The sequence below is a fragment of the Empedobacter sp. GD03865 genome, from assembly GCF_029840775.1.
GTDB classification, from domain to species: Bacteria; Bacteroidota; Bacteroidia; order Flavobacteriales; family Weeksellaceae; genus Empedobacter; species Empedobacter falsenii_B.
Map to the genome: position 1 here is coordinate 1 of NZ_JAOCDF010000008.1, position 89,673 is coordinate 89,673.

80 protein-coding genes and 2 tRNA genes are annotated in these 89,673 nt (G+C 32.3%); 46 read left to right on the forward strand and 36 right to left on the reverse strand.

The window, feature by feature from the left end; all coding sequences use genetic code 11:
- Positions 1-223: 223 nt before the first annotated feature.
- Positions 224-1,006 (forward strand): sigma-70 family RNA polymerase sigma factor, encoded by a 783-nt coding sequence (locus N5D46_RS04635; protein WP_280049292.1) that lies wholly within the window; start codon positions 224-226, stop codon positions 1,004-1,006.
- A gap of 2 nt (positions 1,007-1,008) precedes the next feature.
- Complete coding sequence (locus N5D46_RS04640) at positions 1,009-2,106, forward strand: hypothetical protein (protein WP_115002130.1); 1,098 nt, start codon at positions 1,009-1,011, stop codon at positions 2,104-2,106.
- Positions 2,107-3,040: 934 nt separating this feature from the next.
- Here N5D46_RS04640 and N5D46_RS04645 read toward each other — a convergent pair.
- Complete coding sequence (locus N5D46_RS04645; RefSeq protein ID WP_038332782.1) at positions 3,041-3,367, reverse strand: hypothetical protein; 327 nt, start codon at positions 3,365-3,367, stop codon at positions 3,041-3,043.
- 236 nt (positions 3,368-3,603) lie between these two features.
- Between N5D46_RS04645 and N5D46_RS04650 the strand changes: the two genes are divergently transcribed.
- A complete protein-coding gene (locus N5D46_RS04650; RefSeq protein WP_280049293.1) occupies positions 3,604-6,138 on the forward strand; it encodes an outer membrane beta-barrel family protein in 2,535 nt (844 codons plus the stop codon).
- Between the two features lie 81 nt (positions 6,139-6,219).
- Here the strand turns inward: N5D46_RS04650 and mscL are convergent, their stop codons facing one another.
- From mscL to N5D46_RS04675, 5 genes are all read right to left on the reverse strand, one after another.
- Entirely contained in the window at positions 6,220-6,603 is a 384-nt protein-coding gene (mscL, locus tag N5D46_RS04655) for a large conductance mechanosensitive channel protein MscL (protein ID WP_115001768.1), read from the reverse strand.
- A gap of 34 nt (positions 6,604-6,637) precedes the next feature.
- Positions 6,638-7,531 (reverse strand): prolipoprotein diacylglyceryl transferase, encoded by an 894-nt coding sequence (gene lgt, locus N5D46_RS04660; protein ID WP_219034371.1) that lies wholly within the window; start codon positions 7,529-7,531, stop codon positions 6,638-6,640.
- Positions 7,531-7,764: a membrane protein insertion efficiency factor YidD gene (gene yidD, locus N5D46_RS04665; RefSeq protein ID WP_125349653.1), complete on the reverse strand. Its 234-nt coding sequence runs from the start codon at positions 7,762-7,764 to the stop codon at positions 7,531-7,533. The genes lgt and yidD overlap by 1 nt, the downstream gene beginning before the upstream one ends.
- Before the next feature lie 98 nt (positions 7,765-7,862).
- Positions 7,863-8,369 (reverse strand): thioredoxin family protein, encoded by a 507-nt coding sequence (locus N5D46_RS04670; RefSeq protein WP_125349652.1) that lies wholly within the window; start codon positions 8,367-8,369, stop codon positions 7,863-7,865.
- A 58-nt stretch (positions 8,370-8,427) separates the two neighbouring features.
- A complete protein-coding gene (locus tag N5D46_RS04675; RefSeq protein WP_115001760.1) occupies positions 8,428-8,832 on the reverse strand; it encodes a hypothetical protein in 405 nt (134 codons plus the stop codon).
- Between the two features lie 113 nt (positions 8,833-8,945).
- On the opposite strand from N5D46_RS04675, the gene N5D46_RS04680 reads away from it, so the two are divergent.
- The 3 genes from N5D46_RS04680 (at position 8,946) to N5D46_RS04690 (ending at position 11,226) form a co-directional block, all read left to right on the forward strand.
- Positions 8,946-10,226 carry a replication-associated recombination protein A gene (locus N5D46_RS04680; protein WP_280049318.1) on the forward strand — a complete coding sequence of 427 codons (1,281 nt, stop codon included), beginning with the start codon at positions 8,946-8,948 and terminating at the stop codon, positions 10,224-10,226.
- Positions 10,227-10,439: 213 nt separating this feature from the next.
- Positions 10,440-10,862: a type II 3-dehydroquinate dehydratase gene (locus N5D46_RS04685; RefSeq protein ID WP_125349650.1), complete on the forward strand. Its 423-nt coding sequence runs from the start codon at positions 10,440-10,442 to the stop codon at positions 10,860-10,862.
- A 40-nt stretch (positions 10,863-10,902) separates the two neighbouring features.
- A complete protein-coding gene (locus N5D46_RS04690) occupies positions 10,903-11,226 on the forward strand; it encodes a hypothetical protein (RefSeq protein ID WP_280049294.1) in 324 nt (107 codons plus the stop codon).
- Positions 11,227-11,260: 34 nt separating this feature from the next.
- On the opposite strand, the gene yihA is transcribed toward N5D46_RS04690, so the two are convergent.
- Complete coding sequence (yihA, locus tag N5D46_RS04695) at positions 11,261-11,893, reverse strand: ribosome biogenesis GTP-binding protein YihA/YsxC (RefSeq protein ID WP_084106860.1); 633 nt, start codon at positions 11,891-11,893, stop codon at positions 11,261-11,263.
- A gap of 2 nt (positions 11,894-11,895) precedes the next feature.
- On the reverse strand, positions 11,896-12,678 hold the full coding sequence (locus tag N5D46_RS04700) for an alpha/beta hydrolase (RefSeq protein ID WP_038332809.1): 783 nt from the start codon (positions 12,676-12,678) through the stop codon (positions 11,896-11,898).
- Positions 12,679-12,940: 262 nt separating this feature from the next.
- On the opposite strand from N5D46_RS04700, the gene mraZ reads away from it, so the two are divergent.
- From mraZ to N5D46_RS04775, 15 genes are all read left to right on the forward strand, one after another.
- The gene (gene mraZ / locus N5D46_RS04705; protein ID WP_038332815.1) at positions 12,941-13,402 is read left to right on the forward strand and encodes a division/cell wall cluster transcriptional repressor MraZ; all 462 of its coding nucleotides are present in this window, start codon (positions 12,941-12,943) and stop codon (positions 13,400-13,402) included.
- Positions 13,395-14,300: a 16S rRNA (cytosine(1402)-N(4))-methyltransferase RsmH gene (gene rsmH, locus N5D46_RS04710; protein ID WP_280045228.1), complete on the forward strand. Its 906-nt coding sequence runs from the start codon at positions 13,395-13,397 to the stop codon at positions 14,298-14,300. The genes mraZ and rsmH overlap by 8 nt, the downstream gene beginning before the upstream one ends.
- Positions 14,301-14,309: 9 nt before the next feature.
- Positions 14,310-14,669, forward strand: a complete 360-nt coding sequence (locus N5D46_RS04715; RefSeq protein WP_280049295.1) for an FtsL-like putative cell division protein — start codon at positions 14,310-14,312, stop codon at positions 14,667-14,669.
- Positions 14,647-16,629: a penicillin-binding protein gene (locus N5D46_RS04720; protein ID WP_280049296.1), complete on the forward strand. Its 1,983-nt coding sequence runs from the start codon at positions 14,647-14,649 to the stop codon at positions 16,627-16,629. Before N5D46_RS04715 ends, N5D46_RS04720 begins: the two co-directional genes overlap by 23 nt.
- Positions 16,626-18,089: a UDP-N-acetylmuramoyl-L-alanyl-D-glutamate--2,6-diaminopimelate ligase gene (locus N5D46_RS04725; RefSeq protein WP_280049297.1), complete on the forward strand. Its 1,464-nt coding sequence runs from the start codon at positions 16,626-16,628 to the stop codon at positions 18,087-18,089. The genes N5D46_RS04720 and N5D46_RS04725 overlap by 4 nt, the downstream gene beginning before the upstream one ends.
- A 3-nt stretch (positions 18,090-18,092) precedes the next feature.
- On the forward strand, positions 18,093-19,334 hold the full coding sequence (gene mraY, locus N5D46_RS04730; RefSeq protein ID WP_280049298.1) for a phospho-N-acetylmuramoyl-pentapeptide-transferase: 1,242 nt from the start codon (positions 18,093-18,095) through the stop codon (positions 19,332-19,334).
- Positions 19,335-19,337: 3 nt separating this feature from the next.
- Positions 19,338-20,672, forward strand: coding sequence for a UDP-N-acetylmuramoyl-L-alanine--D-glutamate ligase (gene murD, locus N5D46_RS04735; RefSeq protein WP_280049299.1), 1,335 nt, complete (start codon positions 19,338-19,340; stop codon positions 20,670-20,672).
- A gap of 15 nt (positions 20,673-20,687) precedes the next feature.
- Positions 20,688-21,887: an FtsW/RodA/SpoVE family cell cycle protein gene (locus tag N5D46_RS04740; protein WP_115001740.1), complete on the forward strand. Its 1,200-nt coding sequence runs from the start codon at positions 20,688-20,690 to the stop codon at positions 21,885-21,887.
- Positions 21,859-22,965 (forward strand): undecaprenyldiphospho-muramoylpentapeptide beta-N-acetylglucosaminyltransferase, encoded by a 1,107-nt coding sequence (gene murG / locus N5D46_RS04745; RefSeq protein ID WP_038332836.1) that lies wholly within the window; start codon positions 21,859-21,861, stop codon positions 22,963-22,965. Before N5D46_RS04740 ends, murG begins: the two co-directional genes overlap by 29 nt.
- A complete protein-coding gene (murC, locus tag N5D46_RS04750) occupies positions 22,965-24,305 on the forward strand; it encodes a UDP-N-acetylmuramate--L-alanine ligase (RefSeq protein WP_280049300.1) in 1,341 nt (446 codons plus the stop codon). The genes murG and murC overlap by 1 nt, the downstream gene beginning before the upstream one ends.
- Before the next feature lies 1 nt (position 24,306).
- Positions 24,307-25,038: a cell division protein FtsQ/DivIB gene (locus tag N5D46_RS04755; protein WP_280035426.1), complete on the forward strand. Its 732-nt coding sequence runs from the start codon at positions 24,307-24,309 to the stop codon at positions 25,036-25,038.
- Positions 25,025-26,479, forward strand: coding sequence for a cell division protein FtsA (gene ftsA, locus N5D46_RS04760; protein WP_219034378.1), 1,455 nt, complete (start codon positions 25,025-25,027; stop codon positions 26,477-26,479). Before N5D46_RS04755 ends, ftsA begins: the two co-directional genes overlap by 14 nt.
- Positions 26,480-26,534: 55 nt before the next feature.
- On the forward strand, positions 26,535-28,379 hold the full coding sequence (gene ftsZ / locus N5D46_RS04765) for a cell division protein FtsZ (RefSeq protein WP_125349666.1): 1,845 nt from the start codon (positions 26,535-26,537) through the stop codon (positions 28,377-28,379).
- A 101-nt stretch (positions 28,380-28,480) separates the two neighbouring features.
- On the forward strand, positions 28,481-28,933 hold the full coding sequence (locus N5D46_RS04770) for a GatB/YqeY domain-containing protein (protein WP_125349638.1): 453 nt from the start codon (positions 28,481-28,483) through the stop codon (positions 28,931-28,933).
- A gap of 323 nt (positions 28,934-29,256) precedes the next feature.
- Positions 29,257-29,787 carry a septal ring lytic transglycosylase RlpA family protein gene (locus N5D46_RS04775; RefSeq protein WP_125349637.1) on the forward strand — a complete coding sequence of 177 codons (531 nt, stop codon included), beginning with the start codon at positions 29,257-29,259 and terminating at the stop codon, positions 29,785-29,787.
- Between the two features lie 128 nt (positions 29,788-29,915).
- On the opposite strand, the gene mqo is transcribed toward N5D46_RS04775, so the two are convergent.
- The 3 genes from mqo to N5D46_RS04790 form a co-directional block, all read right to left on the reverse strand.
- Positions 29,916-31,391: a malate dehydrogenase (quinone) gene (gene mqo / locus N5D46_RS04780; RefSeq protein WP_280045235.1), complete on the reverse strand. Its 1,476-nt coding sequence runs from the start codon at positions 31,389-31,391 to the stop codon at positions 29,916-29,918.
- Between the two features lie 135 nt (positions 31,392-31,526).
- Positions 31,527-32,027 carry an RDD family protein gene (locus N5D46_RS04785; protein WP_125349635.1) on the reverse strand — a complete coding sequence of 167 codons (501 nt, stop codon included), beginning with the start codon at positions 32,025-32,027 and terminating at the stop codon, positions 31,527-31,529.
- Positions 32,028-32,106: 79 nt separating this feature from the next.
- Positions 32,107-33,588, reverse strand: coding sequence for a hypothetical protein (locus N5D46_RS04790; RefSeq protein WP_038332873.1), 1,482 nt, complete (start codon positions 33,586-33,588; stop codon positions 32,107-32,109).
- A gap of 148 nt (positions 33,589-33,736) precedes the next feature.
- Between N5D46_RS04790 and N5D46_RS04795 the strand changes: the two genes are divergently transcribed.
- From N5D46_RS04795 to leuB, 4 genes are read left to right on the forward strand one after another with little or no spacing between them, the layout of a single operon-like run.
- The gene (locus tag N5D46_RS04795; RefSeq protein WP_125349634.1) at positions 33,737-34,912 is read left to right on the forward strand and encodes a 2-isopropylmalate synthase; all 1,176 of its coding nucleotides are present in this window, start codon (positions 33,737-33,739) and stop codon (positions 34,910-34,912) included.
- Complete coding sequence (gene leuC / locus N5D46_RS04800) at positions 34,909-36,294, forward strand: 3-isopropylmalate dehydratase large subunit (RefSeq protein ID WP_280049301.1); 1,386 nt, start codon at positions 34,909-34,911, stop codon at positions 36,292-36,294. The genes N5D46_RS04795 and leuC overlap by 4 nt, the downstream gene beginning before the upstream one ends.
- A gap of 12 nt (positions 36,295-36,306) precedes the next feature.
- Positions 36,307-36,909 carry a 3-isopropylmalate dehydratase small subunit gene (leuD, locus tag N5D46_RS04805; protein WP_280049302.1) on the forward strand — a complete coding sequence of 201 codons (603 nt, stop codon included), beginning with the start codon at positions 36,307-36,309 and terminating at the stop codon, positions 36,907-36,909.
- Entirely contained in the window at positions 36,896-38,020 is a 1,125-nt protein-coding gene (leuB, locus tag N5D46_RS04810; protein ID WP_280049303.1) for a 3-isopropylmalate dehydrogenase, read from the forward strand. The genes leuD and leuB overlap by 14 nt, the downstream gene beginning before the upstream one ends.
- An 82-nt stretch (positions 38,021-38,102) precedes the next feature.
- Here the strand turns inward: leuB and groL are convergent, their stop codons facing one another.
- From groL to miaB, 9 genes are all read right to left on the reverse strand, one after another.
- Positions 38,103-39,728 carry a chaperonin GroEL gene (gene groL / locus N5D46_RS04815; protein ID WP_115001715.1) on the reverse strand — a complete coding sequence of 542 codons (1,626 nt, stop codon included), beginning with the start codon at positions 39,726-39,728 and terminating at the stop codon, positions 38,103-38,105.
- A 109-nt stretch (positions 39,729-39,837) separates the two neighbouring features.
- The gene (locus tag N5D46_RS04820; protein ID WP_125349629.1) at positions 39,838-40,116 is read right to left on the reverse strand and encodes a co-chaperone GroES; all 279 of its coding nucleotides are present in this window, start codon (positions 40,114-40,116) and stop codon (positions 39,838-39,840) included.
- A gap of 155 nt (positions 40,117-40,271) precedes the next feature.
- A complete protein-coding gene (locus tag N5D46_RS04825) occupies positions 40,272-42,578 on the reverse strand; it encodes a reprolysin-like metallopeptidase (protein ID WP_280049304.1) in 2,307 nt (768 codons plus the stop codon).
- Between the two features lie 2 nt (positions 42,579-42,580).
- Positions 42,581-43,006: a hypothetical protein gene (locus N5D46_RS04830; RefSeq protein ID WP_280049305.1), complete on the reverse strand. Its 426-nt coding sequence runs from the start codon at positions 43,004-43,006 to the stop codon at positions 42,581-42,583.
- A gap of 91 nt (positions 43,007-43,097) precedes the next feature.
- Entirely contained in the window at positions 43,098-43,448 is a 351-nt protein-coding gene (gene secG / locus N5D46_RS04835; RefSeq protein WP_038332909.1) for a preprotein translocase subunit SecG, read from the reverse strand.
- A gap of 4 nt (positions 43,449-43,452) precedes the next feature.
- Positions 43,453-44,664, reverse strand: a complete 1,212-nt coding sequence (locus N5D46_RS04840; protein ID WP_219034382.1) for a tetratricopeptide repeat protein — start codon at positions 44,662-44,664, stop codon at positions 43,453-43,455.
- 23 nt (positions 44,665-44,687) lie between these two features.
- On the reverse strand, positions 44,688-45,197 hold the full coding sequence (locus N5D46_RS04845) for an LptE family protein (RefSeq protein WP_125349625.1): 510 nt from the start codon (positions 45,195-45,197) through the stop codon (positions 44,688-44,690).
- A gap of 1 nt (position 45,198) precedes the next feature.
- Positions 45,199-46,470, reverse strand: a complete 1,272-nt coding sequence (locus N5D46_RS04850; RefSeq protein ID WP_125349624.1) for a sigma 54-interacting transcriptional regulator — start codon at positions 46,468-46,470, stop codon at positions 45,199-45,201.
- A gap of 219 nt (positions 46,471-46,689) precedes the next feature.
- The gene (gene miaB, locus N5D46_RS04855) at positions 46,690-48,135 is read right to left on the reverse strand and encodes a tRNA (N6-isopentenyl adenosine(37)-C2)-methylthiotransferase MiaB (protein WP_125349623.1); all 1,446 of its coding nucleotides are present in this window, start codon (positions 48,133-48,135) and stop codon (positions 46,690-46,692) included.
- 122 nt (positions 48,136-48,257) lie between these two features.
- On the opposite strand from miaB, the gene N5D46_RS04860 reads away from it, so the two are divergent.
- The 7 genes from N5D46_RS04860 to gldN all read left to right on the forward strand — a co-directional run bounded on the left by N5D46_RS04860 (position 48,258) and on the right by gldN (position 57,628).
- Complete coding sequence (locus N5D46_RS04860; RefSeq protein ID WP_125349622.1) at positions 48,258-49,052, forward strand: hypothetical protein; 795 nt, start codon at positions 48,258-48,260, stop codon at positions 49,050-49,052.
- Positions 49,053-49,137: 85 nt separating this feature from the next.
- On the forward strand, positions 49,138-51,672 hold the full coding sequence (gene topA, locus N5D46_RS04865; protein ID WP_125349621.1) for a type I DNA topoisomerase: 2,535 nt from the start codon (positions 49,138-49,140) through the stop codon (positions 51,670-51,672).
- 2 nt (positions 51,673-51,674) lie between these two features.
- Positions 51,675-52,826, forward strand: coding sequence for an arginase family protein (locus N5D46_RS04870; RefSeq protein WP_125349620.1), 1,152 nt, complete (start codon positions 51,675-51,677; stop codon positions 52,824-52,826).
- A 165-nt stretch (positions 52,827-52,991) separates the two neighbouring features.
- Positions 52,992-54,374, forward strand: coding sequence for a gliding motility lipoprotein GldK (gene gldK, locus N5D46_RS04875; protein ID WP_280049306.1), 1,383 nt, complete (start codon positions 52,992-52,994; stop codon positions 54,372-54,374).
- A gap of 36 nt (positions 54,375-54,410) precedes the next feature.
- A complete protein-coding gene (gene gldL, locus N5D46_RS04880) occupies positions 54,411-55,082 on the forward strand; it encodes a gliding motility protein GldL (RefSeq protein ID WP_125349619.1) in 672 nt (223 codons plus the stop codon).
- Positions 55,083-55,133: 51 nt separating this feature from the next.
- The gene (locus N5D46_RS04885) at positions 55,134-56,702 is read left to right on the forward strand and encodes a GldM family protein (RefSeq protein ID WP_219034384.1); all 1,569 of its coding nucleotides are present in this window, start codon (positions 55,134-55,136) and stop codon (positions 56,700-56,702) included.
- Positions 56,703-56,725: 23 nt separating this feature from the next.
- A complete protein-coding gene (gene gldN, locus N5D46_RS04890) occupies positions 56,726-57,628 on the forward strand; it encodes a gliding motility protein GldN (RefSeq protein ID WP_280049307.1) in 903 nt (300 codons plus the stop codon).
- Between the two features lie 81 nt (positions 57,629-57,709).
- Here gldN and N5D46_RS04895 read toward each other — a convergent pair whose 3' ends face one another.
- A complete protein-coding gene (locus tag N5D46_RS04895; RefSeq protein WP_280049309.1) occupies positions 57,710-58,762 on the reverse strand; it encodes an endonuclease/exonuclease/phosphatase family protein in 1,053 nt (350 codons plus the stop codon).
- A gap of 73 nt (positions 58,763-58,835) precedes the next feature.
- Between N5D46_RS04895 and N5D46_RS04900 the strand changes: the two genes are divergently transcribed.
- Positions 58,836-59,894 (forward strand): FAD-dependent oxidoreductase, encoded by a 1,059-nt coding sequence (locus N5D46_RS04900; RefSeq protein ID WP_280049310.1) that lies wholly within the window; start codon positions 58,836-58,838, stop codon positions 59,892-59,894.
- An 11-nt stretch (positions 59,895-59,905) separates the two neighbouring features.
- Positions 59,906-60,367: a hypothetical protein gene (locus N5D46_RS04905; RefSeq protein WP_125349616.1), complete on the forward strand. Its 462-nt coding sequence runs from the start codon at positions 59,906-59,908 to the stop codon at positions 60,365-60,367.
- Positions 60,368-60,373: 6 nt separating this feature from the next.
- On the opposite strand, the gene N5D46_RS04910 is transcribed toward N5D46_RS04905, so the two are convergent.
- Both N5D46_RS04910 and N5D46_RS04915 read right to left on the reverse strand, forming a co-directional pair.
- Entirely contained in the window at positions 60,374-60,595 is a 222-nt protein-coding gene (locus N5D46_RS04910) for a hypothetical protein (protein WP_115001689.1), read from the reverse strand.
- Between the two features lie 18 nt (positions 60,596-60,613).
- Positions 60,614-60,934, reverse strand: a complete 321-nt coding sequence (locus tag N5D46_RS04915) for a hypothetical protein (RefSeq protein ID WP_280049311.1) — start codon at positions 60,932-60,934, stop codon at positions 60,614-60,616.
- Positions 60,935-61,041: 107 nt separating this feature from the next.
- On the opposite strand from N5D46_RS04915, the gene N5D46_RS04920 reads away from it, so the two are divergent.
- The 4 genes from N5D46_RS04920 (at position 61,042) to N5D46_RS04935 (ending at position 63,862) form a co-directional block, all read left to right on the forward strand.
- On the forward strand, positions 61,042-62,958 hold the full coding sequence (locus tag N5D46_RS04920; protein WP_280049312.1) for an ABC-F family ATP-binding cassette domain-containing protein: 1,917 nt from the start codon (positions 61,042-61,044) through the stop codon (positions 62,956-62,958).
- Between the two features lie 74 nt (positions 62,959-63,032).
- The gene (locus N5D46_RS04925; protein ID WP_280049313.1) at positions 63,033-63,512 is read left to right on the forward strand and encodes a DNA-deoxyinosine glycosylase; all 480 of its coding nucleotides are present in this window, start codon (positions 63,033-63,035) and stop codon (positions 63,510-63,512) included.
- Between the two features lie 169 nt (positions 63,513-63,681).
- A tRNA-Gly gene (locus N5D46_RS04930) sits at positions 63,682-63,754 on the forward strand.
- A gap of 24 nt (positions 63,755-63,778) precedes the next feature.
- Positions 63,779-63,862: transfer RNA gene (locus N5D46_RS04935), tRNA-Leu, on the forward strand.
- Between the two features lie 123 nt (positions 63,863-63,985).
- Here the strand turns inward: N5D46_RS04935 and rho are convergent.
- The gene (rho, locus tag N5D46_RS04940) at positions 63,986-65,623 is read right to left on the reverse strand and encodes a transcription termination factor Rho (protein WP_280036679.1); all 1,638 of its coding nucleotides are present in this window, start codon (positions 65,621-65,623) and stop codon (positions 63,986-63,988) included.
- Between the two features lie 175 nt (positions 65,624-65,798).
- Here rho and N5D46_RS04945 point away from each other — a divergent pair, with 175 nt between their 5' ends.
- From N5D46_RS04945 to N5D46_RS04960, 4 genes are all read left to right on the forward strand, one after another.
- Positions 65,799-66,212 (forward strand): DUF4293 domain-containing protein, encoded by a 414-nt coding sequence (locus tag N5D46_RS04945; protein ID WP_038332961.1) that lies wholly within the window; start codon positions 65,799-65,801, stop codon positions 66,210-66,212.
- A gap of 262 nt (positions 66,213-66,474) precedes the next feature.
- Positions 66,475-68,661 (forward strand): glutamine synthetase III, encoded by a 2,187-nt coding sequence (locus N5D46_RS04950; protein WP_280049314.1) that lies wholly within the window; start codon positions 66,475-66,477, stop codon positions 68,659-68,661.
- Positions 68,662-68,768: 107 nt separating this feature from the next.
- Entirely contained in the window at positions 68,769-69,860 is a 1,092-nt protein-coding gene (gene prfA, locus N5D46_RS04955; RefSeq protein ID WP_038332970.1) for a peptide chain release factor 1, read from the forward strand.
- Positions 69,861-69,949: 89 nt separating this feature from the next.
- Entirely contained in the window at positions 69,950-70,600 is a 651-nt protein-coding gene (locus N5D46_RS04960; RefSeq protein ID WP_125349663.1) for a phosphoribosylanthranilate isomerase, read from the forward strand.
- Between the two features lie 59 nt (positions 70,601-70,659).
- On the opposite strand, the gene N5D46_RS04965 is transcribed toward N5D46_RS04960, so the two are convergent.
- The 5 genes from N5D46_RS04965 to N5D46_RS04985 form a co-directional block, all read right to left on the reverse strand.
- Entirely contained in the window at positions 70,660-71,967 is a 1,308-nt protein-coding gene (locus N5D46_RS04965) for a DUF2268 domain-containing putative Zn-dependent protease (RefSeq protein ID WP_115001677.1), read from the reverse strand.
- A gap of 122 nt (positions 71,968-72,089) precedes the next feature.
- The gene (locus N5D46_RS04970; protein ID WP_038332982.1) at positions 72,090-73,661 is read right to left on the reverse strand and encodes a DHA2 family efflux MFS transporter permease subunit; all 1,572 of its coding nucleotides are present in this window, start codon (positions 73,659-73,661) and stop codon (positions 72,090-72,092) included.
- A gap of 21 nt (positions 73,662-73,682) precedes the next feature.
- On the reverse strand, positions 73,683-74,876 hold the full coding sequence (locus N5D46_RS04975; protein ID WP_038332984.1) for an HlyD family secretion protein: 1,194 nt from the start codon (positions 74,874-74,876) through the stop codon (positions 73,683-73,685).
- An 11-nt stretch (positions 74,877-74,887) separates the two neighbouring features.
- The gene (locus N5D46_RS04980) at positions 74,888-76,108 is read right to left on the reverse strand and encodes a TolC family protein (RefSeq protein WP_260392491.1); all 1,221 of its coding nucleotides are present in this window, start codon (positions 76,106-76,108) and stop codon (positions 74,888-74,890) included.
- Between the two features lie 64 nt (positions 76,109-76,172).
- Positions 76,173-76,802 carry a TetR/AcrR family transcriptional regulator gene (locus N5D46_RS04985; RefSeq protein WP_280049315.1) on the reverse strand — a complete coding sequence of 210 codons (630 nt, stop codon included), beginning with the start codon at positions 76,800-76,802 and terminating at the stop codon, positions 76,173-76,175.
- A gap of 105 nt (positions 76,803-76,907) precedes the next feature.
- On the opposite strand from N5D46_RS04985, the gene N5D46_RS04990 reads away from it, so the two are divergent.
- From N5D46_RS04990 to N5D46_RS05000, 3 genes are all read left to right on the forward strand, one after another.
- The gene (locus tag N5D46_RS04990; protein WP_125349609.1) at positions 76,908-78,179 is read left to right on the forward strand and encodes a DUF2851 family protein; all 1,272 of its coding nucleotides are present in this window, start codon (positions 76,908-76,910) and stop codon (positions 78,177-78,179) included.
- Positions 78,180-78,401 (forward strand): PspC family transcriptional regulator, encoded by a 222-nt coding sequence (locus N5D46_RS04995; RefSeq protein ID WP_125349608.1) that lies wholly within the window; start codon positions 78,180-78,182, stop codon positions 78,399-78,401.
- 133 nt (positions 78,402-78,534) lie between these two features.
- Positions 78,535-79,734 carry a helix-hairpin-helix domain-containing protein gene (locus N5D46_RS05000; RefSeq protein WP_219033727.1) on the forward strand — a complete coding sequence of 400 codons (1,200 nt, stop codon included), beginning with the start codon at positions 78,535-78,537 and terminating at the stop codon, positions 79,732-79,734.
- A gap of 81 nt (positions 79,735-79,815) precedes the next feature.
- Here N5D46_RS05000 and N5D46_RS05005 read toward each other — a convergent pair whose 3' ends face one another.
- From N5D46_RS05005 to N5D46_RS05035, 7 genes are all read right to left on the reverse strand, one after another.
- Positions 79,816-82,728 (reverse strand): insulinase family protein, encoded by a 2,913-nt coding sequence (locus N5D46_RS05005; RefSeq protein ID WP_115001672.1) that lies wholly within the window; start codon positions 82,726-82,728, stop codon positions 79,816-79,818.
- 71 nt (positions 82,729-82,799) lie between these two features.
- Positions 82,800-83,177, reverse strand: a complete 378-nt coding sequence (gene crcB, locus N5D46_RS05010; protein ID WP_125349605.1) for a fluoride efflux transporter CrcB — start codon at positions 83,175-83,177, stop codon at positions 82,800-82,802.
- Positions 83,177-83,383 carry a hypothetical protein gene (locus N5D46_RS05015; protein ID WP_125349604.1) on the reverse strand — a complete coding sequence of 69 codons (207 nt, stop codon included), beginning with the start codon at positions 83,381-83,383 and terminating at the stop codon, positions 83,177-83,179. The genes crcB and N5D46_RS05015 overlap by 1 nt, the downstream gene beginning before the upstream one ends.
- 70 nt (positions 83,384-83,453) lie before the next feature.
- Positions 83,454-85,022, reverse strand: coding sequence for an FAD-dependent protein (locus tag N5D46_RS05020; protein WP_280049316.1), 1,569 nt, complete (start codon positions 85,020-85,022; stop codon positions 83,454-83,456).
- 113 nt (positions 85,023-85,135) lie between these two features.
- Positions 85,136-86,329, reverse strand: coding sequence for a C1 family peptidase (locus N5D46_RS05025; RefSeq protein WP_221854144.1), 1,194 nt, complete (start codon positions 86,327-86,329; stop codon positions 85,136-85,138).
- 358 nt (positions 86,330-86,687) lie between these two features.
- Positions 86,688-87,470 (reverse strand): hypothetical protein, encoded by a 783-nt coding sequence (locus N5D46_RS05030; protein WP_115001667.1) that lies wholly within the window; start codon positions 87,468-87,470, stop codon positions 86,688-86,690.
- Between the two features lie 38 nt (positions 87,471-87,508).
- Positions 87,509-89,107, reverse strand: a complete 1,599-nt coding sequence (locus tag N5D46_RS05035) for a hypothetical protein (RefSeq protein ID WP_280049317.1) — start codon at positions 89,105-89,107, stop codon at positions 87,509-87,511.
- Between the two features lie 138 nt (positions 89,108-89,245).
- Here N5D46_RS05035 and N5D46_RS05040 point away from each other — a divergent pair, with 138 nt between their 5' ends.
- The gene (locus N5D46_RS05040; protein WP_219033722.1) at positions 89,246-89,557 is read left to right on the forward strand and encodes a DUF3817 domain-containing protein; all 312 of its coding nucleotides are present in this window, start codon (positions 89,246-89,248) and stop codon (positions 89,555-89,557) included.
- Positions 89,558-89,673 lie beyond the last annotated feature (116 nt).

The following is an 89,673-nucleotide window of genomic DNA, read 5'->3' on the forward strand; positions in this document are numbered from 1 at the left end:
CAAAATCCGTTGTTAAAAGTGAATTTGATTATTAATAAGAAAAAACGAAAAGCGTTAGCGTAGAACATAAACCGTGAAAATAAAACTCCCTTTCCCTAAAACAAAGTTGGCGCGATGTACAGGGTAAGGAGTGACTTTTAAAACTAATGTTGAATTAAAAAACTATGTAAAAACGTAGAACGTAATACGCATCATGTAAAACATAATTAAAACCACCTTTATTATGCTAGAAAAAGAATATGAATTATTTAAAAAAGGCGATCCCAAAGCTTTGGAGCAAATCTATTCACGACATAAAAGATTACTTTTTTGGATTGGTAAACAAATAGTTTATGATGAATTTGTTGTAGAATGTTTGGTACAAGATGCGTTTCTGAAATTATGGGAATATCGAGATAACATAGAAAGACCTGAACATATCTTTTATTTCACGCGACTTGTTTTGAAACAAAGTTGTTATTCGCATTATAGAAGATCTAAAAATAAATTTTTTAGGTCGGTGCATTCATTAGATAGTTACGAGAATTATGATAGTTATTTGACTGGATACGATCCGTTAGAGGTTGCAGAAAACATAAAGGATAAAATAATACATGACCAACATTATGAAGAAATTAGAAAAATATTACCCTTATTAAGTGCTGAAAGAAAACATTTGATTGAACTCTGTTTGAAATATGGATTCAGATACAAATCGATTGCCAATGCAATGGGAAAAAGAGTTTCAGAAACGAGCAAGGAGATTAAAAGTGCAATAGAGGATGTTAAGAACCTTATAAATAGTCATGATGTATTAGTGTCTAAAAAGAAAATAGTTTCTAAGGAAAAGGAACAAAATCAAATGACCGAAACACAATCGTTGATATTAAAACTTCGATGTAAGCATAAACAATCTTTTGCCAATATCGCTGAAGAATTAGAACTGTCTCAAAAAGAAGTACACAACGAATTTATAGTCGCCTATAAATTCACTCAACAAAACAAAGTTCAATCACTAAACTATTGATGATGGAAAAATCTACTTTAATACTCACTCGAAAAATACAATTAATTATCGATTTACCAACTCAAGAAGAACGTAAAGAAGTTTTGGATACGCTTTATAAATGGCAAAATAGATGTTTTAAAGCCGCTAATTTGATTGTTTCTCATTTGTATGTACAAGAAATGATGAAAGATTTTTTTTACCTCTCTGAAGGAGTTAAATATAAATTAATGGACGAGAAGAAAGATGCAGAGGGTATACTAGAGTGCTCTAGAATGAATACCATTTATCGTGTACTTTCAAATCGTTTTAAAGGAGAAGTTCCAATGAATATTTTATCTTGTTTGAATAATATGTTGTATCAATCTTTTAAAAAAGATTGTGTCAAATATTGGAAAGGTGAAATCTCATTAAAAAATTTTAAACGAGCTATGGCATTTCCTTTTAATAGCAGTAAAATAACTAAATTATGTTATAATGAAGAGAAGAAAAATTTTTGTTTTATCTTATTTAAAATACCATTCAAAACTTATTTAGGAAAAGATTTTACAGGTAATAAAAAACTACTGGAACAAGTGATAAGTGGAGAAATAAAACTTTGCACTTCACAAATAAAGTTAGAAAAAAGTAAAATATTTTGGTTAGTAGCCGTTGAAGTTGAAAAAGAAAACCATCAATTACAATCCGAAATTATTGCAGAAGCTTCCTTGTCGTTGGAATATCCATTGGTTGTAAAAGTAGGTAAATCTCGGCTTACTATTGGTACTAAAGAAGAGTTTCTTTACCGAAGGTTAGCGATACAAGCATCCCGTCAACGAACGCAAGCAGGAGTAGCCTATGCGAAATCGGGAAAAGGAAGAACGAGAAAACTAAAAGCCCTAGATAAAATGAGTCAAGTAGAAAAAAATTATGTGCATCATAGACTACATGTCTATAGTAAAATGTTAATTGATTTTTGTATCAAATATAAAGCAGGAACACTTATTTTATTGGATCAAGAAGAAAAAATCGAGCTAGCTAAAGAAGAAGAATTTGTACTGAGGAATTGGAGTTATTATGAACTGATGACTAAAATAAAATACAAAGCAGAGAAAGCAGGAATTGAGCTTATTATAGCATAAATTATAATTTTTGAGGGTGATTGTACACCCATAAGGTGAGGTTGATTACGAACACTCACTAAATGTAAACAACATATACTAAGAGTGTTTGAGTGTATACTTGAATAGATAAAGGCAACATAGTGGCAGTAGAATGTATATAAAAGATTTTTGTAGTTCAGGTGTTGTGATGCTAGTTTAGTTGTTTTTTATACAAAAAGTCATGGTTAAAATATTTTATACAAATGTTTTGATTTTTACTACAACAAATGATTAAACGGTGATGGTTTGCTGATTTAAGCAAAGCAACAGCGGATACTTTGTGGTTAAGGACTCGCGAAAATTACCGCGAAGCGGGAATCATTAATTAAAAAAACATTATAACTTATTATAGCATACATTAAAAACAAGAAACATTGATTTGATTTTTGTAGATTTGAGAAGCAAGCATCTCCTCTACTTCATTTATCAACCAAATAAATAGTACATACCATAAATATTCTGTAAAAGACTTAGCTGAGTTAGGAGGCTTTTCCTCTGTACGTCACTTTTCTGATGTTTTTTTTTCAAGTGACTTCGTTACGTCCTTATGAATATATAAAACAATTGAAATTCAATTTGAACAAAGACGATTAAAAAGAAAAGATGGAAAAATTATAATAGAAGTTTTAATAATCAAAACTCCCTTGTATAGTAAATTTAGGATTAAGATCAATTGGTGTATAACTATAACAGGATTTATTTAAAAACATGTATAGTTATTTTAGGACGGGTCATTAGGACGGGACAGTAGCAGGATACTCCCAACATCAAGGCAAGATGAAGGCAACATAGTGGCAGTAGAATGTATGTAAAAGGTTTTTGTAACTCAGGTGTTGTGACGATTGCCTAGTTGCTTTGTAAAAAAGATAAACGTATTAAGTTGTAATAATTGTATTAAATAAAAAAGGAGCTATTAATTAGCTCCTTTTTTATTTTGATGTTTTTTGGCGTGCAATTCCTTCAATGTTGCTTTTTGTTCTGGCGTAAAAACAGCATTGATTTCATTAAATTCTTTTTGACGAACTTCTTTCATTTTCTTTTTCAATTCAATTTTTTCGTCTTTGTAGCTGTCCTCAATTTGTTTGATTTTGATGACTTGAGCATCTGTCAAGTTCAAATCTTTTTTTAATTGTTGTAATTTCTGCTCTCTCGATCCTTCATTTCTGTCTTGCGCTGAAGCAGTTGTTAAAGTGAAAGCAATTAATCCTAATCCTACATATTTATAAAATGCTGTTCTCATAATTATCAACTTTTTTTGTTTTATTTATTCTTAAGACTTCAAAAAATTAAAAAGGTTTAAAACGATAAATGTTAAAATTTTTCGGTTATGATGAAATCTTTTAAAAGATGTAACATTTGTGATGAATAATCGACCAATATTTTTTAAATTATTTTTGAAATCGATTAAACCTTTTCCAAAAAGGATTGTCAAACAAGTTGTAAAATTATAAAACTACAAAACGAAAAATTAAACAAATGAGGTTAAGAAGTTTATTTGCTTTGATTTTTATTTGTGTTTGTGCAGGATTGAATGCGCAAGAGCTTTTAAAAATTAAAGGGAAAGTCTTATCAAGTGAAAACAAACCTGTAGAATACACTACAATATCGCTTGAAAGCTCGGAAGATGGAGTTGTGGCAGAAGCGGCAACGGATGCAAAAGGAGAATTTACAGTAGAAGCAAAGGCTGGGCAATATGTTCTTGTGATTGAGCCATTGGGATACGATGTAATAGAAAAACAGATTAATTTAGAATCTGCATTAGATCTAGGTACTTTTACTGTAAAAACGACGCAAACAGTTTCGTTAGGAGCAGCAGTTGTAACAGCGGAAAAGCCAATTTATAAAGTAGAATTGGACAAAAAAGTGTATGATATGGCGAATGATCCAATGTCGCAAGGTCAAACATTGTCTGATGCTTTAGCAAATGTACCATCGGTTTCTGTTGATGCAGAAGGAAATGTTTCGTTGAGAGGAAATGATAATGTAAAATTCTTGATTGATGGAAAACCTTCGGGAATGTTGGGTGTTTCTGATGTAGCGGAAGCTTTAAAAAATATTCCAGCCGAAAATGTAGAACGTATTGAATTGGTAACAAACCCTTCTGCTCGTTACGAAGCTTCAGGTTCTGCGGGGATCATCAATATTGTATTGAAAAAAGGTTCTAATACAGGTTTTAATGGTTCTGTAACCTTGAATGGAGGAATTCCTAAAATGGTTGGAGGAAATGTAAACTTGAATTATAAAACAAAAAAATATAACATTTTTACAACTTTAGGTTCTCGTTATATGGATAGAGAAGGTGAAGGTTCTGCTTTTATGACAAGTTATAATGAAGGAACAGATGTTGTAAAACAATATAGATCTACAAACCGAGATAATAATAGAATTCGTAGAAATTACAACATTCGTTTGGGTGGAGAATATTATTTAGATGATAAAAATACAATAGGTTTATCTGCAGGTTATCGTTACAATAATGGAAATAACAATGCTTTAGTTGATTATAATTATTTTGATAATGCAATGACTTTCTTGAAGAATGAATATAATCTTCAGAATGAGAAAGAAATTGAAAATAACTTTGATTTAGATTTTAATTATAAACACGAGTTTGATAAAAAAGGTCATGAATTTGTTTTTACAGGTCGTTTTTCATCTCAAAAAGAAGACGAAGATGGTCTTGTTGATGGATTGACAAAAGAACTTGATAAAACAACTGGAATTTATAAAGATAAAATTACAAATCGTATTACTGATAATTTAGAAGATCAGAAAAATATTGTTTTAACGGCAGATTACGTTCGTCCAATTGGAGAAAAAGGAAAATTTGAATTGGGTGCTCGTGCTGATTTTAGTGATACGAAAACTAATAACAGAACATTCTTTTTAACTGACGCTGGAGATTATGAAGAAGATAGTAGATTCTTTGCAAATGTAGATAATCAACAAAATGTATTTGCAGCTTATACACAATATGGAAACGCAATTGGAGAAAAATTTCAATACTTCGCAGGTTTACGTTTAGAGAGTTCTGATATGAAAATCAAAAACTACACAAGCGGAGAAAATATTTCAAAAAAATATACAGATTTATTCCCAACATTAACGTTGAATTATAAGTTTACTGAGAAAAACGAATTACAATTAAGTTATTCTCGTCGTGTTCGTCGTCCAATGGGATTCATGTTAATGCCTTTCTTTTCTGCAACAGATGATAGAAATGTAAGAAATGGTAATCCAGATCTTAATCCTACTTATACAAATTCATACGAGTTAGCTTATATCACAACTGTAGGAAAGTTGATGGTAACGCCAAGTTTATTTTACCAAAGAACAACTGATATGATTAATCAGTTTCAACGTAAAAATTATAACGATAACGGAGATGAAGTATTTATTACAAAACCAATCAACATTGGTGATGAAGATCGTTATGGTTTAGATTTAACAGCGACTTACAAACCAGCTAAATGGTGGAGTTTGATGTTCAATGTAAATTTATTTGGATACAATAGAACAGGTTTCTACGAAGAAACAAACGTTGTAAAAGATCCTGTAACAGGAGTAGAAAGTACAAAAGTAGATACGCAAGATTTCTCTGGAGACGGATTTAGTTCTCGTGGACGTTTGTCTTCTAACTTTATATTACCTGCAGATTTCAAAATTCAGGTTGCTGGAAATTACATGGGAAGCATGAAAACGGCTCAACAAAAAATTGAAGATAATTTGTCAATGGATTTTTCTTTATCAAAAGATTTGTTCAAGAAACAAGCTACATTATCTTTAAATATTCGTGACGTGTTCAACTCAAGAAAAAGAGAATCTACGACTTATGGAGCAGATTACACAAATTATGAAAGTATGCGTTGGATGAAACGTTCATTAAATTTATCATTTACATATCGTTTTAAGAAAACAAACGAAAGAGAAAAGAATAAACAACAACGCCCTGACGGTGAAGAAATGGGAGGTGGAGAAGAAATGCAAATGCAAACTCAAACGCCTTCTTAATGAATTAGTTTGAAAATAATCGATAAAAAAAGGTTCGCAATTTGCGAACCTTTTTTGTTTTATTAATTGTTCGAAAAATGATTATTTGTTTTTTAACAAATCACGAATTTCAGCCAATAATTCTTCTTGTGTTGGACCAGCTGGAGCTGGTTCTTCAGCAGGAGCTTCTTTTTTCAATTTGTTAATTCCTTTAATCATTACGAATAAAGCAAATGCAACAACTATAAAAGAAATAGCAGCAGCTAAAAAGCTACCATATTTAATTGCAGTCCCTGGTATTACTAATGCAGCTAAATTTTCAGCGTTAATAGCTTTTAAGGCTGGATTTAAAATGGCTGGCGTAATGATATCTTCAACTAAAGAAGTAACAATTTTACCAAAGGCACCACCGATAACTACACCGACAGCTAAATCTACTACGTTACCTTTTACTGCAAACTCTTTAAATTCTTTAAAAAATCCCATAAGTTTAAAATTTATTTCTAAGTTTATAATAATTCTAAGGTTGATTGATATCTAATCTATTTTTAGAAGAGATAAATAAGTATAAACCGATTAACATAAAAGGAATACTTAAGATTTGACCATTGTTTAATCCTATATTCAACATTTGAGCAACTGCTTCTTCTCCTTGATTTTCTTTATAGAACTCAACAACAAATCGTATTAAAAATAATAAAAATAAGAATATGCCTAACAAAGCTCCCAAATATTTTGTCTTATCTGTTTTGTTGTACATATAAAGCATAATAATTCCTAAGATAACATATCCAATCGCTTCATAAATTTGAGCTGGATGACGAGGAATTACTTCTCCATATCCCAAACTTTGTTGATGAAATTTTACTGCCCAAGGTAATTCTGATGCTTTTCCTACAATTTCTGAGTTGTAAAAATTTCCAATTCGAACCGCAGCTCCACCAAAAGGAACAACAACAGCAATACGGTCTAACAACCACAATACATTACGATGCAAATATTTTCTACTAAATAAATAGGAAGTTAAAATTACACCTAATGCAGCTCCGTGACTTGCAAGTCCACTAAATCCTACAAATTCGTAATCTTGTAATAATCCAAAGAAAGCACTTTGTCCTGGTGAGTGTTGTACAGGTAAGAAAACTTCGATTGGTCGTTCAATAAACGCAGCAGGATCATAAAAAATATATTCTCCGAGTCTTGCACCTACAATTGCTCCAATAAATGTGTAAAGGAATAAAGGGTCAAGTAATTCTTTTTTCTGATTTTCTTTCTTGAAAATGTTCGACATCAAATACCAGCCTACGACAAAGGCGACTATCCAACATAAACTGTAAATATGTACTTTGAATCCTGCTATTTCAAATAAATAAGGTTTTGGATTCCAATCGATAAACGAAATTAAGTTAATCATTAATTTTTCTTTTTAGGTACAGGGTCGTATCCATGTCCTCCCCAAGGATGACAGCGACCAATTCTTTTTGTTCCGAGCCACAAACCTTTTAGCAAACCATGTTCTTTTAGCGCCTCTATCATATAAGAAGAGCAAGTTGGTTGATATCTACAATTGCTTCCCATCCAAGGAGAAATCGCTAATTGATAAAATCTTACCAACAGAATAAATGGTGTAACCAAAATTTTGTTCATCTCACAAAGTTAATCAATAACCGAAATAAAAAAGAATCAATCTAAAAAGTTTATGCTTTTGCAGATTGATTCTCTATACGATACGTGCTTAACGCATATTATTTTTTAGTATAACTCGCTGGATCTAATGCTTTGTAAGACCAGTTTTGTAAAAACTCTAACACAACTTTCGGATCATGTCCTTTCACTTCTTTGCTTTCAAGATAAGCTGAGTTTTGTGTGTGAATTAAATTTCCTTTCTCATCTAAAATTACAAAAACAGGAAATCCAAAACGCTCTGGGTGTTTCAATGCAGCTAACGTTTCTTCGTTTTTATTTTTTGGAGAATAATTTACATGAACCACTTCATAATTATTCGCAATATAATCTTTTACTTCTTGATTTTCTTTTGTCAATTTATCAAACATCACACACCAAGCGCACCAATTACCACCAATTTGCAATAAAACGTGTTTCTTTTCAGCAGAAGCTTTTTGTACCGCATTCGCGATATCTACTTTCGGATTTGCTTCTTCACTATAAATTTTTGGTTTTTCAGTTTGTTGACCAAATGCAAAACTTAACGATAAAATCATTAAGCTAAAAAACATAGTTAATTTTTTCATTTCAAATTCTAAATATTAAGTCGAATTTACAATAAAAAATTATGCCGAAAACGTTTTTCTACGAATTAATAATCGTGTAATATAAATTTAGTTTTTCTTGAACCGAATTTATTTCATTATTTTTTTCGTTTTGATTAAATTGATTAATCATATTGATAGAGAATTTTGATTCAAATTCTAAACGATCCAATTCAATTTCATAAAAATTAATTTGATGATGAATTTGCGTGAAATAATAATTTACCAATTCAACATACATCAATCTAAGTTCTTGATTAACTCTGATAAATTCGACAAATTCTTGCAATTCGACCAAAAACTCAATCATTTGTTTATTGATTTCTGATTGTTTATCTTTTAGTTCAATCTTTTTCAAATAATCAGTTGATAAAGCAATTTTATCACCCAAAAGTTGGTGCTTTCTTGTTAAAATTAAAGCACATTCTAACGCTTTCTTCATCATTTTAATTTTTATTCTAACACAAAGAAAATAAATCTAAATGCCAAAATATGTCGCCCAAAAAATCATTCATTTTGACAAAACATTCCCTAACTTTGAAATCTAAACAAGATTTTATGAATGCGCCTTTAGCTGAAAGAATGCGTCCAAAAACGCTTGAAGAATACATTAATCAAAAGCATTTGGTGGGCGAAAACGGACCAATAAAAATGATGTTGCAACATGATATGATTGCTTCGATGATTTTTTGGGGACCGCCAGGGACAGGAAAAACGACACTAGCTCAATTGATTTCCGAATTAACTGATCGACCATTTTATACGTTGAGCGCCATAAATTCTGGTGTGAAAGAAGTGCGTGAAGTAATTGAAAAAGCAAAGAATCAAAATTTGTTTTCGGGAACGAAAAATCCAATTTTATTTATAGATGAAATTCATCGTTTCAATAAATCGCAGCAAGACAGTTTGTTGGGAGCGGTAGAAACTGGTTTGGTGACGTTGATTGGAGCAACAACCGAAAATCCAAGTTTCGAAGTTGTACCAGCTTTGCTTTCGCGTGCACAAGTTTATGTGTTGAAACATCTCGAAAAAGAAGATTTAGTTGATTTAATCGAACGAGCTATAAAAAAAGATACAGTTTTATCTAAATTAAATATTGAATTAGTTGAAACAAATGCATTATTAAGATATTCGGGCGGTGATGCAAGAAAGCTGTTGAATGGTTTGGAGTTGGTAATTAATAGTTTTTCTCCAACAGATAAAATCATCATCAATGATGAAATTGTTCATGAACGTATTCAGCAAAATTTAGCGCGTTATGATAAAACGGGTGAACAGCATTATGATATTATTTCGGCATTTATTAAATCGATTCGTGGTTCAGATCCGAATGGAGCGGTTTATTGGTTGGCTCGAATGATTGAAGGTGGTGAAGATTTGAAATTTATTGCGAGAAGAATGTTGATTTCAGCTTCCGAAGATGTGGGAAATGCAAATCCAACTGCAATGATTTTGGCGAATAATACTTTTCAGGCTGTTTCGGTGATTGGTTATCCAGAATCTCGTATTTTATTGAGTCAATGTGCGGTTTATTTGGCGAATTCTCCAAAAAGTAATGCAACCTATTTAGCGATTGGTAAAGCGCAACAAATCGTTAAACAAACGGGCGATTTACCTGTTCCGTTGCATTTACGAAACGCACCAACTAAGTTGATGAAAGATTTGGATTATGGAAAAGAATATAAATATTCGCACGATTTTCCAGGAAATTTTGCTGAGCAAGAATTTTTACCAAATGAAATTTCGGGGACGACTTTTTATGAGCCAGGAAATAATAAGCGAGAACAAGTGGACAAACAATCGCTCAATCAAAAGTGGAAAGGAAAGTATGGATACTAAAATTAAAAATCCCAGTTAATCATTTGTTAACTGAGATTTTAAGGTTTGGTTGATTTTTTTGGTTTAGATTGGTTTATATGATAATAGGTTGGTAATTGTATATATACAAGGTTTGTGCCAAAACTTAATAAAAAGTAAAAAATTGATTAAAAAAAAGAAAAAATTAAACTTTTTCGATCTAAAAAAGAGATTTATATTTATAAAATAAAGAAAATGAAACAAATACAAATTATAAACGGACCTAATTTAAATTTACTTGGCGTTCGCGAACCAGAAATTTATGGAACACAAACTTTCGAAGATTTTTTTGAACATGAATTGAGAAAGCAATTTCCAGAAGTTTCGTTGCATTATTTTCAATCAAATCACGAAGGAGATATTATTGATAAATTGCACGAAATAGGTTTTAAATATGACGGAATTATCTTGAATGCTGGTGCGTATACGCATTATTCGTATGCGATTGCAGATGCGATAAAAGCGATTACGACGAAAGTGATAGAAGTTCATATTTCGGATATTTATGCGCGCGAAGATTTCAGAAAAAATAGTGTAACGGGCGAAAGTTGTCTAAAAATTATTTCAGGAAAAGGTTTGCCAGGTTATGTTGAAGCTGTGAATGATTTTGTGAAATAATTAATAATCATTATCTTAACAAGATTAAAATCTATTACCTATGAAGAAAATTATTTTAGGATTAATCTTTGGATTAACAATTTTTAGCTGTAATGCTAAAGGCGATAAGAATAATGCAGAGGAAAAAGCGCAAGCGATGACGGCTTGTGAACAAGCGGCAATAACACCAGGGATATCTGCGGCAAAAAAAGAATTAATTACAAAATATTGTGATTGTTCGACAGATAAAATGTTGGATGAGTTTACATACGCAGAAATGATGCAAATGAAAAATCCATCGCCAGAATTACAAGAACGATTAATGAAAGTGATTGAACCTTGTATGAATGATTTGAAAACAAAATCTGCTGAGTTAGGAGAGTAATAAACAAAAAAGTCGGAACTATGTTCCGACTTTTTTAATATTCTTTTTTGTATTGTTCTTTCTTGAACTCGTCTACAAGATGTTCATTCAAGCTATCAATGTAGCCTAAGATTTCTAATTTACCAATTTTACTCGAAGCCGAACTTGTAAATATTTTTGGTAATTCTTCCCACGTTTTTAATAACTCGTTTTTGTAGTGATTCAAGTTTTTTTGCATTTGTGTACTCGTTAGTTTATCTAATTTTGTAAACACAATCGCAAACGGAATTTGTTTGTTTCCTAACCATTCCATAAACTGTAAATCTATTTTTTGAGGCGTGTGTCGAGAATCAATCAATAAAAAAACATTTACTAAGTTTTTACGAAACTCAATGTAATCATAAATCATTTTATTGAAACCACCACGAACACCTTTTGGTGCTTTAGCAAAACCATAACCTGGTAAATCGGCTAAATACCAAGTGTCATCCATTTCGAATGTATTAATCAATTGAGTTTTACCTGGAGTTGCAGAAGTTTTAGCTAATGCTTTTTTATCTGCTAACATATTGATTAATGACGATTTTCCAACATTAGAACGCCCAATAAATGCGTATTCTGGTTTGAAAGGATCTGGACAATCTGTATATTTTTGCGAACTTTTTACGAATTCAGCTTTTTTAATCATAATTATGCTTTAGTGGCTGGATCTAATTGTTTTTCGATTAGCCATTTGTATAAAATTTCGTTGAATAATTCAGGGTGTTCCATCATTGGAGCATGCCCACATTTATCAATCCAAAATAAAGAAGCGTCTGGTAATTCTTCTTCAAATTCTATTGCAACTTCTGGTGGAGTTACATTATCTTGTTTTCCCCAAATCAAACAAACAGGCATTTTGATGTCTTTCAAATCATCTTTCATGTTAGATTTGATCGCATCTCTTGCGATATATAAAGTTTTGATAGCTTTATTTCTGTCATTTACAGTGTCAAAAACATCATCTACAATTTCTTTTGTAGCGATAGCAGGATCGTAAAAAACTTCGCGCGTTTTACGTTCTACATATTCGTAATTACCACGTTTTGGATAAGTTTCTCCAAAAGATTTTTCGTACAAACCAGAACTTCCTGTTAAACAAAGTGCTTTTACATATTCTGGATGTCTGTGACAAACCATCAAACCAATATGTCCTCCTAAAGAATTTCCAACTAAAATAGCTGGTTCTTTAACGACTTCTTCAATAAAATTTGCAACATGTTTTGCAATATTTTTGATATTAGTATTGATGACAGATAAAGAATATAATGGCAATTCTGGTGCGAAAACCTTATATCCTCTTTGTGCATAATAATTTGTAAGTGAGCTGAAATTGCTAAGTTCACCCATTAATCCATGAAGCAAAACAATTGGTTGTCCTTCTCCTTCTTCTATGTAAGAGAACTTATCTTTTTTCTTTAAGCTAAAAAACATTTACTCGATATTAAGTCGACAAATTTAATTAATTATATTTTTTATTTCGTGGTTTATATGAAAAACTTTAACAATCCATATTAATCACTTATCAAAACAAGGTCTATATAAACATTATTTCTCATTTTATACATGGGGTTAGCGTTAGAAAAAACATAACTATCTGATACTAAATTTTAAATTGTTGATAACTATTTCAATAAAAGTGGTAAAAAATGGTAATTTGTGGTAATATTTTATTTATTTTTGGAAAAATTCTATCATGAATTCATTAATTGGAACATATGAGTGTAAGGTAGATACAAAGGGTAGGCTCCCAATACCAGCGGGTTTGAAGAAACAACTTGCTGAATGTTTGGAAGATGGCTTTGTGTTGAAAAGATCTGTGTTTCAAAATTGTTTAGAGCTGCATCCAATGAAAGAATGGGAAAAAGTGATGAATGATTTGAATAAATTGAATCGATTTGTGAAGAAAAACAATGATTTTATTAGAATTTTTACGGCTGGATTAAAAATTGTCGAAGTTGATGCAAATGGAAGGCTACAGATTTCAAAAGATTTAGTGAAATTTGCAGAAATTAATAAAGAAGTTGTTCTGAATTCTTCTGTAAACATGATCGAGATTTGGGATAAAGACAAATATGAAGAGTCGATTAATGTAGACGATTTAGATTTTGCTTCTTTGGCAGAAGATGTAATGGGAAATTTAGGAGAAGATGAGTGAATATCATAATCCGGTATTATTAAAAGATAGTGTTGATGCGTTAATTATTAACGAATCAGGTATATATGTAGATTGTACGTTCGGGGGTGGAGGACACTCACGTGAAATATTAAGTCGTTTGGATCAAAATGGAAAATTATTTTCATTTGATCAAGATGTGGATGCGGTTCGCAATAAAATTGATGATGATCGATTTGAGTTAGTTGAACAAAATTTTAGATTCTTGAAAAATAATTTAAGATTTCGTGGAATAAAACAAGTTGATGGTGTTTTGGGTGATTTGGGAGTTTCTTCTCATCAGTTTGATACACCAGAACGTGGTTTTTCAACTCGTTTTGATGGAGAATTGGATATGCGAATGAATCAGAATGCAAAATTATCTGCCAAAACAATTATTAACGAATACGAAGAAGAAGATCTTGCGCGTGTTTTTTATGATTTTGGAGAATTGCAAGGTTCGTATCGTTTGGCAAGAGAAGTTGTGAAAGCAAGAGCGGATAAACAAATCAATACAATTGATGAATTGAAGCAGATTTTTTCATTCATTCCAAAAATGAAAGAAAATAAATTTTTCGCTCAAATGTTTCAGGCTTTACGTATCGAAGCAAATGATGAAATGGCTGCATTGAAAGAGATGTTGACGCAATGTGGAGAAGTGATAAAACCAGGTGGTCGCTTGGTGATTATTTCGTATCATTCGTTAGAAGATCGCTTAACAAAACGCTACATGAAAAACGGAATGTTTGAAGGTGAACCAGAGCGTGATGTTTTTGGAAATTGGTCGGCGCCTTTCAAACCTTTACAATCAAAGGTGATTGTGCCAACGCAAGAAGAAATTAATGAAAATCCAAGAGCGCGTAGTGCGAAAATGCGTATTGCGGTTCGTAATGAGGATTAAGAAATAGGAATGGCAAAAAAGAAAAAAATATTACCAGAGAAAAAAACTTTTATAGGTTTGTTGAGAGGTGAGTTTTTAATCAAAACTGGCTCAGAACAAAACTGGAAGTTTATGTTGTATCTGGTAGGTTTGGCTTTTTTGAGTATTTCGAGTTCGCATTTAGTTGATCGAAAAGTGGTTCGCATCACTGAGTTGCAAGATAAAGTAGAAGATTTAAAATCTCAATATACAGATAAGCATCGCGATTTGATGCGTATGCAATTAGAAACGGAAATTTTGGAGCGTACAGCAGTGTATGGTTTGAAAATTCCAGATAAACAACCTTATTATATAGTAGACAAAGTTTATGACGAAGTCAGCGAAAAATAAAAACAATATTGTCATCAAAGGATGGGTATTTGCCGGCGCACTTGCGATTTGGGCCATCTTTATTGTTGTTTTTATGTTTCGAATTAATATTGTAGAAGGGGTTGAATTAGAGCGTTTTGCTGAAAAGAATAATTTTAGATTAGATACCGTTACGGCGGAGCGTGGTAATTTATATGCTTCTAATGGTGCATTAATGGCTACAACTGTTACAAAACACAATGTTTATGTGGATTTGACGGTGATCAAAGATGAATTATTCAAAACAGAAATGCACAATCTTGCCGATTCTTTAGGTAAGATGTTTACAAAATCTCCCTCTTATTTTTACGACAAATTTTCTACAGAACGTAAAAAGAAAAATCGTTACATGATGTTGGTGAAAGATTTGGATTATGAGCAATATCAACGCATCAAAAAATTTCCAATCTTCAACAAAGGTCAAAACAAAGGTGGATTTATTCATGAAACTGAGTCAAAACGAGAGTTAATTGTTCAAGATATTGGTGTTCGTACAATTGGTTACGATGATCAACGCGGAAAAGTTGGATTAGAAGGAGCTTATTCTGATTTATTAAGCGGTATTGAAGGACGTCGTTGGGAACAATTTATGGGACGCGGTAAATGGAAACCAATGAAAAGTTGGGAGCAAGAGCCTCAAGCAGGTTCATCTGTTTACACAACAATAGATGCCGATTTACAAATGGTTGCTTATGATGCTTTGTACAAACAACTTTCTGAATTTGAGGCGCAACACGGAAGTGTCGTTGTAATGGAAGTTCAGACAGGAAAAGTTCGTGCAATTGTGAATTTATCTCGCAAAAAAGACGGAACATATATCGACGATTATAACTATGCGGTTGGTGAAGCTGCGGAGCCAGGATCTACTTTCAAAACAGTTTCGTTGCTAGCTGCAATGGATGATGGTTTTATCAATAAAAATTCGACAGTAGAGACGGGAGGTGGAAGTTATAAATTCTATGGTCGTACGATTACAGATACACACGGATACGGAACTTTGACTGTAGATGGTGTGATGAAAAAATCGTCTAACATTGGTACAGCAAAAATTATTAATAAATATTACGGAGAAAATCCAAAAGCTTTCTTCAAAAAAATGGATAAATGGCATATGACTTCGCCTCTTGGAGTAGATATTCTTGGAGAAGGAAGTCCAATTATGCACCGTCCAGATAGTAAATCTTGGAGTAATATTACATTGCCTGTAATGGGTTATGGCTATGGTTTACAGTTAACTCCAATTCAAATTGTGACTTTTTATAACGCAGTGGCAAATAATGGTAAAATGTTGAAACCATTATTTATGGATAAAATCACACGTAAAGGTGAACCTGATAAAATTTTCGAACCTGTTGTTTTAGTAGATCAACTAACTTCTTTGGAAAATGTAAAACAGATGCAAGAAATGCTTCGTGGTGCAGTAGAACAAGGAACGGGACGTATTATTAGTAATAGTAATTACGATATTGCTGGTAAAACTGGTACTGCTCGTGTTGATTATTGGAAGCGAGATGGTAAAGGAATGCAATATCGTGCTTCATTTGCAGGATATTTTCCAGCAGAAAAACCAAAGTATTCTTGTATCGTAGTTGTGCACAAACCAAATACAGCCAAAGGGTTTTATGGAGGTAGTGTAACTGCTCCGGTTTTTAAGAAAATTGCCGATTGGGTATATTCAAAAACTCCCATACCTTTGCCACGCGATTTAGTAAAAAAGAACGCGGTGAAAGAGTTTAAAAAAGGAGATGATATTAATGTTAGTAATTCTAAAAATATAGTACCAAATGTGACTGGTCATACAGGGTCTAAAGCAATTCCGGTATTAGAAAATTTAGGGTTAGATGTACAATATTCAGGGTTTGGAAAAGTAACAAATCAATCCATTCCTGCGGGAACAAGATTTAAGAAGGGTGAGACAATTTATTTAATGTTGGAAGGATGAGAAATTTAGTTGATTTATTATATAAAGTTTCCATCTCAGAAACGATTGGTTCAACAAAAGTTGAAGTCAATAATATTCAATTTGATTCAAGAAAAGTATCAAACGATGATGTTTTTGTTGCTGTAAATGGAGTTACAGTTGACGGTCATCAGTATATAGAAAAAGCGATTGGTTTAGGTGCTAAAGCAATTGTTTGCGAAGTTTTGCCAGAAAATTTAGTTGATGGAATAACGTATGTGAAAGTTGAAAATTCAACGATTGCATTAGGAATTTTAGCTTCTAACTTTTATGGAAATCCAACAAAAGATTTAAAACTTGTTGGAGTTACAGGTACGAATGGAAAAACAACAACGACAACTTTGTTGTACGAATTGTTTACAAAATTAGGTTATGCTTGTGCATTAATTTCGACGATTAAAATTGTGATTGATGGTGAAGTGATTCCGTCTACGCATACAACGCCAGATATTTTGACATTGAACAAAATGTTTCGCGAAGCGGTAGATAGAGGATGCGAATTTGCTTTTATGGAAGTTTCTTCGCACGGAATTCATCAAAATAGAATTGCTGGTTTGCATTTTGAAGTGGCTGGATTTACGAATATCACACACGATCATTTAGATTATCACAAAACGTTTGCAAATTATCTTGCAGCAAAAAAGAAATTCTTCGACGATTTGCCAAAAACGTCTACGGCAATTTCGAATGCAGATGATAAAAACGGAAAAGTAATGCTTCAGAATACAGTTGCTACGAAAAAATTGTATGCGCTAAAAACTGATGCAGATTTTAAAGGAAAAATTATTGAACACCAATTTGATGGAATGCAATTAGAATTCAATGGAAAAGAATTCTGGACATCATTAATTGGTCAATTCAATGCATATAATTTATTATTAGTTTTTGGTGTAGCGTCAATTTTAGGACAAGATGAATTAGAAGTTCTAAAAGCGTTGAGCACACTTGGAAATGTTGATGGTCGTTTTCAAACATTCAAAACAGAATCAGGAATTATCGTAATCGTAGATTATGCACATACGCCTGATGCATTAGAAAATGTTTTGGATACAATAGAAGGAATTCGTACCAAAAATGAAAAACTAATAACAGTTGTAGGTTGTGGTGGAGATCGTGATAAAACAAAACGTCCTGAAATGGCGGATATCGCGAGCGAAAAATCTAATCTTGCCATTTTTACATCAGATAATCCAAGAACAGAAGATCCAGAAGAAATTCTTCGTGAGATGGAAGTTGGTGTAAAAGCGCAATTTTATAATCGCACCTTGAAGATTACAGATCGAAAAGAAGCTATAAAAACAGCACTTAAAATGGCCGAACCAAAAGATATTATTTTGATTGCGGGAAAAGGTCACGAGACGTATCAAGAAATTAACGGAGTAAGAACACATTTTTCTGATGTAGAAGTTGCATCAGAATTGAGTAAAATATTGAACAAATAAAGAATGTTATACTATTTATTTGATTATTTAGAAGGTATCCATTTTCCAGGAGCGCGTATGTTTCAATACACGTCTTTCCGCGCGGGAATGGCAATTTTATTGGCAATGTTCATCAGTTTGTTTTACGGAAAACGAATCATCAGTTATTTACGTAAAGAACAAATGGGCGAAATTGTTCGTGATTTAGGTTTAAAAGGACAAATCGAAAAAGCAGGAACGCCAACAATGGGTGGTTTAATTATCATTTTGGCAACATTAATTCCTACTTTACTTTTTGCGAGATTAGATAATATTTACATTATCATTTTGTTGGTTTCAACAATTTGGTTAGGTGTGATTGGTTTTTTAGACGATTACATCAAAGTTTTTAGAAAAAACAAAGAAGGTTTACAAGGTAAATTTAAAATTTTAGGACAAGTTGGTCTTGGAGTTGTAGTTGGATTAATGCTTTATTTCAGTCCAACAGTTACTGTAAAACATCAAGAAAATAGAGTAAAAACAGCTGTAGGAATAGAACAAACAGAATACAACCGACAAATAAAATTTGGTCCAGAAGAAAAAACATTAGAAACGACAATGCCTTTTGTAAAAGGAAATGAATTCAATTATTCTGATATTTTGTTTTGGATGGATGCGCAAGATCGACCAACATGGGCAGTTGCAGCGATTTTTATTTTTGCGGTAATTTTTATCATTACAGCAGTATCGAATGGAGCAAATTTAACAGATGGAATCGATGGTTTAGCAGCTGGTAGTTCGGCTGTGATTATGGCAGCAATATCAATGTTTGTTTTCGTTTCCGGAAACTTAATGTTTGCCGATTATCTGAACATTATGTTTATTCCGCGTTCAGAAGAAGTCTTGATTTTCTGTGGAGCTTTCCTTGGAGGTTTGATCGGATTTATTTGGTATAATACCTATCCAGCTCAAGTATTTATGGGTGATACAGGAAGTTTAACAATCGGAGGAATTATTGCTGTTTTAGCAATTATCGTTCGTAAAGAATTATTACTACCAATTTTGTGCGGAATATTTTTCGCAGAAAGTTTATCAGTAATGTTACAAGTGTCTTATTTCAAGTACACGAAAAAGAAATTTGGTGAAGGTCGTAGAATCTTTTTGATGTCTCCTCTACATCACCATTTTCAGAAGTTAGGTTATCACGAAAGTAAAATTGTGGTGCGTGCAATTATCATCGGAATCATTTTAGCGGTAATTAGTATTATTACCTTAAAGATTAGATAAAAAATGAAAAGATTAGTCGTTTTAGGAGGAGGAGAAAGTGGCGTAGGAACAGCTATTCTTGCGAAGAAAGAAAACTTTGATGTTTTTCTTTCGGACATGGGACAAATAAAAGACAAGTATAAACAACTTTTGGAGGAGCACGGAATTGCTTATGAAGAAGGTCAGCACACAGAAGAATTAATTCTGAATGCCGATGAAGTAATGAAAAGTCCAGGTATTCCAAAAAAAGCAGCGCTAATTCAGAAATTAGAAGAAAAAGGAATTTCAATTATTTCTGAAATTGAATTTGCGTCTCGTTACACAGATGCAAAAATTATTGCGATTACAGGATCTAATGGAAAAACAACAACGACAAGTTTGATGTTCCATATCCTAAAGCAAGCTGGATTAAATGTAGGATTAGGTGGTAACATCGGAAAAAGTTTTGCAAAATCTGTAGCAGAAGACAACTTCGATTATTATGTGTTAGAAGTAAGTAGTTTTCAGTTAGATGATATCAAAACAGATTTCAAACCGTATGTTGCAATTTTACTGAACATTACACCAGATCATTTAGACCAATACAATTATCAGTTTGATTTGTATGCAAAGGCTAAATTCAGAATTACTGAAAACCAAGATGAAAACGATTATTTTATCTACAATTTGGATGATCCAAAAACAATGGAGATGATTGAACAGATTGATATTCGCGCTCATCGCAAACCGTTCACAATGATGGATGCAACAAATGAAGCATACGCAAACAATGAATTGTTCCGTGTGAACGATTCGAATGGTGATTTTACAATGTTAGTGAATGATTTAGGATTAATTGGTAAACACAATGTTTCTAATTCATTGGCTGCGGCTGTAGCTGCAAAAATTATTGATATCAATAATGAGGAACTAAAAAAGAGTTTGTCTGATTTTAAATCGGTTGAACATCGTTTAGAGCCTGTTTTGACAATTGGAGGAATAGATTTTATCAACGATTCTAAAGCAACAAATGTGAATGCAACATATTTTGCTTTGGAAAGTATGACGAAACCAGTTGTTTGGATTGTTGGAGGAACTGATAAAGGAAACGATTACAACGAAGTTTTACCTTTCGTGAAAAAGAAAGTGAAAGCAATTGTTTGTTTAGGTGTTGATAACGCAAAAATTGTTGATTTTTTCAGTCCATATATCGATACAATTGTTGAAACAAATACAATGAAAGATTGTGTAGAACAATCATATAAATTAGCAACAAAAGGAGAAACGGTTCTTCTGTCACCAGCTTGTGCAAGTTTCGATTTGTTCAAAGGTTACGAAGATCGTGGAGATCAATTTAAAGAAAACGTACGCAAATTATAATAACATAACCAACCAATGTCTAACATCGTACAAAAATATTTTAAAGGCGATAAACCGCTTTGGGCTTTCATTTTATTGTTAGCACTATTTTCGTTCTTACCTGTTTATTCTGCAAGTTCTAACTTGGTGTATACGGTAGGATCGGGAACTATTTTTGGGCATTTAGGTAAGCACGCTGTGATTTTATTAATTGGTTTATTTATCATTTATGGATTACAACGTATTGATTATCGTTGGTTTGGTTTGTTTGCTTTAACAGCTGTTGTTATACTTTCTGGAGTTTTGGCAATAACACTCGTACAAGGACAAACCATTGGAGGTGCAAATGCTGCGCGTTGGTTAACTATTCCAGGGACTGGAATTGGTATTCAGCCTTCGATGATTGCTTCGCAAGCGTTGTTGATTTATATAGCTCGTTATTTGACAAAAAATAGAGACAAAGAATATACGTGGAAAAATACGGCAGTTCCATTATTCTTACCAATTATTGTAATTGTAGGATTAATCTTTCCTTCTAATGGTTCAACAGCGTTGATGTTAGCTGGAATGTGCGGAATATTGTTGATTATTGGTGGATTTCCATTCAAATATTTATTTACAATTGCCGGGGTAGGTTTAGTACTTGGTGGCGGATTTGTGTGGATGGCTTTATCTCGTCCAGACTTAGTAACAAATTCTCGTGTGCACACATGGATGTCACGTATCGAGAAATTTAATGACGATTCTGGATTAGAAAGTTATCAAGTTTTACACGCAAAAGCTGCAATTGCAAGAGGATTGAATGAAATGGCTGGACCAGGAAAAAGTGTTTTCAAACAAACTTTACCTCAGTCATCATCCGATTTTATCTTCGCTATTATTGTAGAAGAATATGGTGCAATTGGTGCAATTTTATTAATTGGAATTTTCCTTCTGATTTTAATACGGATTTGTATCATCGCATCTAAAATTCATACCGTTTTTGGTACGCTACTTGTATTTGCAGTGGGCTTACCAATTATTATACAAGCGATGGTAAACATGGCGGTAGCGGTTAATTTAATTCCTGTAACAGGGCAACCATTGCCAATGATTAGTTACGGAGGAACATCCATTTGGATGACATGTATTTCGTTCGGAATAATTTTGAGTGTAAGTACTCAGATTAAATCGCAAGAAGAATTAGAACAAGATAGAAAAGTATTAAGTGAAGAATACATCGAAGACATCGCCTAAAGTTTTAATAAGTGGCGGAGGAACAGGTGGACATATTTATCCAGCCATTGCAATTGCAGACGAAATAAAACGTCGTTTGCCAGATGCACAAATTTTGTTCGTTGGAGCAGAAGGAAGAATGGAAATGGAAAAAGTGCCAAAAGTTGGGTATGACATAAAAGGTTTACCAATTTCTGGATTTGATAGAAGTAACATGAAAGCGAATTTAAAGTTCCCTTTCAAATTGATAAAAAGCTTAAGTCTTGCAAAAAAAATCTACAAAGATTTTCAGCCAGATTTAGCTGTTGGTACAGGAGGTTATGCGAGTGGACCAATGTTGTGGGTAGCAGGAAGCAAAAATGTTCCGATTTTATTACAAGAACAGAATTCGTTTCCGGGAGTTACCAACAAAATTTTGAAAAATAAAGCGAGTGCTATTTGTACAGCTTACGAAGGAATTTCTCAGTTTCCGCAAGAAAAAGTGCATTACACAGGAAATCCTATTCGTGCCGAAATTTTTCAAAATTTACCTTCAAAAGCAGAAGCAATTTCAGCTTTTGGATTAGATCCAGAAAAACCAACTATTTTATCAGTTGGTGGTTCACAAGGATCAAGAGCAATGAACAATGCTTGGTTAGAAAACCTTGACGAATTTGTTGCAAGTGGTGTTCAGTTGATTTGGCAAACAGGAAAGTTAGATTATCAAAAAATCAAAAATTTGGTTGGCGATAAATATCCAACGATTCATGTAACCGAATTTATTTATAACATGAAAGATGCGTATGCAGCTTCGGATATGATTGTTTCTCGTGCAGGAGCAATGGCAATTTCGGAATTGTGTATTGTTGGAAAAGCAACTATTTTGCTTCCATTGCCAACAGCAGCAGAAGATCATCAAACCAAAAATGCACAAGCATTGGTTGAGAAGGATGCAGCGATTATGGTGAAAGATGCAGATGCAAAACAAATTTTAGTCAAAGAAGTAATTGCTTTGGCGAACAATGAAGAATTAAAAAATAAATTATCTCAAAACATTAAGCAATTAGGGAAACCGAATGCGACAAAAGAGATTGTAGATATATTATTGAATTTATTATAATGAATATTTTAGATAAAACATATTATTATTTCATCGGTGCAGGAGGAATCGGAATGAGTGCTTTGGAACGTTTCTTCAAGTCAATCGGAAAAGAAGTTGCTGGTTATGATAAAACACAAACCGAGTTAACAACTGAATTGATTGCTGAAGGAATTGATATTCATTTCGAAGATAACATCGAGTTAATTCCAGCAGGAATTAATCCAAAAAATACGTTGGTAATTTATACGCCAGCGGTACCAAAAGATCATTCAGAACTAAATTATTTTTTAGTGAATGATTTTAAAGTAATGAAGCGTTCTGAAGTGTTAGGTGAAATTACCAAACATACATACAATATTGGTGTTGCGGGAACGCACGGAAAAACAACGACTTCGTCTATTTTAGGACATATTCTAAAAGTTGCTAATGTAGAATGTACAGCTTTTTTAGGTGGTATTACAGAAAATTACGATTCGAATATCATCTTAAATGGTTCTAAATATACAGTTGCAGAAGCCGATGAATTTGACCGTTCTTTCTTACGTCTTTCTCCAAAATTAGCGATTATCACAAGTGATGATGCTGATCATTTGGATATTTATGGAGAACGTGATGAAGTGAAAAAATCGTTTCAAGAATTTGCAGCAATTGTCGAAGAAAAATTATTTGTTCACAAAGGTTTGCCTTTCGAAGGAGCTTTTACATATGGAGTGGATTTGGATGCAGATTACGATGCGCACAATGTAAGAATTATTGACGGACATTATGTGTTTGATGTAAAAACGCCAAATGGTTCATTAACAGATGTCGGAATTTTATTACCAGGACATCACAATATGGAAAATGCGGTTGCGGCTTTGGCTGTTGCAGATTATATGGGTGTTCCTCATTATAAAATAAAAGAAGCTTTATCAACTTTTGTTGGAGTTAAAAGACGTTTTAATCGTTTCGAAGCAAATGGAAAAATTTACATTGACGATTATGCACATCACCCAACAGAATTGAATGCAGCAATTCGTTCAGTTCGTGAACTTTATCCGGGTAAAAAAGTATTGGGAGTATTTCAGCCTCACTTATTTACACGTACAAGAGATTTCGCAGAAGAATTTGGACAAAGTTTATCGCAGTTAGATAGTTTGATTTTATTAGACATTTATCCTGCCAGAGAGTTACCAATCGAAGGAATTACTTCAAATTGGTTGCTAGAAAAGGTGAATTTAAATGAAAAAATAGTATCTTCATTAGAAGATAGTTTAGCAAACATCAAAAAACAAGATTTTGATGTATTATTGACTGTTGGAGCAGGAAATATTGATACAATTGTTAAACCAATAAAAGAGTGGTTAAGTGAAGCGTAAATTGAAAATCATAAAAGTGATTTTTGGAGTTGCCTTGCTAATCGGTTTGATTAGTTTTACGGTAATTAAGAATGCTTCGCGTACAGTGAATAAAATTGACGTGGCGTTTGTTCAGCCAGTTGATAATTATTTTATTAATGATGAATCGATAAGAGAAATTATCAACAAAGATGGAAAAGACATTCTGAAACAATCTCTACGAGATGTGAATGTTAAGGAAATCGAACAAAAAGTAAGTGAGAGTCCTTTTGTAGATTCTGTACAAGTAAGTAAAGATATCAACGGACATTTACGACTTGACATAAAAGCAAACTCAGCAGTAGCAAGAATAAAGACGCTGAAAAATGAATTTTATTTGACAACAAAAGGCGGAAAAATGCCTTTATCTAAATTAAATTCAGCAGATGTAATCTTAGTTTCTGGTGATGTAAAACCGAATGAATATGAGGATTTGAGTAAATTTGTTCAAGCTTTGAAAGCAGACGATTTATTAAAAAATCACATCATAGCCATTCAAAAAGTGGGACAACGTTCTTTTAATTTAATTGTAAACACAGGAAACTATTATATAGAATTAGGAACTTTAAACAACTTTGAACAGAAGTTACATAATCTAAAATTATTCTATAATCAATACATTGATTTTATAGGAACTGAAGATTATGAAAAATTGAGCTTGAAATTTGTAAACCAAGTTGTAGCAACCAAACGAATAAAAAATGGAGAACAATAGTAAGATTGCAGTTGGCTTAGACATAGGGACTACAAAGATTGTAGCGCTTGTCGGACGAAAAAATGAAAACGGAAAAATTGAGATTCTTGGACACGGACAAGCAAAAAGCTTAGGTGTACACAGAGGTGTTGTGAATAATATTACACAAACCATCAACTCGATAAAAGAAGCAATTGATAAGGCTGAAAGGTCATCTGGTGTCAAAATTACTGATGTTACTGTTGGTATTGCCGGACAACATATTCGTAGTTTACAACATAGCGATTACATTACTCGTACCAATTCAGAAGACGTGATTGATGATAATGATTTAAAGTTATTAACAAATCAAGTTTACAAATTGGTCATGTTACCTGGAGAAGAAATTATCCATGTTCTTCCTCAAGAATTTAAGGTTGATAACGAAGGTGAAATCCGCGAACCAATCGGAATGTACGGAAGTCGTTTAGAGGCTAATTTCCATGTGGTTGTAGGACAAGTATCATCTATCCGAAATATTGCACGTTGTGTAAAAGCTGCTGGTTTACGTTTGGCAAGTATTACTTTAGAACCAATTGCATCGTCTAGTGCTGCGCTTAGCGAAGAAGAAAAAGAAGCTGGTGTTGCATTGATTGATATAGGTGGTGGAACAACGGATATTGCAATTTTCAAGGATAATATTATTCGTCACACATCTGTTATTCCGTTTGGAGGAAATGTGATTACAGAAGACATCAAAGTTGGATGTTCTATCATTGGTAAGCAAGCCGAAGCTTTAAAAGAAAAATTTGGTTCTGCTTGGCCAGGAGAAAATAAAGAAACTGAAATTGTATCGATTCCTGGTTTAAAAGGACGCGAAGCAAAAGAAATATCATTAAAAAGATTGTCACAAATTATTCATGCACGTGTGCAGGAGATTTTGGAACAAGTATATTTGGAATTGAAAAATTATGGTTGCGAAGATCAAAACAAAAAATTGATTGCAGGAATCGTTTTAACAGGTGGTGGATCTAAATTGAAACACATTCGTCAGTTAACAGAATATGTAACAGGAATGGATGTAAGAATTGGATACTCTAACGAACATATTGTTGGTGCTAAAGCAGAAGAAATTAGTGGTCCAGAATATGCAACATCTGTAGGTTTATTGATGAAAGGTTTAGAAGAATTAGCGGCGAATTATCAGCACGAAATTTATGAAAAACCAGTAATTAATAACTTAAATAACCAAGAAGAATTAGAAATTGGAATTCAACCAACTCAGCACAAAAAAACTGCAAAAGCAGAAGTTATAGTAGAGGAGGAATCGGTAATCCAAAAACCAAAAAGAGAAGAAATAGTTGACGAATTTTTGGATCAAGAAATTGGTGAAAAGAAAGAAGCTAAATCTAAACCAGAAAAGAAAAATTTCTTTTCGAAATGGACGGATAAATTTATCCAAATGATCAACGAAACTGAATAATAAGAATAAACTAGAATAAATTACGAACCAATTTAATAAGAAGAATATGAGTGATATGTTAACAGGAGATATTGTGTTCAACTTACCAAAGAGCAGATCTCAAGCTATCAAAGTAATCGGAGTAGGTGGTGGAGGTAGTAATGCCGTAAACTACATGTTTGAACAAGGAATTGCAGGTGTAGAATTTGTAATTTGTAATACGGACTCTCAAGCATTAGCAAATAGTCCAGTACCAACAAGAATTCAATTAGGACAAGCAATAACAGAAGGTTTAGGAGCTGGAGCAAATCCTGAGGTAGGAGAGCAATCTGCTATCGAAAGTATGGATGATGTAAAAGCTGTTTTAGACGAGGGTACTAAAATGGTATTTATTACTGCCGGAATGGGTGGTGGTACAGGAACCGGAGCAGCACCAGTAATTGCTGGTATTGCAAAAGAAATGGATATCTTAACAGTTGGGATTGTTACAGCGCCATTCTTTTTCGAAGGAAGAATGAGGTTGGAACAAGCCGAAAAAGGTATCGAAAAATTAAGACAAAACGTCGATTCATTAATTGTTATCAACAATGATAAATTACGTGAATTATACGGAAACTTAGGTTTCAAAAATGGTTTCTCGAAAGCTGATGAGGTTTTAACAACAGCAGCTAAAGGAATTGCAGAAGTTATTACTCAACACTATGCAATGAACATCGATTTACGTGATGCGCGTACAGTACTTAAAAATTCTGGTACAGCAATCATGGGATCTGCGCAAGGTTCTGGTGAAAACAAAGCGAAAGACGCAATTTCTTCTGCTTTAGATTCTCCATTGTTAAACAACAACAAAATTACAGGTGCACGTAACGTATTGTTATTGATTTTATCTGGTAATAACGAAATTACAATGGATGAAATCGGTATCATCAATGATTACATTCAACAAGAAGCTGGTAATAGTGCAAATATTATCATGGGTATTGGTGAAGACTTAGATTTAGGAGATTCTATCTCTGTAACTGTTGTAGCAACTGGTTTTCCTACAGAAGATCAGGCGTATACAGGAAAAGAGGAACAAAAAATTGTACATACATTAGAGGAAGAACAACCAATTAATAAAACGTTATCAGTTGAGCAACCTTTTGTGAATCGTGTAAAACCAATGACGTTAGATTTTGGTCGTTCTAATGCTTCTCAGCAAGCACCACAAACGCCTCAACAAAATCAAACGCCAGAGGCTCCTCAAAATAATTATCGTCAAGCAGATATTAACCAAAGTTTTCAACAACAAACTTATCACAATACGCCAGAAGAATCTTTCGAAGAAAATAATTCTCCAAAGCGTTATGTTTTAGATGATATTGATGATGAGCCAGTGCAAGAGAGACGTTCTTATGATGATTTCGAACCACGTTTGAAATCAGATTTTAATCGTCCGCAAGAACCAACGAATAATGTAAATAATAATCAAACATATAATTCATATTCTAATCCTGTAGCTTCAGAGCAGTCAAACTATCCTCAAAATAATTATGCTGGATATCAAGCTCCAAAGAACGAAGGATATGGAAATGTAGAGCCAGTTCAATCTAATGTAGCTCATTCTGTTGCTCCACAAGCTGAAGAATTACAAGTTGCTATAGATCCATTTAGTCAACCAATTGAGCAATCAAATGATCCTGAATTGAATAGTATGATTGAAGAAAGAAGAAATCGTTTGAAACAATTTAATTTTAAATTCAACAACACGATGACAAATTCTCAAGTAGACGAATACGAAGCAATTCCTGCTTACAAACGTCAAGGATTGAATTTGTCTGATCGTAATGATAATCAATCTTCTGATTTTTCTGTCGGAACTAATCGTAACAACGAAACGCAAATTCGTCCAAACAATTTTCTACACGATAACGTAGATTAATAAACGATCACTCGTAAAAAATATTCTTATTATAGAAAAGGTTCATTGCTTTTGCGATGAGCCTTTTTTTGTCTTAAATTTGTAGTCTAAAAGCAAAACAAATGAATTTAGAAACTCAAATAATGGCACAGTTAAAAGAAGCGATGAAAGCTAAAAATACTGTTGCTTTAGAAGCTTTAAGAGCTGTAAAATCTGAATTATTATTAGCAAAAACATCAGGTGCTAACGGAGAATTATCAGAAGATCAAGAAATTGCTTTATTACAAAAATTAGTAAAACAACGTAAAGAAGCTGCTGAACAATTCGAAGCAAATGGACGTGCTGAATTAGCTGAAAAAGAATTGGCACAAGCAGAAGTTATTCAACAATTTTTACCTGCTCAATTATCAGACGAAGAATTAACAGCTGCAATTACAGAAATTGTTGCAGAGGTTGGCGCTACTTCTCCAAAAGATATGGGAAAAGTAATGGGAGCTGCTTCATCTAAATTAGCTGGTAAAGCGGAAGGGAAATTAATTTCAGCTAAAGTAAAAGACATTTTAGCTAGTTTATAATTGATTTTTAAAGATTTAAAAATTAAGAAAAGGTAAAGTATTATAAACTTTACCTTTTTTATTTCTTTATTAGATAAATTTCTTCAAATTATACAAAACTATTATTTATTGATAATCAATAGTATATCCGATTTAAATAAATAATTCCCAAAAAAATTAGGATTATAGCTTTATTTTAACATTAAATTAACAAATCGCTGTAAGCATCTAAATTCGCAAAGCACAAGAGATTTTAGAATTAAAAATCAATTGATTAGAATAATTCTAAATAAGAAGCTGTTTATACCCTTAAATTTGCAAAGTAAATCAGAAAAATCTAAAGGATGACGAAAAGCATTACAGCGTTTATAGCAATGTTAATGATTTTTCCAATAGCAAATGCTGATGGTAAAATTTTTAAGGATTCTGGTAATAATGACACAATTATTATGCCAGCTTCTGAGAAAAGATTTAGTAACGATATTGATAATGATACCATCAAAAAAGATACATTATCAGTTGAAGATGAAAAGTTGGTTGGAGAACTTATCGAGAATAGTGCTCGAAAAATCTCGACAGGAGTTGTTTCTTGGTATGGAGACAAATTCCACGGACGCAAGACAGCTAGTGGTGAAACGTATGACAAACACGAACTAACAGCTGCCCATAAGTCTTTACCATTTGGTACGAAAGTAAAAGTTACGAATATCAGAAATGGTAAATCTGTAGTTGTAGAAATCAACGACAGAGGTCCATACGCTAAATCTAGAGTTTTAGACTTAAGTCAAGCTGCATTCAGCGAAATTGGTCACACCAATACAGGAGTGATGCAAGTTGAATACGAAATTATCAAAAGCGAAGACAAGAAAGACTAAGATGTTCAGAAAAAATTAAAAGGTTTGAGAATTTATTCTCAAACCTTTTTTTATGCTCTTAAGTTTCGTGCAAAAAAAATCCTGACAAATGAATATCAGGATTTATAATTATATGATGTAAGAAAATCTTAATCTAAAATTTTAAGCACTTTAGTTGTACGGGCTCTTGATGCTTCAACTAATTCAGCTTGTGCTAAATCTTCACCGTAAGAAGGGATCATTTCTTTGATTGCTTCGTTCCAGTTGTTTTTCATCAAGTCTGGGAAACATTGTTTCATCAAGTTCAACATTGCACTAACAGATGTAGATGCTCCTGGAGAAGCTCCTAATAAGGCAGACATTGTTCCATCTTGAGATGTTACGATTTCTGTACCAAATTTTAAAACTCCTTTTCCATCTTGTTTTTCGATTACTTGAACACGTTGTCCTGCAGTTTGTTCGAACCAATCTTCTAATTTAGCTTCAGGAAAATATTCTTGTAATTCTTCTACTTTTTTCGCTTTAGACAACATCACTTGTTCTACCAAGTATTTTGTTAAATCGATATTGTTTAATCCACAATTCATCAAAAATCCTACGTTTCCTAAGTTTACAGATTTGAATAAATCGCAATTAGATCCGTATTTTAAGAATTTTGTTGAGAATGTTGCAAATGGACCAAATAATAGAGATTGTTTTCCATCAATAACACGTGTATCTAAGTGAGGAACAGACATTGGTGGTGCACCAATTTTTGCTTTTCCATATACTTTTGCATGATGTTTTTTGATTACTTCTTCGTTTTGACAAATTAACCATTGTCCACCAACTGGGAAGCCACCAAATTTTTTCGATTCTGGAATTCCAGATTTTTGTAACAATAAAATTGCTCCTCCACCTGCACCAATAAATACGAAATCAGCATTAAGTGCTTTGTTATTTCCAGATTTTAAATCTTTTACTTTAACTGCCCATTTTCCGTTGCTAAGACGATTTAAGTCTTTTACTTCGTGTTCAGTTTCTAACGTGATTTCTTTTTTGTCTTGTAAACCTTTGAAAATTTGACGCGTTAATTCACCAAAATTCACATCAGTTCCCAAGTTCATATGCGTTGCCGCAACTTTTTCATTACCTTTTCTACCGTCAACAATTAATGGAGCCCATTCTCTGATTTTAGAAACATCATCCGAATATTCCATATCCTTAAATAAAGGATGCTGAGATAATTTTTCGTAACGTTTTTTCAAGAAATTTACATCGTCATCGCCCCAAACAAAAGACATATGCGGAGTAGGACGTAAGAATTTTTCTGGAGAAGAAACGTAATTATTTTCGACTAAGTAAGACCAAAACTCTTTCGAAGTTTCAAATTGTTTTGCAATATTAATTGCTTTATCAATATTAACCACTCCATTTTTGTCCATTGGTGTATAATTCAATTCACAAAAAGCAGAGTGACCAGTACCTGCATTATTGAAAGCATCAGAGCTTTCAAATCCAATCTTATCTAATTTTTCGAAAACAGAAATCTTAATTGCCGGATTTATTTTTTTAAGAAGTATGCTTAAAGTAGCACTCATGATACCAGCACCAACTAACACTACCTCTTGAGGTTGTTTTTCCATTTCTCAAAAATATATTTACGTTGCAAAGGTATTAATAAATAGCCTTTTTTGCGAAATAATACGCAGAAAAAACAATGATTTTTTACATAAATTATTGTTTTGAGATAATTTGAATAGATTTTATTTTATAGAAAATTATTCAAACTCAGTTTTTCCAATACTTTCGATGTTGTCTGCTTGTGATAAATCTGCTTCAAAAGCTTTTTTGTTCACAACTGTAGTTTTTGAAATTTTATCGTGCCAACCATTTTCTCCTAAAAAAGTAAGAACATCAAATGGAATTATTCTACAAATACTTCTTGTAAAATAATCTTTCGTTGTAGGTGTAGAACCGTCAATCATCACAACTTTTGTTCCTGTAATAAATTTACCTAATGAACGTCCTTTGGTTAAAAACTCTGATAAAAAAATTAGTAAAACATAAAAAAAGGCTGTGATAACTCTATCAATCAAAGGATTTATATTTTCTAATTGATAAATAATGTCGCTTTCTGGATTAATGATCACAATAACAATTGCTATAAAACCGAAAAATAGCATCGTCAATAAAATGATTGATACATAATCTATAATAAAATTTAAAAAGCGCAATCCTTTGTTCGCTTTATGTTCGCCAACTTTGTAATCTTGGTACATAGTGTTTATGTGTTAATTTAGATGTAAATATATGATAAACACTAAATTTTTAAAATTATTTTATGCAGATAATTTAAGTCTAAATTTTATCCTCCATCCAACGTCTAAGATTAATGTAATTGGTATTTCTTCGCAACAAATTTTGATTGTCCGAATCTTTCAAAAAATCATCTAATTCTCTGAAAGCTTTTACTTTTTCATGTGGGTACAAATCATTCAATTCAATAAAAAATAAACTAATTTTTCGTGTAATAATATTACTATTTTTCATCTTTTTGCAGAATTGATGCGTTTTGTACGAATATGTATCCAATTCTTGATCATTCCCAGAATCATACAAATTCATCATAATCAAAACCAAGGTGTAAAAATGTAAATCTTCTTGAATTGACGCTTCACTATTGATTATTTTTTGACAATACTCGAACGAATTATCCCAATCTTTGTTTAAGAAATAATAGGCAGCAATTTTTAGATAAAGCACCAAAATATGATGATTATCGATTTTATGATGATGCGATTTAATTTCGCGTAAAATATCTTTAATCAAAAATGGACTAATATTTTCTTTCGGATTAATGAAAAAATAATTCAGTTTGCTATTAAATTTATTGATAAACCAAAGCGCTTCCACATTATCATTTTGAGGCAAAATCTCGTAAACAGATTCTAATTTATCAAACCAAAATTTAAATTCTTCAGAATTTTTTTTCAGGTATAAGATCTTTAATAAATAGCTATTTCCTTTAATAAACCAAACTGGATGACTAAGAATTCGTTCTTTTTTCTCGTAAAATAATTCAACCCATTTTTTCGAAAATTCATAGGCAGAGTGTAGGTTTTGCGTTAACATCGACAACCAAACATTTGCTTTGTAAAACCACAGTTTCTCTTTGAATTTTAATTTCTTAAAATCGATATTTTTTGTTTCCGAATCAAAGAAATTCTGAATTTTTTGAATTTCATCATCATCTTTTGCGTATCCATTCTCGAGCAAAATACTATACAATTTTAGCGATAAATTAGACAATTTACTTGCTTGTAAATTCTGTAAACTCAATTCCTCCGATTGTTCAATCAACTGATCTGCACGACCAGAAATACTTCGTGTAATGAATTGTGATTCGATAATTTTTTCGAGCTCTAAAATATCATAAGCAATGGCTTTTTCGTCAAAATCTAAGGCTTGAGTTTTGGCTTTGTCCAACATTTTTAGACTTTGTTTGTGTAAGCCTTTTTGATACAAAATCGTAGCAAAATCAAACTGTTCACGTATTTGCATACGCGAATTTTGTTGCGAAGGATTCATTCTCAAGCTAAACAAAATTTGTTTGTACAAATGCGCTTTTAGATTAGATAATTGTTGTTTCGTGGTAATTTTTTTCTTCAAAATAGCCGTTTCATCATATTCTTCCAACTTATCCAATGCTTCAAATAATAACAAAAATTTTGCATCTGCATTAATTTGCAGACGATTTACATAAAGTTTGAATTGACGTTTTTCGGAACGATTAAGTGACTTTATTAAACTAAATAGTGCGTCTTTGTTATGATTTGACATTGTAATTAAATTATATATAATGTATTGAAAATAAAATGATTATGATAAATATTTTAGCTTTAAGAATTGTAAAACACTTTTCAATTTGAAAATTTAAAGTTAGTACAATTTTAATTTTACATCACAATAACAAACAAAACTAATTGCAATGAGTGCTGAGAAGATTCAAATTTTTGATACGACACTGAGAGATGGAGAGCAAGTGCCGGGGTGTAAGTTAAACAAAAAACAGAAGTTAGAAATTGCGGCTCGATTGGACGAATTAGGCGTTGATATTATCGAGGCTGGTTTTCCAATTTCAAGTCCTGGAGATTTCGAAGCCGTAAATGCAATTTCAAAATTAGTGAAAAATGCCACAGTTTGTGGTTTAACTCGTGCAAACAAAAAAGATATAGAATCTGCAGCTAAAGCTTTACAATATGCGGTAAAACCAAGAATTCATACCGGAATTGGAACTTCGGATTCTCATATTATTCACAAATTTAATTCGAATCGTGAAGCGATTATCGAACGTGCCGTTGAAGCGGTTGCTTATGCAAAAACATTTGTAGATGATGTTGAGTTTTATGCTGAAGATGCAGGAAGAACGGATAATGCTTTTCTTGCTCAAGTTTGTGAAGAAGTGATCAAAGCTGGTGCGACAGTTCTTAATATTCCAGATACAACGGGTTATTGTTTGCCTTTTGAGTATGGAAATAAAATTAAATATTTAAAAGATCATGTTCAAGGAATTGATAATGTGATTATTTCTTGCCACAATCATAACGATTTAGGTTTAGCGACAGCGAATGCAGTTGCAGGAGCTATAAATGGAGCACGCCAAATAGAATGTACAATTAATGGAATTGGTGAGCGTGCTGGTAATACGGCCTTGGAAGAAATCGTGATGATTTTTAGACAACACAAAGAATTGAATTTTTATACAGATATCAATGCTCAAATGTTAACAGAATTAAGTCAATTAACTTCTGATACAATGGGAATGATGGTTCAACCAAACAAAGCAATTGTAGGATCGAATGCTTTTGCGCACAGTTCTGGAATTCATCAAGATGGTGTGATTAAAAATCGTGAAACATACGAAATTATCAATCCGGCAGATGTTGGAGTTAATGAGTCCTCTATTATTTTGACAGCTCGTAGCGGGCGTTCAGCATTAGCTTATCGTCTAAAAGATATCGGTTTCGATACATCTAAAAATGAATTAGATATTTTATATGAACAATTTTTAGAAATTGCGGATCTAAAAAAAGAAGTCGTTCGTGAAGATTTACTTGGATTAATACATCAGTTTAATCAAACATCACAGAGAAAATTCGCATGAGAACATTATTCGATAAAGTGTGGGATGCCCATGTTGTCAGCCAAGTAGAAAATGGACCACAAGTGATTTATATTGATAAACATTTAATTCACGAAGTAACAAGTCCACAAGCTTTTGCAGAATTAGAAGCGAGAAATATTCCAATTTTTCGACCAAATCAAATTGTTGCAACTGCGGATCACAATGTACCAACGATTAATCAAGATCAGCCAGTTCGAGATCCATTATCAAAACAACAATTAGAGCAATTAGCGATTAATTGCGAAAAAAATAATATTACTTTTTATGGTTTAGGTCATCCGTATCAAGGAATTGTTCACATTATTGCGCCAGAATTGGGTGTTACGCAACCAGGAATGAGCATGGTTTGTGGTGATAGTCACACATCTACGCATGGAGCTTTTGGAGCAATTGCTTTCGGAATTGGAACAAGTCAAGTTGCACAGGTTTTTGCTAGTCAATGTTTGTTGATGAATAAACCAAAATCGATGCGAATTACAGTTAATGGAAAACTGAATCCAAATGTTCAACCAAAAGATGTGATTTTATATATCATTTCTAAAGTGGGAACAAATGCAGGAACTGGTTATTTCTGTGAATACGCTGGAGATGTTTTCGAGAATATGTCGATGGAAGGTCGAATGACAGTTTGTAATATGTCGATAGAAATGGGTGCTCGTGGCGGAATGATTGCACCAGACGAAACAACTTTTGCTTATTTAAAAGATAAACCATTTGCCCCGAAAGGAGAAGAGTGGGAGCAAAAAGTAGCGTATTGGAAAACGTTACCAAGTGATTCTGATGCAATTTTTGATGAAGAAATTGAATTTGATGCGGCGGATATTTATCCAATGATTACGTTTGGTACGAATCCGGGAATGGGAATTTCGGTGAAAGATATCATTCCATCAAAAGATTCGTTAAGCGATAATGAAAAAGAATCGTTTGAAAAAGCATTGAAATATATGGGTTTCCAAGATAATCAATCAATCATCAATCATCCAATTGATTATGTGTTTATCGGAAGTTGTACCAATGCGAGAATTGAAGATTTGCGTGAAGTGGCAAATTATGTGAAAGGAAAACAGCGCAATGAAAATGTAACAGCGTGGATTGTTCCGGGATCGAAACAAGTAGAAAAGCAAGCGATAGAAGAAGGTTTGGATAAAATTTTTGAAGCTTCTGGATTCAAATTGCGTGAGCCAGGTTGTTCGGCTTGTTTGGCGATGAATGACGATAAAGTTCCAGAAGGAAAATATTGCGTTTCGACTTCGAATAGAAATTTTGAAGGTCGTCAAGGTCCAAATTCTCGTACATTATTAGCAAGTCCTTTGATTGCTGCTGCGGCTGCAATTCACGGAAAAATTGTTGATATCAATTAAAATTTACTCAAAATGGATTCAATCAATCAACTAAAATCATCGGCTGTTCCGATTAAAATAGAAAATATAGATACCGATCAAATTATTCCAGCTCGTTTTTTGAAAGCGATTAGTAGAGAAGGTTTTGGAGATAATTTATTCAGAGATTGGCGATTTAATCAAGATAATCAATCAATTGATAACTTTCCGCTGAATGATTCAAAATATGCAGGAAAAATATTAGTTGCAGGTAAAAATTTTGGTTGTGGTAGTAGCCGCGAACACGCTGCTTGGGCAATCAAAGATTACGGATTTGATGTGGTGATTAGTTGTTATTTTGCAGATATTTTCAAAGGAAATGCATTGAATAACGGAATTTTACCAATCGTTGTTTCAGATGAAATTTTAAATCAAATCTTTGAAATCATCGATCAAAATTCTTCAACTGAATTTGAAGTTAATTTAGAAAATCAAATCTTAAAAATTCAAGATCAAACCATCAACTTTGATGTTGATTCTTATAAAAAAATCTGTTTATTAAATGGATATGATGACATTGATTTTTTAATCAGTCAAAAAGATAAAATAGAAACTTACGAACAAAACCATAAATCTTTACAACATGAAAACGCATAAAATTGCAGTACTTTCTGGCGATGGAATAGGATCAGAAGTCGTTTCGGAAACAATAAAAGTTCTGAAAGTCGTAGAACAACTTTTTAAATATGATTTCGAATTTGAGGAAGCTTTGATTGGTGCAATTGCAATAGACGAAACGGGAAATCCTTTGCCTGATGCGACATTGCAATTATGTAAAGATGCAGATGCGGTTTTGTTTGGTTCTATTGGAGATCTAAAATATGACAATAATCCGAACGCAAAAGTTCGTCCCGAACAAGGTTTGTTAAAGCTGAGAAAGGAACTTGGTTTATTTGCAAATATCCGTCCAATCAAGGCTTACGAATCTTTGTTGGGGAAAAGTCCATTGAAACGTTCGCACATCGAAGGAACGGATATGGTTATTTTTCGCGAGTTGATTAACGGAATTTATTTCGGAGAAAAATTTACGGCGCAAGATGGTTCGCATGCGTATGATACGTGTTCGTACAACAGAAAAGACATTGAGCAAATTACACATTTAGCTTTTCAGGAAGCAATGAAACGCCGCAAAAAAGTAACGTTGGTAGACAAGGCAAATGTGTTGGACACGTCTCGTTTATGGCGAAAAGTTGCAATGGATATTAGCCAAGAATATCCAGAAGTTGAGTTAGATTTCTTGTTTGTTGATAATGCGGCGATGCAATTAATCATCAATCCAAAACAATTTGATGTGATATTAACGGAGAACATGTTTGGTGATATTATTTCGGATGAAGGAAGTGTAATTGGAGGAAGTATAGGGTTGTTGCCTTCGGCTTCTATTGGGACAGAAAATGCATTGTTCGAACCAATTCATGGTTCGTATCCACAAGCAAAAGGAAAAGGAATTGCAAATCCTATGGCTTCTATTTTGAGTGCTGCAATGATGTTGCGTTATTTGGGATTAGAAGAAGGTGCAAAAGCAATTGAGAATGCGGTGGAAAATGCGATTAATAATTTGATTGTAACTTCAGATTTAGATGAAACGAGTGATTATTCGACATCTGTTGTGGCAAATTATATTGCGAAGATATTATTGAGCGATCATGATCATCATTCATATTTTAATTTTGAAAATGTATTGATGGGGAAATCGACGATTATATAGTTTTTATTATTTATGACTTAATGAAAAAGCCATTCAGAGTTCTGAATGGCTTTTTCTATTGTATATTTTTATGAGTTGATGATTACATCATTCCTGGCATTCCACCTCCCATTGGTGGCATAGCTGGCTCATCTTTTTTAATTTCTGTAACAACCGCCTCAGTAGTAATTAACATACCTGCAACAGAAGCAGCGTTTTCTAATGCAACACGAGCGACTTTAGTTGGATCAATAACTCCAGCCTCGATCATGTTTACATATTCGTCAGTTTTTGCATTGTATCCGAAATCTCCATTTCCTTCTTTTACTTTTGCAACAACTACAGAACCTTCACCACCAGCGTTGTGAACGATTTGGCGTAATGGTTCTTCAACTGCACGCGTTACTATTTTAACACCTGTCGCTTCGTCAGCATTTGTAGTATCAATTGTTAAGTTAGATAAAGCTCTAACAAAAGCAACACCACCACCAGCAACGATACCTTCTTCTACAGCTGCGCGAGTTGCGTGTAAAGCATCATCAACACGGTCTTTGATTTCTTTCATCTCAACTTCAGAAGCAGCACCAACGTATAATACAGCAACACCTCCAGCTAATTTAGCTAAACGCTCTTGTAATTTTTCGCGGTCATAGTCAGAAGTAGTTGTTTCTACTTGCGCTTTAATTTGGTTAACACGAGATTTGATTTGTTCTGCATCACCAGCTCCGTTAACAATAGTTGTATTGTCTTTGTCGATAACTACTCTTTCAGCAGTACCTAACATTTCTAAAGTAGCAGTTTCTAACGTAATTCCTTGCTCTTCTGAGATAACAGTACCTCCTGTTAAGATAGCGATATCTTGTAACATTGCTTTTCTACGATCTCCGAATCCTGGTGCTTTAACAGCAGCAATTTTTAAAGATCCTCTTAAACGGTTCACTACTAAAGTAGCTAAAGCTTGACCTTCAACTTCTTCAGAAATGATTAAGAATGGACGACCTGATTGAGCAACTGGCTCTAATAAAGGTAATATTTCTTGTAAGTTAGAGATTTTTTTCTCACATAATAAGATGTAAGGATTCTCTAATTCAGCAATCATTTTATCTGCATTTGTTACGAAGTATGGAGATTGATATCCACGATCGAATTGCATTCCCTCTACAACGTCAACGTAAGTTTCTGTTCCTTTTGCTTCTTCAACAGTAATTACTCCTTCTTTTCCAACTTTAGAAAAAGCTTCTGCGATTAATGATCCAATAGTATCATCGTTATTTGCAGAGATAGAAGCAACTTGTTTTATTTTTTCTGATGAATCACCAACTTCTTGAGATTGCTCTCTTAAATTAGCAACGATTCCAGCAACAGCTTTATCAATACCACGTTTTAAGTCCATTGGATTCGCACCTGCAGCAACGTTTTTCAAACCTTCGCGAACGATAGCTTGAGCTAAAACTGTAGCAGTTGTAGTACCATCACCAGCAACGTCATTTGTTTTAGAAGCAACTTCTTTCACCATTTGCGCACCTAAGTTTTCGATTGGATCTTCCAATTCGATTTCTTTTGCTACAGAAACTCCGTCTTTAGTTACATGTGGAGCACCGAAAGATTTTTCTAAAACTACGTTACGACCTTTTGGTCCTAATGTTACTTTAACTGCATTTGCTAATGCATCAACACCTCTTTTTAAAGCGTCTCTTGATTCAATATCGAATTTAATATCTTTTGCCATTTTTATTTATGTTTTGATGTCTTAAGTCTTAAGTCTTAAGTCGAATATGATTAAAAATTAAAAAATAAGTTACTTTGTACTTAATACATTTTACTTATTACAACTAAATTTAGATAATTGCCAAAATATCAGCTTCACGCATGATTAAGTAATCTTTACCTTCTAATTTTAATTCAGTTCCTGAATATTTTCCGTAAAGAACTTTGTCTCCAATTGCAACAGTTATTGGTTCATCTTTTTTACCATTACCAACTGCTACAACGATTCCTTCTTGAGGTTTCTCTTTTGCTGAATCTGGGATAATAATTCCTGATGCTGTTTTAGTTTCTGCAGGAGCAGGCTCAATAACCACTCGATCTGCTAATGGTTTAATGTTTAATTGTGACATATTTGTATTTTTATTTTAATAATTGATGGTTTTAAATAAACGAAAAACGTGCCAACACACAATTTCTGCCATTATGGATAAGTTAATTTCACTCCTTAAAACAAAAATGCCAAGTTGTATGACAACTTGGCATTTAAAGTGATTTTTATGAATAATTATTTTTTGATAATCACTTTTTTCGTGAATTGTTCGTTACCTGCTTCAATCGAAACAATGTAAACACCATTTGATAAACTAGATAAATTAACTTGTTGAGATTTCGAAGAATTCAATTTGTTTGAGTAAACTGTTCTTCCTGCTAAATCTGTCACAGTAATTTTACCTGTTGTAAATGAGTTTGTAAAATCTAAATTGATTATTCCATTTGAAGGATTTGGAGAAATCGTAGCTAAATCTTTCGAATTGATTTCAGAAGTTGCTAATTTATCAGAAATTTCAAAATTTGCAGCATTTACAGCTAAGAAAACGTTATCAATAGCTTTAATCATAATTCTCGCTTTATTAGTAATTCCTAATCCTGCAGGAACTGTGAATGTATAAGAACCGTTGTTCGGAACTGATTCAGCTAAAACATAATCAAATGTTTTTCCTCCATCAACCGATAATAAAATTTTTACATTTTGGGTGTTAATTACTCCTGAATTAGTTCCTGCAACATCCCAATTTATAGTCACTTGATTATTTTGCTTCCAACCTTCATTAATAGTTTGAGAAGTAACTCTAAATGGACCTGCTTCTCCTACAAAATTTAAACTTACATTTTGTCTAGTCGTAAAACCAACTTGTGTATTGTTATCACGTACAGTAACAGAAAAATTCATTGTTCGCGCAACATTAGGAATCACCTCCCAATTATTTAAATTATAATTGCTAGGTGAGCTGTTGTAAGGGTTTGTTTCAAATACTAATTCATTTGTAAGAATTTTCTCTAATCGAGGAAAATATCTTATTCCTTCATTTTTAGGAGGAAATGATCTAAAACTAGGACCTCTTGTATTTGAAGATAGAGGAGGTAAATTTCTTGTTGTTGATTCTGCAACTTGTGGATTCATTTGTTCCCAAGTATAGGTAAGTTGATCTCCATTAGCATCAGTTGCTGATGTTTCTAAAGCAAATGCTGTAGCAATAGGAAGATTATATGAATTATTTAATTGAGCTGTAATAACTGGTGCAACATTGCTTGTTTGAACAAGTTGAGCACATGAAATTCTATTAAGATTAGTATTAATTTCCTCTATACTTCTTGTGTGGTAATAAGCATCACTATTCTGTTGTACATTAGGAGCACAAATTCCTGTGTAGGCCATAATTGTAGAGCCACTTCCAGGTTCTATAGAATTTGCAATAGATCTATTGCAATTGTTGTTATGAGTATGATTAGCCCCTAATTGATGACCAATTTCATGAGCTGTGAAATCAATGTCAAATGCATCTCCCACAGGAGCAACTGTTCCTGTAACTCCTCCAGCTTTATAGCTGTTTACGCAAACAGCTGGTGAATATGCTAATCCGTTTGAATCGTTGAAGTTATTAACTTTAAAAAATAAATGTCCAATATCATAATTATTAGCTCCAATAATATTATTTGTGACGATAATATTTTCATCAATCATTTGCTCTGCATCATTAGAATTAAAAGAATCATTATCAATAAAAAATAATTGATCTGTATTTGAAATTAATTCTAAGAAAACACCAACATCATTTTTTAAAACGCCATTAATTCGTGTGAGTGATAAATTGACTGCAGCTAATATTGACGCTTTCTTTTGAGCTTCTGTACCAGATGATAAATTAGCTTGTTTGATTACAAAATCTGAATACTCAGTCGTTGTTGTAATGGCTAATCTAAATTTTCTTAAACTTCCATTTTGAGTTGCTGTTCGAGAAGATTGTTTAATAGTTTCAAAATTCAAATTATCTATCCCAAGAGCACTTTCAGAAGGTTCTGTAGCACATTTGAAAGAATTTGTATTAACTAAATCTTTTTTATCATACACAATATATGACGCTTTATTTTTGGTGTAAGCGTCTATTAACACTGTTTTATTGCCGTTTGAAACTAAACCATACAAACCAAATTGAGGAGATAAACTAAAATTGATTTTCTCTGTCAAATCATTTGTATTGTATCCAGAAAAAGATTTTATATCTGGGTATTTAGTTTGTAATTCAGGAGATAAATTTGAGGTTTCTACAATACGATATGTATTAAACTTTCCGTTCTCAGTTGGAAATTTTAATAAAAAATTTTGTTGATTCGTATTGTTTAAATAGTTCACCAAATTATCATAAGCTAAGTCTAATTTAACCGATTTAGTTGGTATATGTGCTCTTGGATTTAATTGCTCTTTAGAAATATTTCCTTTCGCATTGGTAGTTTTCCAAAAGTTTTGTTGAGCAAATAAGTTTGTGCTAAATGCAAGACAAATAAGTAAATATTTAGATGTATATTTTTCCATTTTTATTTAGTTTTTACTAAAATCTTCTCTACAGATTTAGGTACAATCATCATCAATAAATTTGAAGAATCTTGTGTTTGATTAATTCCTTTTATAGGTGTTAAATGTAAATTATAAATCTTTTCATTACCAGTAATAGAATCAATATTATATGAATTAATATGTTTTTGAGGAATCAAAATTATTTGATTTTGTTCATAATCAATAACGAAACGAGGTAATGATTTATTGTAATCTTTTGGTAATGTGGCATACATGTTGTTTAATTCAGTTTCATTTTTGAAGAAATGTGTTCCTGATAATTCATATTGCGCAGAAAAAGTTGTGAGTAATTGATAATTTTCTTTTGGAATTTTCTGATATACTTTTTGAACAACACAGCTTATAAAAGTAAGTAAGATGGTTATAAATGAAACGAATGTTTTCATAATTTAGGTTTTGATAAATTTAAAGATAATATTAATCAATCAACAAAAAAAGCCTCACAATTTGTGAGGCTTGTATATTTTCTTATCAAAATTACTTCGCTGGTTGAGCTGGTAATTGATTTTGACTTGCTCCGTTTGCAGCAGGTTGCGTTGGTAAATTATTAGCTGGTGCCGTAACATTTGGCTTAATTGGTTTTATCGCATTTGGATTTTCATGCGAAGCACTTGCTCCAATAATCAATACGATTACAGCGATAAATAATCCCCAAGTTGTGTTGTCTAAGAATTTATTCGTTCTTTGAACTCCAAACATTTGGCTTCCTCCGCCACCTCCGAAAGTAGAAGATAATCCTCCTCCTTTAGGGTTTTGAGATAATACGATTAGTACTAATAATACACATAAAATCATGATAATAATCATGAAAAACTGAAATAGTCCCATTTTATTATTTAGAGTTTTTTAAATTTTCAATTTCTTTAATTCGATTTGCAAATAAACTATTTTTTTCTGGATATTTCAAAATTAATATCTTATAAGCTTTAATTGCCTTATCATATTTTTTTTGCTCAATATAAATTTGAGCCAAAGTTTCGGTCATCAAATCCGAATATTCTTCCGTATTCTGAACGAAATTTGATGGTGTGTTAACTGGTGTAATATCCGTTTTTTTCATCGGAACGATTTTCGGATTTTTTTCCAAAAAGTCATCTATCAACTTATATTTTATTTCTCTTTCTGCAATTTCTTGCTCTTCCTCAATCTCTTGTTGAGTTTTTGATTGAGAAGGAACTTTCTTCAACCAATCCGAAAAAGAGAACGTCGAATCATCCGAATTATTTTCAATGATTTCTACTTTTTCTTCAATCGTTTCAGGTTCAGATTCTTCAATTACCTCCGCATTTTCAGACAATCCTTCTATAATTTCTTCTTCCTGATTATCTTCAATTGTTTCAATTACCTGCTGAGGTTCAGATTCAATAATTTCAATTCCAGAAGTTTGTTGAACAGCATTTTCGATATCATTCTCAGAAGTTAAATTTTCTTCTTTCGAATTATTTTCTACCACAACTTTATTCGTGATTTCAGCAACTTCGTTCAATTCTTCATCCGAAATAATATCAACAACATGATCTGTTCTCAATTCAGATTCTTCTGTATCATTTTCGATCATTTCGTCTACAATATCTTCATTGATTTCTTCTGAATTAGTTTCAGAAACAACTTCAATTTCTTGGTTTAATTCTTCTTCTTTTTCTTCAATGATTTCATCAATAACTTCAACTGTTTCGTTATTGTTTTCGATGATTTCAGAAGTAGAATTTTCTAAAATTGGTTCAGAAATAATTTCGTTTTCAACTAATTCTTCCATTATTTCTTCTTCCATTTCAGGAGAAATAGTTTCAGTTTTTGTTTGAATTTCTTTTTGAATTGGTTCTGAATTGATGTAATGATACAAATCGACACGATTGCTACTGTGAATTGAAGTTTTGTTCAAATAATCCTCAAAAGAAGGATGATTTTCCTTTTTTAAACCATAAAGTAATAAAGCGCGCAATGTGTAGAAATACGGATATTTTTCTACCTCTTTTTTAAGAAGTGGAATGTCCGATTTCTCAACTTCGTACGGATGTGCTACTAAATATTCAATTCTGGTCATTGCTCAAATATAAGGTTATTTTTTTACCAATCCATCGCAATAGACGCAAAAACTTGGTCGCGAATATCATCAATAATTAAAGGAACAATTGACGATTCTACAGCGCTTAACATTGCATTTCCGTCATATAATTGGAAAGCAGAAAATGTTCTGTCATAACTTTTTGATTCGTCTTTATTGTTGATGTATCGAACTTTTACATAAATCGTCAAACGGTTTTTTGCCGCAATATCATTTGATTGAATTGCTTCTGGAACAACATCGTATCCCGTAATTTCACCTTCGATAATTAAGTCAGAATTTTCATTCGAATTTAACTTTAACTTCGTTCTACTTCTAAAAATATCTTGAATCGCAATCGTTAAATCTTGACTCAAAGTAGGATTTTGTTGAGGTGCGTAATTCGGGAAAGTTGCCACATAAATTGTGTTCCAATCTGGTTGAATTGCTGCTCCCGAAAGTGAATATTTTATACATCCTGTTAAACTAAAAATAGCAAAAATACTAAGGACGAATAGTTTTATTTTGTTCATATTACAAATGATATTGTTTGATTTTTCGGTACAATGTTCGCTCAGAAATTCCCAATTCGTCAGCCGCCATTTTACGTTTTCCTTTGTGTTTTTCCAACGCCAATTTTATCATTTCCTTTTCATTATCTTGCAACGAAAGAGATTCTGGTTCTTCGATTGGACTTACATCATATACATCGTTCGAATAATCGTATTGCGATTGTTGATAATTTGGTGTAATTGGAGCAGATTTCGTTGGAACCAAATTATATTGACTTGGCACAAAATCTTCTTCTGGTTCGTTTTGATCTTGATAAACGCGCTGAATCAATTCTTGTGTATTGCCATTAAAATCTTCAACATCTTTGTGTTTGATTAAATCTAATGTTAAAGCACGTAAATCGTTCAAATCTTTTTTCATGTCCAATAAAACCTTGAACAATAATTCACGTTCCATAAAATCTGAAGAACTTCCATCTTTTGATTTATTTGTTACCGTCAACATTGTTGAATTATTGGGTAATAATTCCATGATTTTTTCTAACGAAATCACACGGTCTTTTTCCACAACAGAAACTTGTTCAGCAAAATTTCTTAATTGACGCACATTTCCCGGCCAAGGATAATTCGCAATATAATTTTGGGCTTCTGGAGAAAGCTCAATATGCGGCATTCTGTATTTATTTGCAAAATCTGAAGCAAATTTTCGGAACAATAAATTAATATCTTCCTTACGCTCGCGCAAAGCAGGAATATCAATTTGAACTGTATTTAATCGATAATATAAATCTTCACGAAACTTCCCTTTTTCAACAGCTTCTTTCAATTTTACATTCGTTGCAGCAACAACACGAACATTTGTTTTTTGAAGTTCCGAAGAACCAACTTTCATAAATTCACCCGACTCTAAAATACGCAATAAACGCACTTGTGTAGCTAAAGGCAATTCACCAACTTCATCTAAGAAAATAGTTCCACCATCTGCTACTTCAAAATAACCTTTACGTGTTTGTGTAGCGCCTGTAAAAGCACCTTTTTCGTGTCCAAATAATTCAGAATCGATTGTTCCTTCTGGAATCGCACCACAGTTCACTGCAATATAATTGTTGTGTTTGCGTGCAGATTGATTGTGAATAATTTTCGGAATAAATTCTTTACCTACACCACTTTCTCCGATAACAAGAACAGAAATGTCTGTAGGTGCAACCTGAATCGCCTTTTCTAAAGCACGATTCAAGGCTATATTATTTCCAATGATTCCAAAACGTTGTTTGATAGTTTGTAAAGAATCCATTTTTTTATTTTTTAGGTTTTTGAAAAATGATCTATCAAATTTCAATTATTGTCTTATTAAAACCGTCATTTCGAGTAAAATTCTTTAGAATTTTGTATCGAGAAAAAGGTTTTAAACTATTAAAATTCTATTCTCGATACAATTTTTAATCATTTCATTTATAAAAATCACTCGAATTGACGAATTTTATTTTTAGTATACAATTGACGGATTGATTGTTTATCCTTCTATCATTTCACCAATCAAAGTAGCCGTTGTACAGCTATTTGCTTTTACGTTTACAAAATCTCCTATTTTAGTTCCTTCTACTTTAGGGAAAACTAAAACCGCGTTTTGTGTATTACGTCCGTACCAGAAATTTTCGTCACGTTTAGAGTTTCCTTCAATCAAAACTTCATGAGTTTTTCCAACATAACTATTCATACGCTCTGCAGAGTGTTTTTGTTGCATTTCGATGATTTCTTGTAAACGACGTTTTTTATCTTCTGGTAAAACATCATCAGGCATTTTTTTGTGCGCTGGCGTTCCTGGACGCTCAGAATAAGCGAACATATAACCGAAATCATATTTCACATATTCCATTAACGATAATGTATCTTGATGTTCTTCTTCTGTTTCGCCACAGAAACCTGCAATCATATCGTGAGATAAAGCACAATCTGGAACGATACGACGAATTTTATCAATTAATTCGAAATATTCTTCACGAGTATGTTGACGATTCATACGTGCTAAGACAGTGGTAGAACCCGATTGAACAGGTAAGTGAATGTATTTACAAATATTTTTGTGTTTCGCCATCATTTGCAATACGCCTTCTTCCATATCTTGTGGATTAGAAGTTGAAAAACGTAAGCGAATGTTAGGAAACTGCGTTGCAACCATGTCTAATAATTGAGCAAAATCTACAGCAGTCGCTTTCTGAATATCAGTTGCATTTTTGAAATCTTTTTTTGGTCCTCCACCATACCATAAATATGAATCGACATTTTGACCTAAAAGTGTAATTTCTTTGTAACCAGATTCTGCTAATTCTTTACACTCATTCAAGATAGAATGTGGATCACGAGAACGCTCACGACCACGCGTAAAAGGAACAACACAGAATGTACACATGTTATCACAGCCACGAGTAATCGTAACAAAGGCTGTAACGCCATTTCCACCTAAACGAACAGGAGAAATTTCGGCATATGTTTCTTCTTTTGATAATTGTACGTTTACCGCATCACGACCATCTTCTACATCGTTGATTAAGTTTGGTAAATCGCGGTAAGCATCTGGTCCTACAACGATATCTACTAAATGTTCTTCTTCTAAGAATTTATGTTTCAAACGTTCCGCCATACAACCTAAAACGCCAATTTTAAGACTTGGATTTTGTTTTTTGATTGCGTTTAAAGTTCCTAAACGTTTACGAACTGTTTGTTCCGCTTTTTCACGAATAGAACAAGTGTTTAAAAGAATTAAATCTGCTTCGTCAACTTTTTGAGTGGTTTGATAACCTTCGTTATTTAGAATAGATGCAACAATTTCACTATCCGAGAAATTCATTTGACATCCGTAACTTTCTAAGAATAATTTCTTTGTTGCATTACGAGTAGGAGCAGTCATCAAAGCCTCTCCTTGTCTTGCTTCATCTATATGTTTTTCTTCTGTATGCATTCTAAAATGGATATTTTATCGTGCAAAAATAATAAATCTATGTGACATATTGGCAGTAAAATTTTCTTTTGCATTTTATTAACATTTTGTAGATTTGAGGAAATCTAAAAAAATATAAAACTATGGATGATAGAATTAGACAAAGAATAGAAGAAATTAAACAACGAGGAGTAAATATAAACGTTGGCGATATTTTTTCAAAATCATGGGAAATTTTTTCAGGAATCGCTTTATATGCAATTCTTGCAATTGTAATAACATTCGCAATTAGTTTCATGATTAATTTCTTCTTAGGATTAATCATTTCAGCACCAACTATGGTTATTAATGATCCATCTGATTTAAATGAAGTGTTTGCAGAAGCATCATCTCCTTTAGCGTGGGTGAGTAATATTGTTAGTATTGTAGTTGCAGCAGCTTTAGCACCGATTACAGTAAGTATTTTGACAATGGCTAAAAAATTTAATAAACATCAAAATCCTGATTTTTCAGATTTGTTTGTTCATTATAAAGATGGAAAATTTGGTGTGATTTTTACAACATATTTAGCTGTTCAATTTTTAGGATTCATAGGTATTTTATTATGTATTGTACCTGGATTTATTTTCTATGTTACATCAATACTAGCAATTCCTTTTGTATTGTTTACAAGTTTTACTACAACGGAAGCTATAAAATCAAGTGTAAGTATTTTATTTAAAAACTTCGGATCAGCATTTGTTTTTTGTTTGGCTTGTTTTGGAGTTGCAATTTTAGGCGTACTTGCTTGTGGAGTTGGATTATTAGTAGCAATGCCTCTAATTTATATTGCTACATATGTTTTATATGAAACAGTTATAGGAACAGAAGACAATGAACAATCAGAAATAGACCAAATAGGAACAGATATTTACAAGGATAATCCTTACATGAAATAGACAAAATTATGAAGCAGTTGAAAATCATTTTTGGCTGCTTCATTTTTTTGTTATTAATTTTGCAGAAATTTTTTAAGAAAACAATATGTCTAAAAATCTCGTTATTGTTGAGTCCCCAGCAAAAGCTAAAACCATTCAAGGTTTTTTAGGTGATGATTTTATCGTGGAATCAAGTTTTGGTCACGTGGTCGATTTACCAAAGAAAGGAATGGGAATCGAAATCGAGAATCATTATAAGCCAATATACGAAGTAACACCTGATAAAAAGGAGGTTGTAAGTAAACTGAAAAAATTGTCTTCGAAAGCCCAAACAATTTGGTTAGCATCCGATGAGGACCGCGAAGGAGAAGCAATTTCTTGGCATTTGTATCACGTTCTTGGATTAGAAAAGAAAGATACAAAACGTATTGTTTTTAATGAAATTACAAAAAAAGCGATTCAACGTGCGGTAGAAAATCCACGTCAAATTGATGAGAATTTGGTTGATGCACAACAAGCTCGTCGTGTTTTGGACAGATTAGTTGGTTTCGAAATGTCGCCAATTTTATGGAAAAAAATCAAACCAGGCTTATCTGCAGGTCGTGTTCAATCAGTTTCTGTTCGATTAATTGTTGAACGTGAAAAAGAAATTCAAAATTTTGTTCCAGTTTCGTCATATAAATTCATTGCAATTTTCGAAACAAATGAGGGAAGAACATTAAAAGCAGTTTTAACAAAAGAATTTTCTACGTTAAAAGAAGCCGAAGATTTCTTAGAAACATGTGTTGGAGCAGATTTTAAAGTAAATGATTTACAAAAGAAACCAGCAAAGCGTACACCTTCAGCACCATTTACAACATCAACTTTGCAACAAGAAGCATCTCGTAAATTAGGTTTTTCAGTTTCAAGAACGATGCGTGTCGCACAACAATTATACGAATCTGGACATATCACATATATGAGAACAGATAGTGTGAATTTGTCTGATGATGCATTAACAGCAGTAAAAGCTGAGATAGAATCTGCTTACGGAAACAAATATGTTGAGATAAGAAAATATAAAAACAAAAATTCATCTGCACAAGAAGCGCACGAAGCGATTCGTCCAACGCATTTCGAAAATCATTCAATAAATGCAGACGATTCTATGCGAAAATTGTACGAATTAATTTGGAAACGTACAGTTGCTTCTCAAATGGCAAATGCAGAATTGGAACGAACTATTATTGATATTGATAACAACAAAAACAACTTTATTTTCCAAGCGAAAGGAGAAGTAATTGTGTTTGATGGTTTCTTAAAAGTATATCAAGAATCGTTTGACGACGAAGATGCTGATGATGATAAAGTATTATTACCAAGTGTAAAAGTAAATGAGCAATTGAAAGCAGATGAAATAAACGGTACTGAACGTTTTTCTCGTCCTTCGGCTCGTTATACAGAAGCATCTTTGGTAAAAAAATTAGAAGAATTAGGAATAGGTCGTCCATCAACTTATGCACCAACGATTTCTACAATCCAGAATAGAGGCTATGTGGAAGTTGGGGAATTGGATGGTCAAGAACGAAAATATAATACCTTAACGCTAATCGATAATCAAATCAAAAAAGTTCAACAAAAAGAAATTTTTGGAGCTGATCGTCGCAAATTAATGCCAACTGATATCGGAATTGTGGTAAATGATTTCTTGGTTGATTATTTTACGAATGTGATGGATTACGATTTTACAGCGCGTGTCGAAAATAGTTTTGATGATATTGCGGAAGGTAAATTGAATTGGACAAAAATGATTGATGAATTTTATACGAAATTTCATCATGTTGTAGAAGATGTTCAAGAAAATGCTGATCGTGCAACTGGAGAACGCGAATTAGGAATTGATCCTGTATCGGGTAAAAAAGTGCATGCACGTATTGGACGTTTTGGGCCAATGATTCAGATTGGTGAAGCAGAAGATGAAGAAAAACCTCGCTTTGCAAGTCTTCAAAAACATCAATCTATTCATAATATTACCTTAGAAGAGGCAATGAAATTGTTCGAATTACCAAAAACTTTAGGTGAGTATAAAGCGCACGAAGTAGAAGTGAATATTGGACGTTTTGGACCTTATGTGAAATTTGATGATAAATATATTTCGATTCCGAAAGAGGAAGATCCAATGGATTTATCATTTGATCGTGCAGTAGAATTAATCGAAGAAAAATTAAAAGCTGATGCACCGATTGCACAATACGAAGGGTATGATGTAACAAAAGGAAAAGGACGTTTTGGACCATTTATCAAATGGAATGAATGGTTTATTAATGTTCCGAAAAAATACGATTTCGATCATTTATCTCAAGCTGATATTATCGAATTGATTGAAGATAAAAAACGTAAAGAATCTGAACGTGTTGTTCGCGAATGGTCAGAACAGGAAATTCGATTAGAGAAAGCGCGTTGGGGACGTTATAATTTGATTCAAGGAAAAATAAAAGTTGAGTTATCGAAAGAGACGAATCCAGAAGCGTTGACTTTGGCTGAGGTTGAAAAATTAATAGAAGCTGCGAAACCTAAAAAGAAAGCAGTGACTAAAAAAGCGCCCGCAAAAAAGACAACTGCGAAGAAAACGACAACTAAAAAAACAACGACTAAAAAGTAATAATGTACAACGACTTTTTAAAACCCGTTTCTGAAGAATTACAAGATTTTGCTAAATCTTGTAATTCTTTTGCGTTAGGACAAGCTATAAAATTTCGCGAAGATGTTATCGAAAGCGATGAAAAATCGAACGATAAAATTGCGATTATTGGTGTGACAGAATCTCGTTCGAAACAAAAAGATTTGATCGAAGATGTAGATTTTAGCCTTGTTCGTACACAATTGTACGAATTGCAAATGGGAAATTGGTCGATAGATTTGTACGATTTTGGCGATGTTGTTTATTATGATGATAAAGCCGAAACCGAAAAAGTTTTTAGAGAAGTTACCAACGGATTAATTCGTGATGGATATGTTGTTGTTATTTTGGGTGGAAACCCAAGTTTAGGTTATCAACAATATCGTGCTTATGACGAAATTGTTGATAAAGTTTATTACTTAACAATCGATCATAAATTACGATTAGGAAAAGATGAAGCACAAACAACAGAAAATAATTATTTAACAAAAATTATTTCGAATGAGCCTTTCAATTTATTGGATTATACGAATATCGGTTTTCAAACGTATTTTGTTGCTCAAGAAAAATTAGATTTGTTAGATCAGTTAAATTTTGATGCTGTTCGTTTGGGTGTGATTTCTGAAAATGTAAAAGAAATAGAACCTTATTCGAGAGATGCAAATGCGGCTTTGCTTAATTTATCGAGTTTACAAGGTTCGGATTTCTCTTCTTCAAAAAATATGACGCCAAATGGATTTACTTCACGAGAAATTTGTGCGTTAACAAGATATTTAGGTTTCAGCAATAAATTGACTTCACTTTACGTTTGTGATTATATCGAAAATTATAAAAAATTAGATCATCTATTAATTTCGCAGATGATTTGGTATTTTATTGATGGAAAAAATCACCGTCCAGAGATAAAAAGTTTTGAGGATACACAATATTTTGAGAAAATTTTTGTTCCTACAGAAGGATACAATTATATTTTTTACCGAAATATATTAACCAATCAATTGTGGATAGAAGTTGATAACACTGTTGATGGAGAGCGAAAATTTGAAATTATTCCGTGTTCAGAAAAAGATTATGAGCAAGCCTTGAATGGAGAAATACCGAATAGGTGGTGGAAATATTTCAAAAAATTTTATTAAAAAATAAAGAACAATTTTAAAAATCAATTAATAAATTGCCTTAATTTGTAGCCTTATTAATTGAGAACTAAAAGTATAAAACCTGTATAAAAATAAATCTATAACAGAATGAATAGAATTTTGGTAAGTGCATTGTTGCTATCTCTTTCTTTATCATCATGTAAAATGTTGAAGAACAGAGGGAGTAGTGATAGAAATGATGGACAAATAGTTTCGAAAACATCTTCGGCTTGGACGCCAGTTCGTCCAAAAGGAATGGTTCCGATTCCGAGTGGATCGTTTGTTTTAGGACAAACCGATTACGATTTTACAAAAACAAATGATGCTCCAGTAAAAACGGTTACTGTTACAGGTTTCTTTATGGATGATACAGAGATTACAAACTCTGAGTATCAGTATTTTGTAAATTATGTAAAAGATTCTATCGCTCGTACTGCTTTGGCAAACAAGGCAGAAACTTTAGGTTTTGACCCTATGAATCCAAATAATGGAGCAGGAGGTATTGGTGATTATGCATATATTTCTGGTTCACAAGATGGACAAGGGACGCCATATGATGAATATATTAAAAACAGTAATACAGGTCGTGATGGTCAATCTTTAGATGGTAAGAAATTAAATTGGAAACAGCGTTTGGAGTGGGATAAATACAAATATCCAGATGTAGATTATGCTGAGGTTATGGAAGGATTATATTATCCTCCAGAAGAGCGTATGAATGGAGAAAGACGTATTGATACGCGTAAATTAAACTATTCTTATGTGACAGTTGATCAAACTGCTGCAGCAAAAAAACGTGGTACTTTCCGTGTAGATTTTCGTAAAGAATTTAGTTTAAACATTTATCCTGATACAACAGTTTGGGTAAGAGATTTCAACTATTCGTACAATGATCCAATGCACCAAGACTATTTTTGGCATAAAGCTTATGCAAATTATCCTGTTGTAGGTGTTAACTGGAATCAAGCAACAGCTTTTTGTGATTTCCGCACAAGATATCATAACACAGCATTGAATAATAAAAAGAAAAGAGGAAGTCAAGTAAAAGTTATTAGTTACCGTTTACCAACAGAAATTGAGTGGGAATACGCAGCGAAAGGTGGTTTAGAAAATGCACCTTATCCTTGGGGAGGTCCTTATTTAACAGATGATAGAGGTTGTTATCTAGCGAACTTCAAACCAAAACGTGGAGATTATTTAGAAATCAACGATGGCAAGAAAACTGGTTACATGTATACGGCTCCTATAAAAACATTCCGTGCGAATGGATATGGTCTTTATGACATGGCTGGTAACGTAGCTGAATGGACAAGTTCTCCGTATAACAGATCATCTTATACAATGTCTTCATCACTTAATCCGTCAATTACAATGTCTGGAGAAGTAAATAGAAGTGTAAGAGGAGGATCTTGGAAAGATGTTGGATATTTATTAATGACTTCAGCAAGAGATTGGGAACACAAAGATTCTGCAAGAAGTTTCATCGGATTCCGTACAGTTCAATCTTTCCCAGAAGGATCAAAAGTAAATTTTAGAAGAACCAAATAACCTAATTAATAAAACAATTTAATAAAAAGCACTCTTATGGCAGTACAAGCTTCAAAACAAGAACGTCTTACAAATTTTTTGTATAATTTCTTTGCCGCAGTAGTAATTATCGGGGCATTATGTAAAATTACGCACACGAATTTAGGACCAATATCAGCCAATTTAATCTTAACAATCGGATTAGTAGCTGAAGCATTCGTCTTCTTTTATTCAGCATTTTTCGATAAACCTCAAGGAAGCTATGAATGGGAAAAAGCTTATCCAGAATTATTAAATGGAGAACCAGTACAAAGAAAAACTGCTGCTGTTGCAACTGCAGGAAATAATTTAACTGCTGAGTTAGACAAAGTATTAGCAGATGCAAAATTAGATAAAGAAGTTTTCGAAAGATTACGTGGTTCTTTAGATAAATTTGGTTCAGCTGTTAACGAATTAAACACAACAACATCAGCTGTCGCTTCAACAGAACAATATAGCAACGAAATTGCAAAAGCATCAACTAACATCAGCCAATTAAATGCTGTATATGCTGAGCAAATTGTAAATAGCCAAAAACAAGTAGAATTAAATAAACAATTTATCGAAGAAATGCAAAAATCTTCAGGTAGTTCAGAGCAATTCTTGAAAGAAATGCAAGAGCTTTCTGCTAACATTAATGCATTAAACAAAGTATACGGAGGTATGCTTTCTGCAATGAAAAACAACTAATACATTGCTCCGATAAATTAAACTAATTATTCATTAATTCTATAAATTATTATGGCAGGAGGTGGTAGACTAACCGGACGTCAGAAGATGATTAACCTGATGTATCTCGTGTTCATTGCAATGATGGCTTTGAACGTGGATCGTGAGGTGTTGAGATCTTTCGAAACGATAAATACTTCTTTAGAGTCAACAACGACTTTAACGAAAACAAATAACGATACCTTCTATGGTCAAATTGATCTAAAAGCGAAGGATGATCCAACTTATGCAAAAACTCAAGCTGAGGCTGCAGAAGTTAAAAAGCAAACAAATGATTTTGTTGCTTATATCGATGGATTGAAAAAAGAATTAGCTGGTGCTGATTTTATTTCTGGATCAGAAGATACAGATTACAATGCATTGTCTAATACAGAGCCTGTTGTATCTTTATTCTTTAAAGGAAAAGGAGGTGACAAAGGAAATGAGAAAGCACAAGAGTTTACAAACAAAATTGATGGTTTCAGAAATTTCTTAATGACTTTTGCAAAACAAAGTCCTGATGCTAAAAATGCGGAAGCTCGTATCAACGAATTTTTTGGAACAACTCCAAAATCGAAGAAACAAAGTTGGATGCAAGAAAAATTCTATGATCAACCAATGGTTGCTTCTTTAACGAATTTATCGAAAATGCAAATGGATGCTCGTACAGAAGAAGGTAACTTAGTGAGAGCATTATTATCTGGTAAATTAGAAGAAAAAATCGAATTGGATGCTTTCCAAGGTTTATTCTTATCTCCAGGTGTTGTTAAAGTCGGAGATGAAGCTGTTCTTAATGTAGTTTTAGGAGCTTACGATAATTCAATCAAAGGTTCTGTTTCTACAAGTGTTGGTTCTGCTACTGTTGTTGATGGTAAAGCATCTATTAAGCTGAATACATCTGCAGTTGGTATGCATCAATTAACAGGTAACATTACATACGTATCGAATGGAAAAACGAAAACGGTAGCCATAGCACCTTCAACTTATCAAGTTGTTGCACAAACATTAGATAAAAAAGCTGCTGAGATTATTGAAAAAGATCCAACAGGAGGTTCTATTGTTGCAGATAATTTACGTGTAGTTTATCGTGGAGTATCTAATCCAATTTCAGCAACAATTAACGGTGCAAACGGACCTGTTAGTTTAAGTGCTTCTTCTGGAAGTCCTTCTGGAGCGGGAGCTAACAAATGGAATTATACGCCTGGAGGAGGAAACGAAGTGGTGTTTACGGCATCTGCAAGAGCAAGTTCTGGTAAAACATTATCAGTTCGTGAAACATTCCGTATCAAACCAGTTCCACCAGCACGTGGTGTTATTTTAGGAAATACAAGTCCAGCTATTCCAGATAATGGAATTGCAGCGCAAACAATTCGTGTAGATTGGCCAGATTTCTTATTCCCAATTTCAGGTGAAGTAACATCTTTCAATGTTAAAGTTCCTGGTCAGGCAACGGCTCGTGTTTCTGGAAATAAAATGTCAGGAGCAGCTGGAGTTATTTCGAAAGCGAAAAAAGGTGATATTATTGGTGTTTTCGATATTAAATATCGTACAAATTCAGGAGCAACTGGAGAAGCATCATCTATCGCAATTCAAGTACAATAATTTAAAAAGTAAAAATTTAAAATATGAAGTATCTTTTGTTTGGTTTAATGAGTTTTTTCTCAACTCTTACAATGGCGCAAAATGTTCTTAACGCTGTTTCGCCAGAACAGTTAAGAAAAGACCGCGAAAATAAAACAAGAGTTGATGAAGCTGGAGATACAGTAAGTACGGCTCAAGATCCTATGAAATATGGTTTTATCGAAGATAAAGATGTTTTATGGTCGAAAGTTGTATGGGAAGTAATTGATTTGAATGAGCGTCTAAATCAACCTTATTATAGATCTGGTGATGAGTTAGTGCAAAATTCTAAATCATTATACGATGTATTGGTTGACGGAGTTCGTAGCAAAAAGATTAGAGAAGTTTACGATGATGAGTACTTTCAAACTAAAATGAGTTATGAGCAAATTATGGCTCGTAATGAGAAGAAAGATACACAGCAGTATTACTACGATATGAAAGCTGCTGGAGAAACTCCTGACGAAGCTGCTATTTTTAATTATAAAATTAAATCTGACGATATCAAAATGGTAAAAACGAAAGGTCTTTGGTATATCGACCGTCGTTTAGGAGAATTAAAATATCGTTTGTTAGGTTTAGCAATTATGGGGCCTGATGCGCAATCGTTAGGAACAGAATTTGCTGACGGAGCTTACGTAGATTTATTTTGGATTTGGTATCCTGATGCTCGTAATGTTTTGGTGAATGCAACAGTATTTAATCCAAGTAATTCAAATTCGGCAATTACATACGATGAGATGTTAAATGCACGTAGATTTAGTTCTATTATTTACAAAGCTCAAACAATGTATGGAACGAAAATGATTGATGATTACATTCCAAATGATGCGAAAGGTCAATTAGAAGAACATCACAAAATTAGAAATTCTATCATTCAGTCAGAAGCTGATATGTGGAATTACTAATCAGAATACAATACAAATAAAATCCAGTCATGTGACTGGATTTTTTTGTATTGTATTTATAAGAATTTAACTTTCTAAAATCTAATTCGCGTCTCCTTTTTCAATTCCTTCCTCTATTTTTTCTTCAACTTCAACCTTCTCTTCATGATCCAGTTTCATTTCTCCCGAATCATCATCGCTACGCAAAACAACTTGAATACTGATAGGGAAATGATCTGAACCAATATTTGGTTCTCGTATCATATCAATTAATCGAAATTGAGAACTTAAAAAATAATGATCCAAAGGCCAACGTAAGAACCAATGATGCGCATGAAAAGTATTGAACATTCCACGACCACGACGAGGATCTAAAAGTTGCGAAGTTTTCAAAAATAAACGTGTTGTTCTGCTCCACGCAACATCATTCAAATCTCCAAAAACAATACACGCTTTTCCATATTCTTTCGCTTGTTTTCCAATAATCAAAATCTCAGCATCGCGTTCAGCGCTTTCTTCATTTTCTTGCGGAACTGGCGGAGTTGGATGTAAACCATACAAACGCACAATTTGATTATTATATTCGATATCAGCAATAATTGAAGGGATTTCTGTGCTGATTAAATAATTAATTTTTTGGTATTTTATAGGTAATTTAGAGTAAAACAATAATCCATAAGTATTTTCTAACGGAACTTCTATTTTGTACTCAAAATCGTTTGTAGCTTCTTTTATTTGTTCCATCCATTCGTTGTTCGTTTCTAATAAAAAAACGATATCAGGATTTCTTTTCTTAATTAATTCAACCAAATTTTGATATTTCGTATTGTCTTGCAAAACATTATAAACAAGTAAATCAAGCGGTTTTTCATTTGGTTTTAAGGATACTTGTTCAATCATTTTTTTACCAAATGGAGAATAAGGAATAATGACCCAAAGCAAATAAATCGCAGTAAAAATTAAACAAATAAATAAACTTATTGTAATTGAAGTTTTAGGCACAACAATGAATAAAATACAAGTAGCAATTACCAAAACAAATTTCTGAAATCGTGGATAATCAAAAACTCTAACCGTCCAATGTGTATGTTTGATGAAAGGAATAATGACTGAAAGGATAATGAGGCAAGAAATTATGGTATAGAATATTTGCATAAAATGGTTGATTTTAAGAATAAAGATAAGTAAAACCGAAACATTATTTACCTTTGTAAGCAAATTTTAGAAATTGAAAAAAGTAGAATATATCATCGTTGGTCAAGGTGTTGCAGGGAGTTGTATGGCGATGAAATTGTTGAAAGAAAATAAATCTTTTGTGGTAATTGATAATCATTTTCACAAAGCATCGGCAATTGCTGCTGGAATTTTTAATCCTGTAGTGCTAAAACGATTTTCAATTGTTTGGAATGCGACAAAACAAATCGAAAGATTACGCGAGGTTTTTGGTGATTTTGAACAATTATTAAACAAAAAATATATCTACAATTTTCCAGTTTATAGAATTTTTAATGACGAACAAGAGAAAAAAACGTGGTTGAAAAAAGCGACAACTCATCCAGATTTGATTGATTATTTAGCAACAGATACAGAACAACTGAATGATTTTTCTTCAATCAATTCTCCGATTGGTTCTGGCGAAGTTTTGCACACAGGTCGTGTCGATTTGACAAATCTTCTGGCTGATTTTAAAGATTATTTAGTTGAAAATGATTTGTTTCTTGATGAGACTTTTGATTTCAATGAGTTAAAATTAAATGATAATCAAACGAGCTATAAAAATATCGAGGCAACTAAAATAATTTTTGCTGAAGGTTATAATATTTTGAGCAATCCATATTTCAAAAATTTACCTGTAATTGGTGTAAAAGGCGAAGTGTTGAAAATTGAAATTGATGCCAATTTACCCGAAGCAGTTGTGAAAGGAAAAGAATTTTTGATGCCTTTAGAAAATAATCAATATTTTGTAGGTGCAACTTACGATCGCGATCATGTGAATTATGAAAATACTGAAGAAGCTAAGAAATATTTGGTTGAAGGTGTTCAGAATTTTTTCAAAGATGATTTTGAAGTTGTGGAGCAACATGCGTCAATTCGTCCAACTGTTGTCGATCGTCGTCCGATTATTGGAGCGCATCCAACGTATCAACAATTGATTTGTTTGAATGGAATGGGAACGCGCGGAACAATGTTGGCCCCTGTGATGGTGGATGATTTGTACGATTTTTTAGAAAATAATCAACCTATTGATAAAGAAGCGAATATTGCACGTTTCTATGATCGATTTTAAACCTATTTTGAATGAAAAATTTTGACATAAAAATATTTGCAATTCAACTTGTAGCAAGCGTTTTGTTATTTTTAGGAATTCAACAATTTTACGTTTTGGTTGAATTAGATTTGATTGAATTAATTCATTCAATGGGAAAAGATAATTTTGCCTTTTTGGTTAGAAAAAGTGACGAATTCGGAATCAGCGAAAAACTGAAACATTTAGCTACAATGAAAACAATTTTGAGTTTTGTAGGTATTGTTTTGGCATATATTTTATGTTCAGTTATCAACCATAAACGCAATTACGATTGGAAAATGTCTGTAATTATAGTAGTGTTGTGTTTTTTAGTTTTTCAATTCAGATTAATCAATCTTCCAATTAATTTTATTGCAACCAAAAATCTCGCATTGGCTTATTTTGTGCCAGCAACTTTTTCGATTTTAATCAGTTTTGTATTGTATTTTTTGAGTTATCGTTTAAAACCTTAAAAAAAATCAATGCAAAATTCTACAATTAGCATTAATATTTTTAGCTTCTTTTATAAAAGTTAAAGCTAATTGTTCATCGTTAACATCAATTGTTATTGAATGTCCATCTAATAATTTGTCAACATTACTTTTAGCAACTTTTAATGATATTTTTAGTAAGTCAATTTGTAGATGTGTTAAAGTGACTTTTTGAAATCCTTCATTCCAGCCATCAAATATTATCTTCATAAGTGATTTTAAATATTGTTAAAAATAGAAATGAATACTTGTTTTAAGTTCTAATGCTTTATGAAATATATTAATAATATTTTCACATTCAGGATATGTTTTCTTCAATTGATTATAAGTGCTTTCAATTAGAGTTAAATTATTAATTTTTTCGTCTTCATAATCGTCAATTATTGAATTACAAGTTTGATTAATTAAATCAAAAACACCTTTCTTCCATAAAATATTAAATTCTGATTCATTTAACCTAATTTCGATTAATTCGTTTGGAGAAGCTGTATCATAATCTAATTTTAATTCAGCTTCTTTATTAATAGGAACAATAATAATTTTACTCATAATCATTAATTGAAAGGTGATTGTTATTTTTAAAACACTTTCACAATATACTACTTATAGTTTTGAGATAAGTTTTCATCTAACAAAAAACATTGTATTTTTGCAAAATGTTATTAGTACAAAATTTAGGAGTTTATTTTGCGGGTAGATATTTATTCGAAAACGTTTCGTTCCGCATCAACAAAGGAAACCGTGTTGGTTTGGTAGGGAAAAATGGAGCAGGAAAATCTACTTTGCTTAAAATTTTAGCCAAAAGTCAGCAATCTTCAGAAGGTGAAGTTGTTTACGAAGGCGACGTTACAATCGGATATTTATCGCAAGATATTGATTTTGTACAAGGAAGAACGGTTTGGCAAGAAGCGGATTCTGCTTTTGAGCAATTGGTTGAAATTCAGGAACGTATTGATTTTGTAAACAAAGAATTAGCTGAAAGAACAGATTACGAATCGGACGAATATGGAAAATTAATTGAAGATATTTCTCATTTAACAGAACGTTTCGGACTTTTAGGTGGTTACACAAAAGATGCTGAAATCGAACAAATTTTAATTGGTTTAGGATTCAAAAATTCAGATTTTCATCGCCCAACAGAAGAATTTTCTGGAGGTTGGAGAATGCGAATTGAATTGGCAAAACTATTGTTGCAAAAACATGATGTAATGCTTTTAGATGAGCCTACCAACCATTTGGATATCGATTCGATTGTTTGGTTAGAAGATTTCTTGAAAGATTATCCTGGAGCTGTTGTGTTGGTTTCGCACGACCGTCAATTTTTGGATAACGTAACTAATCGTACAATCGAAATTGCAAATCGCCACATCTCAGATTTCAAGGCGAATTATACGCGTTATTTGGAATTACGTGAAGATCGTCGCGAGAAATTAGAGCAAGCGCAAAAAAATCAAGAACAAATGATTAAGCACACGGAAGATTTGATTTCTAAATTCCGTGCAAAAGCGAACAAAGCTTCGATGGCACAATCATTAATCAAAAAATTAGATAAAATAGAACGCATCGAAATTGAAAATGATGATGTAACGAAGATGAATATCCGTTTTGTGGATGCTGTTCAGCCAGGTAAAATTATTTTCGAGTTAGATGATGTAGGTGTTGCTTTTGGTGATCATCAAGTTTTTGATCATGTTTCTTTTTATGTTAATCGAGGAGAAAAAGTAGCTTTTGTTGGTCAAAATGGTCAAGGAAAAACGACTTTATCGCGTGCGATTATCAACGAACAAGAGCATTCAGGCAAAATAAAACATGGACATAATGTAGAAATCGGATATTTTGCCCAAAATCAAGCACATGTTTTGAATGATAAATTAACGGTTTTAGAAGAAGCAGAAAATTCTGCAACAGAAGAAACACGTAAACATGTTCGCGATTATTTAGGTGCATTTATGTTTGGTGGTGATGCTGTTGAGAAAAAAGTTTCGGTTCTTTCGGGAGGTGAGCGAAATCGTTTGGCGTTGTGTAAATTATTGTTACGTCCATTCAATGTATTAATCATGGATGAGCCAACGAACCACTTGGATATTGTATCAAAAGAATTGTTGAAAAAAGCTTTACAAAAATATTCTGGAACTTTGATTTTAGTATCTCATGACCGTGAATTTTTAGAAGGTTTAGTAGATAAAGTGTTCGATTTCCGTAATGGTCAAGTGAAAGAATATCTTTCTGGAATTGATGATTATTTGGCGCAAATAAAAGCGGGAAGTTTCCGTGAAGTGGAGAAAGGAAATAGTTTGGCTGCACCAAAAGAAGAGAAGTCGATTGAAGTTAAAATAGAACAAGCGAAAAGAGTTTTATCTTTTGAGGAAGAAAAAGAGCAAAAACGTCTTAAAAATAGATTATCAAGAATCGAAACAGAGATTTCTGATTTAGAAACGAAGATTGCAGATTTAGAAAATAAATTGCATGCAGGTTCGCAAACGCAACAAGAATTGGACAAATACTCGAATCTGAAAAATGATTTAGATAAAAAAATGTTAGAGTGGGAGGAAGTTTCTGAACAAATTATCTAACGAAAGAAATAGAATAAAAAGTGCTACAAATTGTAGCACTTTTTTTGTACATTATATTTTTAGAATAAGACAAAATGCATAAACAATCTTTTGCTGCAATTATATCAGAACAACCAAAAACATTAATTCTTGGCTCTTTACCTGGTGATATATCGTTAGAAGTTAATCAATATTATGGGCATCCACGTAATCGATTTTGGAAAATGATATTTGAGATTTTTGAGACAAAATTTTCAAAAGATTATGAAATAAGAAAACAACTTATTTTACAAAATAAGTTAGCGCTTTGGGATGTTGTACATTCTGCAGAACGAAAAGGAAGTATGGATGTAGATATGAAAAATGTTTCGCCAAATCAGATTGATGAATTGTTGAATGAACATCCTACAATCGAGAAAATAATTTTCAATGGAAAGAAAGCGGAACAATTATTTTGGAAATATTTTGATGAAAAAACATCCATAGAGTATATTTCTTTGCCAAGTACAAGTCCAGCTAATGCTCAATTTTCTTACGAACGATTGCTTAAAATCTGGAAAAATGCAATTATTTAAGATGAATTTTTAATGTTCAAAATAATTTAATCAAAAAAAAGTAAAATTATTTTAGTACTTAAAAATATTATGATGAGAAACTTAGCTTTTAATGTAAAATAATTATGAAAAAAATGTTTCCTAAAAGTTTTGTAATTAAAAAAGCTGTTCTATATTTGCACTCACAATCGCGGGAATAGCTCAATTGGTAGAGCGTCAGCCTTCCAAGCTGAATGTTGCGGGTTCGAGTCCCGTTTCCCGCTCTAACTTCTTTCTTAGAAGTGGATGCCTTGGTGGTGGAATTGGTAGACACGCAGGACTTAAAATCCTGTGTCCATTAGGACGTGCGGGTTCAAGTCCCGCCTGAGGTACAACAAAGCTCAAGAATTTATTTTCTTGAGCTTTTTTTGTTATATATTTTTTTCATAAAATAGATTTAAAAAAAACCACCTAAACAACTTTAGATGGTTTTTAAAATTATAAGTTGTAATAAATTACTTATTCATTGAGATTAAAAACTCTTCGTTAGAGCGTGTATGTTTGATACGATCGTGTAAGAATTCCATCGCTTCTACAGGATTCATATCCGATAAATGGTTGCGAAGAACCCACATTAATTGTTGTGTTTTGTCGTCTAATAACAAATCGTCTTTACGCGTAGAAGAACTTACTAAGTCAATTGCAGGGAAAATACGTTTGTTCGAAATCTTACGATCCAATTGTAACTCCATATTACCTGTTCCTTTAAATTCTTCGAAAATAACTTCATCCATTTTAGAACCTGTATCAATCAATGCAGTTGCAATAATTGTTAAAGAACCTCCATTTTCGATGTTACGAGCAGCTCCAAAGAAACGTTTTGGTTTGTGTAATGCATTTGCATCAACACCACCCGATAACACTTTACCAGAAGCTGGCGAAACAGTATTGTAAGCACGTGCCAAACGCGTAATAGAATCTAAAAGAATCACAACATCGTGTCCACATTCTACCATACGTTTTGCCTTCTCTAAAACGATATTCGCAACTTTTACATGGCGATTTGCTTCCTCATCAAACGTAGATGCAATAACCTCTCCGTTTACCGAACGTTTCATATCTGTTACCTCTTCTGGACGCTCATCGATTAATAAAACAATCAAATAAACTTCTGGATGATTTTGCGCAATTCCATTCGCAATATCTTTCAATAACGTTGTTTTACCCGTTTTTGGTGGCGCCACAATCATCCCACGTTGACCTTTACCTATTGGTGTAAATAAGTCAATCACGCGATTTGATAAAGATTTAGAATTACTTAAATTGAATTTCTCGTTAGGGAAAAGTGGAGTTAAATGCTCAAAAGCGATACGATCACGTACATAATCTGGCGTACGACCGTTGATTTCTTTAATTTTGATTAAAGGAAAATATTTTTCACCTTCTTTTGGAGGACGAACTTCTCCTGTAATTGTATCTCCCGTTTTTAATCCAAATAATCTAATTTGAGATTGAGAAACATACACATCATCAGGCGAAGACAAATAATTAAAATCAGATGAACGTAAAAAACCATAATTATTATCTGGTAAAATCTCTAAAACACCTTCAGTTTCAATAATTCCATCAAATTCATAATTCGCAGCGCGATATTTATTTTTTTGATTTTGATTGTTGTGGTGATTATTTTGTTGAGATTGATCGTTTTGATTACGATTATCAGATTGATTATTTTTCTTCTGATTATTTTGGTTATTCTTTTTCAGATCTTGGCTTTTGTTTGCTCGTTCCTGAAATTTATTAACGCGAGGATTATTTTCTTCCTTTTTTTCTGTTTCGGTAGAAATATTTTCAACTTTTTCAGTTTTTACTTCTTCTGCAACAGCCTCTTTTTGTTGAACTTCTCCTTCCGAATTCTGAACTCGTTTGCGTTTCGGTTTCTTTTCTTCTGTAGGTAGATTTTCAGCTTTATCTTTTTTAGCAGGTTTTGTTTCAGCTTTTTCTTCAACCTTTGGTTGGCTGTTGATAAAACCTAAAACAGCGTCTAACAATTCGCCTTTTTTTAATTTCTTATACCCATCGATTTTCAGTTGCTCTGCAACTTGTTGTAAATCTGGTAATTTGAATGATTTTAATTCTTCGATATCAAACATAATCCTATAATGAAGGTATTAATGTGTTTATATTTTTTTTATTCAATAAAGTAATTGGGAATCATAACAATAGAATTGTTATAAAGCGTATAAATTTGAGATTTATTAATGCAATAGTACGAATAATTATAAAAACTCAAAAAGTTTTTTTACATTTGTATTCGAAATTTAAGAAATGATTCAAAGAAAGCAAAGTATATATTTATTCTTAAGTGGAATAATTTCGAGTATATTCGCCATGAATTTTGATAAGCTGTTTGATATTCCATTAAATTGGTTACAAAATCCGGAGAAAGGAGATTACATTTTTTCGTTAGCCTTTTTCTCATCAGCTTTAATTTCATTTTTAACCATTATGTTTTTCAAAAAACGTAAGTTACAGATTAGCTTAGGATGGTTAAACATTATTTTGAATGTTTTATTAATTGGTTCTTTTGTATATTGTCTATTAACATTACCTGGAGAAGGAAATTCTGAGAAAGGTATTTGGGCATTAGTTCCTTTAGCTTCGATTGTGCTTCTGTCAATTGCCAATCGTTTGATTAAGAAGGATGATGATCTTGTAAAATCAGTAGACCGTTTCAGATAGACCAAAAACTTTTTATATTATGAGTGTCTAAAAGCAGTTTCAAGCAATTGAAACTGCTTTTTTCGTTTAAAGAAGTTTATTCGAATGTTAAATAAAAATTAATTTTACACTGATGTTTTGAAAATCTAAACTAAAATAAAGGGGTGTTGAATTTATTTGTAATGAAATTATAATTTAACCCCTAAAAAAATAGGGGTGTTTTTATTTTGTGTTTAATTTTTATTTATTTTTGCATCATAAAACAACACAAAGTAATTTTCTTATGACATCATTTCGTTTTGAAGCATTAAAAGCCGCAAGCAATCGCAAACCGGTAGCTGTTCCTGAATTAGGGAAAAAATCAGAAATTTTTGGAAGCAATGTTTTCAATGACAAAGCAATGCGTCAACATTTAACTTCAGAAGCTTATAAAGCCGTTCGTTCTGCAATGGATTATGGTACTAAAATCGACCGTAAAATGGCAGATTTTGTTGCTTTAGGAATGAAAGAATGGGCGATGAGCAAAGGTGTAACACATTATACACACTGGTTTCAGCCATTAACAGGAACAACAGCAGAAAAACATGATGCTTTTTTCGAAACTTCATTTGATGGAGCAGATCCTGTAGAAAAATTTAGTGGATCATTATTAGTTCAACAAGAACCAGATGCATCTTCTTTTCCAAATGGAGGAATTCGTAATACATTCGAAGCACGTGGATATACAGCTTGGGATCCAACCTCACCAGCATTTATTTTTGGAACAACTTTATGCATTCCGACAGTATTTGTTTCGTACACAGGAGAAGCTCTAGATAATAAAGCACCTTTGTTAAGAGCGCTTTTATCAATTGATGAAGCAGCTACAGAAGTAGCGAAGTTCTTCGATAAAAATGTGAAGAAAGTAACTCCGACTTTAGGTTGGGAACAAGAATATTTCTTAATTGATGATGCTTTAGCGGCTTCTCGTCCAGATATTTTACAAACTGGTAGAACGTTGTTAGGACATGTTTCTGCAAAAGGTCAACAATTAGAAGATCATTATTTTGGTTCGATTCCTACACGTGTTTTAAATTATATGCGCGATTTAGAAAACGAATGTATGTTGTTGGGAATTCCTGTAAAAACTCGTCACAACGAAGTTGCTCCAAATCAATTTGAGTTAGCCCCAATTTTTGAAGAAACGAATTTAGCAGTTGACCACAATTCATTATTAATGGATGTGATGCAAAAAGTAGGAGAGCGTCATCATTTTAAAGTGTTATTCCACGAAAAACCATTCAAAGGAGTTAACGGATCAGGAAAACACAATAACTGGTCGTTAGCAACTGATACTGGAGTAAATTTATTAGCGCCAGGAAAAACACCAAATAGCAATTTACAGTTTTTAACGTTTTTTATCAATACCATCAAAGCAGTTTCAATTTACGAGGAATTGTTACGTGCTTCTATCGCTTCGGCTTCTAATGACCACCGTTTAGGTGCGAATGAAGCGCCACCAGCAATTATTTCGATTTTTATTGGTCAACAATTGACAAAAGTATTGGAAGAATTAGAAGGTGTTTCGACAGGGAAATTATCTCCAGAAGAAAAAACTGATTTAAAATTAAACGTTGTAGGTAAAATTCCAGATGTTTTATTAGACAATACTGACAGAAACAGAACTTCTCCTTTTGCTTTTACAGGAAATAAATTCGAGTTCCGTGCTGTAGGATCAACTGCAAACTGTGCAAATGCGATGACAACCTTGAACGCAATTATAGCAAAACAATTGATTGATTTCAAAAAAGAAGTTGATGCCTTGATTGAAACAGGTTTGAAAAAAGACGAAGCAATTTTCAATGTTTTACGTGAGTATATCAAAGAAACAAAAAATATATTATTCGAAGGAGACGGATACAGCAAAGAATGGGAAGAAGAAGCAGCTCGTAGAGGATTGTCAAATCACAAAACAACTCCATCAGCTTTAAAAGCAAAAGTTTCTCAAAAATCGTTGGATTTATTCTCGGAGCTTAATGTAATGAACAACACAGAAGTTGAAGCGCGTTATGAAATCGAATTAGAAGATTACATCAAGAAAATTCAGATTGAAGGTCGTGTTTTAGGTGATATTGTTAGGAATCATATTATTCCGACAGCTTTCAAATATCAAAATATATTGATCAAAAACATTAAAGGATTCAAAGATATTTTTGGAGATGATTATGAAGAATATGCAGGCGAGCAATTAATCATTTTAAAGAAAATTTCGATGCATGTAAACGAATTAAACGCAAAATTGCACTTAATGATGGATGCGCGTAAAGAAGCAAATGTGGTTGAATCTTTAGAAGAGAAAGCATATGCTTATTGTGATAAAGTAAAACCATATTATGATGAAATTCGTTACCATGCGGATAAGTTAGAATTAATGGTAGACAACGAATACTGGGTCTTAACAAAATACAGAGAATTATTATTTACGAGATAATATTTTCAACAATAAATTACAAAACCGATGAGAAATCATCGGTTTTTTTTTATTCAAATTTTCTGAATCCCTTGAGTTATTGTATCTTTGCAATCCAATAAAAGTATATGGCAGATTTAGGTCTATTAGATAAATTAAGAGCAATCAAACAACGTTTCGATGAGGTAGCAGATTTAATCATCCAACCAGATATCGTAACAGATCAAGCTCGTTATGCGAAATTAAACAAAGAATATTCTGATTTGAAAGACTTTGTTGAAATGCAAAAACAATACGAAAACTTAATCAATGTAATTGAGGAAGCAGACGAAATTATTCAAGATGGTTCTGATGCTGAAATGGTTGAGTTAGCTAAAATAGAAAAAGACGAAGCAATCAATGCGATTCCACCTTTAGAGGAAGAAATCAAAATGATGTTGATTCCAAAAGATCCAGAAGATGAGAAAAACATCATTGTCGAGTTACGTTCTGGTACAGGAGGAGATGAAGCAGCGATTTTCGTAGAAGATATTTACCGCATGTATTCGATGTATTTCAAAGAAAAAGGATGGAAACACGAAGTATTAAATACTTCTGAAGCATCTGGAAAAGGATACAAAGAGTTGGTGATGCAAGTAGAAGGAAATGCAGTGTATGGAACGATGAAATACGAATCGGGTGTTCACCGTGTACAACGTGTTCCTGAAACAGAATCGCAAGGGCGTGTGCATACATCGGCGATTACGGTTGCGGTTTTACCAGAAGCAGAGGAAGTTGATGTAGTGATTAATCCAGCAGATTTGGAGTATCAAACAGCGCGTTCGTCTGGTGCGGGAGGACAAAATGTAAATAAAGTTGAAACAAAAGTTCAATTAACGCACAAACCTTCTGGAATTGTAATTGTTTGTCAAGAAGCGCGTTCTCAACATAAGAACCGTGAAAAAGCGTTACAATTATTACGTACAAAATTGTATGAAATCGAGTTCGAGAAAAAACATTCAGAACGTTCTGCTCAACGTAAATCGTTAGTTTCGACTGGTGACCGTTCGGCTAAAATTCGTACATACAACTATCCGCAAGGACGTGTAACAGATCACCGTATCAACAAATCAATTTATAATTTGGATAACTTTATGAATGGAGATATTCAAGAAATGATTGATGCATTGAAAATGGCAGAAAATGCAGAAAAATTAAAAGGTTCGGAAGAAGATTTCTAACATCAATTTTAAATCTTAGATCATACAAAACACTTCAAGAAATTGAGGTGTTTTTTTATATATTTATAGTATTAAGAATAAAACAAATGATGAAAACAAGAGTTAAAATTTGTTGTATTAGTAGCAAAGAAGAAGCACAACAAGCGATAAAATATGGAGCGAGTGGATTAGGTTTAGTTGGTAATATGCCAAGCGGACCAGGTATTATTGGTGATGATTTAATCAAAGATATTACACAAATTATCCCGCCAACATTAGCTTCGTTTTTATTAACAAGTGAAACAACTTCAGAAACAATTATTCAACATTATAAAAAAGTTTATACGAATACAATTCAGTTGGTTGATGAGCTGAAAAACGAAGAATATCAAATTTTGAGAAACGAATTACCTTGGGTAAAATTGGTACAAGTGATTCATGTAATTGATGAAAATTCGGTAACTGAAGCGATAGAGAAATCTCAGTTTGTAGACGCTATTTTATTAGATAGCGGAAATCCTAACTTACAAGTAAAAGAACTGGGAGGGACAGGGCGCACGCACAATTGGGCGATTAGTAAAAAAATTAGAGAAGAAATTAACATTCCTCTATTTTTGGCTGGCGGTCTTCATCCTGATAATATTCGTGAAGCGATTGATGTTGTTCAGCCTTTTGGCGTAGATATTTGCAGTGGTGTAAGAACTGACGGAAAATTAGATGAAAAGAAATTAGACGCTTTTTTTAGAGCGGTTAATGGTTAAAAAAATAAAATCCTTGTCAAAGTTTTGAATCTTGACAAGGATTTTACTTATTCAAAAACCTAATTAGAAGTTTCAAATTCTATCAAATAATTTTTTAGAGGGTAATTAGTTGTATTTCTAAAATTACTTGTAATCATAAACTGATATTTTTTATTTGGTTCTAATTCTACACTAATTGTCCAACTTTTATTATCATTTGACCAATATCTTTTCTTGAAATCACTTTTAGGAAATGCGGCTTCACCTAATTCACCATAATCTACTCCAGTATTAAATCCATTTAGAGGTTCAGAAAAATTGATGGTAATCTCTTTTGTTTTGGGATCAACATTTTTACTGTAATTGTTAAATTGTTTTATTCCAAGAACAGTAGGTCTTTTGCTTTCAAAATCTTTTTGAAGTTCTTCTAATGATTTAGAAAAATAATTTGATTTAGTTACATAATCTTCAATAACAGCTTCGTTTGCATAATCTAATTCGATTAATTCTTTTATTGCATTTTGTTTATTATTCGCTTGATTGTAATAGTTTTCAGCCATCTGATAACCGACATAATAACCTAAATCTCTTACACCAAACTCATTTGGAGAATCTCCCCAAAGCCATTTGTTTAAATTATTAAGAGTAAACATTTCTTGTTCAAATCGTGCTCTTACTTTTTCGTTATTCTTCTTACCATAAGCTATTGCAGGAGCTACCGATGGTACATTCATTGCTTTTGTGGAGACAAATTCTGCAATACCTTCGTAAATAACATTAGAAAGAAGATTGTTTGCTGGTAATTTTTGTTGTGTATGTACATACTCATGCGCATTTAATAATATTAAATTATTAATCGGTTCGCTATCAAAATACAAACGTCTTGAGTTGCGTTGATTTTCAGGAAATTCGTCTGTAATGGTATTTTTATCCGTCATCGCAATTTCGCTTCCAATCAAAACACTTCCATCTTTTATTGTTCCATTTGTACGTAATGCACCAATTGTAAAGTAAATATTAGCTGGTTTTAATTCAGGATAAATCAATCGGAGTTTTTTAATTCCTTTATTCAAATCTTTTGATAGATTCTTAGACTTTAAGGTATTTTTTCGAACCGAATTCCAGAATTTAGGATAAGTATTAATTGCATTGATATAATCTTTTTCGGTATAATTTCTTGCTTCTCTAATTAATTTTAAACCTTGTGTACCTTTTGATAAATAGTCGTCATTCAAATATTTATATTGCAATACAGAATCTTTAGTTTGAGTTATTTTATCATAAGCAGTCCAAAAATTATCCACGTCTGATGTAAAAACTTTTTGCGCATTGACAGAAAAAGAAAAGAGGAAATAAGCTGTAATAGATGTTAATATAGAATTTTTCATAAATAGTATTAAGTCTCTAAAAATAATCTATTTCTATTTAATTCAACAAAAAAATCCATCCCAATAAATTGAGATGGATTTTACATTTATAAAAAACTGAAAATTAAAATAATTATTCTTTTTTAATGTCCTGCACTGATTACTTTACCTGCTCCTTTTTTGATAAAGAACAAAATAAATGGAATACAGATTAGGAAAACTACACCCAAATACAAGAAAACATCCATATAAGTTAACACAGTTGCTTGTTTGGTAACTTGTAAATCGAGTAGGTTATAGGCTTTATTTAAAGCTTCATTTGGAGCAAAACCTTTGCTCACGAAGCTCATTTGTAAATTCTGAATATGTTTTTGTACATCAAAATCAGATGTATCAAGATGCGAAACTAAATTTGTTCGGTGTCCAACTGTCCAACGCGAAATAAATGTTGTAATAATCGCGATACCAAAAGATCCTCCTAACTGACGCATCATTCCTGTAAAGGCAGCTCCTTCACCAATTTGTTGCCCCGTCAAACTAGAAAGTGAAAGTGTGGTAACGGGTACGAATAATAATCCTAATCCAACTCCACGTACAATTAATGGCCAGAAGAAATGTTCGGAACCTGTGTCTGGTGTTAAGATTTTGTATGACCAAAAACTGTAACAGAAAAAGATAAAGAATCCTCCTGCAACCATATATTTTGGTGGTACACCTTTTTGTAACATTGTTGCGATGATTGGCATCATGAAAGCAGTCATCAACGATGAAGGAATTAATAATAAACCTGCATCAGTAGCTGTCCATCCTAAGATTGATTGTGTATAAATTGGAATAACGAATGTCGATCCATATAATCCAAATCCTAAGATGAAGGATAAAATAGTACCAACTGCCAAGTTGCTATCTTTCAGTACACGTAAATTTACAATCGGATGTTTGAAAACTAATTCTCGCCAAACAAATAAAATGAATCCGAAGAAACTTGCAATACTCAAGGTTACAATTGTCGAATCTGAGAACCAGTCGTCTTGTTGTCCATGTTCTAATACATATTGTAACGATCCTACTGCAATGGCTAACAAAATAATTCCCAAGAAATCGACTTGACTTAGTTTTGATTTCTCTGCATATTTTGGACTGCGAACAAATGATATCGTTAACAATACGGCAATAATCCCGATCGGAATATTGATGTAAAATATATATGGCCAAGACCAATTATCAATAATATAACCTCCCAAAGGCGGACCAAGCGTAGGACCAACGATAACTCCCATTCCGTAGATTGCTTGCGCTAAACCACGTTTTTCGGGTGGATAACTTTCGGTAATGATGGTTTGCGAAGTTACCAATAGCGCACCACCACCAAGTCCTTGTATAAATCGGAACAAGATAATTTCCCACAACGTTGTTGCATTTCCACAAAGAAATGAGGCAACTGTAAAAATGATAATCGAAGCCGCAAAATAATTGCGTCGTCCAAATTGTTGCGACAACCAGCTGGTCATCGGTACTACAATTACGTTGGCAATTGCGTAAGCGGTAACCACCCACGCAATATCAGTTAAAGAGACACCCAAACTACCTTTCATGTCATTCATCGCAACGTTTACAATTGTTGTATCAACAATCTCTAACAATGCACACATGATGGCGGTAATGGTGATGATTACACGTCTTGCACCATATTCAACTAAATTATTTTCTTCCATAATTTTTCTGAATAGGTGTTATTACTTTGCAGAAGTATTCGATTTTAAAAGAATATCAGCTTCCACGTTCATACCTGGACGAATCATTTTCAACATTTCGTCTTTTTGATCGATAAATTCGATTTTAATCGGAAGACGTTGAACTGTTTTTACGAAGTTACCAGACGCATTATCTGGAGGTAATAACGCAAATTTAGCACCAGTTGCAGGAGATAAAGACGTTACTTTCGCTTTGAATTCGTGGTTTGGATATGCATCTACTTTGATGATGGCTTCTTGTCCAACTCTAATTTTTTCTAATTGAGTTTCTTTGTAATTTGCCACAACCCAAATATTATTTGTTGTCACAATATTAAACAAAGATTGACCAGCTTGAACCAATTGTCCTGGTTGTAAATTAATTTTAGAAACTTGTCCATCTTCAGCTGCAATTACATACGTATAAGACAAATATAATTTTGCATTATCGATGTTTGTTTTGCTTTGACCAATTGCTGCTTCCGCAACTTTAATTTGTGCTTTTGAAGCATCAGCTTGTGCTTTCGAAGTGTTCACTTGTTTTGCTGTAGCTTGCGCTTGTTTTGCTGTAGAAGCTAATTGAGCACGAGAAACACCTAATTGTTCTTGTACAATTCGCAATTGCTTTTCAGCTGTTTCTTTTGCTGCTAAAGCTTGCTCGTATTGTTGTTTTGTGATCGATTGATTTTGGTATAATTTATTGTAACGATCAAAATCATTTTTCGTTCTCCAAACTTGTACTTTTGCTGCTTCTACATTTGCTTGAGCTGTATTAACACTTGCTTGAGCTGTTTCGATTGTTGTATTTGCTGCAACTGCACCAGCTTCTGTCACTCCAATAGCTGCACCAGCTTGAGAAACACCTGCGTGAGCAACTCCTAATTGACCTTCTGCTTGTAATAGAGCATCTTGCGATTGTTGCAATTTCAAGGCAAATTCAGATCCGTCCAAAACAACTAATGTATCACCTTTGTGAACCATTTGGTTATCTTCTACTAAAATCTTCTGAATGTATCCTGAAACTTTAGGTATAACAGGTGTTATTTTTGATTCAATTTGTGCATCATCAGTAATTTCGTGCGCTTGTCCGTGTAAATATTTATAAACTCCATATCCACCTCCAAGGATGATTAATGCTCCTAAAACGATGATAAATTTTGAATTTATTTTTTTCTTTTCTTGATTATTTTCTTCCATATCGAGAGGTGTTATTGTACGTTTTCTAATAAAATTCCTGTAGTATAGTAATATTCGTAGATCGCTAATTGTTCGTCAGCATCTCCGACAACTTGATTGATTTTTGCTTGCAATTGTTGTACATCCGCTTCTAATAAATCGTCTGTATCAGCCAATCCGTTGTCATTTTTATCTTTTACAATTCTGTAGTTTTCGTTCGCTTGTTCTACAGCTTCTTTGTAAACATTATTTTTCTTTTTTGCTAAATCATACTTTTGAAAAGCTTCGTTCATTTCAACTTTAGCTTTATCAATTGTCGTTTCTTTTTGCATCTCATTTTCTAATTTCTGAGCTTTTGCAATTTCAACTTCTGCTTTATTTTTATACAAAGAAGATAAATCATATTTCAATCCGACACCAACATTTGTTGCATTTGTAACCGAAGCAACTTTATCAATATCCATCGCAATATATCCAGCTGAAACCGCTAATTGAGGGTAATAAGCTGCTTTCGCAATTTTGATTTGACTATCAGCAATCTGATTTTTTACATCATATGATTTAATATCTGTACGATTGACGTAATCTTGAGAATTTTGATTGATGGTTTTCAAGGTTTCTACATTATCAACATGAACGATTTTACTTTCGTCTTGTCCAGTCAATAAATTCAATCGGTAATTGATGTTTTTGTATTGCGTTTCGGCTTCATCAATTGCAACTTGCACATTCGATGCTTGCAATTTTGCTCTCAACAAATCATTTCTCGCGATGATTCCGTTATCCAAAAAGTTTTGAAAATCTTTCACACGTTGATTTGCTCTCACTAAGTTTTCATTCAACACATCGATAGAACGTTGCGTTTTGTACAATCCAAAATATAAATTAATAGCTTGCCAAACCACATTTTCTTTTGTTGCTTCGATTTGTAAGTTTGATAAATCAACCATTAATTCATTGCTTTTGATTGCATTTTTAATTTTAAATCCAGCAAAAACAGGAACAGAAGCACTTGCTTGTCCTAATAATAATTGGTTCGGTTCAACTCCCATTCCTCCACCAGAAGATTGCATCGGAAGTTTGATGTCTACATTTGTTGTCGTAAACAAATGCATATATTGTCCACTCAACGAAATGTCTGGTAAACGATTGTTTTTCGCGCTTTGTACTTTATACTCACTTGTATTTTTAGCAGCTTCGGCAACTTTCACAGATTTGTTGTTCTGCAAACTTTGTTGAATAACTTCCTGCAAAGAAACGTTGGTTTCCTGCGCATGAGCGAAAGTAGCAACAACTAAACAAATCGGTAAGAAAATTTTATTTTTTATCGTATAGTAAAATTGCTTTTAAAGAATCTATTAAATAAGGGTAATATTCTTCGTGAATATGTTCTGTAAACTCTTCATGAGAAGATAATCCCCATTGTTTCATATATGTTTTTTCGTTCAAAATCAAATAAGATGTTCCACCAATAACTACCATTACAACAGCTTCGGCAGGAGCTTTTCGTTTAAAAACGCCTTCAGAATATCCTTCACTAATAATGTTAGTGATATATTCTAAATTTTTCGTTTTTAACTCATTGACTTTACAATCAATTTCTAAAATTGAATCTCTTTTCGAATATTCTCTTGCCATAATTCCATGAAATTCAGGTTTATCTAAAATTCTATTCAAATAAGCTTTTAGGATTGACTGTAACTTTTCAAATGGAGAAAGTGTCGAATTTTGAGAAATCGAGGCCAATGATTCATTGAAAGTTGTGATACGCCAACTAAATAAATTCTCGACCAATTTATCTTTTGATCCAAAATAATAGCTAATCATCGCAATGTTAATGTTTGCTTCTTTTGCAATTTCTCGAACACTTGCAGCATCAATTCCTCGTCTTCCAAAAACTCGTTCAGCCGCGCCCAAAATTTCTATTTGCTTCTCACTTAATTTCATCTTATAAAAATTGAACGTGCAAAGTTAAACAAACGTTTAATTAATTTAAAAAAAATAAGTATTTATTTTAATGATTTTTTATAATTCATTGATTAACTTTTGTCTATGAAAGAAATTTTTCTACATCATATTTGGAAATTGAATCAATTTTCACATCAAAGCTTACAAACTTTTCATGGAGATTTCATTGAAATTGTGAAAGTTGGAAAGTTAAACCATCATGCTGGGCCAGATTTTTTGGAAGCAGAAATCATCATTGGCGATAAATTGTGGATTGGAAGTGTCGAAATGCATGTCAATTCTTCGGATTGGAATTTTCATCAACATTCAAATGATTTATCGTATCAAAATGTGATTTTGCATGTTGTATGGAATCACGATTGTGAAGTTGATATTTTGCGTCAACGTAATGTACAAACTTTGATTTTACAAGATTTTGTAAAACCGGAAATTGTTTTTAATTATCAAAATATTATTAATTCTAAGTTGGATAAAATTTATTGTGAAGAATTTTTAGATTCAATTGATTTGAAGCAATTTTCTTTTTGGTTTGAACGAATTTTAATCGAACGTTTCGAAGAAAAAACAAACGATATTGTACAAATTTTAGAACACAATAATTCCAATTGGGAAGAAACATTGTTCAAAAGTTTGGCAAAGAATTTTGGATTAAAAGTTAATGTAGAAACTTTTGAGATTTGGGCAAATTCTTTTCCGTTCAAAGTTTTGCAAAAAATACAATTTAATGCCCAAAAAGTTGAAGCCTTGTTTTTTGGACAAGCCAGTTTTTTAGAAGAAAACTATGAGAATGATTATTCTAAGCAATTAAAAAACGAATATCAATTCCTGAAAAATAAATATCAATTAGAATCAATTGAAAATAGTTTGTTCCGATTTTCGAAAATGCGACCAATTGGTTTTCCGACGATTCGTTTGGCGCAATTAGCATCGATTTATGTGAATTATCAAAGTTTGTTTTCTGAAATTATTCAGCCAAAAAATTTGAAAGAATTTTATAAAATCTTCGAAAATTTGGAATTAAATTCTTTTTGGGAAACGCATTATACATTTAAGAACGAATCAAAATTTCAACTCAAAAATCTTTCAAAAGATAAAATAAATAATTTGCTCATCAATTCTATTATTCCGATTCGTTATGCTTTTGAGCGACAAAAAGATGAGGTAGAAATTGATTTTTATTTGGATTTATTAAATGAAATGGAAGCGGAAAATAACTCGATTTTAGATGAATTTGAACGAATTGGTTTTGAAAATAAAACCGCAAAAGATTCTCAACAATTAATTCAACTTAAAAAAAGATATTGCTCCGAAAAAAAATGTTTAAATTGCGCTATCGGACAACAAATTTTACGTTAAATGAAAGATCAAATTAGGAATTTTACCGAAACAGAATGGTTTAATGTGATTTCGCGATTTGCAGACAAATTGGGAATTCGCGTTGCAAAATTACGTTTGATTTTCATTTATTTAACCTTTGCAACTTTCGGTTTAACCTTTATTGGTTATTTTATTATGTTATTCTTTTTTTGGGTAAAAGATTGTTTTGTTATCAAACGAAAATCGGTTTTTGATTTGTAAAAAATATTTACAAATACTTAAAACCTTTTATTAATTTTAGATTTCTTAATTTGTTAAATATTTGATGGTTATGTCGTTTTCGATATCGTGAGTGTTTGATAAGGATATTATTTTCACTTCTTTTCCAACCAAGATGAAATATTTAAAAAAATCTACTTTTTACCTGAATAAATCGCAAAGATTTGGCTTGTATTTATTATTTGTTTTGATTTTGTTATTTGAGATTTTTCAACATATTTCAGTTGAAAAAGAAACATATCAATTATCAGAAGCAGATAAAGCTTTGCTAGCAAATTATCAAAAAACTCCGAAAAATTATACATTTAATTCTACTTCAAATAAACAAGTAAAAGATTCAATCAAACCCTTTAACCCAAACGAATTATCTTTAGAAGATTGGATGAATTTAGGGTTTTCGGAACGTCAAGCCGAAGTCATTTTGAAATATAAAGGAATTGTTGGCGGAGAATTTACATCGAAAGAACAGCTTAAGAAATGTTATGTTATCGATGAAGGAAAGTATAATGAATTAGCTCCTTTTGTTCTTTTACCAGAACAATCTAAATCGAGTTTTATAGATTATTCATCACCAAAAACTAAAATAGTTTACAAAAATTTCAATCCAAATGATTTGCCACAACAAGGCTGGGAAAAACTTGGTTTTTCGCCAAAACAGGCAGAAATAATCATGAAATATAAACAGATTGTTGGAGGAAAGTTTACCTCGAAAGAGCAATTGAGGAAATGTTTTGTGATTGATGATGCGAAATATGCAGAGATGAAAACGTATATTTTGTTACCAGAAAAATCAAAGGAAGATGAAAAAAATGAGAAAAAACAAAGTGGCAAAAAGATTCAATATGTAAAATTTAATCCAAATAGTTATTCTGAAAATGATTGGCAAAAAATAGGTTTTTCGTCTAAACAAGCTGCTTCAATTATGAAATATAAAAATATTTTGGGAGGTCAGTTTAAATCGAAAGAACAATTGAAAAAATGTTATATGATTTCGGATGAAAAATATGCAGAAATGGAATCTTATATTGATTTACCTGAAAATGTAATTTATAAAGCTGAGCAGCCAAAAGTTGAACAGTCAAAAAGTGAAGATAAAGTAGCAGAAAAAATAGAAATAAAAGGTAAGTTTAATCCAAATAATTTGAGTCATGAGGATTGGATAAAACTCGGTTTCACAGAGAAACAAGTAAATACGATTCTTAATTTTAAACGTTCGTTAGGTGGGAGTTTTAAAGATGCAAAAACATTGAAAAGATGTTATGCAATAAGTGAAGAAAAGTTTATGGAAATTGAGCCTTATTTGGTGTTTGAGTGATTTCATTCATTGGTTAGTTTTTAAAATAAACGCGTTGTAGGATTTCCTAAACGCGTTTATTTGTTTTTATGTGTTTGATTATTAGTAGTTAAACAACTCTTCTAACGTTAATTCTTTTACTTGTCCAAGTTTTTCAACAGATGGCCAATCTAAGTTTTCTTTCTTACCAATTAAACCAACATTGAAGTTTTGACCTTTGATATGTTTTTGGAAAAATTGATCCAATTGATCTAATGTTAATTTAGATGTTTGATCGTAAATATCTTTATTGATATCATAATTTAGACCTTTATCTTGTAATGATAACCAATAAAAGAACACATTTGCTTTTGTATAACGACTTGTAGCGATTTGCTTAAGTGCTGCTTGCTTAGAATTATTGAATTGATTTTCTGCTTTTGGCATATTATTCATTAATTCTTTCATTGCGTCAACAGCTTGTGGCAATTTGTTTGCTTGTGTTCCAATTACAGCTCTTACATAATTGTAATTATCTTTTTTATTTGCATTAATGTAATAAGAACCAGCAGAATAAGCCAATGATTTAGACTCGCGAATTTCTTGGAAAACGATAGATGACAAACCTCCACCAAAATACTCATTGAAAATTCCTGTAGATGTCAACAAAGTTGGATCATATTTAGTATCACGAGCAAAGAAATTAATTTCCGCTTGTACCATATCGTAAGGAGCAAAATATACTTTGCCATCTGTAGCTGGTTGTGGATATTCTTTTTTCTTAGGATAATCTAAATTTTTCCCGAAATTATGATTTTGTTCAATTGCTTTTTTCGTTTCCGCTTCATTATTTCCGTAATAGAAAATCTGGTGCTTGTAATTAAAGAAATCTTTGATGATTTGCGTTAATTCTTTTGGATCAATAGCTTTCAAATCAGCTTCAGAAATAATATCTCTCGAGCGATTATTTGGTCCATATTGCGCATAAGTGTTCAACAAAGAAGAAATCACGTTTTTGTTCTTTTTTGAATTTTCTCTTGATTTCAAGATTGTTTTCACATATTCTTGGTAAGATTCATTATTTGCAACGGCATCACTTAAAAGATGTTCAAATAATTTGATTCCGCTTGTTAAGTTCTTTTGTAAACCTGTGATATAAACAGAAGTTCTTTCTGTACCAGGATTAACTCCATAATCAACACCAATTTTATAAAACTCTTTTTTCAAGTTTTCTGGCGAATATTTGGACGTTCCTAAATAATTTAAGTAATTAATCGCTAAACCAAGCTTTTTGTTATTGTCTGATCCCATATCCGCGATATAGTAAACAGAGCTAATATCGTTTGTCTTGTTCTGAATCGAAGTGAATTTTGCATTCTTGATTTTACTTTCGTTCAATTCTTTTTTGAAGTCAACAAAAACTGGTTTAATCTCACTTGATTTAATCTTCATGAAATCTTTGTACCAAGTAGATTCAGCATCACGATTCAATTGAATTGGCGTAATTCCAGGATTCGAAACACGTACCAAATCCTTGTTTTCACCTTGACGTTTGTAAACAATTACATAATTATTCGTATAATTATTCTTTGCAAAGTCCATTAGTTCTTGCTTTGTTACACGACCCATATCATCGTATTGATCGACAACTTCTGCCCAAGGAACATCATTGATATATGATTTGTACAAACTTGCTGCTAAAGAACGAGTATTTTCCCAGCTTTTCATACGAGATTTTCTTAAATCATTTACAACTGCTTCTATCATCCAATCATCAAATTCCCCTTTTTTGATTTTTTCAATCTGAGCAATTAATAAATCACGTACTTCTTCTAAACTTTGTCCCTGTTTTGGAGATCCAGAAAAAGAATGCATACCATAATCTCTAAAGAAAGAAGAAGAGCTTCCTGCTCCTAATGTTTTTTGCTGTTGATTGATATTTAAGTCGATTAATCCAGCTGTAGAATTACTTAAAATATAATCAATTAATGTTACATATTTTGCATCAGAACTTTTTGCTCCGTTAAAACGGTAAGCAAACTGAACACGTTCCGAAGATGGACTAAAAACTTCGCTTGTTACAATTGTTTTAATCGGCTCTTCTTTTGCAACATATTGTGCAGGAGCTGCTTTTGTAGCATAATTTCCAAAATATTTGTCAATCATTGGAACAGCCGTATCAAAATCGAAATCACCAATCAACATCACAGCCATATTGCTCGCTACATAATATTTATCGAAATAATTATGAATTGCAACCATTGATGGATTTTTTAAATGTTCTGAAGTTCCAATAGTTGTTTGTGTTCCGTAATGCGATTTTGGAAACAATGTTTCCATCATTTTATAAAAAACTAAACGTCCATCATTGTCTTGTGAACGATTAAATTCTTCGTAAACGGCTTCTAATTCAGTATGAAAAAGACGTAAAGTTAATTCACTAAAGCGCTCAGATTCTACTGTTAACCATTTCTCTAATTCATTATTCGGAATATTATTATGATAAATTGTTTCTTCTAAAGATGTATGTGCATTAGTTCCTGATGCTCCCAAAGATGAAATTAATTTATCGTATTCGTTTGCCACAGCATATTTGGATGCTTCTTGCGAAACTTGATCAATTTTTTTATAGATTTCTACTTTTTTTGCAGGATCTTTTTCTGCTTTGTGCTGTTCGTATAAATCTGAAATTTGTTGGATCAAAGGTTTTTCAACAGCCCAATTTTGTGTTCCAATTTTAGAAGTTCCTTTAAAAACCATATGCTCTAAGTAGTGAGCCAAACCAGTATTGTCTTCTGGATCGTTGTTAGAACCTGTTTTTACAGCTATATGAGTTTGGATTCTTGGTTCGTCTTTTATTTGAGCCAAATAGATTTTCAAACCATTTTTTAGCGTATAAATTCTTGTATTCGAAGGATCATTTTCTACCATTTCGTAGGTATATCCTTTATTGTCAGTTTTTTTCACTGTTTTTAATTGTGCGTGAGTAAATACAGAACCAAAAATGATTCCGCAGATCAAAATAGATTTCCTCATGTATTAATTTTTTAAGTTGCTTAAAAGTAATACATTAAAACGAATAAGAGAAAACTATTTTCGATATAGAGTTATTTTGTTAATCTAAAACCAATCATTGTAAAGAGTAAACCAATGAGTACACTCAAAAAAATATAAATAATTGGTGTGATGTAATTTTGTTGTTGAATTAAGTTGAAATTTTCATACGAAAAACTTGAAAATGTCGTGAAACCTCCACAAAATCCAGTTATCAGTAAAAAATTGAAATAGGTATTTCCTAAACCATTTTTGATTGAATATCCATATAAAGTGCCAATCAAAAAACAACCGATAATATTTGTCAAAAACGTAGCAAATGGAAAAGGTTGTGAATAATATTTTCCGATTCCGTACGAAATTAAAAATCTTGCAACACTACCAAAAGCGCCACCTAAACCGACAAATAGTATAGATTTTAAGAGATTCATTAAATTCTATTAACAATTTTAATTAAAGCTAAAAATAGTAAAATGATGAATGAAATAATTCCTAAAAAGAATAAACCTAATCCAAAATAAGCAATTGTAATTGTTCCAATATTCCAACCGATTAAGTTGATTGAATAACCTATCAAAATCAGTACTACTGAAATCAATAAAAATTTGAAATTATTTACTTTTTCTAAATTCATCATTCCTAAAGATGTGAAGCTGAAACAAGTTCAGCTTGACATCCGTATTTTATTTTGAGTATTAAATATAAAACTATTTTTCGATAAAATTCTTCACAGCAATTGCAACTTTTGCTCCGTCCATTGCGGCAGAAATAATTCCACCAGCGTAACCAGCTCCTTCAGCGCAAGGAAATAAACCAGCAACTTGCGTATGTTCTAACGTTTCTTCATTTCTTGGAATACGAACAGGCGAAGAAGTTCTGGATTCTGTTGCGACAATATTTGCGTTTTCAGTATAGTAACCATTCATTTTTTTACCAAATGTTTGGAAACCTAATTTTAAAGATTGATGAACTTCTTTTGGTAAAACTTCGCTCAATAAACCTGATGTTAAACCTGGTAAATAAGAACAATCATTTAATGAATTAGATAATTTTCCTGAAACAAAATCGGTCATTCGTTGCGCAGGCGCTTTTAATTTACCTCCACCAACTTGCCACGCTTTTTGCTCGACCATTTGTTGAAATTTCATTCCAGCCAAAGGTCCAGTAAAACCATATTTAGCAAAATCTTTTTCATCAACTGTTACAACCATTCCCGAGTTTGCAAAAAATCCATCACGTTTGGAAGGAGACCAACCATTTACTACCAATTCTCCTTCGTCTGTAGATGCAGGTGCGATAATTCCACCAGGACACATACAAAAAGAGAAAACGCCACGACCAGCTTCTTGAGAAACTAACGAATAAGATGCGGGAGGAAGAAACTCGTTCCGTTCTGATCCAATTGGACAATGATATTGAGCAGAATCAATCAAACTTTGGTGATGTTCTACACGAACGCCTAATGCAAAAGGTTTTGCTTCGATTAAAACTTTCTTTTCATCTAACATTCTGAAAATATCACGAGCCGAATGTCCCGTTGCTAAGATCAAAGAAGAAGTTTTAATTTTTTTATCATGATTAATTTCAATTCCTTTGATTTGATTATTCTCGATGATAATATCCGTTAGTTTTGTATCAAACCAAACTTCACCACCACATTCGATAATTGCTTCGCGCATGTTGGCGATAATCCCAGGTAACTTATTTGTTCCGATATGTGGATGCGCTTCTTGTAAAATACGCTCTGTTGCACCGAAATGGACAAACCATTGCAATGATTTCAGAATGTTTCCACGTTTTGTAGAACGCGTATATAATTTTCCGTCCGAATAAGTTCCAGCGCCACCTTCGCCATAACAATAGTTTGATTCAGGATTTACTTTTCCTTCTTTATTCATTGCTGCTAAATCACGACGACGATCACGAACATTTTTACCACGCTCGATGATAATTGGTTTTAGACCTTGTTCTATTAATTCTAACGCAGCAAATAATCCAGCAGGACCAGCACCAGCAATATAAACTTCGTGTTTGTTTTCTACATTTTGAAGATTTGGATGAAACTCGAAAGCATCAGAGAATTCTTCATTTACAAAAACATTGACTTGTAATTGGGAAATAATATTTCGGCTTCGTGCATCTAAAGAGCGACGAATAATTTGGTAAGCATTGATATTCTCTGGTTTTGTTTTAACAGCAGATGCTAAACGTTGTTTCAGAAGTTTCTCGTTTGCAGCTTCTGTAGGAGATATGCGTATTGTTACATTTTGAGGCATATTTATTGACTAAAAATTAGACTGCAAAAGTACATCAAACCATTTGAAATATTCGTTTTTAAACAAAAAAAGCTGTCTCATAAGACAGCTTTTCATTATTATATAAATTAAGATTATAATCCTAATTTTTTCAACGTTTGTTTTTGAACACCGTTTTTATGAACTAAAATATTTGTTGTTTTGTACTGAACAAAAGCTTTTGTTACATAAAGATATCCTTCGTAATCGTTAGTTAAACCCCAAGAGTTTTTCACGATGTAGTAATCTTTACCGTTTTGATCTTTTGCAATACCAACAATGTGCATTCCGTGGTCATCAGTCGTTTGGTAATCATCAAAAGCAGCCTGACGCATATCTTCTGTAATTACTTTTTCTGGTTTTGGACCTTTGAACATATCTGCTTTTTGTTGCGCATTCATATCTGCAAAATCAACTTCTGGTACATACGCCACACCATTTTTCCAGCTAAATCCTTTTTCAGAAACGTCTGTTGCCCAAGCAACTGTAAATCCGTTTTTCAAAGCATAATCAATGTTGTCAGTCATCTCTGTCATCGGAACATTGTAGAAAGATTCGTACGCCCAGTTATCAGGAATCGCTAATACAAACGGTTTGTAATAGTCGTGATCTTTGAAAGATGTAATCGCAACATAATCGTTTGGATTAATTCCTACCACTTGATCAGCAAATGTACGTGGTGTATATTTTTTTCCGTTGTATGTGAATTCTTTTGGATATTCTCCTAAATAGCTATCCAAAACAGCTGTATAGGCTTTCTCCCAGTTTGGAGTTAATTTACCATTTGGATTTGCAACAACCGCTTTCAAAACTCCTTCTTGAATTGCAGCCATTTCACCAAATTGATTTGTTTTTGTTCCGTAATTCAAACCTGTGTAAGTTTCAGTTGGAACAGCTCCGTATTTTTTGATTGTATTCAAAACATCATAGAAAGAACCTCCGTCACCTAAAGTTGTTGCACCATGCATGCGAACATATTGTTTTCCTTTCTCAACATATGTATTTCTCGCATTGAAAATTGGAGACAATTGAATAGGTTGTTTTCCCATTCTTAACATTTCAGATTCGAAGAAAGAATTTCCTGAATATGACCAACAAGTTCCTGATGAACCTTGGTTTTCTACTGGAGTTTTAGCTAAATTGATAACATCAGTAAATTTGAAAGCTTCTTTACTATTTTCACTAACATTTTTGTTCAAAGAATTAACTAAATTGTCTTGTGCAGACACCAATTGAGCTGAAGCTAAAAATAAAGCTGAAGCTAAAACTGGATAAAAAATTTTACGCATTTTTAAATTTATTTTGTGTGAGTATTTTATAAGTAGCTAATTTCACGAAAATGTTAACAATAAACCTATAAAAATTTAAAGTTTTTTTAATAAAAATTCTTAGTATTCATTCACACAGTACGTTTGGTAAGCTAAAACAAGCTTGTTTGTAATCAAATTTTCTTGGCAAATATTACAAACAGATATGATTGAGATAAACGTAGATTTACATTCATTACAAACAGACATGTTTTAGATTAATGTAGCCTTACATTTATTATAAACAACCTTGTTTGTAATCAAATCTTCTTGACGGAGATTACAAACAGATATGATTTAGATAAATGTAGATTTAAGTGATTAAAAGTAACCATCAAGGTTAAGGATTTTGTTCAATTAATAAATTGAATTTATTAACGATATTTAAAGGTAAAGGATAGTCAATTATATAATTTTCCCAATAATTATTATAATAATTTGAAGAATTAAAGTTGATTGAATTGTATTTTTTTCTTCCATTATCAAAATCAGAAAGGAGTTCTTTTGTAAGAAAAATTTCTGTTACAATTTCTTTTTTACTTCCAAATAAATCTTCATTTTGAATTAAAGTAAAAAATTGAGGAACTCCTTTTTTATCCCATTTTCCAAAATAACTTAATGATATTTTTATATTTTTTTTACGAGAAAAATTTAAAACAAAATTTATACTATCATTCTCAATTCCTTGATAATATTTACCAATTATAGAATCTTTACTGTTATAAACATCAAAATTATCTTTAGAAATTTCTACTTTTTTATATTTTTCATGACGATTATAACTAGGAATATTCCAAAATCCATAATAATCATTCATTATAGAGACTTGCGTTTTTTTATTATTACCTTTTATCTCAGGATTATAAAAGTTTCTATATTGTAAAACATACCTTTTTACTTTTAATTTATCTTTAAATTCTTCCTTTGGATAAAGATAATAAGCTTCTCCATCTACAAAATCTGTTAAACTATCATTTTTGATTATCCAACTTCTAAAATAAGATTTTAATAAAATGTATTTTGTTTTATTCTGAATATTGACTTCATTTAAGTTTATAATATCATCTTTCTGACAGAACAAAGTTGAACTAACAAGTAAAAATAGTAACGATAAATATTTCATTATTCAATGTTTATAAAAACTAAAGTAAAATATTTTTTTTAAAACTGACTTAATATCCCAAAGTGGATTTTAGATTCTTTGAAGTCGAAAGAAGTTTCGTCTGTTTTACCAACTGCATAACTCAAATTGAAAATTCCCATTTTCGTTAAAAAAGAAATTCCAGTTCCTAAACTTAATAAAGAAGTGTTCAGATTTGCGCGTTTGTTATCAATAAAACCATAATCGGCGAAAAGTCCAATATAAAAAGCTTCGCTTGGAACAAAACGATAATCTGCACTCAAAAATCCGTACATATTTGCGGTAATACTTTCTTCGTTAAAACCTCTAAAACTCCCGAAACCTCCAATTCTGTACAATTCGTTTTCGGAAAAATCATCATCTTTTGTGAGTAAACCTCTAAACTCTGCACTAGCTTTTAAGAAATGCTTTTTGGATAATTCGAATAAACGAAACGTTTTTAGACCAACTTCAACTTGATTGACGGTTTTATTTTCCAAATCTTCTGTCCACGAGAAGTTCTTTTCCTTTTTACGAATCGAGTTTACCGCAACATTCAACATTGATTTTCCTTCCATCAAACGAAAAGGATGTTTCAGGAAATAGTGATAACTCAAACCAAAACCAATTTTCGAATAATCGTCGTAGCTCGATTTTAGATAGGAATCATCTTCCAACAAAAAGTTAGACGATTGTATAATTCCGCTCACACCAATATTTGAGTTGAGGTTGAGTTGATAAAATAATCGCTCCGAAAAATCTAAATTTACAAAAACAGAATCTTGCTTGAAAAGCTTGAAATTCGTTTCCGAACCAACCGCGGATTTGAACAAATAAGGTACTTTAACACCAATATTCAACGACGTATTTTTGTTCGCTGTTCCAATCCAATTTAACCTGATTTCCTCCAAACTATTGAACGCATTATTCAACGAAAGCTGCACATTTCCGTTCAATCTAAAATCGCCGTTATCATCAGTCCCAAAACCTAAAACGCCATCAAAATAATTTGAATTCACTTTGCGAGGATACAAATATAAAATCGTCGAATCGGGCTTAAATAAAGTTTGTGGTAATTGCGCTTCTGCAATATAATTGGTTTGTTGCATTAATGTCGAAATCGTTGCCAACTTCTGTTCATTGTAGACTTCGTCAGTTTTTATATTAAGTCCGTGACGCAAATAACCTTTTGATAATTTTTCGTAACCAACCAATTTTACACCATCAATTTTGCGCTGATTTCCTTTGTCTAAAACCAATTCAATTTTCTGTTCATTTTGTTCAAAACCATTTGGAATAAGTTTTATTTGCGCAAACGGATAACCTTGATTAGTGTTGATTGTGGCGATTTTATTTAGAATAGAATCTAAATTATTCGTTGGGAAATAATTATTTTTATTTTCGAACAATTCATTGTTTTTTACCCAAATTGTTTGGTACAATTTTCCTTTATTTAGATAAACTTTTTCATTTTTTATAGAATCAATCGTCAATGTATAATAACCCGTTTTTTGAAGCGAATCTAAAGATGAATCAAGATTTTTGCTTTCGAAATCTTTTGTATACGATTTTGTATCATCATTATATCGTAAAAAATGATATGTTTTTTCTTGTCCAAAAAGTAAAATAGTTTGGATCAAAAAGAAGAATATGTAGCCTAAAAATCGCATTGTTGCTTATAATAACGTATAAAATAGATGTTAAGTATTTGTTTTACTGATATCTATTAGTGTTCATGTGGAAATTAAAAATTATTTTTGACTTCAAATTTAAGATGAATGTTGAAATTATTTAAAATTACTGGATATTTAGAAGCTATTTCTGCGATAGTTTTGTTTTTTATCGCAATGCCAATGAAATATATTTGGGAAGATCCGACATGGGTAACATACGCAGGACGCGTACACGGAGGATTGTTTATAGCTTATATTATATTGGTTTATTTATTGAAAGAAAAATACAATTGGTCTTGGAAAATTTTTATGATCTTTTTTATCGCAGCAGTTATTCCTGGAGGAACAATTTGGGCAGAAAAAAGATTAATCGAAGGCAAAAAATATAAACAAATGTTGGCTGAAGAAGCGAAATAAGACAACGATTAGATAAAAAAGTAAAACCTTAAACGTGATTGTTTGAGGTTTTTTTATGTTTTAGGAATCAAATTTTTCTAAATAAAAAAAGCCGAAGATTAATCTTCGGCTTTTAC

Bases quoted from the DNA above. Each gene is read 5' to 3' on its own strand.
- N5D46_RS04635 (WP_280049292.1), top strand. From the start codon at position 224: ATGCTAGAAAAAGAATATGAATTATTTAAAAAAGGCGATCCCAAAGCT.
- N5D46_RS04640 (WP_115002130.1), top strand. From the start codon at position 1,009: ATGGAAAAATCTACTTTAATACTCACTCGAAAAATACAATTAATTATC.
- N5D46_RS04645 (WP_038332782.1), bottom strand. From the start codon at position 3,367: ATGAGAACAGCATTTTATAAATATGTAGGATTAGGATTAATTGCTTTC.
- N5D46_RS04650 (WP_280049293.1), top strand. From the start codon at position 3,604: ATGAGGTTAAGAAGTTTATTTGCTTTGATTTTTATTTGTGTTTGTGCA.
- mscL (WP_115001768.1), bottom strand. From the start codon at position 6,603: ATGGGATTTTTTAAAGAATTTAAAGAGTTTGCAGTAAAAGGTAACGTA.
- lgt (WP_219034371.1), bottom strand. From the start codon at position 7,531: ATGATTAACTTAATTTCGTTTATCGATTGGAATCCAAAACCTTATTTA.
- yidD (WP_125349653.1), bottom strand. From the start codon at position 7,764: ATGAACAAAATTTTGGTTACACCATTTATTCTGTTGGTAAGATTTTAT.
- N5D46_RS04670 (WP_125349652.1), bottom strand. From the start codon at position 8,369: ATGAAAAAATTAACTATGTTTTTTAGCTTAATGATTTTATCGTTAAGT.
- N5D46_RS04675 (WP_115001760.1), bottom strand. From the start codon at position 8,832: ATGATGAAGAAAGCGTTAGAATGTGCTTTAATTTTAACAAGAAAGCAC.
- N5D46_RS04680 (WP_280049318.1), top strand. From the start codon at position 8,946: ATGAATGCGCCTTTAGCTGAAAGAATGCGTCCAAAAACGCTTGAAGAA.
- N5D46_RS04685 (WP_125349650.1), top strand. From the start codon at position 10,440: ATGAAACAAATACAAATTATAAACGGACCTAATTTAAATTTACTTGGC.
- N5D46_RS04690 (WP_280049294.1), top strand. From the start codon at position 10,903: ATGAAGAAAATTATTTTAGGATTAATCTTTGGATTAACAATTTTTAGC.
- yihA (WP_084106860.1), bottom strand. From the start codon at position 11,893: ATGATTAAAAAAGCTGAATTCGTAAAAAGTTCGCAAAAATATACAGAT.
- N5D46_RS04700 (WP_038332809.1), bottom strand. From the start codon at position 12,678: ATGTTTTTTAGCTTAAAGAAAAAAGATAAGTTCTCTTACATAGAAGAA.
- mraZ (WP_038332815.1), top strand. From the start codon at position 12,941: ATGAATTCATTAATTGGAACATATGAGTGTAAGGTAGATACAAAGGGT.
- rsmH (WP_280045228.1), top strand. From the start codon at position 13,395: ATGAGTGAATATCATAATCCGGTATTATTAAAAGATAGTGTTGATGCG.
- N5D46_RS04715 (WP_280049295.1), top strand. From the start codon at position 14,310: ATGGCAAAAAAGAAAAAAATATTACCAGAGAAAAAAACTTTTATAGGT.
- N5D46_RS04720 (WP_280049296.1), top strand. From the start codon at position 14,647: ATGACGAAGTCAGCGAAAAATAAAAACAATATTGTCATCAAAGGATGG.
- N5D46_RS04725 (WP_280049297.1), top strand. From the start codon at position 16,626: ATGAGAAATTTAGTTGATTTATTATATAAAGTTTCCATCTCAGAAACG.
- mraY (WP_280049298.1), top strand. From the start codon at position 18,093: ATGTTATACTATTTATTTGATTATTTAGAAGGTATCCATTTTCCAGGA.
- murD (WP_280049299.1), top strand. From the start codon at position 19,338: ATGAAAAGATTAGTCGTTTTAGGAGGAGGAGAAAGTGGCGTAGGAACA.
- N5D46_RS04740 (WP_115001740.1), top strand. From the start codon at position 20,688: ATGTCTAACATCGTACAAAAATATTTTAAAGGCGATAAACCGCTTTGG.
- murC (WP_280049300.1), top strand. From the start codon at position 22,965: ATGAATATTTTAGATAAAACATATTATTATTTCATCGGTGCAGGAGGA.
- ftsA (WP_219034378.1), top strand. From the start codon at position 25,025: ATGGAGAACAATAGTAAGATTGCAGTTGGCTTAGACATAGGGACTACA.
- ftsZ (WP_125349666.1), top strand. From the start codon at position 26,535: ATGTTAACAGGAGATATTGTGTTCAACTTACCAAAGAGCAGATCTCAA.
- N5D46_RS04770 (WP_125349638.1), top strand. From the start codon at position 28,481: ATGAATTTAGAAACTCAAATAATGGCACAGTTAAAAGAAGCGATGAAA.
- N5D46_RS04775 (WP_125349637.1), top strand. From the start codon at position 29,257: ATGACGAAAAGCATTACAGCGTTTATAGCAATGTTAATGATTTTTCCA.
- mqo (WP_280045235.1), bottom strand. From the start codon at position 31,391: ATGGAAAAACAACCTCAAGAGGTAGTGTTAGTTGGTGCTGGTATCATG.
- N5D46_RS04785 (WP_125349635.1), bottom strand. From the start codon at position 32,027: ATGTACCAAGATTACAAAGTTGGCGAACATAAAGCGAACAAAGGATTG.
- N5D46_RS04790 (WP_038332873.1), bottom strand. From the start codon at position 33,588: ATGTCAAATCATAACAAAGACGCACTATTTAGTTTAATAAAGTCACTT.
- N5D46_RS04795 (WP_125349634.1), top strand. From the start codon at position 33,737: ATGAGTGCTGAGAAGATTCAAATTTTTGATACGACACTGAGAGATGGA.
- leuC (WP_280049301.1), top strand. From the start codon at position 34,909: ATGAGAACATTATTCGATAAAGTGTGGGATGCCCATGTTGTCAGCCAA.
- leuD (WP_280049302.1), top strand. From the start codon at position 36,307: ATGGATTCAATCAATCAACTAAAATCATCGGCTGTTCCGATTAAAATA.
- leuB (WP_280049303.1), top strand. From the start codon at position 36,896: ATGAAAACGCATAAAATTGCAGTACTTTCTGGCGATGGAATAGGATCA.
- groL (WP_115001715.1), bottom strand. From the start codon at position 39,728: ATGGCAAAAGATATTAAATTCGATATTGAATCAAGAGACGCTTTAAAA.
- N5D46_RS04820 (WP_125349629.1), bottom strand. From the start codon at position 40,116: ATGTCACAATTAAACATTAAACCATTAGCAGATCGAGTGGTTATTGAG.
- N5D46_RS04825 (WP_280049304.1), bottom strand. From the start codon at position 42,578: ATGGAAAAATATACATCTAAATATTTACTTATTTGTCTTGCATTTAGC.
- N5D46_RS04830 (WP_280049305.1), bottom strand. From the start codon at position 43,006: ATGAAAACATTCGTTTCATTTATAACCATCTTACTTACTTTTATAAGC.
- secG (WP_038332909.1), bottom strand. From the start codon at position 43,448: ATGGGACTATTTCAGTTTTTCATGATTATTATCATGATTTTATGTGTA.
- N5D46_RS04840 (WP_219034382.1), bottom strand. From the start codon at position 44,664: ATGACCAGAATTGAATATTTAGTAGCACATCCGTACGAAGTTGAGAAA.
- N5D46_RS04845 (WP_125349625.1), bottom strand. From the start codon at position 45,197: ATGAACAAAATAAAACTATTCGTCCTTAGTATTTTTGCTATTTTTAGT.
- N5D46_RS04850 (WP_125349624.1), bottom strand. From the start codon at position 46,470: ATGGATTCTTTACAAACTATCAAACAACGTTTTGGAATCATTGGAAAT.
- miaB (WP_125349623.1), bottom strand. From the start codon at position 48,135: ATGCATACAGAAGAAAAACATATAGATGAAGCAAGACAAGGAGAGGCT.
- N5D46_RS04860 (WP_125349622.1), top strand. From the start codon at position 48,258: ATGGATGATAGAATTAGACAAAGAATAGAAGAAATTAAACAACGAGGA.
- topA (WP_125349621.1), top strand. From the start codon at position 49,138: ATGTCTAAAAATCTCGTTATTGTTGAGTCCCCAGCAAAAGCTAAAACC.
- N5D46_RS04870 (WP_125349620.1), top strand. From the start codon at position 51,675: ATGTACAACGACTTTTTAAAACCCGTTTCTGAAGAATTACAAGATTTT.
- gldK (WP_280049306.1), top strand. From the start codon at position 52,992: ATGTTGAAGAACAGAGGGAGTAGTGATAGAAATGATGGACAAATAGTT.
- gldL (WP_125349619.1), top strand. From the start codon at position 54,411: ATGGCAGTACAAGCTTCAAAACAAGAACGTCTTACAAATTTTTTGTAT.
- N5D46_RS04885 (WP_219034384.1), top strand. From the start codon at position 55,134: ATGGCAGGAGGTGGTAGACTAACCGGACGTCAGAAGATGATTAACCTG.
- gldN (WP_280049307.1), top strand. From the start codon at position 56,726: ATGAAGTATCTTTTGTTTGGTTTAATGAGTTTTTTCTCAACTCTTACA.
- N5D46_RS04895 (WP_280049309.1), bottom strand. From the start codon at position 58,762: ATGCAAATATTCTATACCATAATTTCTTGCCTCATTATCCTTTCAGTC.
- N5D46_RS04905 (WP_125349616.1), top strand. From the start codon at position 59,906: ATGAAAAATTTTGACATAAAAATATTTGCAATTCAACTTGTAGCAAGC.
- N5D46_RS04910 (WP_115001689.1), bottom strand. From the start codon at position 60,595: ATGAAGATAATATTTGATGGCTGGAATGAAGGATTTCAAAAAGTCACT.
- N5D46_RS04915 (WP_280049311.1), bottom strand. From the start codon at position 60,934: ATGAGTAAAATTATTATTGTTCCTATTAATAAAGAAGCTGAATTAAAA.
- N5D46_RS04920 (WP_280049312.1), top strand. From the start codon at position 61,042: ATGTTATTAGTACAAAATTTAGGAGTTTATTTTGCGGGTAGATATTTA.
- N5D46_RS04925 (WP_280049313.1), top strand. From the start codon at position 63,033: ATGCATAAACAATCTTTTGCTGCAATTATATCAGAACAACCAAAAACA.
- rho (WP_280036679.1), bottom strand. From the start codon at position 65,623: ATGTTTGATATCGAAGAATTAAAATCATTCAAATTACCAGATTTACAA.
- N5D46_RS04945 (WP_038332961.1), top strand. From the start codon at position 65,799: ATGATTCAAAGAAAGCAAAGTATATATTTATTCTTAAGTGGAATAATT.
- N5D46_RS04950 (WP_280049314.1), top strand. From the start codon at position 66,475: ATGACATCATTTCGTTTTGAAGCATTAAAAGCCGCAAGCAATCGCAAA.
- prfA (WP_038332970.1), top strand. From the start codon at position 68,769: ATGGCAGATTTAGGTCTATTAGATAAATTAAGAGCAATCAAACAACGT.
- N5D46_RS04960 (WP_125349663.1), top strand. From the start codon at position 69,950: ATGAAAACAAGAGTTAAAATTTGTTGTATTAGTAGCAAAGAAGAAGCA.
- N5D46_RS04965 (WP_115001677.1), bottom strand. From the start codon at position 71,967: ATGAAAAATTCTATATTAACATCTATTACAGCTTATTTCCTCTTTTCT.
- N5D46_RS04970 (WP_038332982.1), bottom strand. From the start codon at position 73,661: ATGGAAGAAAATAATTTAGTTGAATATGGTGCAAGACGTGTAATCATC.
- N5D46_RS04975 (WP_038332984.1), bottom strand. From the start codon at position 74,876: ATGGAAGAAAATAATCAAGAAAAGAAAAAAATAAATTCAAAATTTATC.
- N5D46_RS04985 (WP_280049315.1), bottom strand. From the start codon at position 76,802: ATGAAATTAAGTGAGAAGCAAATAGAAATTTTGGGCGCGGCTGAACGA.
- N5D46_RS04990 (WP_125349609.1), top strand. From the start codon at position 76,908: ATGAAAGAAATTTTTCTACATCATATTTGGAAATTGAATCAATTTTCA.
- N5D46_RS04995 (WP_125349608.1), top strand. From the start codon at position 78,180: ATGAAAGATCAAATTAGGAATTTTACCGAAACAGAATGGTTTAATGTG.
- N5D46_RS05000 (WP_219033727.1), top strand. From the start codon at position 78,535: ATGAAATATTTAAAAAAATCTACTTTTTACCTGAATAAATCGCAAAGA.
- N5D46_RS05005 (WP_115001672.1), bottom strand. From the start codon at position 82,728: ATGAGGAAATCTATTTTGATCTGCGGAATCATTTTTGGTTCTGTATTT.
- crcB (WP_125349605.1), bottom strand. From the start codon at position 83,177: ATGAATCTCTTAAAATCTATACTATTTGTCGGTTTAGGTGGCGCTTTT.
- N5D46_RS05015 (WP_125349604.1), bottom strand. From the start codon at position 83,383: ATGATGAATTTAGAAAAAGTAAATAATTTCAAATTTTTATTGATTTCA.
- N5D46_RS05020 (WP_280049316.1), bottom strand. From the start codon at position 85,022: ATGCCTCAAAATGTAACAATACGCATATCTCCTACAGAAGCTGCAAAC.
- N5D46_RS05025 (WP_221854144.1), bottom strand. From the start codon at position 86,329: ATGCGTAAAATTTTTTATCCAGTTTTAGCTTCAGCTTTATTTTTAGCT.
- N5D46_RS05030 (WP_115001667.1), bottom strand. From the start codon at position 87,470: ATGAAATATTTATCGTTACTATTTTTACTTGTTAGTTCAACTTTGTTC.
- N5D46_RS05040 (WP_219033722.1), top strand. From the start codon at position 89,246: ATGTTGAAATTATTTAAAATTACTGGATATTTAGAAGCTATTTCTGCG.